Source organism: Sphingomonas sp. Leaf242, from assembly GCF_001422045.1.
Taxonomy (GTDB): domain Bacteria; phylum Pseudomonadota; class Alphaproteobacteria; order Sphingomonadales; family Sphingomonadaceae; genus Sphingomonas.
On record NZ_LMLW01000011.1, the window covers coordinates 1 to 111321 of the forward strand.

Genomic DNA, 111321 nt, shown 5'->3' on the forward strand with positions numbered 1-111321 from the left:
GGGATCGCCGCGGCCGGCAGCGGCTTGACCGGCGAAGCATAGCCTGCGCTCGGCTGGCTCAGTGCCTTGCCGAACGTCTGCTGGATCTTCGCGCGTGCGCCGCTGTTTCCACCGCCATTGCCGACGTTGAAGCGGCTAGCCTGATCGGCAAGGTTGCCGACTTCGCTCGCCAGGTTGCGTGCGGCGGCCGAGGTTTCCTCGACCATCGCCGCGTTCTGCTGCGTCGACTGGTCCATCGTGCCGATCGCCGCGGATATCTGCGTGATCGCCGCCGACTGCGCCTGATTGTCCGCCGCCATCGTCGCGAGCAGCTCGTGGACCTGGCCGACATCGCCCGAAATGTTGGCGAGCGCGCCATCGACCTTCTGCACCGCTTCGACCGCAGTGACGATATCGGTCTGCGTCACGGTCAGCTGGTCGCGCGCACGCTTCGCTTCTTCCTCGGCACGCATCGCCAGCGCGGAGACGAGATCGGCGACCACCGCGAAACCGCGCCCTGCGTCNTCGGTCTGCGTCACGGTCAGCTGGTCGCGCGCACGCTTCGCTTCTTCCTCGGCACGCATCGCCAGCGCGGAGACGAGATCGGCGACCACCGCGAAACCGCGCCCTGCGTCTCCCGCACGGCCCGCTTCGACCGCGGCGTTCATCGCCAGGACGCGCGTCTGGAACGCGATCTTGTCGAGCCCTTCGATCACGCTGTCGATGCCCTTCGCGCTCTCCGAAACACGCCCCATCGCCTGCACCGCCTCGTCGGCGACCGCACGACCACCACCGACGGTGGCGATCGCCTGGTCGGCGCGCTCGACGGTCTTCGTCGATGCCGAAGCACTCGCCTTCAGGCGGCCATCCATCTGCGTGACCGAGGCTGCGGTTTCCTCGAGCGAAGCGGCGTTGCTTTCCGTGCGGCGTGCGAGATCTTCCGACGCCTGCGCGATTTCGCCCGAGCCGGTGCGAATGGTCAGTGCGCTTTCGCTGACCGAGCTGATCAGCCCGCGCAGATTGTCGAGCGCCTCGTTGAAGTTGCTCTTCAGCGCGCCGTATTCGGGCGGGAAGTCGGCCTTGATCGCCGCGGTCAGATCGCCCGCCGACAGTTCGGACAGATGCGTCGACACGGTGTCGACGACCATTTTCTGCTCGCCATCGGCGCGTGCCTTGGCGGCGTCAGCGGCATCCTTGGCGATGCCGTTCTCGCGGAACACCTTCACGGCCTTGGCCATCGCGCCGATCTCGTCGCCGCGGTCGGTGCCCGTCACGTCCTGCGTATAGTCGCCGGCGGCGATCTCGCCCATCCGGCTTTGCAGCTTGGCAAGCGGACCGGTGATACCGCTGCGCGTGACGATCAGTGCAAGCCCAACGCCAGCGACCACGCCGATAATGCCCATCACGATCATCGTCGTCGACGTCGAGTTCGCGACGACCGTCAGTTCGTCGGCAGACTTGTTGGCGGCCGCGATCCGCGCGTCATTGAACGCCACGAGATCGGCGGAAAGTTTGGCGATCAGAGGACGAGCCTGACCGATAACGGCGGTGGCTTCCGCGTTACGGTTCTGCAATCCCAGCGCGGCAGCACGCGAGGTCAGCACGTGGCTCTGGTCGAGCTGCGCGATAAACGAGCCCAGCTGGCTTTTCAGCGCCGGCTCCTGCTTTTCGACCGCGCCGAACAGATCGCGCGCCGCGTTGTAGTTGGACAACTCGCTCTGCGCGGCGTCGCGTGCTTCCGGGCTGGCGCCGTCATAGACGACGGTCGCGAAGGCCGCGTTGCTCATCTGCACGGCCATCCGGGTCGCACGAACAAGCTGGACGGTATTCGCCATGTTTTCGGTCATTTCGGTATTGGCGTTGTCGGCGATCAAGATCCGACGGGAGCCATTCCAGGCAATGAACATCGTGATCGCGCCGAGCATCAGCAGCAACGCGACGATCTTCGTCGGTATCTTAATATTATCGAGAAATTTCATGTGGATCTCCAGAAGGGCCCCCGCCCCGTACGCATTATCTATAGGGGGCCGCCGGACCTCCCGGTCGCAGCGGCGCGGCATTGTCGCGGTGACGTGTCGGAACGGCGTCGCGGTGTGTCAGAAATGGCCGTTGATCGAGATCGGCGTGGCCTGCTCGCTCGACAGCAACGTGCCGCGGACGCCGTACACCGCGCTCTTCGCGCCGGTCAGACGCCGTGCTTCGGCGGCGATCGCCCCCATGATCTCGTCGCACATGGCGATCCGCCGCTCGAGCAGGTTCGCGTTCACGCCGAGCCGGCGGACCAGCGTCTCCAGCAACGACCGGATTTCGCCCTGCTCCTCCTCGGGCAGGTCGTCGAGCCAGCGTGGCCGCTCGCGCGCGAGGCGGATCGATTCCGCCTCGACGATGCCCGCCAGCCGTATCTTCGCGGCGACGAGTTCGGGGAGGTCGCTGGCATTGGCCGGGCGAGTCAGCCGGTCGTTTTCCTCATCCAGGATCATCGCCAGCGACGTCAGGCTCTTGACCAGTTCAATCACGCGTCGTTCCTCCCTGTAATTTGATGATCTGCGCCATCACGGCGGGTGCCAGACCGATGCCGCCCTTCGCCGCGATCGCGGTGCCGAGCTTTTCGGCGAGCACGCCGCGGAACATTTCCTCGCCGTGCCCCCCCCCGAACGGACCGTCGGTCTCGACCGTCTCCATCATCATCTGGGTCATCTGGCCGAGGAACACCGCCTCGAACGACTTGGCGGTCTTCGCCTCCGTACCCTTCGCCGCTGCAGAAGGCGGCGCTTTCGGCGTGACGGACGGCATGGCGACCGGCGTTACGGCCGGCATGGCGGCAATGGGCGTATCGATGGGCATTACTGGACCTCGATCTCGGCCTGAAGCGCGCCCGCGCTCTTGACCGCCTGGAGAATGGTAATGAGGTCGCGGGGCGACACGCCGAGCGTGTTGAGCCCGCTGACCAGCGATTGCAGCGACGCCGAACCGCCGACCATCGCCAGCGACGCGCCGCCGCCATCGTCGACCGCCACGCGGGTTCGCGGCAACACAACGGTCTGCCCGTTCGAGAATGGCGCGGGCTGCGATGCGACCGGGGTCTCACTGACGCTGATCGTCAGCCCGCCTTGCGCGATCGCGACCGGACTGATCCGCACGTCGGCGCTCATCACGACCGTGCCCGACGCCTCGTTGATGACGATCCGCGCGGGCTGATCGACCGCGATCGGCAGATTCTCGATCTCCCCCAACAGGTCGACCGAGTCGCCGGTAAACGACGCCGCCGGCGCGATCTCGACCGTGCCGGGATCGAGTACCTTCGCGGTCCCGGCGAACCGGCCGTTGATCGCCACTGCGATATGCCGCGCGGTCGTGAAATCGGGGTTCTTGAGCGCGAGCTTGAGGCTGGTCGCGGAGCGCAGCGCATAGGGCACCTCCTCCTCGACGATCGCGCCGCCGGCGATCCGCGCGGAGGTCGCGACGCCGCGGCTGACGCTGGCGCCGGCGCCTTGCGCCTTGAACCCCGACACCGCGACCGGCCCTTGCGCGACCGCATAGATCTTGCCGTCGAGCGCGCGCAGCGACGATACGAGCAGCACGCCGCCCTGCAAATTGGTGGCATCGCCGAGCGCGGCGACCTGGACGTCGATCGTCGAGCCCTTGCGCGCGAACGGCGGCATCGTCGCGATCACCGATACCGCCGCGACGTTGGCCGGCTTCATCGAGGAATCACGGACGTTGACGCCCATCCGCTCGAGCATCGCCTGCAGCGATTCCTCGGTGAACGGCGCGTTGCGGACCCGGTCGCCGGTGCCGGCAAGGCCGACCACCAGCCCGTAGCCGACGAGCTGGTTCGACCGCACGTTCTCGACATCGACGATGTCCTTCACGCGCGTGCCCGCCGACGCCGGCACCACGCCGAGCGCAGCAGCCAGGGCGGCGCAGATCAGAGAAACAAGACGGAGGCGCATGGCCGGGGCTTTCGCGAGACGTTGGACATCAAATTTCTTATAGGATAGGAATGGCGCCCGCCGACCGAAGGGACGAATAATGCGGATCGACGGCATCACGCCGCTGCTCCAATCGATGCTCGCCGACACGCGCACCCGCGACGGTTTCGCGCTGCCCGCCGCTGTCGCCTCGGCCACCGCGGCTGCAACTGCCGAGGCACCACCATCGACGCCCCCGCCAGTGGTCCCGACCTCGGCGACCTCGGTCCAGATGATGGTCGCGCTCGCCGCGGTCGATCCGGTCTCGGAACGTCGACGGAAAATCGCGGTGGAGGCCGATCGCGGCCTGACGTTGCTGGAGCGGTTGCGCGACGATCTCGCGCACGGTGCCGCGCCTCCCGAACGCGTACAAGAGCTGGCCACATGGGTCGAGGCGTTCGTCGTGCCCGACGATGCCGCCGTGACGCCGGAATTCGCAAAGGTCGCGCGCGACCTCGAAGTGCGCGTCCGGGTCGAACTCGCCAAGCTCGACCTCAACGCCTGACATAACGCGCGCAGCCTAGCGCAGGCGCTTGGCGATCCGCATCACGTAGCCGATCACCTCGGCGACCGCCGCGTAATGTTCGGTCGGGATCGGCCGGTCGATCTCGACGCTGGCGTACAGCGCGCGCGCCAGCACGCGGTTCTCGACGATCGGCACGCCCGCCTGCGTCGCGATCTCGCGGATCTTGAGCGCGATCGTATCGACGCCCTTCGCCACCACCACCGGCGCCCCCATCCGGCCGTGGTCGTATTTCAGCGCGATCGCATAGTGCGTCGGATTGGTGATGATCACGCTGGCGCCCGGCACTGCGGCCATCATCCGCCGCCGCGAGCGCTGGATCGCGATCGAGCGGATCTTTGCCTTGATCTTGGGGTCGCCCTCGCTCTGCTTGTGTTCGTCCTTGATCTCCTGAAGCGACATCTTCAGCTTCGAGAACCAGGTGCGGCGCTGCCAGATCAGATCGGCCAGCGCGATCGCGCCGACCGGTACCGCGACCGTCTTTACCAGCATCACGACCAGCCCCGCGGCGGTCGTCCCGATATCCGCCGCATCCGCACCGACCAGGCTGTCGAGCGCGTTCGCGCGCGGCCACAACGCCCACACCGCGACCCCGACGATCACCGACAGTTTCGCCAGCGTCTTGGCGAACTCGACCAGCGCCTGCTTGCCGAACAATTTTTTGGCGCCCGAGACCGGTGAGAGCTTGCTCCATTTGGGCGAGACCCGCGACCATGAGATCGTCGGCCGCCCGTGCATCACGCCGCCGAGAATCGCGAACGCGACCAGCGCGCCGAACAGCGGCGCGAAGACCACGCCGATCTGAAAGATGATCCCGCTGGCGATGTTCTGCGCACCGTCCGGCGCGAGCGAATAATCCTCCGCCTGTCCCCACAGCCGCACCAGCATCATCGCCAATCGCGAGAACGCGTGGACACCGAGGCCGCCCATGACCGCCAGCATCGCCGCGAAGATCGCCGCATGCCGCATCTCGGGAGCGCTCGGCAGATCGCCCTTCTTGCGCGCATCCTCGAGCCGCTTGCCGGTCGGGTCATGCGTCTTCTGGTCCTTGTCCGCCATACGATCAGCCCCAGCCCGCCTGGATCCAGCTGCCCATCGACGCCGCGAACACGGTCAGCATCACGCCGAGCAGCGTCGAGAACAGCGCTAGGCCGAACAGCAGGTTGAGCGGTTGCGCGACGAAGAAGATCTGGATCGCGGGGGCCAGCCGCGCCGACAGGCCGAGCGCGACGTTGAAGACGATCCCGTAGACGATCATCGGCGCGGCCAGGCTGACGCCGAGCGCCATCGACCGGCTGACGGTCTTGACCGCAAGCGCGGCGAAATCGCCCGCCGCCGGCACGCCGCCGACCGGGAAGACGTCATAGGACCGCACGATCGCGGCGATCCAGAGATGATGGACGAGCAGCGCCATGCAGATCACGCCGGCGGCGACGCCGACGAATTTCGACAGGATGCTGGCCTGTCCGCCCTGCGAACTGTCGGCGACGATCGCCGAGGTCAGGCCGACCTGAAGGCTGGCGATCGACCCGGCGATCGCCATCGCCATGAACATGATCCGCACCAGCATGCCGAGGCCGAGGCCGGTCAGCAACTCGCACAGGATCACGCCGGGCAGCGCATCGATGTTCTGCGTCACCGACTGGACGTGCGGCGACAGGATTCCCCACAGCCCCGCGGTCATTCCGAACGCGATCATCAGCCGGATTCGGGCGGGGATCGCATCCTCCGAAAAGACCGGCAGGACCATCAGCACCGCGCCGACCCGCGCGAACAGCACGAGAAACGCGACCGCCCAGATCGGAATGCCGTTGAGCGTGTCAGCCATGGATGATGCGGTCGGCGACGAGGTGCGTGAAATCCGCCATCGCATGCCCCATCATCGGCAGCGTCAGCATCAGCACGACGCCCATCGCGACCAGTTTCGGGACGAAGGTCAGCGTCTGCTCCTGCACCTGGGTCAGCGCCTGCATGAGGCTGACCGCGACGCCGACGATGAGCGCGGTCAGCAGCAACGGTCCGCAGACCGTCAGCACGACGACGAGCGCGGACCGCGTGATTTCGATGACGTCGGTCGGCGACATGTCAGATCTGCATCCGCATGATGTCGGAATAGGCGCTGACCACGCGGTCGCGCACCGCGACGACGGTGTCGAGCGCGGTTTCCGCCGCGCCCATCGCGGTGACGACGTCGATCAGGTCGCCCTTGCCCGCGACCTGCTTCGCGCTCGCGGACTCGGCGGCGCGCATCGAGCCTGCCGCGTCACCGACGAGGTGTTCGACCATGTCGCCGAACCCGCCCGCGCCCGAGCTCGCGCCGACGCCGCCGGTCTTGCCGAGCAGCCCGCCCGAGTCCTTGCCGATACCAAGCGCCCGGCCATAGGCGGAGGTCGCATCCAATGCTCCGATGGACATCGTTGTTCGTCCTTACTTCAAAAGGTCTATGGTGCGCATCGTCAGGCTCTTGGCCGCTTCGATGGCGTTGAGATTGGCTTCGTAGGCGCGTTGCGCGGCCTTCATGTCGGCCGCTTCGATCAGCGGATTGACGTTCGGCATCAACACGTAGCCCTTGGCGTCGGCGGCCGGACTGCCCGGCTGGTACGCGCGTTGGAAGGCGGTCTTGTCGGCGTCGACCGAGCGGATCTTGACGCCGTTGGTGCCGTTCGCGCGATCGACGTCGGCACTGAAGCTCGCGACCCGGCGCCGATAGGGATCGCCGCCGGGCGATGCCGATACGGAGTCCGCATTCGCGAGGTTTTCGGCAATGACGCGCATCCGCAACGACTGCGCGCGCAGTCCGGATGCCGACACCTGTACCGCGTCGGTCAGGTCCATGATTGTCTCCGTCGGGCACCGTGATGGCACCCACCTTCCTCTAATAGGCAAAAAGTTCCGGCCCCGGTCGGGACCCGGCAATTCTTTCCTATGATGGCCTCAAGGAAGGAACATTCATGTCCGTACTCGAGGATATCACCATCGACCTGTCGATCGTCCTGGGATCGACCAATCTGCCGATCCGCCAGATCCTGGCGATGGGGCGCGGCGCGATGATCGCGCTGGATTGCGGTCACGACGACCCGACCCTGGTCTATGTCAACGGCAAGCTGGTCGCGAAGGGCCGCGTGCTGGTCGACGAAGACCAGATGTCGCTCGAAGTAACCCAAGTCATTCCGCGGGAGCATCGTTGATGGATATCGCCGCGCTGTTGCGGACGATGGGCGGTCTCGGCGTCGTGCTGGGCATGCTCGCGGCCGCGCTGTGGCTGGTCCGCCGCTACGATATCGCGCTGCCCGGCCGGGTCGGCGTGAAGCTCGGCCGCCGCGTCGAGTTGGTCGAACGCATCCAGATCGACGGCAAGCGGTCGATCATCCTGGTCCGCCGCGACGACCGCGAACATCTGTTCGTCCTGCACCCCGACCGCGCCACGATCCTCGAAACGCGCATCGTTCGCGCGGACGAGGAGGCGCAGGCGATCGCCGATCTCGAACAGGCGGAAGGCTCGCACAGTCCCGTGCTGTGCTCGTCGCTCGAAGAGGCGTGGTTCAATGCGTAAGCGCAGCGCAGTGGCGCTCATCCTCGGCGCGGCGATGCTGTTCGCACCGACCGCGGCGATGGCGCAGAGCGCATCGGTGACGTTCGGCCAGGGCAGTCTGTCGGCGCGCGCGATCCAGCTCATCCTGATGCTCACAGTGCTGAGTCTCGCACCGGGCATCCTGATGACCGTCACGTCGTTCACGCGCATCGTCGTCGCGCTGTCGCTGCTCCGCACCGGTCTCGGCGCGCAGGGCGTGCCGCCCAACCCGGTCATCATCAGCCTGTCGCTGTTCCTGTCGTTCTTCGTGATGGCGCCGACCTTCGAACAGGCGTGGCACGACGGCGTTCAGCCGTACACCGCAGGCAAGATCCAGGAGACCCAAGCCTTCGACCGGACCATCGAGCCGTTCCGCCGTTTCATGCTGTCCCAGGTCCGCGATCAGGATCTCGCGTTGTTCACCGAACTCGCGCACAAGCCGCCGGTCGCGCGGGCCGACACCGGCCTGTCGACGCTGATGCCGGCGTTCATGATCTCGGAATTGCGCCGCGCGTTCGAGATCGGTTTTCTGCTGCTGATCCCGTTTCTGGTCATCGACCTCGCCGTTGCGGCAGTATTGATGGCGATGGGCATGATGATGCTACCACCGCCAACGATATCGCTACCAATGAAGATCATCTTTTTTGTCTTGGTCGACGGCTGGGCTCTAGTCGCTGGATCGCTGGTGAAAAGCTTCGGCACCGGCGCGTAAGGAATTTATTTACAACCTATGTTAATAACATAAATTAGATATCTTATAGTGATCTGATGACATAAACGCCGGATTTCCGTTACATGCGGGCACAAAGGGGAACCGGCGATGCGTAATACTGCTGCTACCGTCCGCCTGACCGATCGTTCGGACGACGGTACCACGGACTGTTCGGCCATTCCCGTAGCCGCGGCCACAATCGATTGTGTCTTGCCCGCACCGTGCAGCAAGGGGGGAGATCCCTTGGGACCCCCGATCTTGAGCCCGTTCGGCGCCGACGCTGCGCTGCCGATCTATGTCGCGGGCAATGCCGTCGCGTTGCCGCTCCAGGGCCTTTCGGCGATCGCCGCGGATCTCAAGACCTTTGCGATGCATCACGACCCGGCGCTGGCAGCGATCCTGTTGATCAACGTCAGCCGGCCTGCTGTCGACGAGTTCGCGATCCTGAAGGACATCGTCGAACGCCAGTCCGCGGTCGTCCCGATCGTTATCGTCGATACCTGCGAAACCAATCTTGCCGTCGAATTGATGAAAGCCGGCGCGACCGACGTTCTCGAGTCGCCGGTCGACGCCAGGCAACTGCTGCGGGCGCTCGCCGCAGCGGTCGAGCGCACGCAGCAGCGGGACGACGTTGGGGCCGCGACCCGCCTTGCGCGCGCGCGGATCGACAGCTTGTCGCCCCGCGAACGCTCGGTCTTCAATGGCCTGATCGGCGGTTGGCCGAACAAGATCATCGCCAGCCGGCTCGCGCTCAGCCCCCGCACCGTCGAGATCCACCGCGCCAAGATGATGACGAAGCTCAAGCTCCGGACCGTGGCGCAGGTGCTGCAACTCGCCTTCACGGCAGGGGTCACGTTCGAGGACACCGAATGACGGATCGCCTGCACGGGGATGGAAGAGGAAACGCGAAACGCTTCTGACCCGCGCGATACTGCTCGCTGAGCGGCAGCCGGTTACGGGGCTCGACGGATTCCTCGCCGACGATCGCGATCGTGCCTTCTAACGAGCACTGCACTCGCACGCGCGGCGGAGGGCCCGTCTGCACGAACGCGCGGAACCAGGTTCGGCGCAATACTGGAATATACGCCCGTTCAATCAGACCAGCGACGCGATTGTACGTAAATCGCGCAAGGCCGACGGTAACGGCATAACGCTTCCTTCATGCCTGTATCCCAGAAGTGCTTGAAAGGAGACAGGACGTGTTGCGACGCATTCGGCGCGACCAGGTAACGCTTGGCATGTTCGTACACCGGTTCGAAGGATCCTGGCTCGACCATCCCTTCTGGCTTCCGCGTTTTCACCTGACCGACGCGAAAGATCTCGCACGCATTCGCGAAAGCTCCGTCACCGGCGTCGTTATCGACGAAGGACGGGGCCTGGCGCTCGATAGCGCGGCTGCGGCCGAGGATGGCGACGCCTCGGCCGCCGGGCACGAACTGCTGTCTCCACCGCTCCTCGCCGTTCAACGACGGCACGGTTTCGCGGAGGAACGGGAACGCGCCGTAGCGCTCGTCAAACATTCCGCGCGTGAGATCAAGCGCCTGTTCGCCGAAGCGCATGCCGGCGAGAAGGTCCGGCTGACTGCGTTCGCGCCGCTGGTGGCGGAGGTGATGGCGTCCGTGGCGCGCAATCCCTACGCGCTCATCGCCGTCACGAGACTGAAGAAGCTGGACGAATACACGTATGTGCATTCGCTCGCGGTGAGCGCGTTGATGACGAGCTTTGCGCGTCATCTCGACATGCCGGAGAGCGAGGTCTTCGACTATGGTGTTGCCGGCATGGTGCACGACATCGGCAAGATTGTCGTCCCCAACAAGATCCTGCAGAAGCCGGGTCCGCTGACCGACGCGGAGTTCGCGCTCGTCCGCACTCATCCGGAGCAAGGCTATCGGCTGCTCAGCCGGCATGCCGGTGCGTCGGACGTCGTCCTGGACGTGTGCCGTCACCACCACGAACGGCTCGACGGTTCGGGGTATCCATTTGGCCTCAAGGACGGTCAGATCAGCCGGGCCGCCCGCATCGCTGCAATCTGCGATGTCTACGACGCCTTGACCTCCAACCGCAGCTACAAGGCCGCCTGGAAAGCCGAGGAGGCGATCGGCCGCATGTACGACTGGGACGGAAATTTCGATCGCGAACTGCTTCTGGGTTTCATGAAGACGATCGGCGTCTACCCGCCCGGTCTGCTCGTGTATCTCAGCTCCAACCGGCTGGCCGTCACCATGCCCAATGACCGCCGAACGTCACGGCCAAAGGTCCGGGTCTTCTTTTGTGCACGCGAACGCACCCAATTGCCGCTGCTGGACCTCGTCCTCGACGATGATCTCGGGCATGATCAGATCGTTCGGGAAGAGTCCCCGGTCGACTGGGGGATCACGGGCTGGCCGCTCGTCGCCGAGCAGCTGATGAGCGGGTGCGTCCCGAAGATCGTTTCAGTCCGTCCCGCAGACACGACCTCCGACCGGCCGGCACGCCACCTCGCCGACGCTCGCTGATCGCTGATCGCTGATCGCCTTAGCTGCGAAAATGGTCGACAAGCTCGCGCTGTCGTCGCGTGCCATGCGAACAGACGATCCAAACCCGATCGGAACGTTGCCCCGCCTGGGCCGCGGTGTCGTGCCCATTTGGGAACAAGGCCCGCCATAACCGGATCGGCGCCATTGCCGGGTGCAGCCGCTATCCCACACGTCGTAGTTCGTGCAGGCGACTCATCCCGCCGACACGCCGTTGGCGGGAAAGCGCGCGTTGGGGGAAAGCGAGCGTTGGATCGCCCTCCCCCCGGGGGACTTTAGAAATTGCCGCGCAGGATGAACGAGAAGCGACGGTCGTTGACGAAGTAGGACCGCGGTGCGAGCGCGCTCGGGTCGCCGCTATACGCCTGCAGCGTCTTGGTCACCGAGTTGGTCAGGTTCACGCCCTGCACGCCGACCTTGATGTACTTGTTGACGTTGAGGAAGGCGGAGGCGTCGAGCTGCCCGGCCGCGGCCTGGAAGATCGACGTATACGGGAAGATCACGTCGGCCGCCGTCAGCAGGTATTTCGACCGCCAGTTATACGCGGCACGAACCGAGACCGGCCCCTTCTCGTAGAACATCGTCGCGTTGACGTTGTGCTTGGACAGACCCTCGAGCGGCAGGCTGCCGGTCTTGGTCTGCGGCGCGACGTTGCCGACTGGCGTGCCCCCGTTGAGGAACGAGTTGGGTAGCCCGGAGCTCTGGATGAACGAATAGTTCCCGGTGAAGCCAAGACCGCTCAGAACACCCGGCAGGAAATCGAAGGTCTGCTGATACGCGACCTCGACACCCTTGATCTTGCCGTGCCCGTTGTAGTTGGCGGGACCGCGGGTGAGCAGCGGGAAGGTGATCCCGTTGTTCTGCAGCGGCAGGTTGACGACCGACTGATAGAAGAAGTTCTTCACGTCCTTGTAGAAGGCGTCGATCGTCAGCGAGCCGACCTTCGAAAAATACCATTCCGCGGTGAGATCGAACTGATACGCCGTCGCGGGCTTCAAATACGGGTTGCCCACCGTGCTCAGGAAGTTGCCGTTCCCGTCGATCGAGATCTGCTGGTAGTTGCGGATCAGCGCGGAATCCGGGCGGGTCAGTACTTTCGATCCCGACAGGCGAGCCAGCAGCTTAGGCGTGATGCCAAGCTTCAGGTTCACGCTCGGTAGGATGTAATTGTAGTTGTTCTTGGCCTGGTTGAAGAGATTGGCCGTATCCACACCGGCAAATTGCTGCAGCTGGGCATAGCCGGTTGCCCCTAGATTGCAGACACCCCCAGGACGCGTTGGGTTCGTACCGGGAGGTGCACCCGCCGGCACCGCGGAAACGGCGCAGCGTGTGTCATAGGGGTTGGTGATGTTCAACGTCGCCTGGTTCGGAATCGTGCTCGTGCCGAACGAGTCCAGCCCGGTCCGCACATAGCGCGCACCGACGTTGCCGCTGAAGTTCAGCCCGTTGCCATCGGACTCGGTCTTGAACGACACCATCGCATAGGCGGAGAAGTCGCGCTGATGGACACGCTGGATCTCGCTCGGCAGATAATTCGTCCCGGCCACGACACCTGGGCGCTCGGCGAGCGGCCGCCACTGCTGTTGGGTGTTGCCGTTCTGCGTCTGCGCGGTGGACTCGACTTGTTTGATGAAATCAACGGCGCCGTTATAGTCCTTGATCATGTCGCCATTGTAGTAATACGCGCCCGGCGGGGAATTCGTCGCGCCGCGGAAGAAGTTCGGGAACGTGTAATAGTCCGCCCGGTCGCCGCCGAACTGGTTCACCGTCACCGGATACCCCGCCCAGACTTCGCTGACCATGCCCCAGTTATACGTCGAATACTTGACCGTCTGATCGCGGTCGGCATAGCGCGCACCGAACCGCGCCTTGGTGAAGAAGCCGCCATCGGCGAAGTCGTACGTCGCATCGCCCTTGAACTGGAACTCCTTGCCGACGCTGTGCTCGGCATGATCCATCGCGGCGCGCCAGAACGTCGTGCTCGGATCGGCGAAATACTGACTGTCGGTCTGGCCGGCGAGGACGGCGTTCGCCGGCGTCGCCCATGCCGCCGACAACGTGCTCGGCTTGTGCGAGATGACGTTCGGCACGCTCCCCGACAGATCCAGTTCCTGATCCGCGAACGTCTCGCCGAAGATGTTCAGGCTGAACGTGTCGTGCTCGGAGCGGGTGTAGTCCGCGTCCAGCGCGATCGTCAGCCGTTCGGTCGGGTGAATTTCCGCATTCAGGCCGTAATCGTTGATGAGGTTCCGCTCATAGGTCTGGCCGCGCGACAGGGAGATCGGCGCGCCGCCGGTCGGGATCGACGTGGTCGATGGCGCGCCGCTGCGGTTGGTGCGAAAACCGGTGCCCGGCGTCGTGATATAGCCGCTCTTAAACAGCCCGTTCGCATCGTAGGTATAGTTCGTGAACCCGCCGACCGGGCATTCCGCCCGCGTCGTACCGTTGTTGTTGTAGAGCGGACCGTTGCTGTTCTGCTGACAGCCGTTGGGGAAGGTGCTGTATTCGGACAGATCCGGAGCCGCTTCGAACGTATGTTCGCTGGTCGAGTTCGTCGTGTGCGAGCGAAGATATTGACCGGTCAGCAGGAAGGAGCGATCGGTCGACTCGAACTGCGCGGCCAAGGCGACGCCGTCGCGCTTGCGATCGAAGGTCTGCGTCCGATACTGGCCACCGAGCGGCGAATATTGCCCCGTCGACAGATCCGCGAAGCCGTCCGCCCCGGCGGTCGAGGCGGCGTTGCACGCGGCGCCGGCGGCGGGCAGCGTGGTGGTGTCGGTGCTGCTGGGCAGCGGGTTGCGACAGACGAGCACGCCGTTGCCGTTCTGATACGGTACCTGGCTGTTGTCGCGGGCCTGGAAATTGGTGATCTGGACGCCATCCGCACGGCTGCGGATTCGCGAATAGGACACGTCGCCGAGGAGTCCGAATTTACCGATCGGCGTATCCCAGGTGTTGCTGACGAGCAGCGACCCGGTCGGCGTCCACTTCTTGGCGAAGTCGCCGTAATTCGCTTCGGCATCGGCGCCGATATGAAAGCCGTTATTGTCGAACGGCTTGCGCGTGTTCAGATTGACCGTTCCGGCGAGCCCGCCCTCGATCGACGCGGCGGTGACGTTCTTGTAGACTTCCACCGACCCCAGCAGTTCGGCCGGGACATCGCTGAAGTTGAGCGCCTGCCCGCCGATCCCCGCGGCGAAGGCGTCGCGGCCGTTGAACTCCGACCGAACGAAGTTGAGACCGCGGATCACGACTCCAGACCCTTCGACCGAGAAATGGTCGGGGTCGTTGGCGCCGGCGAAGCGGCTGATCGACACGCCGGGTACGCGCTGCAAGGCTTCGGTTACCGACCGATCGGGCAAGGCGCCGATATCGGTCGCGGTGATCGCGTCGACCACGGTATCGGAATTGCGCTTGATGTTCTGCGCGTTGGCAAGGCTCTGGCGGATCCCGGTGACGACGATCTCGCCTGGCGCATCACTGGTATCGGCGGCGGCGGTGCTCTGCGTATCGGTCGCGGACGGATCGGCCGTTGCAGTCGCGGGGCTGGCCGACCCGGCGGTGCCCTGCCCGGTTTTCGCGCCGGTCGGCGACGTCTGATTGGCGGCGGGTGCAGCAGCCTGTTGGGGGTCCGGACCGGCCTGCGCCTGCGCGACTCCGGCCAAGGCTACGCACAACGTCGTCGCCGACGCGCTATGTAAAAAACGAACAATATGACGAACGGCAGTGTTCGACGGCGCAATGCGGCGCATTATGACCCCTCCTAAACGCAGCGCTGTAATCGCGCCTGATTCCCTGTTGCCGCCGAGTGTCCCGGGCCTCGGCGTGCAGTGCGTGTTTGCGGTAACATAGTGCGGAAATCAAACGGTAAATACTTAGAATGTGACAATCCGGCAACGCCGTCACAACAATCCATCCGCGGTTGACGCAACGGGTCGAATGAGGGAGCATCTTGTGAGAGCGCCACCATAAGGCGCGTCGGGAGGGTATCGAGTGCCGGTCATGGCAAAACCAAAAACACGCGTGGTTGTGGTTGGTGGCGGCACGGCCGGGTGGATGACCGCGGCAGCGCTATCGCGCCTGCTGCCGGGCCAGTGTTCGGTGCACCTGATCGAGTCCGAGGCGATCGGCGTGGTCGGCGTCGGCGAGGCCACGTTGCCGCATATCCGCGCGTTCAACGAGCGGCTCGGCATCGACGAGGCCGACTTCATGGCGCGCACCCGGGCAACCTTCAAACTAGGTATCGAGTTTCGCGACTGGAACCGCCTCGGCGACAGCTACATCCATCCGTTCGGTACCTTCGGTCGCGGCACCGGCGGGGTGGATTTCCAGCATTACTGGGCGCGCTTGCTGCGCGAAGGCGCGCCTCTGCCTTCGCTTGATACTGTGTCCTATGCGTGTGCGCTGGCACGCGCCGGCAAGTTCGATCGTCCCGAGACCGATCCGAACCGACTCGCGGGTACGTTCGGCTATGCCTATCAGTTCGATGCGCTGCTCTTCGCACCCTATCTCCGCGAAATTGCCGAGGGCATGGGCGCCCGCCGGACTGAGGGGGTCGTCGTCCGGGTGGAGCGTGACGGAGACAATGGCGACATCGCCGCGATCGTGCTGGACACCGGTGAGCGGATCGAAGGCGACCTGTTCGTCGACTGCTCGGGGTTCCGCGCGCTGTTGCTCGGCGAGGCGATGGCGGAGCCGTTCGTCGACTGGTCGCACTGGCTGCCGACCGACCGTGCGGTGGCAATGCCGTGCCGCACGCGCACCGCGGTCACGCCGTATACGAGTGCGATCGCGATGCCCGCGGGCTGGCGCTGGCGGATCCCGCTGCAGCACCGCACGGGCAACGGCTATGTCTATGCCAGCGGCTTCGTCGCCGACGACGATGCGCGCCGCGCACTCGAAGACGCGGTCGAGGGGGAGGCGCTGGCCGCGCCACGCGTGCTGCGGTTCAAGGCCGGACGCCGTCGCCGCAGTTGGGTCGGCAATTGCGTCGCGATCGGGCTTGCGAGCGGGTTTCTCGAACCGCTCGAATCAACCAGCATCTATCTGGTTCAGCAGGCGATCACGACGTTGATCGAACTGTTCCCCGAACCCCGCATCGCCGCGACCGACCGCGACGAGTTCAACCGCGTGATCGACCTCGAATATGATCGGATCCGCGATTTCCTGATCCTCCACTACCACGCCACGACGCGCAGCGATTCGCCGTTCTGGGACTATGTCCGGACGATGCCGATCCCCGACACGCTGTCGGAAAAGCTCGACTTGTGGCGCACGCGCGCGCGGATCGTGAAGTACCGCGAGGGCGTCTTTCTCGATCCGAGCTGGGTGGCGGTGTATCTCGGCCAGGGGATCGTTCCGGACGGCTGGGACCCGCGCGCCGATCCGGTCGCGTCGGACGCGCTGGCGCGTAGCCTCGACGCACTGCGGAGCGAGATCGCCAGCGATGTCGCGCGCCGCCCGGACCACCGCAGCTTCATCGAACGCTATTGCGCGATGGCGCAGGCGGCCTGATGCCCGGGGAGCGGCTCCGGAGCGTCCTGGTCGCGGGCGGCGGTATCACTGCGTGGTGCGCGGCCGCCGCGCTAAAACGCCGCGCGCCGTTCCTCGACGTGACTATCCTGCGCTGCACGCCGTCACGCGAGGCGCTGGTGGACCGGATCGCGTGCACGCTGCCGTCTCTGCTCGGATTCCACGACGATCTCGGCATCGGTGCCGCCGACGGCATCGCCCGGACCGCGAGCGGTTATCGCCTGGGGACGCTGTTCAGCGGCTGGGCGACGGGGTTGCCCGACTATGTCCATGCCTATGGCCGTTATGGCCGATCGCTGGGTCCGACCGCGTTCCATCTCCACTGGGTCCGGTCGGTGCTCGAGGGCGCGCGCGCGGCACCATTCGACAGCCATTCGCCCGCCGCAGCGCTCGCGCGCGCCGGGCGGTTCGCGCCGCCGATGCCCGAGACGCCGTTTGCGGATCACGAATATGGGCTGACGCTCGACCTTCCGCGGTACCGGACGATGATGCGGGCCTTCGCGCTGCATGTCGGCGTGCGCGAGATCGTCGGCGAGATAGCCGACGTCGTTCGCGATACCGGCGACGGGATCGCCGCAGTGGCGCTTGCGGGCGGATCACGCATCGTCGCCGACCTGTTCGTCGACGCGACCGGCCCCGACGCCACATTGCGCGGCGCACTCGACGACGTCAGGGACGACTGGAGCGCCTGGCTGCCGTGCGACCGCGTCCTGCTCGCCGAGGGTAGCGCGGAACCGCTGGTGCTCACCACGGCGGTCGCGCATCCCGCGGGCTGGCGCTGGAGCAGCGGCGCGCAAAGCGGCTTTGCCTATGCGTCGGGGGAGATCAGCGACGCCAAGGCCGCGCGCGTGTTGCGCAATGCCGCAGGCACGGCGCCCGGCGAGCCGATCCGGGTTCGTCCGGGAACGAGGCCGCACCCGTGGCTGGGCAATTGCATCGCGATCGGTGACGCCGCGACCGAAGTCGAACCGCTCGAATGGTGCAACCTCCACCTCGCGCTCAGCGCGATCGACCGGTTGATCGCGATGCTCCCGGGCCGGGTCTCGACTCCTGGCGAAGCGGCGGAGTTCAACCGCCAGACGCTGGCCGAGGCCGAACGCGTCCGCGACTTCCTGGCGTTGCACTATCATGTTGCGCAGCGTGACGATCCGCTGTGGCAGGCGGTCGCCGCTGCCGTGCCACCCGCCAGCCTTTCGCACACGCTCGCGCAGTTCACCGAGCGTGGCCGGCTTCCTTTTTACGAGGAGGAAACGTTCGCGCGCGATAGCTGGGCTGCCGTCCTGATCGGTCAGGGCGTCCTGCCACGACGGATCGATCCGCTCGTCGCGGCGGTACCAGCCGCCGCTGCGCAGACCGCGATGGCACGACTGACCACCGAGATTGCCGCCGCCTTGCCGCATATTCCCACCCACGCCGCGTATCGTGCGGCCCAGACGAGACATCTCCTGTCATGAACGAGCATTCGATCCGACGCGTCGTCATCGTCGGCGGCGGCACCGCCGGCTGGATGGCCGCGGCGGCCTTCGCGCGGTTTCTCAACAACGGCTATACCGAGATCACGCTGGTCGAATCCGAGGAGATCGGCACGGTCGGGGTCGGCGAGGCGACGATCCCGCCGCTGATCAATTTCAACCAGATGCTCGGGCTCGACGAGAACGCGTTCCTGGCGGCGACGTCGGGCACGTTCAAGCTCGGGATCGAGTTCGTCGACTGGGGCGCGCTCGGCGAACGCTATTTCCACCCGTTCGGCAATTACGGCCACGACCTGCAAGGCGTCCATTTCCACCAGCTCTGGCTGCGCGAGAAGGCAAGGCGACCGATCGACGACATTTCGGTCTGGTCGATGAGCGCGATGGCCGCCGCGAACGGCAAATTCGGGCGCGCGACCGGCGACGCGCGATCACCCGTGCGCGAGCTGTTCTACGCGTTCCATTTCGATGCATCGCTCTACGCGCGATATCTGCGCGACTATGCCGAGCGCGCGGGCATCGTCCGGATCGAAGGCAAGATCGCCGAAGTGAACCAGCGCCCCGCGGACGGCTATGTCGCTGCGGTCACGCTCGAAGACGGGCGCCGGATCAAGGGCGACCTGTTCATCGACTGTTCGGGCTTCCGGGGCCTGTTGATCGAGGAAACGTTGCACACCGGCTATGAGAGCTATGCGCAGTGGCTGCCGTGCGACCGTGCGGTTGCAGTCCCCTGCGCGTTGCCCAACCCCGGCGAGCCCGATGCGTTCACGCGCTCGACCGCGCACAAGGCGGGCTGGCGATGGCGCATCCCGTTGCAGCACCGGATGGGCAATGGCCTGGTCTATTGCAGCAAATATCTCGGCGACGACGAGGCCGAAGCGCAGCTGCTCGCGAGCCTCGAAGGCGAACAGCTCGCCGAGCCGCGACGGTTGCAGTTCACCGCCGGCCGCCGCCGCGACTGCTGGAACCGCAACGTGGTGGCGCTCGGCCTGTCCAGCGGGTTCATCGAACCGCTCGAATCGACCAGCATCCATCTGGTCCAGGCCGGGATCCAGCGGTTGATCGCGCTGTTTCCCGACAAGCGCTTCGATCCGGTCGAACGCGACGAGTTCAACCGGCAGATGCACGATCTGTACGAAGACATCCGCGATTTCATCGTCCTGCACTACAAGGCGACGCGCCGCGACGATTCGCCGTTCTGGAACCAGGTGCGGACGATGGACGTGCCCGAGAGTCTGCAACGCAAGATCGACCTGTTCGCCGGCAAGGGGCGGCTGTTCCGCGAAGGCTATGACCTGTTCAGCAACCCGAGCTGGGTCGCGGTCTGTCTCGGCCAGGGGATCACGCCCGAAGGCTGGGAACCTGCCGCCGATGCGCTCGACGAGCAGAAGGTCGCGAGCGCGCTCGAGCAGATGCGGCGCGGATATCTCGACACCGCGCAGCGCCTGCCGACCCACGGCGAGTTCCTGCGGCGAACCGCGCTGTCCCCGCTCGCCGCGCAGGCTGCACCGTCCTCCTCGGCGCCTGCTTCCGCCCCTGCCCCGACCTCGTCCGACGACGTTCCGTTCTTTGCGTTTACCGCGGAGTCGCCCTTCGATGTCGGCGGCGGGGGCTCGCCGCTGTGATGCAGACTTATGAGCGAGCGGCACCTTGGCGCACCACGGAGCTTGCCCACGCGTGACGGGTCTCGCCACCCCTTCCCCGATCGCCGAGCTTCACGGGATCGACCGCGTGCGCTTCGACGCCGAGGTCCGCCCCGCCGCGCAGCCTGTTGTCCTGCGCGGTCTGGCCGCCGACTGGCCCGCGGTCCGCGCCGCGCGGACCTCCGACGAGGCGCTGGTCGATTATCTCAAGACCTTCAGCCATGCCGAGCCGGTCGGCGCGATCGTCGGGCCGCCCGAAATCGAAGGGCGTTTCTTCTACCAGCCTGACATGACCGCACTCAACTTCACGCGCGGACGCTCACCGCTCGATCCGTTCCTCGACCGGCTGTTGCGCGATCGCACGGTGCCGCAACCGTACGCGATGGCGGTGCAGTCGATCCCCGCCCCCGACCTGCTGCCGGGCTTTGCCGAGGCGCAGGGCATCGACCTGGTCGATACGCAGGTCGTGCCGCGGCTCTGGCTCGGCAACGCGATCCGGGTGGCGACGCATTACGATCTGATGGAGAACATCGCGGTCGTCATCGCCGGTCGCCGCCGCTTCACGCTCTTCCCGCCCGATCAGGTCGCGAACCTGTACATGGGTCCGTACGAACTGACGCCCGCCGGTACGCCGGTCAGCATGGTCGACCCGGACTCGCCCGACCTGGAGCGCTATCCGCGGTTCGCCCAAGCGATGGACAACGCCTGGGAAGCGACACTCGAACCGGGCGACGCGCTGTATATCCCATTCCACTGGTGGCACGCGGTCGCATCGCTCGCGCCGGTCAACATGCTGTGCAATTACTGGTGGGATCCTGCACCCCAGGGCATGGCGAACCCCTATGACGCGCTGCTGCTCGCGCTGTTCTCGCTGCGCACGCTGCCGGAGGACCAGCGGCGGGTGTGGCGGACCATGTTCGACCATCTCGTGTTCCGTACCGAGGGTGATCCCGCCGCGCATTTGCCGCACCACGTCAGGGGCGTGCTCGGTGAGGCGGATCGCGACGGGCTGGAACAGATGCGCGCAGCCTTGCGACAGAGCCTCAACCGGTCCTGACTTGCGGGCACTACGGCCGTTGCAGCATATTGATCAGGAACTGACGGATCCTGCCGGTGCGGTCCGTGCTGTCCGGTCCGAGAATGCCGCGCGCGGACGGCGGTAGATGGTCGGCAGCCTGCGCGGCCTCCGGTGCGAAGACGAGATGCTCGTACCAGCTGTGCCACGCCTGTTTTTCCGCGACCGGCAGATCGCGGATGGCACCGATCGCATGGACCAGCGCAAGGAACGCAGCGCCCGAGCGATGCTCCCACCAGTAATTGACCAGCACGTTGAGCCGGCCGAACGCACGGACGTGATGCCACCAGATCGGCGGAATGAAGATCGCGTCGCCGGGTTCGAGTTCGGCGACCTGCGCGTGCGTGAGCGCATCGGCGAACCGCGGGTAGCGCGTCAGATCGGGAGCGTCGGGGTCGACCATGCTCGACGGCGGGCCGGCCATGGTATGATCGAGCGGCCCGACATAGAGGTTGGGCAATTGGTCGGGCGGGAACAGCGTGAAGCGGCGCCGCCCCGCCACCACGCATGCGATATTGATCGACGTGTCGTAATGCGTCGCGATCCGCGTCGCGTTGCCGATCCACAGCCGCGCGGGCGCATCGATGCCGAGATCGAGCGGATTGGCGCCTTCCCAGCCGGGCAGATGCTCGGGCGCGGTCGCCGCGTTGGCGTACAGCGTGTGCGGTCGCGCCGCGTCGTTCTCGGCGTAGCGCAAAAGCTCCGCCACCAGCGCACCGATCGGGACCTGCTGGCGGTGGAAGTTGAAGCGCGTCAGCGTCTCGTCGGCGTAGAAGAAGCGACCCTCGACCTCGGGCGGCGCGATCATCACGTCGAGCGGCTTGCCGCCGGGGGCGCCGAACGCGGCGAGATACTCCGCCATCGCGCGGTCGCCGCCACGCCCGGCCGCGACCGCCTGCCAATGGCGCACCTGTCCGCGCAGGACGACGGGTTGGAACGCCGTCACCACCTCGCTGGCGAACGCGGCGGCATCGACGGCAGGCCGCTCCGCGACTCGGCGAGCGGTAGCGGCGTGACCCGTGACGAAGCGATCGGTTGCGGGGGGGTGGACGAACGACATCGTCCGGGACGATAGCGGCTGCAAACGCGCGACGACAGTGCGTTGACAGCCTCGGCGGGCTCCTGTGTGATACCGATCGCCAGACCGCCCCGCACCGACGTCGGCGCGCTGAGTCGCAGGCGGATCGGGAGAGCGCAATGATCAGGTGGAAACCGTTGGCTGCGATGGCGGCGGCGCTGTTGGCGAGCATGGCGGGCACGGCAGACGCATCGGGCGCGTCGCGCGCGCCCCCTCCTGGGGACGCGTTCGCAACCGCAGCCCGGCTGCACCGCGGAGTCAACGTGCTCGGCTATGATCCCCTGTGGAAGGACCCGTCGCGCGCACGCTTTCAGCCGCGTCATTTCACGGTCATCCGCAAAGGCGGCTTCGATTTCATCCGGCTGGTCCTGCAAGCCTTCAGTCATATGGACGCCGCCAACAGACTCGATCCGCGCTGGCTCACGACGCTCGACCGCGTGGTGAAGCAGGCCACCGATGCCGGGCTTTCGGTCATCATCGACGAGCACGACTTCAACCTGTGCTCGGACGCCCCCGATGCCTGCGCGCCGAAGCTCAAGGCGTTCTGGCAGCAGATCGGCGACCGCTATCGGACCGCGCCGCGGACCGTGCTGTTCGAGCTGTTGAACGAACCGCACGGCAAGCTCGATGCCGATCGCTGGAACGCGCTGCTCGCGCAGATCATCCCGGTCGTGCGCGCCAGCAACCCGGATCGTACGCTCGTCATCGGGCCGACCAACTGGAACAATCTGGGCAAGCTCGACACGCTGACGCTGCCGGCGAACGATCGCAATATCCTGGTCACGTTCCATTATTACGAGCCGTTCCGGTTCACCCACCAGGGTGCCGCGTGGTCCGATAATCGCGATCTGCATGGCATTCCGCTGACGCCCGCCGACGAGACCCGAATCCGCGCCGACATCGACACCGTCGCGGCGTGGAGCAAGGCACACGCGCGACCGGTGTTGCTCGGCGAGTTCGGCGCCTACGACAAGAGCGGCACGCCGATCGCCGATCGCGCGCGCTATGCCACAATCGTCCGCAAGGCCGCCGAAGCGCACGGTTTCCCCTGGGCCTATTGGCAGTTCGACAGCGATTTCATCGTCTACGATATCGATCACGACCGCTGGGCCGAGCCGATCCGACAGGCGCTGGTCGGCACACCGTGACCAGGCCGCGATGATCTAGCGCTCGTTCGAGACCACAGCGGCGAAGCGCGGCGCTGGCGCCGGGTAGCCATCGATAAAGGTCCCACGCGCGACGTTGTGCGGGTGGTGTGGTGCCTCGGCGAGATCGAGGACGGGGGTGACGCAGGCATCGGTGCCCGCGAAATGGTCCGCCCAGGCATCGCGCGGACGCGTGGCGAACGCGGCTTCGAACGCCGCCGTCATGTCGGGCCAGCGGGCGCGATCGTGCTGCACCGTGCGCCAGTCCGCGACGTCCAGCCCGGCGAGCAAGGCGGCGAAGAATTGTGGCTCGATCGCGCCGACCGCGACATGCTTGCCGTCCGCGCATGCGTAACAACGGTAGAAGGGCGCGCCGCCGTCGAGCAGGTTGGCCGCGCGCCGGTCATCCCACTGCCCCACTGCGCCGAGCGTGTAGAACAGGCTCGACAGCAACGCGGCGCCGTCGGTCATCGCCGCATCGACCACCCGGCCCGGCCCCCCGCCGCGTGCGGACAGCACGCCCGCGACGACGCCGAGCGCGAGCATCATCGCCCCGCCGCCATAATCGCCGACCAGATTGAGCGGCGGTATCGGACGCTCCGCCGGACCGATCGCGTGCAGCGCGCCGGTCAGCGCGAGATAATTGATGTCGTGCCCTGCCTCCTGCGCCAGCGGTCCGGTCTGCCCCCAGCCGGTCATCCGGCCGTAGACCAGCGCCGGATTGGCAGCATGGCAGTCCACGGGGCCAAGCCCGAGCCGTTCCATCACGCCCGGCCGCGTCCCCTCCAGCAGCGCATCGGCGGTCGCGACGAGCGCCAGCGCATCGGCGCGACCCGCGTGCGTCTTGAGGTCGAGTTCCACGGTCCGCCGTCCCCGCCCCAAGGCCGGCCCATCCGCGCTGGCGCTGTACGTACGACCCGGCCGGACGATGCGGACGATCTCCGCCCCCATGTCGCCGAGCATCATCGCGGCGAAGGGTACCGGCCCGATCGCATCGAATTCGATGACCACGACGCCGGCGAGCGGCCCTGCCCTGCCCGAACCTGTCTCTGCCTCGCTGTGGCCCATGCGTCGTCCCGATCCCAAAGCGTGCGGCCAGCGGGTGCTGGATTGCGAAGTTGTGCCCTAACGCCGCATCGAAGGCTACGCGTTCCTGCCCAGTTTGCCGGCAGCTTCGGTCCGTGCGGGGTTGTTCTACCCCGACCGCGCCCGGTACTGACGCGTGAGCCAACGCTGGGAGTGCCGTTTGGAAGCCGTATCGATCGTCCTGTTCCTGTTGCTTGCCGTGGTGATGAGCGGCGCGGTGTCGCGCATGGTGCCGGTGTCGGTGCCGACCCCGCTGGTGCAGATCCTGCTCGGCGCGGTCATCGGGCTGTCGACCTCGTATCGCGTAGAGCTCGATCCCGAGCTGTTCCTGTTGCTGTTCCTGCCGCCGCTGCTGTTTCTCGATGGCTGGCGAATCCCGAAGGACGAGCTGCTCAAGGATCTGTCGACGGTCGTCGAACTCGCGCTCGGGCTGGTCCTGCTGACGGTGGTCGGGATGGGGTTCTTCATCCACTGGATGATCCCGGCGATGCCGCTGGCGGTCGCGTTCGCGCTGGCGGCCGTGGTGTCCCCGACCGATCCGATCGCGGTCTCGGCAATCGCCGCGCGCGTGCCGATCCCCAAGCGGATGATGCATATCCTCGAAGGCGAATCGCTGCTGAACGACGCGTCGGGGCTGGTGTGCCTGCGCTTCGCGATCGCCGCGGCGCTGACGGGTACGTTCTCCGCGTCCGCGGCGGCGACGAATTTCGTCTGGGTCGCGGGGATCGGCCTGGCGGTCGGCGTCCTCGTCACGCTCGCCGCGACGCGCGCGAAGGCGTGGGTATCGCGACGGTTCGGCGAAGAACCCGGGTCGCAGATCCTGGTCAGCCTGCTGATCCCGTTCGGGTCCTATCTGATGGCCGAGCACCTGCACGCCTCGGGGATCCTCGCGGCGGTGTCGGCGGGCGTGACGATGACCTTCGCGGAGATCTCGCGGCAAGCGCTGGCCGCCACCCGGATGCGCCGGAACTCGGTGTGGGACACGATCCAGTTCGCGCTCAACGGCATCATCTTCGTGCTGCTGGGCGAACAGCTTCCCGCGATCCTCGCCGGCGCCAAGGCGACGGTGCTGCTGACCGGGCATCACGGCACGTGGTGGCTCGGCCTGTACGTGCTGGCGATCGTCGCGGGACTGGCGACGCTGCGGTTCGGCTGGGTGTGGGTTTCGCTGCGACTGACGCTGCTGCGGCGGCGTCATCGCGGCTCGGAGAAGCCCGAATACAGCCCCGACTGGCGGCTGGTGGCGGCGATGTCGCTGGCCGGCGTGCGCGGCGCGATCACGCTGGCCGGTGTCCTGACGATCCCGCTGACGATGACCGACGGCACCGCGTTTCCGGCGCGCGATCTCGCGATCTTTCTCGCCGCCGGGGTCATCATCGTGTCGCTCGCCGTCGCCAGCATCGCCTTGCCAATTTTGCTCAACGGCCTGACCATGCCGCCCGAGCCATCATTGCAGGCCGAGGAGGATGCCGCCCGGGTTGCGGCGGCCGAGGCGGCGATCGGCGCGATCGAGGTTGCGCAGCACGACCTGGCCGAGCGTGACGGCAACGCCGACTTCTATTCCGCGGCGGGGACCCGGGTGATGGACCTGTACCGCGAGCGGATCGAGAGCCGCACCGGTTCGGCCAAGGCCTCCGCCGAGGCGCGGCTCCAGGACCAGCTCGAGCGGACGTTCAGGCTGGCGGGGATCAAGGCCGAACGCGCCTCGGTCGTCGAGCGGGTCCGCGACCGGCGGATCGGCAGCGCCACCGCGCAGAAGATGATGCGCGAACTGGACCTGCTCGAAGCGCGCTACCGCGTGTGATCCTTCTGCTTGGCGGCAAGCGTCGCTAAGGCGCTCGGCGATAACCACGGACATTTCGTAAAGGCGAGACACATGGCAGCGACCATCATCACCCCCAGCGGCCCCGGCGCGATGGAAGCGGGCCTCGTGCTCGACGAAGACGGCCAGCGGTTCGTCATCCTGACGTTCAAGGAGCCCAAGGGCGAGCCGACGCTGGTGACGTTCACCGTCCCGATCTTCCAGAACTATGTCGAACATCTCGTCAAGACCGCGGCGGCGGCCAACGAGGAAGCCAATTGGGGCATCCCCGGCTGAACGGTCGGCGCTGCAAAAGGGGATGCCGCCGCGCCGGGTAACGCCTAAAGCCACGGCATGACCCGACCAGAGATACTGATACCCGCGCCCATGCTTCCAAGCGTCGCCGCGGCGTTGAGCGAGCGATTCGTCGTCCACCAGTTGCGCGACCATGCCGACCCCGATGCCTTCCTGGCGACCGTCGCGCCCCGCATACGCGGTCTCGCGGCGAGTTCGCTGGCGGGGCGGATCGGCAGCGACTGGTTCGACCGGTTGCCCGCGCTCGAGATCGTCGCGAATTTCGGCGTCGGCTATGACGGCATCGATGCGAACGCCGCTGCTGAGCGCGGGATCGTCGTCACCAACACGCCCGGCGTGCTCGACGAGGAGGTCGCCGACCTGACGCTCGGCCTGCTGCTCGCGACGTTGCGCCGCATCCCGCAGGCCGATCGCCACGTCCGCACCGGCGCATGGGCGCAAGGCCCCTTTCCGCTGTCGCCGACATTGCGCGGACGGCGGATCGGCATCCTCGGGCTCGGCGCGATCGGCAACGCAGTGGCGCGGCGGCTCGAGGCGTTCGGCGTCGCGGTCGCCTATCACGGCCGCTCGCGGCAGTCGGACATCGGCTATGACTATCATGCGACGCCGGTCGCGCTCGCCGCCGCCTGCGACGTGCTGATCGCGATCGTGCCCGGCGGTCAGGGGACGCAGCATCTGGTCGATGCCGCCGTTCTGACCGCGCTCGGCCCGGACGGTATCTTCATCAACGTCGCGCGTGGCAGCGTGGTCGATCAGGACGCGCTGATCGCGGCGTTGCAGGACGGGACGATTCTGACGGCCGGCCTCGACGTCTATGCCGACGAGCCCAACGTCCCCGACAGCCTGCGCGCACTGCCCAACACGGTGTTGCTGCCGCATATCGGTTCGGCCTCGCAGCACACGCGCGAGGCGATGGGGAAGCTGGTCGTCGACAATCTCCGCGCCTGGTTCGACACCGGCAAGGCGCTCACCCCGGTTTCGGAAACGCCGAACCCGGGCTGAGGTCAACGTCGAACGTCGGCGGGTGCTCCGGTGAACGCGGCGAGATCGGCGGGCGTCGTCCGGCTGTGATCGCCGGCGGTCGCGTGCTTCAACGCCGCCATCGCCAGGCCACAGCGGGCGGCCGCCTCGCAACCCTCGTCCAGGCGCGACAGCACGCCGGCGGCGAACGCGTCGCCGGTGCCGATCCGGTCGACGATCTGGGTGACGAGGATCGTCTCGGTCTCGAACGCAGCGTCGCGGCGATCGACGCGGGCGGAGAGCTCGTGCGTGTCGGCATCGATGACCCGGCGCGCGGTAGAGGCGATGCAGGTCAGGCTCGGGAACCGCGCGAACGCCGCCTCGCAGGCGCGCCGTCGGGCGTCCGGCGTGTCGCCGGCGAAGTCCTCGCCGAGTAGCAGCGATATGTCGCGGTGACTGCCGAACAGCAGGTCGGCGCCGGCGACGTGATCGACGAGGATCTGCTGCGGATCGACGCACCAGCGCGCCCACATGCTCGCGCGGAAATTGCCGTCGAACGAGACTTGCACGCCCGCCGCCTTTGCCGCGGCGATCGCGTCGAGCGACAGCCGTGCCGCCTCGGGGGCGATCGCGGGGATGATCCCCGACAGGTGCAGCCAGTCTATGCCCTGGAGTAGCGCGGGCCAGTCATAGGCGTCGGACGGCGCCACCGCGAAACTGCTGTCGAGGCGGTCGTAGACGATATGCGCGCCCCGCGGACCGCTCGGCGGCGACAGGAAATACAGGCCCAACCGACCGTCGGTGCGCTTGACGCGCGCAACGTCTACGCCGGCGGCGCGGACCGACTCCAGTGCTGCGTCGCCAAGCGATCCGTGTGGCAAAGTCGTGATCACCGCGGCGGGTTCACCGAGCCTGGCGAGCGCGACCGCGACGTTCGCCTCCGCGCCGCCGAAATGCGCGTCGAGCCGTGCTTCCTGGAACAGATGCCCGCGATCGGGTGCGGCGAGGCGCAACAGCATCTCGCCGAAACAGAGCACCGTGCCGGTCATGCGTCGAACTCCCCTACCGCTGCTTGCAGCGCGGCCCGTGGACCTTCCGCACGCCATGTTGCAATGGACCGGGCGAGCGACTCGACGATCGCGTCGTCGAACTGTGCGGGGAATATGCCGAGCTCGGTGACGAAGCGCGCGACGACCTGGAGCGAATCGCCTGCCGACTCCGCCCAGATCGCGGCGAAACGATCGCGCAGCGGATCGTCCGAGATGCGCGGGGCGTCGGCGGTGTAGGCGATCCACGCGGCCAGGCTCAGGCTGTGCCGCGGGCTGTCCAACCCTTGCGCCAGACGATCGGTCACGGTCGCGATCCAGCGTTGCGGCAGCTTCTGCGATCCATCCATCGCGATCTGATCGAGCCGGTGATGCAGGTCGGCGTTGGCGAAGCGATCGAGGATCGCGTCGATATAGACGTCGGGGTCGAGCCCCGCCGCGGCGGTCAGGCTCGGCACCGCCTCCTCCTGCATCTGCGCCATGACGAACGCGCGCAGCACCGGATCGGCGATCGCCTCGTGGACGAACGCGTGGCCGAGCTGGAGCCCGACATAAGCGAGCGTCGAATGGCTCGCGTTCAACAGCCGCAGCTTGGCGAGTTCGAACGGTGCGACGTCGTCGACGATCTGCGCGCCCGCGGTCTCCCAGGCCGGGCGCGGGCCAGCGAAGCGGTCCTCGATCACCCATTGGCGGAACGGCTCGGTGACGATCGCCGCGGCATCGTCGACGCCGATCGCTGCCGCCACGCTCGCGCGCTCGGCTTGCGTCGAGGCCGGCACGATCCGGTCGATCATCGTATCGGGCGCCGCGACATGCGCACGGACCCACGCGCCCAGATCGGGATCGCGGTGGTCGACGAATGCGGTCAGCAGGCTCATCAACAGCGCGCCGTTGCCCGACAGATTGTCGCACGAGACGAGCGTCAGCCCCCCTGCCCCGGTGCTGCGCCGCCGCTCGAGTGCCGCCGCAAGATAGCCGAAGATCGTCCGTGGCACGCCGCCGCCCAGATCGTTGGCGATCGCGGGATCGTCGGTCAGCAACGCGCCACTTGCCGGGTGCCGGTAATATCCCTTCTCGGTGACGGTCAGCGTGACGACGTGCGTGTCGGGGTCGGCGAGCGCGGCGATCACCGCTTGCGGGTCCTCGGCGGCGACCAGCACGGTGTCGATCGCGGTGATCAGCCTGGTCGAGGTCGCACCGTTCGATCGCTCGGTCACGGTGTACAGACCGTCCTGCGGCGCGAGCGTATCGCGGACCTGGGCCGAGCGCAGCGACACGCCGGTGATCCGCCAGCCATCGTCGGGCGTCATCGCATCCTGCGTATAGACCGCCTGGTGCGCACGGTGGAACGCGCCGATCCCTAGATGGACGATCCGTCGCAACGGCGCATCCGACGCAGCGGGCTGCGCGACGTCATCGGCGAGTGCGGTCAGGGTGGCGCGGGACAGCCTCACAGCCGGTACGCCTTGCGCACGAGGTCGCTGGTCAACTGGTGCGCAAGCTCCGCCGCCTCCCAATCCTCCAGCCGGTGCTCCGCCACCAGCCGCGCGAGGAAGCCGCAATCGACACGCCGCGCGACATCGTGCCGCGCCGGGATCGACAGGAACGCGCGCGTATCGTCGTTGAAGCCCACGGTGTTGTAGAAGCCGGCGGTCTCGGTGGTCATCTCGCGGAACCGCCGCATGCCCTCCGGACTGTCGTGGAACCACCAGCTCGGCCCCAGCTTCAGGCACGGATAATGGCCCGCGAGCGGCGCCAACTCGCGCGCGTAGACGCTCTCGTCGAGCGTGAAGAGGATGATCGACAGCGCGGTCGAGGTGCCGAACCGGTCGAGCAGTGGTTTCAGCGCATGGACGTAATCGGTGCGGCCGGGAATGTCCGCGCCCTTGTCGCGGCCGTGGCTCGCGAACAGCCCGGCATTGTGGTTGCGGACCGAGCCGGGATGGATCTGCATGACCATGCCGTCGTCGATGCTCATGCCGGCCATCTCGGTCAGCATCTGCGCGCGGAAGAGCTCGGCGTCGGCGGCGGTCCAGGCGTTGCCGATTACGCGCGCGAACAAGGCCTCGCACTCGGGCGTCGACAGGTTCGCGGTCGCGGCGGTCGGGTGGCCGTGATCGGTCGCCGTCGCGCCTGCCGCGCGGAAATCGGCGCGACGCTTGCGGTGCGCAGCGAGATAGCCCTGCCAGTCATACACGTCTTCGCCGGTGATTTCACCGAACCGCCGCAGCGCGCCGGCGAACTGCTCGTGCTCGACGTCGATCACGCCGTCGGGCCGATAGGTCGTCACGACGCGGCCGTTCCAGTCGCTGGCCTGGATGCGATGGTGCGCGTCGAGGCTGTCGTGCGCACCTTCGGTGGTGGCGAGGAAATCGATCCGGAAGCGGTCGAACAGCGCACGCGGGCGAAACGCCTCGGTCGCGAGCTTCTCGCCGATCGTGTCGAAATACAGGTCCGCGGTGGCCGGCTCGAACGCGACGTCGAACCCGAACACCTCGGCAAACACATGATCGAGCCACATCCGCGACGGCGTACCGCGGAACAGCGGGTAATGCGCGGCGAGCGTCCGCCACGCCGACCGCGGATCGGCGGTCGCCTTGCCATCCTTGCGCGGGATCATCAGCGCATCGAGATCGACACCCTGGCTGTAGAGCATCCGGAACAGATAATGATCGGGCGCGAGCAGCAGCGAGGTCGCGTCGGTCCAGTTTCGGTTGTCCGCGAACCACGTAGGATCGGTATGGCCATGCGGGCTGACGATCGGCAGGTCAGCGATCTCCACGTACAGCGCGCGGGCGATGTCGCGGGTGGTCGGATCGGCGGGGAACAGCCGGTCGGGATGAAGTTCGAGAGGACGGGTCATGCCATTACTCCTGCCGCATACGCTGTACCGTGTTCAAGTCCGCGCAGTCCGGCGGGCCCCGCGTATCCGGCCGATTAGCGGATATTTCGGATGAATGCAGGCACGCAAGCCAGCGCAGGCCAGGAGGTGCGTGCGGCATTCGGATGACACGACAATGATACCCACGCTGTCGCGCTTGCTGAAAACGGTGGCAAGACGATCACGGCCGGATCGGACACGCCACCGTGCAACGGGGTTGATCGCGCGGCGGTGCGACCTTACCCGGATCATATGCTGATGCGGTTTTTCCTGGTGCTTCTGTTTGCCGCATTCGCGCTTCCTGCCGCAGCGCCCGCGGCGTGTCATGGCAGGTCCACGACGACTCCGCATGCGATGCCGGCGATGGCAGGCGCGCCCACGGAAGGCATGGGACAAGAGGCCGATCACAAAGCGGTCGCGCCGCACGGTTGCATTGGCTGCATTCCGCCTTCGGCTTGGACCGCGGCGCAGATCGATCACGTCCCGCCGGCCGCGGCCGCCGTACCGGTCGAGCGAGCCGCCGTATTCGACATCGGCATGACCGCCGCCCCAGTGCTGCCACCACCCCGAACCGCATGATCGTCGGGTGCAACCGCACCCTGACCTTCATGCTTTATCGGGATTTCAGACGATGACACGATCGATGCTGCTCGCGGCGAGTGCCGCGGCGCTGTGCCTGCCCCATGCCGCGGCTGCGCAACATGGTTTAGGCATGACCATGCCAATGCCGGACGCGCGCGTGCGGGCCAATAAGACAAAGACAAGGAAGACGATGCGCGTCCCGGTGAGGACCGGGGCCAAGGCTGCCACGCCGGCTCCCACAACACACGGAGCGGTCGACCAACAGGCCAAATCGGCACCGGGCGCGACGCCGGCCATTTCCACGATGTCGATGAACCAGAGGCCGATGCCTGACGCTTCGATGGACCGTGCGGCCATGGACCATGCCCAGATGGATCATGGCGCGATGACCCATGCTGCGATGGGGCACCCTATGATCGCCGACCCGGCCTACCGGGCGGCGTCAGATGCGGCAGTGGCGAAGATGCCGGCGGGCTCGGCGATGGCGGGGATGGCGATGGGGACGTCCGCGGGCTTCTACAGCCAGGGTAGCGGGACGTCGCGGCTACCGGCGGCCGAGGGACCGATGCGCGGCTACATGACCCAGGCAGGCGGGTGGATGCTGATGGCGCATGGCTATGCGTGGGGCGTCGCGACCGACCAGGGGGGGCCGCGCGGCAAGAGCGAAGCGTTCGTGCAGTCGATGGCGATGCTGATGGCGGATCGCGACCTGGGCGACCGGTTCCATATCCAGCTGCGGACGATGAACAGCCTCGAGCCGCTGATGGGCGCGCGCGGCTACACCAATCTGTTCGCGACCGGCGAGCTGGCGAACGACCGTCCGCTGGTCGATCGGCAGCATCCGCACGACCTGTTCATGGAGCTTGCCGCGAAGGTCGATTACCGGCTCGGGAACGGCAACACCGTCTTCCTGTATGGCGGGCCGGTCGGCGAGCCGGCGCTGGGGCCGAGCGCGTTCATGCACCGGGGGTCGGCGCGGTATCAGCCGATGTCGCCGATCACGCATCACTGGTTCGACTCGACGCACATCACCTACGGCGTGGTGACAGCGGGGTATGCGACGTCCGCGTTCCAGCTGGAGGCGTCGGCGTTCAAGGGGCGCGAGCCGGACGAGCATCGCTGGAATATCGAGACGCCGCGGCTCGATTCGTGGAGCGTGCGGGGGACGTGGACGCCGTCGCCGTTCTGGGCGGTGCAGGTGAGCCATGGGCGGTTGAAGGAGCCCGAGGCGCAGCATCCGGGCGAGGACGAGAACCGCTCGACCGCCAGCGTGCAATATGCGCGGGGCGGGCTGGCGACGACGTTTGCGTATAGTCTCAAGGACCGGGTGCCTGGGGAGAAGCTGAGCGCGTTCCTGGCGGAGGCGACGTATGAGCTGACGCCGCGCCATGCCGTGTTCGGCAGGCTTGAGAACGTGGCGAACGACGAGCTTTTTCCGGACGAGGGCGATCCGCTGCACGATACCAAGTTCCGGGTGACGAAGGCGGAGGTCGGGTATGCGTACCGGGTGCCGATCGTCGGACCGCTTGGGTTGGCACTCGGCGGGACGGTGGCGGCGTATGCCAAGCCGGCGGCGCTGGAGACGGCGTATGGGAAGACGCCGGTGAGTTGGACGTTGTTCAGCAAGCTGGCGGTGGGGTTGTAGGCCGACGGCTGGTGCCGAGTGCGGGCGACCACCTCCTTTTACCTGCCCGGCACCTCCTTTACCTCCCCGGCGGAGGCCGGGGTCCAGTTGGGGAGGCGGGAATAACAAAGCGCAATGCCGATCAGCAACGTTCCCCAACTGGGCCCCGGCCTTCGCCGGGGTGGTGCTTCCCCTCGGACGGCCAGCTAGCCCATGCAAACGGTCGCTTTCGCTCGCCGTTCGTGCCGAGTAGGGATCGCGCGAAGTCGCCACCTGCTCGGGACGAACGGTTATGATGAAGAACGCGCTGGCTCTCCTCGGTTCTGCACTCGGGCTGACGCTCGCTGGGTGTGCGTATCCGTATTCGCCCCCTGCCCTTGCGCCGATTACTGCACCTGCTCCGACCACGACGGCGGCGGCTGCGATGCCGGGCGAGGCTCGGGCGCCGGTTACGATCCTCGTGTCGATCGATGGCTTCAGGCCGGATTATCTCGATCGGGGGGGGACGCCGAACCTCAACCGGCTGCGCGCGGGCGGCGTGTTCGCGAGCATGCGGCCGTCGTTTCCGAGCATCACCTTTCCCAATCACTGGACCTTGGTGACCGGTCTGCGCCCCGATCGCAGCGGGATCGTCGGCAACAAGATGGAGGATCCGGCACGGCCGGGGGAGACGTTCACGATGGCGACCGACGATCCGTTCTGGTGGAGCGAGAGTTCGCCGATCTGGGTCGATGCGGAGAAGGCAGGGATCCGGACGGCGACGATGTTCTGGCCGGGCGCGAACGTTGCGGTCGGCGGCAAGGTCAAGCCCGACAGCCACGGCGCGATCGACGGCGGGACGCGGCCGGAGGACTGGCAGCAGTTCAACCAGCAGGTGTCGGGAACGCAGCGGGTCAACGCGGTGCTCGACTGGATGCGGCGGCCGGCCGCGATCCGCCCCAAGCTGGTGACGTTGTACTTCGATACGGTCGACAGCGCGGGTCATGCGGGTGGGCCGGACAGCGCTGGCGTGACGCAGGCGGTGGCGGATGTCGATGCGAGCATTGGCGCGTTGGTCGATGGGCTGGCCGCGCTGGGGCAGCGGGCGAACCTGGTGATCGTCGCCGATCACGGCATGGCGGCGACGAGCAACACGCGCGTCGTGGCGCTCGACGCGATCGCGGACAAGGCGGACTATCGTACCGTCGAGACCGGGCCGTACGCGACTCTATTCGCGGTGCCAGGGCATGAGTCGGCGCTGGAGGCGCGGTTGCTGACCCACCACGATCATCTGCAATGCTGGCGCAAGGGCGAGATCCCGGCGCGGTTCCATTATGGGCGCAACCCGCGCGTGCCGAGCTATCTGTGCCTTGCCGATGTCGGCTGGCGGGTCGATCCGAGCGCGCCGACCAAGGCTTCGGTCGGCGGGATGCACGGCTATGACAACATGGCGCCGGAGATGCGCGCGCTGTTCATCGCCAACGGGCCGGCGTTTGCGCGCGACAAGACGATTGCGAGCTTCGACAACGTCGCGATCGAGCCTTTGCTGCGCGACCTGATCGGGTTGCCGGCCGAAGCGGGGCTGGACGGCACCGACGCACCCTTCCAGAAGGTGCTGCAACGATAAGAGGAGAGGTTGTGCAGTATTTCGAGGATATCGAGGTCGGTCGGACCGCGTCGTTCGGGCACTATGCGGTCACGCGCGAGGAGGTGATGGACTTCGCCGCGAAATACGATCCGCAGCCGTTTCACCTGTCCGACGAGGCGGCCGCGCAGACGCATTTCGGACGGTTGTCGGCGAGCGGCTGGCATACGTGCGCGATGACGATGGCGATGCTGGTCGCGCATCTGAAGGAGAACCAGCAGGCCGGGCTTGGGTCGCCGGGGATCGATGAGTTGAAGTGGGTGAAGCCGGTGTATCCGGGGGACACCTTGCGCTGCGAGACCGAGGTCCTCGAGAAGCGCGTGTCGGCGAGCCGGCCGGAGATGGGAATCTTCAAGAGCCGGATGCGGGTGTTCAACCAGGACGATGTGATGGTGATGACGTTCGTTTCGAACGGCCTCGTCGCGACGCGCCCCACGGATGCGCGGGCCGATTGATTGGCGAGCGTTCGGCCTACCGAGCGGCTGGCTGCCATCCAGTATCGATTCACGCGAAGGCGCTAAGGCGCGAAGAGAAGGTCTGTTCGCGCGGAGGCGCGGAGAGATTTTAGATGGCAGAGCCTTGGGCGAGCTTTGCTGCCACCGCAAAGGCTCGCCGCACTAGCACCAAGTAACTCTCTGGGCCTCTGCGCCTCTGCGAGAACAAACCTTCTCTTCGCGCCATTGCGCCTTCGCGTGAACCAAAACCTTCTCTAGTTACCGCGACGGACGACCGCCGCCGCGGTTACCGCCGCCCTGCCGTCCGCCGCCGAAGCGCGGGCCGCCGCCGCCGCGATTGCCTCGGAACGCACCGTCGCCGCGATTGCCGCGAAAGCCGCCTTGCGCTTGTGGCTGCTGGGGGTTGGCGACTTGTCCGGGCTGCGCAGGCTGGCCGGGTTGACCGAACTGGCCGCGATCGGGACCACGACCACGATCCCCGCCGCGGCCGGGACCGCGGTTGCCGAACTGGCCCTGACCGGGCGTGCCGGGATTGCCCTGATAGCCCGGACGGTTACCGCGCCAGCCGCCGTCTCGGCCACGATTGCCGCGGTCACCGCGGTTGGCGAACCCACCCCAGTTGCCGCGCCCGTCAAAGCCGTTGCCGCGATATTGCTGGCGACCCTGCCAATAGCGCTGCTGGTTGCCGTTCCAACGATGCGGGCGGCGGTAGCGATCGTAGACGTAGACGCCCGAGCCGGGATAATAATAATCGCCGCTCCAGCCGTAATAGGAGTTCAGCCCGCCAAGGCCGTAGCCGCCATACCCACCGCCGAGTCCGCCGCCGAGTCCGCCATAACCCGCGCCGTAATAGCCGTCGCCGTAACCGCCGCCGCCGTAATAGGGATCGCTGGCGTAACCGACGCCCGCGCCGCCATAGCCGTACCCGTCGGTACAGCCCGCGACGCCGAGTCCGAGGCCCAAGGCTAGGCCGATGATGCCGAAGCGTTTCATAAACATGGGGAGTCTCCCGTACGTGGAGAGCGGACACAACGCGCCGCTATTCGTCATACAACGGAGTCGGTGTATCGCGAGTTCCATGAATGGGGTCTGACGCGGTTTGGGGCTGCGCGAGCGCGACCTGCTTGACCCGACCATGTGTCGCAGCCGGCTGTGATTAACCCATTAAGCAAACCGCGACTATATCACCTCCCCGGCGAAGGCCGGGGTCCAATAGGGACGAAAGAGGTAACGGCGCACAGTCATTCGTTAGCAACGTTCCCCAATTGGGCCCCGGCCTCCGCCGGGGGGGCGGTGAATGTGGTGGCGTGCGGTCGGCGCGTGGTCAGTGGCCGGGGAAGTGGATCAGGGCGGTTGCTTCGATGCCATCGGTGCGAAGCGCGTCTGCGCCGCCCAGGTCGGGGAGGTCGACCAGGAACTGGGCTTGCGTGACCACCGCGCCGGCCTTGTGGAGCAGGCGGACCGCCGCGCGGGCGGTGCCGCCGGTGGCGATCAGGTCGTCGACCAGCAGGACGCGCGCGCCGGGCGCAAAGGCGTCGGCGTGGATCGCGATGCGGTCCGTGCCGTATTCCAGCGCATAGTCCTCGGCGATGGTCGCGCCGGGGAGCTTGCCGTCCTTGCGGATCAGGAGGACGCCGGCCTTGAGTGGTGCGGCGAGCGCGGCGGCGAACAGGAAGCCGCGGGCTTCGATACCGGCGACCAGATCTACGGGGCCGGAGACTGCCGCGACCATCCGCTCGATCGCGGTCGCCCAGCCCTGCGGGTCGAGCAGCAGGGTGGTGATGTCGCGGAACTGGATACCGGGCTTGGGGAAGTCCGGGATGGTGCGGATCAGGGCCTTCAGATCGGCGTTGCGCTCGTTGATATCGGACATAGACGTTCCCTTCTTCGCGCGGAGCGGCGGCCGTATCGCGACAGGGCGCGACGGCCAAAACGAAAGCGGCGGACCGGGCTTACCACCCGTCCGCCGCTCCCTTTATCCGTGCGCCCTTACCGCGGGAGCCGGGCCGTCATCAATGCTTAACGTCGCGCCAGACGTTCTGATACGCGCCCCAGGCGAGGCCGCAGAAGATCAGGATGAAGATGATCGACGCGAACCCGGCGGCATGACGCGCCTCGAGATTGGGCTCGGCGGTCCAGGTCAGGAACGCCGCGACGTCGGTCGACATCTGCTCCTTCGTCGCCTTGGTCCCGTCCGCGTAAGCGACCTGGCCATCCGACGTGAGCGGTGGCGGCATCGCGATGTTGAGGTTCGCGAAATACGGATTGTAGTGGAGCCCGGTCGGCGTCTTGATATCCGGGAATTCCTTCAGCAGCGCGGCGGGCTGCGTCGTGTAGCCGGTCAGCAGCGAATGGACATATGCGGTGCCGTCCTCGCGCGCCTTGGTGATCAGCGAGAGATCGGGCGGCAGCGCGTTGTTGTTCGCGGCGCGCGCGGCGATCTCGTTGGCGAACGGCGACGGGAAGTGATCCGACGGGATATTCTTGCGCGTTGCCGGCTCACCCGTCTCCGGGTTGATCGAGGGCTGCTCGATGACCCACTGGTTGGCGATCGCCTTTACCTCGGGGTCGGTATAGCCGATCTTGGTCAGGTCGCGGAACGACACCAGCCGCAGCGAGTGGCAGGCCGAGCAGACTTCCTTGTAGACCTGGAACCCGCGCTGAAGCTGGCGACGGTCGAACTTGCCGAACACGCCGTTGGAGGCGAGCTCGAGTTCCTTGGGATGCTTGTGCGCGACGCTCTCCGCGGTCGGCGCGACGGGATCGGTGATGACCCCGTAGACGCTGCCGAAGAGCGCGATGCCGAGCACCAGCACGAAGGCCGCGCCGACGAAGGATGCGATGAGACGAACCATGTGTGTGTCCTCTAGTTCGTATCAGTTCGCGAGCGCGGTTTTGGCCGGGCTCGTCCCGCCATGCTTGCTCAGCACGGCCTCGGTGATCGAGTTGGGCAGCGGCCGCGGACGCTCGGACCGCGAGATTAGCGGCAGGATGATCAGGAAGTGCGCGAAATAATACGCCGCGCAGATCTGGCTGAGGATCACGTAGAACGCGTTGGCCGGTGCGCCACCGCAATAGCCGAGCACGAAGATGTCGGCGACCAGCACCCAGAACGCGATCCGGGCCTTCGGGCGATAGTTCATCGAACGGACCGGCGAGCTGTCCAACCACGGCAGGAAGAACAGCAGCAGGATCGAGCCGAACATCGCCAGAACGCCCCAGAGCTTCGCCGGCAGGATGAAGTCGGCGGTGAAGGCGCGCAGGATCGCGTAGAACGGCCAGAAATACCATTCGGGGACGATGTGCGCGGGCGTCGAGAGCGGGTTCGCCGGGATGTAGTTGTCCGGGTGGCCGAGATAGTTCGGGAAGAAGAACAGCAGGCTGGCGAAGATCAGCATGAAGATGCCGAGCCCGAAGCCGTCCTTCGCGGTGTAGTAGGGGTGGAACGGGACGGTGTCCTGCTCGCCCTTCACGTCGACGCCGGTAGGGTTGTTCGAGCCGGGGATGTGCAGCGCCCAGATATGCAGGATGATGACGCCCGCGATCACGAACGGCAGCAAATAATGCAGCGAGAAGAAGCGGTTGAGGGCGGCATTGTCGGGCGCGAATCCGCCGAGCAGCCAGATGCGGATGGTGTCGCCGACCAGCGGGATCGCCGAGAAGAAGCCGGTGATGACCTGCGCGCCCCAGAAGCTCATCTGGCCCCAGGGAAGCACGTAGCCCATGAACGCGGTCGCCATCATCAGCAGGAAGATGACCACGCCGAGCAGCCACACCATCTCGCGCGGTGCCTTGTACGAGCCGTAATAGAGCCCGCGGAAGATGTGTGTGTAGACGACGATGAAGAACATCGAGGCACCGTTGGCGTGCGCATACCGCAGGAACCAGCCCGCATTGACGTCGCGCATGATGCTCTCGACCGAGTCGAACGCGACCAGGCCGTTGGCGGCATAGTGCATCGCCAGCACGATGCCGGTGACGATCTGGATCGCCAGCGCGGCGCCGGCGAGCACGCCGAAGTTCCAGAAATAATTGAGGTTGCGCGGGACGGGATAGCCGCCGCCGAGTGAATTGTAGACGAGCCGGGGAACGGGAAGCCGCTCATCCAGCCACCGCGTCAGCGGCAGCTTCGGTTCGTATTGCTTGGCCCAGGGAAAGCTCATGTCGTTTTCCTCAGCCTACCGTGACGACGGTGTCGGAGTTGAAGGCATAGTCCGGAACGTGGAGGTTCGACGGAGCGGGGCCTTTGCGGATGCGCGCGGCGGTGTCGTAGGCCGAGCCGTGGCACGGGCAGAAATAGCCGCCGAACGGCCCTTTGTTTTCGCCCTCGCCCGCGCCGAGCGGGACACAGCCGAGGTGCGTGCAGACGCCCAGCGTGATCAGCCAGTTCTTCTTGCCCGCCTTGGTGCGCTGCTCGAGCGTCTGCGGATCGCGCAGCGTCGAGATGTCGACCGCGTCGGCTTCCGAGATTTCCTTCGGCGTCAGGTTGCGCACGAACAGGGGCTGCTTGCGGAACGAGGTCTTGATCGCCTGGCCGGGAAGGATTTTCGACAGGTCGATCTCGGTGGTCGACTGCGCGAGCACGTCTGCGCTCGGGTTCATCTGGTTGATCAGCGGCAGGACGATCGCGACCGCGCCGACACCGGCGAAAGATACCGCGGCGATGTTGATGAAATCACGGCGGCGAGGATCATGGGCCTCTTCGTGAAACGGCTCTGGCGATTCGCCGGGGGGAACCATGTCGTCGACTGTCGCCATTCATCTCGCCCTTGCACGTTATTTTTATCGTGGCCTGGCAGGGCTTCCGGTTTCGACGAACCGTACGTCCACCCTGCCCGACCGTCCCCACGGAGGCTGTGCTTTGATAGACGGCGGGGCGCGGGTTTGCCAACTGCATTTTGCTTTGGGTTACCTCCGGGACCTGGGGGCGCTAGAGGATCGGGTATGCGTATTGCTCTCTATCAGCCCGATATTGCCGGAAATGTCGGCGCGATCCTGCGGACCGCCGCGTGCATGGGGATCGGCGTCGACCTGATCGAACCGATGGGATTCACCTGGAGCGAGAAGGCCGTCGCGCGCTCGGGGATGGATTATGTCGGCGCGGTCGACGTGGTGCGGCATGTCGATTGGGACGCGTTCCTGGCGCAGGTGACGGGGCGGATTGTGTTGCTGACGACGAAGGGCGCGGTGCGGCTGGATGTCGCCGAGTTTCGCGAGGACGACGTGTTGCTGATGGGGAGCGAGGGCGCGGGCGTGCCGGAGGACGTGCATGCGCGGGCCGACGTGCGGGTGCTGATCCCGATGCGGTCTGGGTTGCGGTCGATGAATATCTCGGTGGCGACGGGGATCGTTGCGGCGGAGGCGTTGCGGCAGACGGGTGGCTGGCCAAGCTGATCCTCCCCGCACGCGGGGAGGGGGACCGTGCGAAGCATGGTGGAGGGGGTTCACCGCGAACACACCCCTCCCGTACGGCTACCGTAACGCTCGCGGAACTCCCCCTCCACCCTTCGGCTAAGTAGCCGAACGGTCCCCCTCCCCGTTCCGGGGAGGATTTGGTAGAGACGCTCCCATGACCGATCTCGACCCCCAGCAAGCCGCCGCCCGAACCTGGTTCGAATCCCTGCGCGATCGCATCTGCGCTGAGTTCGAGGCGATCGAGCGGGAGGCCGGCTCCGACGCGAGCTTCGAATACACGCCGTGGGACCGGATCGATCCGTCGGGCGAACCCGGCGGCGGTGGGGTCCGAGGCGTGATGAAGGGCAAGGTCTTCGAGAAGGTCGGCGTCAACGTCTCGACCGTCGGCGGCACGTTCGAGGGCGACTTCGCCAAGTCGATCCACGGTGCGGGGGACGACCCGCGGTTCTTCGCGACCGGGATCAGCCTGGTCGCGCACATGACCAACCCGCACGTGCCCGCGGTGCACATGAACTGCCGCTTCCTCAACACGACCAAGCGCTGGTTCGGTGGTGGGGGCGATCTCAACCCGCCCTTGCCGATCGAGGAGGATACCGCCGACTTCCATGCGACGATGAAGGCGGCGTGCGACGCGCACGATCCGGCGCACTATGAGCGGTTCAGGGACTGGGCGGAGACGTATTTCTACATCCCGCACCGGAAAGTGAGCCGCGGTGCGGGCGGCATCTTCTTCGATCATCTCGATGGCGATTTCGACGCGAACTTCGCGTTCACGCGCGATGTCGGCGAGGCGTTTCTCGATGCCTATCCGCGGATCGTGCGGCGGCGGATGGATACGCCGTTCGATGCCGCCGACGAGGCGCGGATGCTCGAATGGCGCGGGCGGTATGCCGAGTTCAATCTCGTCTATGACCGGGGGACGCTGTTCGGGCTCAAGACCGGCGGCAATATCGACGCCATCCTGATGAGCCTGCCGCCGCGCGCAACGTGGTCCTAACCGGGTGGCGCTGATCCCGGTTGCCGACGACGTCCTCGCGACGATCGTCACGACGCTGGAAATGCGCAAGCGGCCACCGCTGCGGCCGAGCCCGGGATCGCGGTTGCGGCTGGTACGATGGGAGCGGCCGGCGCTGGAGAAATACCGCGCTCTGTTCCGGCGGGTCGGCAGCCCGTGGCTGTGGTTCTCGCGGCTGGTGATGGCGGACGATGCGCTGGCGGCGATCCTGCATGATCCGGGGATCGCGGTGTATGCGGTGCTCGATCCTGCGGGGATCGAGGTCGGGATGCTCGAACTCGATTTCCGCGAGGCGGGGGCGTGCGAGATTTCGTATTTCGGTTTGATCCCGGAACTGGCGGGGCAAGGTCATGGGCGGTGGCTGATGGCCGAGGCGTGCGCGCGGGCCTGGGCGAAGGGGGTGGAGCGGGTCTGGCTGCATACCTGCACGCTCGATCATCCGAGCGCGCTGGGGTTTTATCGGGCGCAGGGTTTCGTGGCGGTGAAGCGGACGATCGAGACGTTTCCCGATCCGCGGGCTTCCAGGTTGCTGCCGCCGGAGACGGCGCCGCAGATTCCGTATTTGGGGAAGAAACGATAGCTCTTCGTCACCCCGGACTTGTTCCGGGGTCCACCGTCCCGCAAACCAAACTCTCTCGATCACGCGGAACCGTGGATGCCGGAACGAGCCCGGCATGACGGAGTTGGTGGAGTTGGCCCTACCGCGCCAAGCGGCGGTAAGCGGAGATCGCGATCAGGGCCATCGCGATGCCGGCCGCCATCGCCGCCACCGCGGCGCCGGCGTCGACGATTGCGAGCGCTACCGGGTTGGCCTCGCCGGCGTCACGCAACGCCTTGTCAGCCATCATAAACGGCGCTCCGACGAGCCAGCCGCTGATATAGCTGAACGCCGCCAGCCCCATGAGCGGCAACCCCGCGCCGCGGCTGAGCGTGAAGCTGCGGCGGATCGCGCCGAGCGCGCCGAGCGGGGCTTCGGCGAACAGCGCCGGACCGGTCAGCATCGTCCGACCAAGGATGTAGAGGCCGGGGATCGCATACAGCAGCAGCCCCGCGCCGGCCGGCAGCGAGACGATCACCATCGCCAGCAGGAACCGCGGAAAAATCCGCAGGCAGCGGGTCAGGCTTGCACGCAGGTCGAGATGCTCGCGGTCGAGATACAGCGCGTAGAACAGCGACGTGCCGAAGAAGCTCATCACATAGGCGAGCAGATACCAGCCGCCATACGCCGCTGCCCAGGTCTGCACCGCGTCGGCCCAGACCATCGCCTGCGCTTCGTTGTTGCCCGCCGCCGCATCGGGCATCGGCGGATCGGGTACGACCAGCGCGAGCGCGAACGCAGGCAGGAACAGGAACGGTGCGGCGATCCGCAGCAGCAGGTCGCGGTCGCGCTTGAACAGCGTCCAGGCATCGGTGAGGACGGTCGCGAAATCGAGCTTCATGGAACGGCGTGTTTCTCTCTGGTCGCGACGTAGAGCTGCGCGGTGAAGACGGCGGCGAGCGCGGTGAAGGCGGTGGTGACGATCGTCGCGGCGACACCCGACAGGAAGGTCGCGGTGGCGATCCCGTCGGCGCCGAGCGCGAGGCGGAAGACGATCCCGGTCACCGACTGCGCGGCCCAGGTGGACACAAGCATGACCACCGCGAACAGGATCAGCACGCCGATGATCCGCCACGTCAGCCCCCTGGTCAGTTGGACAGAGCGGCGGATCGCGCCGATCCCAAGCCGTTCGTTGAAGATGACCGGGTTGAGCAGCACCAGCCGCGCGCCGATCCAGATCGCGACCAGGAGATACGCGAGGCTGTACAGCGCGATGAAACCCGCAACGCCAGCGCTCGGCGGAGTCATCTGCGCGCTGCGGCCATTCGCGGCGGCGGTGAAATCGAACCCCGACTGGATGAGGACGATCATCGGCGGCACGACGAGCAGCGCCGCGACAAGCGTGATCAGGACGGTGATGCCGAGCGCCGGGAGCACGCGCGCACCAGCGTCTCGGCGCGCGGACGCGGCATCGGTGGCGGGATCGGTCGCGATTGCGACGATCGCGAGTTGCGACCAGAGCATCGCGACCAACGTCCCGATCGCCAAAATGCTTCCGATCAGCGCGAAGCTCATCGTTCCCTGTGCAGCGAACGCGACATAGCCGTCACGGATCACGCTGGGCAGCAGCATGCCGAGCAGTGCGATCGGCGCAATCATGCCGGTGCGCCCGTTGAGCACCTCGATCGTGCGATCCCAGACCGTCCCCATCTTCACCATGCGCCAAACTCCCCCGGGTTCCTGTAGCGCGCGGGTTAGCCGAAGCCCTTGCGCTTGACCACAGGTTGCACGCCCGCTTGCAAGTCGGCGTGCGGGTGCGCAATTGGGGTCGGTGACGATCCCCCTGCCCGACGATATCGAATGGCGGACCAGCGCCGGCCTGACCCCCTATGCCGACGCGCTGGCCGAGATGGAGGCGCGCGCGGCGGCGGTCGGCGTGGGCGAGGCGCGCGAGCTGCTGTGGATGCTCGAACATCCGCCGGTCTACACCGCGGGCACCAGTGCCGAACCGGGCGACCTGATCGATGCGCGCTTTCCGGTGATCCCAACCGGCCGCGGTGGGAAATACACCTATCACGGGCCGGGCCAGCGGATCGGCTATGTCGTGCTAGACCTTACCAAGCGCGGGCGCGACGTACGCCGCTATGTCCACGCGCTCGAATCGTGGGTGATCGCGGCGCTGGGCGAGCTTGGTGTCGAGGCGTTCGCGGTCGATGGCCGGGTCGGCATCTGGACGCTCGATCCCAATGCTCCGGGGGGCCGCGAGGCGAAGATCGGCGCGATCGGCGTACGGGTCAGGCGCTGGGTGACGCTCCACGGCTTCTCGGTGAACGTCGCGCCCGATCTGGCCCATTTTGGTGGCATCGTCCCGTGCGGCCTGCCGGAGTACGGCGTTACGAGCCTGCAATCGCTCGGTATTCCGGCCGACCTTGCAACCTTCGACGCCGCCCTCGCGTTGACGGCCGATGCTTTCCTTGAAACAGTTTCTTGTCCTTGAGAAAACGAGGCTTGAGGGCAAAGCGTTATCGGATTAATGTCCACTACGATTTGGGTATTAAGGGCGAGCAGCCAGCCAAATCCTCTATCTAGGGAGCTTCCACATGCGTGCACTCATTTCCAAGGTCCTGACCGGTTCGCTGATCGCCAGCGCAGCACTCGCCGTTTCGGCGTGCGGTCCGAAGACCGAGACGACGACCGACAACACGATGGTCACCGACATGAATGCCAGCGAAGGCATGGACACGATGACCGACAACATGACCGCAGTCGACGGTGCGTCGAACGGTGGCATGATGGCCAACGACACCATGATGGCGAACGACACGATGATGTCGAACGACACCGCGGTGACCAACAACGCAATGTAATTTCCGCAAGGGAATTACTGCTGCGGTACGGCATGCCCGAAAGGGACGTCGTGCTGCGAAAGGGCCGTCCGGGCGACCGGGCGGCCCTTTGCGTTTGCGGGCTTCTCGCGTTTGCTCGCGCCGTCCGCGGGATAGACACGCGGCCACGCCGACCGATCGGGAAGGGCACATACCCGCCGTCGACCGCGGAATCATTTCGCCTGCGACGAAAAACCGTCCGTTCGGCGAACATCGACGCTGCCGCCCGCCTTCTATAGTTAAATTCACTTGGGAGCGGCGTCGAAACGCTTTAGAATCGATGACTTGAAGATCCCGGGGAGGTTGGAATGAAGGTGTTGCGTACCGCGCTTGCGCTATGCGTGGCGACGAGTGGACTGGCTGTAGCCCAGTCGGCGTCGGCGCAGTTTTTCTTGCAGTCGCGCGATTTTTCGGGTGCGGCGGTGGTCGGCGACGAAGCCGATCTCGGCCAGGTGTTGCCCGGCGCGACGCAGGACGAAATCCGCGCGGCGCTGGTGTGGCACATGCGCGCCGCGCTCAATGTCGCGGCGCTGCAGTGCCAGTTCGAGCCGACCCTGCTGACCGTGCCCAACTACAACGCGATGATCTCCGATCACAGCGAAGAGCTGAAGAACTCGTTCACGACGCTGACCAAATACTTCGCGCGCGTGAACAAGGCCTCCGGGGTCAAGGCCGGCCAGACCGCGCTCGACCAGTTCGGCACGCGCACCTATTCGAGCTTCGCCACGGTCGCCGCACAGTTCGGCTTCTGCAAGACCGCCTCGTCGATCGGTCGCGATGCGGTCTTCGCGCCGCGCGGGCACCTGTTCGAGGTCGCGCTGGCGCGCTCGCGCGAGCTGCGCAACAGCCTGATCCCGTGGGGCGAACAGCGCTTCCCGCGCTATATCGGCCGCGACCGCGCGACGATGCCGCGGCTCGACGCGATCTGCTGGAACAAGAAGGGCGAGTGGGTACAGAAGAAGTGCGGCGCGCAGAACTGGCCGCCAGCGGGCGTCGGGATGGCCGGGCAGTAAGACCCGGACCCTATCCCTGACAAACATTTTACCGTCATTCCCGCGCAGGCGGGACCCCATAGTGGCAAACGCCAGCGACATGATCGCGACCGTTCGAGCATCTGGGTCCCTGCTTCCGCGGGGATGACGGACACATATCGGCGAGGGATATCGGCCGAACCCTGGCTGCCGCCCCCACCTTCCTTGTCCCGACGTCAGAGGGCGATGCGCGCCAAACTGATCCCCGCTTTCGCCGGGATCACAGGATACCAACCGCCGACCCCGCTTCGCTCAGCGCAACCCCAGCAGCTTGTGCGTTTGCAACGACAACCGCCACTGCGGCCGCTGCATGACCAGATCGACGCACGCCACGCGATTGGCGTCCGCGCGTGGGTCGTCGAGCGGCTGGAGCAGCAGATTGGCGAAGTCCCAGGTTTCGATATCCTCGATATCGGTCCCCGGTTGCGGCCAGACCAGCTTCAGTTCGTCGCCGGTGCGCTGGACGATGATGCTGCCGGCCTTGGGGCTGATGCACACCCAGTCGATCCCGGGATGCGCCGGGATCGTGCCGTTGCTCTCCATCGCGATCCGAAACCCCTGCTCATGCAGCGCATCGACGATTGCGTCGTCGATCTGGAGCATCGGCTCGCCGCCGGTCAGCACGACGAAACGGTCGCACGCGCCCTCGCCCCAGAAGCCGGCGACCGCCGCCGCCAGCGCCTGCGCGTCGGCGAACTTGCCGCCGCCGAGACCGTCGGTGCCGACGAACTCGGTATCGCAGAACCGGCACACCGCGGTCGCGCGATCCTGTTCACGGCCGGACCAGAGGTTGCAGCCAGCGAACCGCACGAACACCGCGCGGCGACCGGCATTCACGCCCTCGCCCTGCAGCGTCAGGAACATCTCCTTGACCGCATAGCTCATGTCAGGTGGGCTTCACGGCATAGACGGTGGGATCCGCGATCCCGGCCTCGTCGAAGCCGCGCGCGCGCAGCCGGCAGCTGTCGCACTCGCCACAATGCCTGCCGTCCGGAGTCGGATCGTAGCACGACCAGCTCAGCCCGAGGTCGAGACCGAGCCGCGTGCCTTCGCGGACGATATCCGCCTTCGTCATATGCTGGAGCGGCGCCTGGATGCGGAACGGTTCGCCCTCGACGCCGGCTTTCGTGGCGAGTTCGGCAAGGCCTTCGAACGCGGCGATGAACTCGGGACGGCAATCGGGGTAGCCCGAATAATCGAGCGCGTTGACGCCGATATAGATGTCGCGCGCGCCCGCCGCCTCGGCCCAGCCGAGCGCGAGGCTGAGAAAGATCGTGTTGCGCGCCGGGACATAGGTCACGGGGATGCCGCCGCCGTCTTCGGTGCCTGCGCCGTCCTTCGGCACGTCGATATCGGCGGTCAGCGCGGAGCCGCCGAACGCGGACAGGTCCATCGGCAGGACGATATGGCGTTCGGCGCCGAGCGCAGCGGCGACGCGCCCCGCCGCATCGAGTTCGATCCGGTGACGCTGGTTATAATCGAACGACAGCGCGAGCAGCCGCTGGCCGGCTTCGCGCGCAATCGCGGCGGATATCATCGAGTCGAGCCCACCCGAAACGAGCGCGACCGCAAAGGGAGCAGGGGATGTCATGATGCGGAGTGCGCTAGGCCAGCGGCGCGCAAAAAGAAAGGGGCCGCCCGGTGAGGCAGCCCCTGAGGTTGGCGCGGATCGCGCCACAAGGGAGAAAAACGTGCTGAATAAAAAGCACACCCCGATCTATACCTAACATAAGTAAATGGGGCGTTAATTCCTTACGTTAGCGGCTCGATCGACCGGCAAAAGTGCATCACTCGTCGACGGGCACGGGAAATTTCGTCGCGCAGAACGCGCAGTCGACGATGATGAACCCGCTCTCGTCCGCCATCGATCGCCGTTCCTCGATCGGGAACTTCGAGATCACGCCCTTGATGTACTCCGGATCGCAGCGGCACCCGCGCGTGATAGGGATATCCGCGAGGATGCGGACGTCCTCCTCCTCGTTGAACAGGCGCCAGACGAGCGTCTCCAGCGGCAACGTCGCATCGGTGAGTTCATCGACGCCCATCGTGTTGCCGAGCGTGGCGACATGCTCCCATTCCGGATGATCGAGCTTGGTATGCAGGCGTTCGCGCCCGTCCTCGCCCTCTGGGAGATGCTGGAGGAACAGCCCGCCCGAGATGCAGCGACCATCGGCACCCTTCGCCATGCCGGTGCGGATCATCGTCGGGATCTGCTCGGACTGCGTGAAATAGCTCTGCGCGGCCTGCGACAGCGTATCGCCGTCGAGTGGGACGATGCCCTGATAGCGCTCGTTGCTAGTCGCCATGTCGAACGTGATCGCGAGATAGCCGGCGCCGAACAGCGCGAACAGCGATGGTTCGGCGGGGGCCTCGGCGAGCTTGTCCGCGTCGTACTCGATATAGCCGCGTACTTCGCCGCCGCGATAATCGCAGACGAGCAGCTGGACGACGCCGTTGTCGGTGCGCGTCTGCATCGTCAGCTGGCCGCTCGAATCCTTGAGCGTCGAACCGATCAACGCGGCGAGCGTGAGCGCCTCGGCGAGCAGCTTCTCGATCGCCGGCGGATAGGCGTGCGCGGCGAGCACTTCGTCGAGCGCGGTGCCGAGCCGCACGATCCGGCCGCGTGCACTGCGCGCGGGGATCGCGAAGGCCAGTGCACGGTCGAGATCGGTCATGTTGGGGTCGTTCACCATCGTTCCTTCGTCATCCTCGCGCAGGCGGGGATCCATAATGGCAAACGACCGTGAAAGCCGAGCCGGTAGCGGTTATGGGTTCCCGCCTCCGCGGGAATGACGAAAATGGGGTGCGAACCCCGTGGCTTCAACCGACCCGGCGCTTCAACCGATCTGCCCGAAGCACCAGCGCAGGACCGACTTCTGCGCGTGCAGGCGGTTCTCCGCTTCCTGCCAAATCAGCGACTGCGGGCCGTCGATGACGTCCGACGTCACCTCTTCCTCGCGGTGCGCGGGCAGGCAGTGGAGGAACTTTGCGTCGGGCTTGGCCATCGCCATCAGCGCGGCGTCGACCTGATACGGCGTCAGCGCCTTCAGCTTGGTCTCGGCATGTGCCTGGCCCATCGAGATCCAGGTGTCGGTGACGACGATGTCCGCGCCCTCGACAGCCTCACGCGGATCGGCCACGACACGGGCACGGCCCGAAGCGCGGACGATCGCCTCTTCTTCCGGTTGGAATCCCTGCGGACACGCCGCGACGACGTCGAACTGCATCAGCCCCGCCGCCTCGACGATCGAGGCGAGCACGTTGTTACCGTCGCCGAGCCACGCGACCTTGAGGCCGGGCAGCGTCTTGCCGCTCTCGATGATCGTCAGCAAATCGGCCATGATCTGGCACGGATGCGACGCGTCGGTCAGGCCGTTGATGACCGGGACGGAAGCGTAATGCACCATCTCCTCGATCTTGGCGTGATCGTCGGTGCGGATCATGATCGCGTCGACATAGCCCGACAGGATGCGCGCGGTGTCGGCGATGGATTCGCCACGACCGAGCTGCATCGAGCCGCCGTCGGATACGATCGAGGTGCCGCCAAGCTGGCGGATCGCCATGTCGAACGAGAAACGCGTGCGGGTGGAGCTCTTTTCGAAGACCATCGCGAGCGTGTGGCCGGCAAGCGGCGCATCGGTATCGGCGCGGCCCTTGGAGAAGCCGGCGCGCGCCGCCTTGCGATCGAGTGCGTCGGTCAGCATCGCGGCGATGCCGTCGGCTCCGGCGTCGGTCAGATTCAGGAAATGACGCATTATTCCTCCCCGGCACGGGGAGGGGGACCGCGCTCGCAGAGCGGGGTGGAGGGGGACCTCCACGGCGCTACGCTGCGGGGAAAGCCCCCTCCACCATGCTTCGCATGGTCCCCCTCCCCGTACCGGGGAGGATCAGTTTCAATCGTCGGCGGCGGGTACGTAGACGCGCGCGGCGGTCGACAGCTTGTCGATGCACTCGGCGATGTGGCTCTCGTCGATCACCAGCGGCGGCAGGATGCGGACGACGTTCTCGCCCGCCGACACCAGCAGCAGATTATGGTTGTCGCGCGCGAACGCGACGAACGCGCGGCTGTCGCTCTTCAGCTTCAACCCGAGCATCAGCCCGGTGCCGCGGACGCTGTCGAACAAATGATCGTGGTTCGGGATCATCTGCTCGAGCGCCTGCCGCAACCGGTCGCCCATCGCCGTGACGTTCTCGAGGAAGCCATCCTCGAGCATCACGTCGAGGATCGCCTCGCCCGCCGCCATCGCCAACGGGTTGCCGCCATAGGTCGAGCCGTGCGTGCCCGCGACCATGCCCTTGGCCGCTTCCTCGGTCGCGAGGCAGGCGCCGAGCGGAAAGCCGCCGCCGATACCCTTGGCGACCGACATGATGTCCGGCGTGATGCCGTACAGCTCATGCGCGAAGAACTTGCCGGTGCGCCCATAGCCGCACTGGACCTCGTCGAGCACCAGCAACAGGCCGTGCTCGTCGCACGCTTTCCGCAAGCCCGTCAGGAACTCATGCGAGGCCTGGCGGATGCCACCCTCGCCCTGGATCGGCTCGACCATGAAGCCCGCGGTGTTGTCGTCGATCAGCGCGAGCGCACCTTCGAGATCGTTGAACTTCGCATAGGCGAACCCAGGCAGCAACGGCTCGAACCCGTCGCGCATCTTCGCCTGATTGGTCGCCGAGATCGCGCCGAGCGTACGCCCGTGGAAGGCGGTGTCGAACGTGATCAGCGTGTGGCGCTGCGGGTTGCCGTTGGCGAAGTGATAGCGCCGTGCGGTCTTGATCGCGCACTCGACCGCTTCCGCGCCCGAGTTCGTAAAGAAAACGGTGTCGGCAAATGTGTTGTCGACGAGGCGTTGCGCGAGGTGCTCGCCCTGCGGCGACCCGTACAGGTTCGACACGTGCATCAGCGTCGCGGCCTGCTCGGCGATCGCCTTGGTCAGGTGCGGGTGCGCGTGGCCGAGCGCGTTGACCGCGATGCCGCTCGCAAAATCGAGATACTGCTGGCCGTCCTCGCCGAAGAGGTACGCGCCCTCGCCTCGGACCGGACGCACGCCACACCGCGGGTAGACGGGCATGAGCGGGGTGATGGTCACGACGGCAAGCTCCTTCAAACAGCGAGGGCGACCCTTAGCGGCCGCCCGAACCGCCTGATACGAGCGCACGACGTTGGGGGCAACACCGCTTGCATACGGAATACCCGACGGCGTCCCTCAAGACTTGGGCTGGGCTAACGTCGTCGGTTTGGCGTCGGGCTCGGTCAGATCGAGCGACTCGAGCCTCGACTCTGCGGCGCGAACGGGCATCCGGCTGTCCGACCCTGTCACCCAGAACGCCGTCCGCGAAAACCGCTCGACCCGGAGCAACCCCGGATCGGTCGCCGGCAAGGCCAGCGCGGCATAACGGCGCCCGCCCAGCATCTTCTGCACCGGGCCGACCCACCAACGCTGCAATCTCGGGCTTTCCCGGACGATATCGATGTCGCCCACGGTGCCGTCGGGTTTGATCCAGTAGCTGAAATCGACCCACTGACCGTCCACGTCGCGCGCGCTACTGCGAAGATTGGCGGACGTGCTCACCGGGGCATCGATCATGTCGAGCGTCGGTGCGTACACCAGCAACGGAGTCTTCAGGCCGAGCGACCTGTATTTAGCGACGACCCCATCAACGCCCGACATATCGCCCTTGCGCGCCGCCCGCAGCGCCGTAACCGACTGCAGTGCATCGCGAAACGGCTGCAACGCTGGCTCCGTGGTGCTCGCTAGATCGCCGATCGCGGTCTTGAGCGCCGTGCCGTACAGCCCGGTCTCGCGATCCTGCGCATCGAGCAGCAACACGATCCGGAAGCGGGCAAAGCCCTCGACGACCAGATTGCCGGTTTGATGCGCAGTCTTGACGACCGACCGATAGCGACTGAGCGCGGTATCGGTCTGCCCCAGCCGCGCGAACATGTCGGCGAGTTCGAGGCTGCCCGACAGCACGTGCGGATCGGTATCGGGCAGTCCCGCCTTTAACGCGCTGTAACCGTCGAGCGTCGACATCCGGTAACTGTCCCCCTCGCCGAGGTGCGCAGCGATCCGACCGTTCGCCCGAAACAACCCGGCCACCGCGATCGGATAAGTCTTGGCGAAGCGCCGGTTGCGACCGATCGATTTCATCAGCGTCTCGCGCGATCCCGCGATATCGCCTTTGACGAACTGGTTGTCGGCATGCGCTAGCGTCGCGCGCATATCGTCCATCGGCGGACACTTTCGCGCCAGGCACGCGTCCAGCGCGGATCGCGTCTCCTCCAGACGACGCCCGACCACGACAATCGCACGGTCCGTATCCGGCGCTACGGACCGGACCTGCGACACGATCGGCGGCGCGCTCTGGACGGGCATGGTGGGGGACGCGGCCTGCGTCAGCAACAGCAGCCAAACCATCATGCGTCGATCGCTTCCTCGTCCATGCGCCCAGCATTTTCCTGGATGAAGGCGAAGCGGTGCGCGGGGTTGTTGCCCATCAGGCGGTCGACGAGGTCCTTCACCTGTGCGCGCTCTTCATATTCCTGCGGGAGCGTGATGCGGAGCATGCCGCGGGTGGCGGGGTCCATGGTGGTTTCGCGGAGCTGGCTCGGGTTCATCTCGCCGAGGCCCTTGAAGCGGCCGACGTCGACCTTCTTGCCCTTGAACACCGTGCGTTCGAGTTCGGCGCGGTGCGCGTCGTCGCGTGCGTAGACGCTCTTGGTGCCGACGGTCAGGCGGTAGAGCGGCGGCTGCGCAAGGTAGAGGTGCCCGCGGCGGACGAGTTCGGGCATCTCCTGGAAGAAGAACGTCATTAGCAGCGTGGCGATGTGCGCGCCGTCGACGTCTGCGTCGGTCATGATGACGATGCGTTCGTAACGCAGCGTGTCGGGGGTGCAGTCTTTCCGCGTGCCGCAGCCTAGCGCCAACGTCAGGTCGGCGATCTCCTGGTTGGCGAAGATCTTGGCACTGGTCGCCGACGCGACGTTGAGGATCTTGCCGCGGATCGGAAGGATCGCCTGCGTCTTTCGGTCGCGCGCCTGTTTCGCCGAACCACCGGCCGAATCACCCTCGACGATAAAGAGTTCGGTGCCTTCGGGCGAGTTCGCCGAGCAGTCGGTGAGCTTGCCCGGCAGCCGCAGCTTCCGCGCGGAGGTCGCGGTCTTGCGCTTGACGTCGCGTTCCTGCTTGCGGCGCAGGCGTTCGTCCATCCGCTCGAGCACATAGTTCAGCAGCGCCTTGCCGCGCTCCATGTTGTGGCTGAGGAAATGGTCGAAATGATCGCGCACCGCCTTTTCGACGAGGCCGGCGGCTTCGGGGCTGGTGAGGCGATCCTTGGTCTGGCTCTGGAATTGCGGCTCGCGGATGAACACGGACAGCATCAGCTCGCTGCCGACCATGACATCGTCCGCGCTGATATCCTTGGTCTTCTTGTTGCCGACGAGATCGCCGAACGCGCGCAGGCCGCGGACCAGTGCCTGGCGGAGGCCCTGTTCGTGCGTGCCGCCGTCGGGGGTCGGGATGGTGTTGCAATACCAGCTGTACGAGCCGTCGCTCCACAGCGGCCATGCGACCGCCCATTCGACGCGGCCCTGCGTCTCGCCGTTCGCGCTCGGGAAATCCTGCGAGCCCGAGAAGAAGTCGGAGGTCGCGCACTCGCGGCCGGCGATCTGGTCGCGGAGGTGGTCGGCGAGGCCGCCGGGGAACTGGAACACGGCCTGTGCGGGGGTGTCGTCGGCGATCAGGTCGGGTGCGCAGTGCCAGCGGATCTCGACGCCGGCAAACAGGTACGCCTTCGAGCGGACGAGCTTGTAGAGGCGCTGCGGCTTGAAGTTCAGCTCGCTGCCGAAGATCTCGGTGTCGGGCGTGAAGGCGACGCTGGTGCCGCGACGGTTGGGCGTAGGACCCAGATGCTCGATCGGGCCGAGCGTCAGGCCCTTCGAAAAGCGCTGGCGATACAGTTGGCGGTCGCGCGCGACTTCCACGACAGTGTCGGACGATAGCGCGTTGACGACGCTGATGCCGACGCCGTGCAGGCCGCCGGACGTCGCATAGGCTTTGCCGGCGAACTTGCCGCCCGAATGGAGCGTCGAGAGGATCACTTCCAGCGCGGACTTGTCAGGGAACTTCGGGTGCGGATCGACAGGGATGCCCCGGCCGTTGTCGACGATCGTCAGGCGGTTGTTCGCTTCGAGCGTGACTTCGATGCGCGTGGCGTGGCCGGCGACCGCCTCGTCCATCGCGTTGTCGAGCACTTCGGCGGCGAGGTGATGCAGCGCGCGCTCGTCGGTGCCGCCGACGTACATGCCGGGGCGGCGACGGACGGGTTCGAGGCCTTCGAGAACCTCGATCGAGGAGGCGTCATAGGTATTGGCGGCGGGTTTGCCGACGCCGGGTGCGCCCGGAGACGCGAACAGATCTTCAGCCATGACGCAAGCGTAGCCCTAGCCGTCAGACAAAGCCACAGCCTCCGTTTGTTCCACCTGTTACAAAAAAGTCACGTTGCCAGTTATTGTTGGGAACGCAGGATAATTTTCTCTGCATCCACCGTTTCTAACAAACCTGTCATGAAACTTTCCGGGAGTGGACTATGAACGAAACGATGAAGGCGGCGCTTGCTGGCGCAGCGGCGCTTAGTGCGGCCCTCGGGCTGGCAGCACCTGCTGCGGCACAGGAAACGACCGCGGATGCGCCGTTCAGCGGCGTCTATATCGGCGGGTCGTTCGGTTATGACGTGCAGCCCAACGATGTCGGCGAGACGATCGAGTTCGATCGCAATCTGGACGGCGTTTTCACCGACACCATCTCGACTGCGACCGTCGCCAACGCCTTCTCGCCAGGCTTCTGCAATGGTCGCGCGACCAACAACGTCGCCCCCAGCAGAGGTGGCCCAGGGTGCCGCAACGACAAGGACGGCATCGCCTATTACGGTCGCGTCGGCGCGGACATCCAGCGCGGCAACATCGTCTTCGGCGTGGTCGGTGAGTTCGGCAAGAGCGAGATCAGCGACAGCGTCTCCGCGTTCAGCACGACGCCGGCGTTCTACACGATGACCCGCGACCTGAAATGGGAAGCCTCGGCGCGCGTTCGCGCAGGCTATGCCGCGAACACCACGCTGTTCTACGGCACGGCGGGCGGCGGCTATGCCAACATCGACAACAGCTTCACGACCGGCAACACCGCCAACACCTTCACCACCAACGGCGACAGCAAGCAGTGGGGCCTCGTCGGCGGCGGCGGGATCGAGCAGAAGCTCGGCAAGAACTTCTCGATCGGTCTCGAATATCTGTTCCACCGCTACAAGGACGACGATTACCGCGTCCGCGCCTCGGGCGGCCCCGTCGGCGGTCCCTTCACGCGCGGCAATGCGTCGGGCACCGACTTCCGTCGCAACTTCGACTATTTCCGCTGGCACAGCCTGCGCGCAACCGCCGCGTTCCGGTTTTAAGGCGAAGGGCGGCCGCTGCCAAGCTGGCAGCGGACTCGCCCAAGCCCGGCCGGCGCGGCTAGCCGCGTCCGACGACATGGGCTTTGCCCATGGCTAGCGTGATATGAAAAAGGCCGCTTCCCTACACAAGGAAGCGGCCTTTTCTATGCAACGATCAATGTACCACCCACCTCGTCATCCTGACGAAAGTCAGGACCAGAGCCAAACGGGGTAGCCTCTCGGTATCCTGGGTCCTGACTTTCGTCAGGATGACGGACGGGGTTTACGGCCCGCCCGCATCAACAGGCTTATCGAGGCCGCGGACCGCCGAACGGCAGCGGTGGCGTCGGACGACGATCGCGACGCGGCAGCTGCGCCTGGTACGCGTGGCCGCAGTGGTCGACGCAATACGGGAAGCCGGGGTTCACCGCCTTGCCGCAGAAATGGAAGTCGGGCTCGCCGGGATGGCCGAGCGGCCATTTGCAGATGCGGTCGTTCAGTTCGAGCAGGCTCGTCTTGTTCGCCATCTCCGCCGACGGCTTGGCGGGCACGAGGCGACGCGGCGGGGCGGGCGTGCTCGGCGGCTGCTGCTCGCCGGGCGCCTGCCGGAGGAAACCGCCGGGACCGACAGACCGCAGGATCGGCTGCGGCGCACGGACGGGCGCGGCGACCGCCAGAGCAGCCTCGTCCTCATCCTCGTCCTCGTCGTCCTCAGGCTCTTCGGCGACCGGCTCGGGCTCGACCGGTGCCGCGGGCTTGGCCGCTGCGACGACGGGCGGTGCTACCGGAGCGGGCTTGGCGGCCTCGACCTCGACCGGCTCCGGTGCCGCGACCGGCTCGGAAGCCGCTGCCGCAGCCGACGCCGTTGCCTCGGCGGCAGCCGCCGCCTTCGCCTCGGGATCGTTCGGCTTCACCGGCGACGGGCGCGCCTGCAGCTCGAGGCGGTGCGCCTTGCCGATGACGGCGTTGCGGCTCACGCCACCCAGTGCTTCGGCGATCTGGCTGGCGGTCTGGCCGGCCTCCCACATCGTCTTGAGCGTCGCGATGCGCTCGTCGGTCCAGGACATGTTCGTTCCTTAGTCTTGCTCAGCCGGGTTGCGGGCGGCAGCGGCAGCGATTACCCGCAACGCCTATGAGCAGCCAGCCCCCAATCGGTGAAATCCATTCGGCGGTGCACTCCGCCCCCGGCGTTCCCGTCATCAAGAGCGTGAACTGGGAGGGATTGCGAACCCTCTATATCAAGGAGGTGCGCCGGTTCTTCAAGGTGCAGCTTCAGACGGTGTGGGCGCCGGCGATCACGACGCTGCTGTTTCTGATCGTATTCACCATCGCGACCGGCGCGAAAAGCCCGGTACCGGTCGATGGCCAGATCGTCGATTTCGCCGATTTCATCGCGCCGGGGTTGATCATCGCGCAGGGCATGATGGGGCCGGCGTTCGCCAATGCCAGCTTCTCGCTGCTGGCCGGCAAGATGCAGGGGACGATCGTCGATTATCTCCAGCCGCCCTTGTCGACGGGTGAGTTGCTGGCCGCGCTGGTCGGTGGCGCGATCACGCGTGCGGTGATCGTCGGGATCGTCGTTTGGGCGGCGATGGCGCTGTATCCGGGCGTGCACGTGACGCCGCATGCGCCACTGGCGATCGTCTGGTTCGGTTTGCTCGGTGCGGTGTTCCTTGCGCTACTCGGCGTGCTGACGTCGATCTGGGCGGACAAGTTCGATCATGCCGCGGCGGTCACCAACTTCGTGATCGCGCCGTTGTCGCTGCTGTCGGGGACGTTCTACTCGGTGGACAAGCTCGCGCCGGCGTTTCGTGCGTTCAGCCATGCCAACCCGTTCTTCTACATCATCTCGGGCTTCCGCTATGGGTTCCTCGGGATCGCCGACTCGCCGGTGATGATCGGCGGGATCGTGATCCTGGTGATCGATCTGGTGCTGGCGACGCTCTGCTACCGGTTGCTGAAGAGCGGTTGGAAGCTGAAGAACTGATGAAAAAGCTGGCGCTCCGGCTGTTCGCGCTCCTGCTGGCGGTACTGCCCGTCGGAGTCGCGGCGCAGGGCATAGCGCCAGACCCGGCGTTGCGCGCCAAGGCGGACGCGCTGGTCGCGATACTGGACGGCCGCGGGTCGTATGAAACATATTTCGCGGCGAGCTTCCGCGACAAGGTCCCGGCGGCGCAACTGTCGGTCATCGCCGCGCAATTGAAGACCGCGCTCGGCGCCCCGCAGAAGATCGAGACGTTGACCGCGACCTCGGCATGGTCGGCGGACCTGACCGTTGGCTACGCGCGCGGCACGGCGAGCGTCCGCCTGGTGATCGACCCCGCCCCGCCGCATGCCGCGACCGGATTGCTGATTACCGGCACAGCGCCGCGTGACGACAGCCTCGCCAAGCTCGAAGCGGAGTTTCGCGCGCTGCCGGGGGCTAGCGGGTTCGGGCTGTATGCACTGGGCAGCGGCAGGCCCAAGCCGATCCTGGAATATCGAGCGGATGTGGCGGCGCCACTTGGGTCGGCGTTCAAGCTCTGGGTGCTCGCGGAACTTGCGCGGCAGGTTGCGGCGGGCGAGCGGCATTGGGCGGACGTCGTGAAGGTCGGAGCGCCATCCCTGCCCTCCGGCGTGTTGCAGACCTGGCCCGCGGAGTCGCCGGTGACGGTGCAGACGCTGGCGACGATGATGATCTCGATCAGCGACAACACCGCGACGGATACGCTGCTGACGACGCTCGGACGCGCGAAGGTCGATGCGATGGCCGAAGCGGCTGGCGGCAGCGTTCCGGTGATGACGACGCGCGAGATGTTCGCGTTGAAGGGGGATCCGGCACTGGCAAAGGCCTGGGCGGCGGGGTCGGTGGATGCGCGGCGCGCGCTGCTGTTGGACAATGCGGTAAGGATTTCCACTGCCAAATTGGATCCGACGGTGTTCGCGGGGAAGCCGGTGGCGATCGAAAGCGTCGAATGGTTTTCGAGCCCGGCGTCGATGGCTGTGGTGCTGAACGCGCTGCGGGGGGCGGACGCTACGACGCGGGCGGTGCTGGCGGTCAATGCGGGGGTCGATCCGGCGATCGCCAAGCGGTTTGGGTATGTCGGGTTCAAGGGCGGTGGCGAGCCTGGGGTGATTGCGCTGAACTATCTGGTGCAGGCGAAGGACGGGCGCTGGTATGCGGCGACTGGGAATTGGCACCGGGAGGATGACGGCGTGAACGAGGTGCGGTTTGCGGGGCTGATGGGGCGAGCGCTGGCGTTGTTGGCGGCGCGGTAGGGTTCGCGGCCCCGCCCCATATCAAGGGCCACCACCCCGGCGAAGGCCGGGGTCCAATTGGGAAACGTTGCTAACGGCGGGTAGCGCCTCGTTATTTCCACCTTTCCAATTGGGCCCCGGCCTTCGCCGGGGGTGGTGTTATCAGTGGGGATGGCGGCGGTGACTCAGGCCCGCCCGGCCGCCTGCCAGCTGTCGGCGCAGAGCCCGTAGATCAGGCTGTCGCGCAACCCCAGATGTGTTTCCCATTCGTCGCGCAGCAAGCGCTCACGTCGGAAACCGAGACGTTCCAGCAACGTGATCGACGCAGTATTCTCGGTATCCGCGTCGGCGAACACGCGGCTCCGGCCTTCGGCGAACAGGCGATCGATCACTGCCGACACAGCCTCACGCGCGATCCCTCGCCCCCACGCCTCGCGCGCGAGGATGAAGCCGATCTCCGTAACCCCTGCCCCATCGGCTTCGCTGCCCGAGACCCAGCCGATCGCGCGGTCGTCGCCGGTGCGGGTGATTGCCCAAGTGCGCTGGTTGCCCGGCGCTGCCTCCTCGGCGAGGTAGGTACGGACGTCGTCGACCGAACCCAGGGGGCCATCGGCGGAATACGCCATCAACTCCGCGTCGGCGAGCATCGGGTGCAACGCGGTCGCGTCGCCTTCGACCAGCGGACGCAGTCGTAGCCGTCTCGTCTTCAACACCGGCGATACGCCGGCGCGCCGCGGTCTGCGTCCGGGTTGCCTCACGCGGTCAGGGCATCCACGAGCGCGCGGACTTTCTTCTGGCGCCACTGCGGGAGCGGGGCGACGAGCCAGTATCCCCCCTTCGAAGGCTGCGACTCGCCGATTAGCCGGACGCGGGCCTGTGCCAGATCGCGACGGGCGAGCAATTCGGGAACGGTTGCGCGACCAAGACCCGCCGCCGCCGCATCGATCGCGAGCCCGGCATCGGTGACGCGGACCAGCGCAACGCCATCTTCTCCCGACCATGCGATCGCGGCTTCGCTATCGGTGCCGGGCTTGGCGATCGTCACCATGCCTTCGGATTCGAGCGCCTCGCCCTCATGCTCGCCAGGACCATCGCCCCAGCGGATCGCGAGGTCGAGATTGGCTTCGGTGAAGTCGACATTCTCGTCGGCGGTGATCAGCACGAAGCGCAGTTCGGGATCCGCCTCGGCGATTTGTGCGAGCCGAGGCATCAGCCACTTCTCGGTCAGGTCGCGCGGCGCTGCGATCGTCAGCGATTTCGACGACTGCCCGGCCTGCATCGCGCGGACAGCTTCCTCGAACTGGAGGAACCCGCCGCGGAGCGCGCCTAGACCCGCTTCCGCCTCAGGCGTCAGTTCGAGCCCGCGCGTGGTGCGGCGGAACAGGACGACGCCGAGCGTATCCTCCAGCGCGCGGATCTGCTGGCCGACCGCGGCCGGCGTCACCGCCAACTCGTCCGCAGCCCGCGTGAACGACAGATGCCGCGCCGCCGCATCGAGCACGCGCAGGCCATTGAGCGGGAGATGCGTGCGCTTCAATTCAGCACCGCGGGGGCGAACAGCGAGAAGCGGGGGATCTCGACCGCGAACACGGCGCCGTCTTCGCGGACCATCTGGTAGCTTCCCTGCATCGCACCCGACGGTGTCGCGAGCGGGCAGCCCGAGACGTAATCGAAGCTCGCGCCGGGTTCGATCACCGGCTGTTCGCCGACCACGCCTTCACCCTCGACCGAGTGACGCGCGCCGCGGCCGTCGGTGATCACCCAGTGTCGGGTGAGCAACTGGACGGTCTCGGTGCCCTCGTTTTCGAGGCGGATATGGTACGCCCAGAACCAGCGGCCCCGCTCCGGCTCGGACTGTTCGGGCAGATAGCTGACCGACACGCGCACCGTCACCCCATCGGTCGTCGCCGCGTTGGGGAACAGCGCCTTCACAGGCCCGCCTGGCGCAGCGCCTGGTCGAGGTCGTCGATCACGTCCTGCGCATCCTCGAGCCCGACGTTGATCCGCAACAGTCCCTCGGTCACGCCCATCTCGATCTGCTTGTCGGGCGAGACGCTCGCGTGCGTGGTCGAGGCGGGGTGCGTCATCAGCGAGCGCGAGTCGCCGATGTTGTTCGAGATATCGACCAGTTCCAGCGCGTCGAGCAATGCGTGTGCCTGTTCGCGACCCTCGACCTCGAACGCGAAGATCGGCCCGCATGCGTCCATCTGGCGCTTGGCCAGTTCGTGCTGCGGATGGCTCGGCAGGAAGGGATGCAGCACGCGGGGGACGCGGCCTTCGAGGAATTCGCCGACCTTCATCGCGTTCTCGGACTGGCGGTGGATGCGCAGGTCGAGCGTCTCGAGGCCCTTGAGCACCACCCACGCGTTGAACGGCGATAGCGTCGGGCCGGTGTTGCGCGTGAACGGCAACAGCGTGTTGGTGATGAAATCTTCGGTTCCGCAGACGGCACCGGCGAGCACGCGGCCCTGCCCGTCCATCATCTTGGTCGCGCTATAGGCGGTGACGTCCGCGCCGAACTCCATCGGCCGCTGGAGCGCCGGTGTCGCGAACGCATTGTCGACCACGGTCGTGATGCCGCGCTCGCGCGCGATGTCGCAGATCGCCTTCAGGTCGGCGATGTCCATCGTCGGGTTGGCGGGCGTCTCGAAGAAGAATACCTTCGTTTCGGGCCGGACCGCGTCGAGGAACGCCTGCGGATCGCGCGCATCGACGATCGTCGTGGCGATCCCGAACTTCGGCAACAGCGTGTCGGTGAGCCAGCGGCACGAGCCGAACGCCGCGCGGCCGCCGACGAGGTGATCGCCGGTCTGGAGCTGGCACAGCAGCGACGCGGTCATCGCCGCCATGCCGGTCGCCATCGTCCGGCATGCCTCGGCGCCCTCCAGCAGCGCGATCCGCTCCTCGAGCATCTGCACGGTCGGGTTCTGGAGGCGGGAATAGGTCATCCCCTCCTGCTCGCCGGCAAAGCGCGCCGCGGCATCGCCTGCCTTGTCGTAGCAATAGCCCGAGGTAAGGAACAACGCCTCCGACGTCTCGCCATATTCGCTGCGGGCGGTGCCGCCGCGGATGGCGCGCGTCGCGGGACGCCAATTTTGAGTGATCGAACGATCCTGGCCGGTCTTGCGCTTCATGCGCGCCGCTTTGCCGGGGGGGAGCCGCGATGACAAGCCCGGGACAAGCCTTGCGGGTGTGTGCCCCTGTTACGGGGGGCGTCATTCTCCCCTCCCTGGAAGGGAGGGGTTGGGGGTGGGTCGGGTTCCGGATCGTGGAACGGTCGCGACCAAAGCTGGCCTACCCACCCCCAGCCCCTCCCTTCCAGGGAGGGGGGTGAGAAGGTTCAGTACCGCCCCCAGGTGAATTTCGAGGACAGCGCGTAGTTCCACACCGCACCGACCAGCACGCCGATCAGCGCGGAGGCGGCCCACGCCCCGTCGCGCATCTCGTACAGGAACGCGGCGATGCCGACGTTGGCGACCGCACCGACCGAGCAGATCACCGCGAACGACACCCAGCCGTCGACGAGTTGCCGCCAGCCTTTCAGACGTCGGTCGCGATAGGTCAGCGCGTTGTTGAGGAAGAAGTTGAAGGTCAGCGCGGCCAAGGTCGCGACGATCTCGCCGACCAGGAAATTCGCACCGAACCCGACGAACAACGCGGTCAGCACCGCCATGTGGATGCCGACGCCGAACACGCCGATCGCCGAGAACATCGCGAACCGCACTGGCACGACGCGCCCGAACATCCGATCGTAGATCGCGATCAGATATTCCATCGCGACGACGTGATCGAGCTTGCTCTCGCCCTCGGTACGACAGCGGAAGGTATAGGGCACCTCGACGAAGCGCAGCGGCGTCGGCGACGCGGTGAGCAGGTCGAGCAGGATCTTGAAGCCGATCGCCGACAGCGAGGGCGCGAGGCGGCGGACAATGTCGGTGCGGATCATGAAGAAGCCGCTCATCGGATCGTTGAGGTCGCACTTCAGCACGCGGCGCGACAGCTTGGTGGCGAGCGCCGACTTGGCGACACGGTCGCTGTCCCACTCCCCGGTGCAGCCACCGCTGACGAAGCGCGAGCCGATCGCCACGTCGGTCTCGCCGTCCTTGAGCAGATCGAGCATCTTCGGCAGCAACGTCTCGTCGTGCTGGAGATCGCCGTCGATCACCGCGACGATCGGGGCGGCTGTGGCGCACATCCCCTCGATGCACGCCGACGACAGCCCACGCCGGCCGATCCGCTGGATCACGCGGACCCGCTTGTCGAGCCGGGCGATCTCGCGCGCGGCATCGGCGGTACCGTCGGGACTGTCGTCGTCGACGAAGATCGCCTCCCAGTTGCGCCCGGCCAGCGCCTGGTCGAGCTTGGCGATCAACGTCGGAACGTTGGCCTTCTCGTTGAACGTCGGGATGACGATCGCAAGTTCGAGAAGGTCGGCGATCACCGGGTCAGCCGAGTTCGGCGAGAACGGCGTCGCCCATCGCAGAGGTCGACAGCGTGCCACCGAGATCTGGCGTGCGGGCGCCGCCGAGGATCGCCGCCGCGACGGCAGCCTCGATCCGGTCGGCGGCTTCGGGCAGGTCGAGCGAGTGGCGCAGCATCATCGCGGCGGACAGGATCGCCGCGCACGGATTGGCCTTGCCCTGCCCTGCGATGTCGGGCGCACTGCCGTGGATCGGCTCGTACATGCCCTTGTTGGAGTCGTTGAGCGCGGCGGACGGCAGCATGCCGATCGAGCCCGCGCACATCGATGCCTCGTCCGAGAGGATGTCGCCGAACAGATTGCCGGTGACGATCACGTCGAACTGCCCGGGGTTGCGCACCAGCTGCATCGCCGCGTTGTCGACGTACATGTGGCTGAGCGCGACGTCGGGATAATCGGCCGAGACCTCGATGACGACATCGCGCCAGAGCTGCGAGGTCTCCAGCACGTTGGCCTTGTCGACCGAAAGCAGCTTGCCCTTACGGGTGCGCGCGGTCTCGAAGCCGACGCGGGCGATGCGCACGATCTCGGTCTCGTCGTAGCGCATCTCGTCATGGCCTTCGCGCAGGCCCTCGGCCGTCGTGCGGATGCCCTTGGCGCCAAAATACACGTCGCCGGTCAGCTCGCGGACGATCACCATGTCGATCGACCGGGCGATCTCGGGGCGGAGCGCGGAGGCGTCCTCAAGGCCCGCGAACAGTTTCGCAGGGCGCAAATTGGCAAACAGGCCCAGTTCCTTGCGCAGGCCGAGAATGGCCTGCTCGGGGCGAAACTGGCGTTCGAGCGCATCGCAGTCGGGATCGCCGACCGCACCGAACAGGATGGCATCGGCGCGACGGGCGAGGTCGAGCGTCTCGGGCGGCAGCGGATGACCCGCGGCCTTGTACGCGGCGCCGCCGACGAGGCCTTCTTCGTAGGTGAGGTCGAGACCGAGCGTATCGAGCACCCGCCGCGCTTCCGCGGTGACTTCGGGTCCGATGCCGTCGCCGGCCAGTATCGCGATCAAGGGCATGTGCGTTCCTCCTGCGCGGGCCTTGCCGGGCGAGGCGCGCTCACGCAACCGCCCTTTTGAGCCGATCGACCAGCCGGTCGCGCGCCGCCAACGGGTCGGCGCGACGGTCGACGAGGATGTCGCGCGCGAGGAAATGACCCGTCAGCCGCAGCCCGTCGAAGATGTCGGGCCAGTCGGCTTCGCCGCCGGCCTTGACGAAGGGCGGCAATCTCAGCAGCTTGGCCTCATAGCCGAACGCTGCCGCGCGCGAGACCGCCGCGCCGCTTTTGGGGCTGACGAAGCCGAGATCGTCCTCGGTGCCGCTGGCAACGCAGCGATCCAGATCAAGGCCGAAACCGAGTTCGGCGAGCAGCAGCAATTCGTACCGCACCAGCGCCGCCGCCCAACCGCGTGCCGATGGCGCCGCCTCGATCGCGCCGAGCACACCCTCCAGCGCATCGTGGATGTGCGGATAGGGCTGCGCTTCGGGCAGCGCGGCGGCGGTAAGCGCGGTGGCCCATTCGAGCGCGCCTGCCGCAAGCGGCTCGCCGTGCATCTGCGCGCGACTGTGGATCAGTTCGGCGGTCAGCGAGGCGAGTTGCTCGCCGGTGCGTGCGCGCCACTCGCCCTGGATGACGTTCGCCTGGAGCAGCACCGGCCGCATCGCTCGCGACCGCCCGCCGCGGACGTAGCCGGGCTGGACACCGTCGTTACGGGTCAGAGCACGCACGATCGCGCCATGCTCGCCGTGTTGGCGGACGGCGACGACGATGGCGGCTGCGCGGAGGTGCATGGGGCGGGCTATACGCCTCTCCGCTCGGGAGAGGGAGAGGAAGCGAAAGACCTTCTTCCCCCCTCCCTGGAAGGGAGGGGTCGGGGGTGGGTCGGCCGGCTTCAGCCACCCAGCGTCAGACTGTGCGGAAGCCTACCCACCCCCAGCCCCTCCCTTCCAGGGAGGGGGGAGATCAGCGGCGGATCTTTTTTGCGAGCTTGGCCAATGCAGGAAAAGTCGCGGCGTGCTTGGCGGCGGCTATCGTTGCTTCGAACCCGCGCAACGCCGCCAACGTCGCGCGATTTCCTAGCGTCCGCCGCAGCAGCAGCACATCTACGCACGCCGTCCCCGCGGTCGAGAATTGGCGCTTGTGCTGTCCTTCGCCCTCGGTGAAGTCGAACCGCGCAAACTGCCCGTCCGCAAACAGCTCGCACATCGCCTCGACCTGCAGAACCGCCCCCGGCGACAGGTCGTTATGCGCCGGGTCATGCCCGACATGGGTATAGCAAAGCGACTCGCCGTGGGCCGTGCAGCAAAGATACGCAACCGGAACCCCGGCGATGAACAGCAGCCAGGCACGCAATCCGTCCTGTGCTGCAAGCGACTCGAGATGGCGCACCGAAGCCACATCGTCGGGCAGCCCCGATCCTAGCAGCTTTTCCTGATACGTCGTCGCCGAAACGGCGCGAGCGATCGGATGGAAGTCCGCGAACGCCCCCGTATCGTGATACCGCCGGATATCGAGTGCGCCGCCGTTCGCCACCGCCAGCTTCTTCGCCTTGCGCTTGATTCCCGACCGCGCGCTCCCCGAAAGACCCGCCAGCCACGCCGCCTCGCCCGCTGCCAGATCGACATGATACCGCACGTATCGCTGCCGGACGAACGCGAGCAGGCCGCGGCGATCGAGACCGGCAAGCATCGGTTCGGGCAACGATGTCACCATATATCCGTCGGCATCGTCGGGCAGCGGCGGCAGGACCAGCCTTGTCGCTGTCGCCGCCGGCGCCAGCACGGCATCGAGCGAAAACGCCACGCGCACAAGCCGTCGCGGGATCGTCGCCAGAGTCCGCGCACCAACCTGAAACTTCAGCGCGATACGCGGCGTCGTCATCCGCGACGCATCGATCTCGGCCGCTCCTCGACCCAGTTCGACCAGAGCTGTTCCGCCTGTCGCCAGCGCGTGCGGAGCGCATCGGGACCGAGCGGGACGTCGGCCCGCCCCAGCGCCAGAGTCGGGCGATCGGCGAAGTGCATGGTCGGCAGCACTTCGCGCATCTCCGACAAGGTGCCGCACAGCGCCTGGAAACGCCGGACATGGACCGCGTTGGGCCGCGTACCGCTCCGGTTGGCGAGTTCGAAACCGTGGCTGACGATGGTCACCGCCGAATGGCCCGCCACCGCCGCATGCTCCAGCGCGTCGTAACTCTCGCCTGCCGACAGCGCACAGAGCTGGAATGTCCGCACCCGCCCGCGGACGTCCTCGATCACGGTTACCGGAACCTCGACGATACAGCGTTCGCCATCGCCCGCGGTGTCGTCGATGCACCATGCGACCGGCGCGATCTGTTCGGGCGCCAACGAGATGCGGCTCGTCCCCGGCGCTTCCGACCCGTTATGGCTGCTGTCGTAGCTGAAACCGAGCATCGCCAACGCGGTCAGCGTATCGTCGTTCGCGGCATAGCTGCCCGCGCGAAAGGCGATCGGCTTGGGCGCACCGGCCTCGATCAGCAGCTCTCTCGCCTGACCGAGCAGGTCGAGCTGTTCGGTCAGGCTGTAGTCGAACAGTTCGAAGCGCGCATGCGCGGCCCCGCGATCGCCCGCCTTGGCGCCGGTCCAGTTGGGGTGAATATGAAGCTGAACCTCCTGCCCGGCCTCGAGAATCGTCTCGATCATCCGGCGTACCGGCGCCATCCCGAAGGTGATCGCGGGCATCGGGTCGACGAAGAAACAGGCTTTCAGGTCGTGCCGGGCCAGCTCGGCGAGCTGATAGCCGAGCCCGACCCCCGCGGGTTCGAGCGACTTCGCGTAGATCGCCTCGCAATCCAGACCCGCCGCGTGATGCCGCCAGGCGAACTCGGTATCGACGGTGAGGAAAACGGATGTCGTCACTGCCGCAGCCTGTAACACTTCGTGATGAAGATTAGGTTTAGCCCGGTCGAGCAAATCCCGATCCTCACCTAAGGTCAGCGCGAATGGTAGAAGTCGTAGACCTGTTGCGCGACGCCGGCCGAGACGCCAGGCGCCTGCTGGAGGTCCTGGAGGCTGGCGTTGCGGACCGCACGGCCGGTGCCGAAGTGCATCAGCAGCGCCTTCTTTCGCGCGGGGCCGATACCGGGGACTTCGTCGAGCGGGCTGGCGCCGATCGCCTTGCTGCGCTTGTCGCGGTGGACGCCGATCGCGAACCGATGGACCTCGTCGCGCAGCCGCTGGAGGTAGAACAGCACCGGCGCGTTGACGGGGAGCTGGAACTCGCGACCGTCGAGCATGTGGAAGACCTCGCGGCCATCGCGGCCGTGTTCCGGTCCCTTCGCGATGCCGACGAGGCACACGTCTTCGACGCCGATCTCCTCGAGCGCGGCCTTCACGGTGTTGAGCTGTCCTTTGCCACCGTCGATCAGCACCAGATCCGGCCAGTCGCCCGAATCGCGATCGGGATCCTCGGCTTGGGCGCGCGAGAACCGCCGGGTGAAGACCTCGCGCATCATCGCGAAATCGTCGCCCGGCGCGGTATCCTTGTTCTTGATGTTGAACTTTCGATACTGGCCCTTCCGGAAGCCCTCGGGCCCCGCGACGACCATCGCGCCGGTCGCAGCGGTGCCCTGAATGTGGCTGTTGTCGTAGATCTCGATGCGCTCGGGTGGCTCGGCAAGGTCGAACAGATCGGCGACCTCGCGCAGCAGCTTGGCCTGCGTGGTTGATTCGGCCTGGCGGCGTTCGATCGCCTCGATCGCGTTGCGCTTGGCCTGGTCCATCAGGCGGCGGCGATCGCCGCGCTGCGGGACTTGCAGCGTGATCTTGTAGCCGGCGCGTTCGCCTAGTGCTTCGGCCAGCAGCGCGCCTTCCGTCAGTTCGCGGTCGAGCAGGATCTGCTTGGGCGGCGGGACCTCCTCGTAGAACTGGCCGAGGAAGCTGGTCAGCACCTCGTCCTCGGGGACGTCGTTGGTATGCTGCGGGAAGAAGCTGCGATGCCCCCAGTTCTGGCCGCCGCGGATGAAGAACGCCTGGATGCCGATCAGGCCGTCCTTGCACGCCATCGCGAAGATATCGGCGTCGCCCACGCCCTCCGCGTTGATCGCCTGCGTGCCCTGGATGAAGGTGAGCGCGCGGAGACGGTCGCGGAGCAGCGCCGCGAGTTCGAAGTCCATGTTCTGCGCGGCGGCCTGCATCTGCGCGCCGAGCTTCGCCTGCACGCCGGTCGATTTGCCGCCGAGGAAGGCCTTCGCATCCTCGGTCAGCTCCCGGTACGCGGCCTCGTCGATCCGGCCCACGCACGGCGCGGAGCAGCGCTTGATTTGATAGAGCAGGCACGGCCGGTCGCGGGTCTTGAAGAAGCTGTCGGTGCAACTGCGCAGGAGGAACAACTTCTGGAGCGCGTTGAGCGTGTTGTTGACCGACCCGGCGCTGGCGAACGGGCCGTAGTAATTGCCCTTCGCCCGGCGCGCGCCGCGGTGTTTCTGGACGCGCGGGAAGGCGTGGTCGTCGCGGAGGAGGATGAACGGGAAGCTTTTATCGTCGCGCAGCAGCACGTTGTAGGCGGGGCGGTACCGCTTGATGAGCTGCGATTCTAGCAGCAGCGCCTCGGCTTCGTTGTTGGTCGTGACGATCGTCATCGACCGGGTCTGCGACACCATCCGCTGGAGGCGCTTCGTCAGCCGCTCGACCTGGACGTAGTTCGCGACGCGGTTCCGAAGCGCGCGCGCCTTGCCGACGTAGAGCACGTCGCCCCGCGCGTCCTGCATGCGGTAGACGCCGGGGCGGATCGGGAGCGTGTCGAGCACGTTCCGGATCGCCGCTACGCCGGCCGCAAGGTCCGGAGCTTCACCACCACCGCGGACCGCGAACGTGGATTTGTCTTCGTTGAACCGGTCGGGGGAATTGGGGGAGGACATCGCTTAGGAATCTAGGGAGTGCGAGGGGGTTATGCCAGCGGAAGGCAGTGATGTTCACGCGATGGCGCAATGGCGCGAAGAGAAGGCAGATCGATTTTCGCGCAGAGGCGCAGAGGACGCTGAGAGAAGAATCGATTGGGTTAGCATTTGCGCTCAAACCGCCGGAGGCTCGTGCTCCTTGCTGTAGCCCGAACATCAACCCGGAACGCGGCACCTCCGCGCTCTCTGCGCCTCTGCGCGAACCAATCTGCCTTCTCTTCGCGCCTTTGCGCCTTCGCGTGAACGCCCCTCCTCAATGCCCTACGGGCGAAGGCAGACGATCAGGTTTGGGCGAAGACCTTGGTGCCGACGATACCGACGACGGTCAGGGCCATGAAGCAGGCCTGGATACCGCTGACCTTGTCGCCGAACAGGATCACGCCGCCGATGATGACGCCGATCGCGCCCGCACCGGTCCAGATCGCGTAGGCGGTGCCGGCGGGGAGGCCGCGCATGGCGAGCGCGAGCAGGCCCATGTTGACGAAGCTGAGGATGATCGGGACGCTGGAGGCCTGCCACGTGGCGACGGTGGCCGCCCATTTCAGGCTGAGCGCCCAGCAGATTTCGGTGACGACGGCGACGGCGAGGATGAGCCAGGACATAGGTGTTCTCCAACGGGCTCAGATTGGAGACTCGGCCGCCGGAAACCCGGGAAGAGACGGCCGTCAATAATGATTATTCGCGGGAGGGACGTGCCCTCACCTTCCCACTGCTTTGCAGCGGGGCCCATCCTCTCCCCTGAGGGGAGAGGAGCAGGATTAGTTCAGACGGCTGAGACCTGAGATCGAGCGGTCGACCATCATGCGGTCGGCGGCGGCGTCGTGGTGCTCGGCGATGAGGATGCCGGCGGCCTTGGCCGCGGCATCGGCAGCCCGTGCGCGGACTTCGGCGATCGCGGCGCGTTCGGCGGCGGCGATCTTGTCCTCGGCCATCTTCGCGCGGCGGGTCATGAGGTCTTCGGCACCAGCCTTGGCCTTGGCGATGATCGCCGCGGCTTCGTGGTGTGCGTGGGCCTTCATCGCTTCTGCCTCGACGTGCGCGGTCTTGGCCTTCGCCTCGTACTCGGTGCGGATCGCTTCGGCTTCGGCACGGAGCGCCTTGGCTTCGTCGAGCTGCGTGCGGATGCCGGCGATGCGCGTGTCGAGCATCTTGCCGATCATGCCTGGAACCTTCTTCCAGATCATCAGCAGGATGACGACGATCATCGCCACCGCAACCCAGCCCGTCGACGTCAGGCCGAGCGCGGTCGGATCCGCGACGTGCTCGACGCCGCCGGGCGCGGCCGTGTGACCCTGGAGGTCTTGGTTGTCGATCGCACCCTCGGGCGCCATGCCCTCGCCGTGGATGACCTTTGCGGCCGAATCTGGATTAGCCATGCGCCGTCGTCCTGCGTACCGCGTCGGTCGCCGCGTCCAGGCTGACCTGGAGGCCGGCGACCTTGGCGGCCAATTGCTGTGCTGCTTCGGCGGCGACGCCCTGCAAGTTCGAGAGCGCCTCGGCCTTCGCGTTCGCTACCGCCAGATCGTGATGACCCAGACGCTCGGCGAGTTCGGCATCGGCCGCATGGACCTGCTGCTCGAAAACATTGGCAGCACGCTTTGCGGCTGCCGCCGTCTCGGCCTGCGCTGCGGTGCGCGCAGCGTCCATTTCGGCTTCCCAGTTCGCCTGGACCGTATCGGCCTGCGTACGGGCAGCGACTGCCGCCGCCAGATCGCCTGCGATCTTGCCTTCGCGCGAGTCCACGTTGGACACGATCTTTGGCACCATTCCCTTGCCGATCCCGAAATACAGGATGCCGAAGGTGAGGAGCAGCCAGAAGATCTGCGAGGCGTAGGTAGCGGCTATCTGGGAAATCTGGGGCATGTCGGTCCTTCGTGAAACGGCCGGGCGCGGTCGCCCGGCCAATTCAGCGAGTTGTTAGGCGACGAACACGAGGATGATCATCGTGACGAAGGCGAGCAGACCGAGAAGCTCTGCTGCTGCGAAACCGATGAACAGACGGCCCTGCTGGCTGTCGGCTGCGCCCGGATTGCGCAGAGCGCCGGCGAGGAACTGGGCGAACACGTTGCCCACGCCGAGTGCGGCGAGGCCCATGCCGATCGCTGCGAGGCCGGCACCGATCATCTTTGCTGCTTGTGCGTCCATGGTAAATTCCCTTTGAAAATCAGTTAGATAATGGAAAACTTAGTGCAGGTTTACGGCGTCGTTCAGATAGACCGACGTCAGCAATGCGAACACGTATGCCTGGATCGCGGCGACCAGCAGCTCGAGCAGCGTGATGCCGATCATCAGCAGCATGCTCGGCGCGGTCACCAGACCGATGTACATCCCGCCGAGGTTCAGGCCGTTGATCACGAACGCGGCCAGCACCTTGAGCAGGATATGCCCTGCGGTCATCGCCACGAACAGTCGCAGACCGAGCGAGAACGGACGCACCAGGAACGACATCAGCTCGACCACGAAGATCAGCGGGATCATCAGCGCGGGCGTGCCGCTCGGCACGAACAGCGAGAAGAAGTGGAAGCCGTGCTTGCCGAAGCCGACGAGCAACACGATCGCGAAGCTGATCAGCGCCAGCACGCCGGTGACGGTCATGTGGCTGGTCACGGTGAACGGGTGCACGCCGGGGACGATGCCGAACGGCAGGAGCCCGATGATGTTCGCGAACAGGATGAACATGAACAGCGAGAAGACATAGGGCACGAAGCGCTTGCCGCCGGGGCCGACATTCTGCTCGAGCATGCCGGAGATGAAGCCGGTGAAGCCTTCGACCGCCATCTGCCAGCGACCGGGGACGAGCTCGCGCTTCATGCCACCGATCATGAACGCCCAAAGCGCGACCAGCGTCACCACCATCCACAATGCGGAGTTGGTGAACGACAGGTCATAGCCACCTACGATCCAGTGCGAGCCGAACGCCGGCTCGATCAGGAACTGGTGCATCGGATCGATCTTGCCGCCCTGTTCTGCCGCCACGTGGAATCCCTGCCGTCTTGATACGACAAACGCCCGGTTACTCCGGGCGTTCGCCTGAAATTCGAATGATCTGCCTGAACGCGACCGCTATCCCAAGGAACAGCAACACGATCAGCCCCCAAGGGTCAGTGCCGAACCAATGGTCTATCAACCACCCGATCAGCGCACTGCCAACGAGACTCCCGATAAGGGCGGAAATGACGCGATTGCCTTGCGAGTACCCCCGCTCGGCATCCGCCCCCTTCTGCCCCTTTGCGAGCGTTTCCCGATGCTGCGCCTCTCGCAATCGCTCGTCGAGCGCGGAAAGTCGCGGATCTTCAACACCCTGGGGGTCCTGTCCGGGTTCGATCTCCGCCACGCACGTTCCTCCACCTGATTTCGCATCGGGGAGGAAGCAAGCAGCGACGAGCGATCCCGCCAAGGCGCGGTCCGTTTAGAAAAGGGGGGGGTGCAAGTCAACCGGTGTGACACGGGCGTCGTCAATGCCGGGTTGGGTTACTGGCGTCAGGTAGCAGGATGGCGACTGATGCCCGGCCGTCATCCTGACGAAAGTCAGGATCCAGAGCAACAAGCGAACCGTGCTTGGCTCTGGATCCTGGGTCGAGCCCAGGATGACGAACTAGGAAAGCATCGCGCCTTTACCCAGGTCGCTCAAACGCAGCGCGAATCGCGTTCGGGCGCGCCGGCGGTACGGGTCTTCCAGACACCGTTCGGCGTCTTGTACTTCTCGCCGGGGTTGGTCTGCATGATCAGGTTGCAGCCGCTCGTGAACGCAAGCTGCTCGACCGTCGCGCCGCTCGCCTGCGCCTTTGCGGTATACGCCGACTTGCGCTGGATATTGATGTTGTTGACCAGCGCACGCAGATCGCCGCTCGCCGCACCGACGAGGCCGAGATAGCCGTCGGGCTGCTCGCCAACCTCGCCCCCGGCACGCGCCGCGGCATAAGCCGGATCGCGCTGCGCCGACGCCGCCACCGAAAGGCCGCCGAGAACCGCGGCTGCGGCAATCATGGCAATGACCTTCTTCATATCAAAATATCCCCGGATTCTGCTGGATCAACGATTTCGCCTCGCCGTCGAGACGATAGACCACTTCTTGCGTGACGTTGATGTTGAGGTTGATCTCGATCGGCTTGTCGGGCGCCGACACGTTGATGCAGCCCGGCAGAGCCGCCGTCAGCCCGATAATCGCGATCGTCCTCGTCATCCTACGCAAGATCGGCCTTTGCTCCAGCTTCTTCAATCCTGTTTCGGTCATGGCACGATCCTGCTTGCGGGAGGCTGAATGGTTGGAAGTTTGAGCGTTGGGTTGGGCGGCGGCGGCGCGGCCTGCTGTTGCAGCAACGCCGGCAGGTTGCGCTGGATCAGCCGCTTCGGATCGTAGAAGCTCTGCGCCGAATCGAGGAGCCCGCGGAACGGCGCCTTGATCCGGATATTGAACACGAACGGCAGCTTTTGCAGGCGGCGGACGATGAAGTTCGACTTCGCCCCCTCACCCTGGCTGATCCCGGCAAAGCGCACGTCGGTGACCATCTCGCCCGCGAGCGGCCCGTTCATGCCGACCCGCAACGACTGGTAGCGCAACGACTTCAGCGCCTGGAACGCGATGTTCGCCCACATGCCGAGATCCTTCTGGCTGAGATCGCCGACATAGGCGAGCGTGCCGCCGCCTTTGCGCACCTGCAGATCGCCACCTTCGATCCGGCCGCCCGTTTCGTCGAAGATCATCGGCAACACGCCGTCGAAGATCCCCGTCGCATCGAGATTCTTGAAATCGAACTGCTGCAGGAACTGGTCGGCGGCCATGTTGACGACGTGGAACGTCATCCGCCGCTCCTTCGGCGCGGAGAAGTCGAGCAAGGTCGGGTCGAGCGTCAGCGATCCGCCCGCGAACGGCCACGACCCACCCTCGACCTGCACGCGCGCGCCGGGCAGCGTCTGGTAGCGGATCGTGCCATCGGTGACCGGGATGCCGGGGTTGAGCGTGCGGATCGTCGCGACCTGCCCCGGCGCGCTCTGGAGGTTGAGCAGGTCGGTGAAGCGGATCTCGGTGGCGATTCCCGTGACCGGGCCGAACGCGGCGGCGAGATCGGTGCCGGCGGTGCGCAACACGCCATTGCTCGTCACGCCGTCAGGGTTCCAGGCGATATGCCCCTCGCCGCTGACCGATCCGTTGACGTCGGCGATAACACCGAAGGTCAGTGGGGTCAGTGCGTCGGGTTGCAGCTTGTCCTTGGCGAACGCGATCGCGGGGACGGCGAGGTCCGCCTTGCCTGCCCCCGCGCCGAGTGCGTGGGTCAGCGTGACGTCGGCGACCTTGGTGTTGGTGGTCGGCTCGAACAGCGTGCCGGCCGCGGTGATCGTGCCGTTGACCAACGCGAGCGTCACGGTGCGCGCGGCGAGCGGCTTGAACCGCGGCGTCGGCGCGGCATCGGATACCCCCATCGCGCCGGTGAGGTTGAGCGCGCCTTTGACGAGCGTCCAGTCGCCGGCGGCTTCGCCGAGCAGCAGTGGCACGTTGGCAATCTGTCCCGAGCCACCCGTGAACGCGCCCGTCACGCCCTGCCCGGTAATGCGGCCCGTGACGGTAGCGAAATCGAGTCGCGTGACACGTTCCGGCGCGCCGATCCGGGTCTGCACGCCGTCGATCGCAAAGCCGCGATCCGCCAGCCGCACGGTCGCTCCCGCGGTCGCGAGCGTGATCGGGGTAGTGCCGAGTCGCCCACCCAGCTTGGCCGCGGCGATCTTTGCGCCGCCGCTGACCCGCGCGCCGTTGATCTGCACCAGCGCGCCATCAATCGGGCACAAGGTCAGCCGCGACGGATCGAGCACAAGCCCGGAGATCGCAAAGCGCTGGACTGCCAAAGGCACGCAACCGGTGTTGACGACCAGCCGCCCGCGACCGTCCCAAAGCGCCGCAACCGGCATCGACAGACCATCGACCCGGTTGGCGGGACCGCCCGCACCGATCGGTCCCCCGAGCGTGACGCGCGTCGCGATCGAGGTTGCCCCGCCCGGCGTCGCGCTGAAGGTGACGGGAGTCAGCGCCAGTCGCGCGCCACCCGCCGCATAAGGAGCGATAGTGGCAACACCGCGGATCGCCGCGCCGGGTTTCGCCTGCGCGAGCGAGACGCGCGCTTCGGGCAAGCCGCCGCCGTGCATCGCGAGAACCGTGTCGACCCGCACGCCGCCATTCGGCCAGCCGAGCGCGACCCCGCTCCCGCCACCGAGCGCCACGCGCGCACCGCTGGCGGAGGCGAGCGCCAGACGCGACAGCACGGCCTTGCCGCGCCCGCCGTCGATCCGCACGCGAAGGTCGGCGTCCGCGGCAAATCCATGGCCAGCCTTCTGGACGGCCTGTGTCACCGCGCTCGCCAACGGCGCGACGGGCGTCCCGGCGCCCGCATCACCCATGCCCGCCAGCCCCGCGAGTCGCTTCTGCGCCACTGCGGCGCCGCTCGCCTGGACGCGCCCGTCGAACGCGATCTGCTGGCCGATCCGGTAGGTGCCGGCGAGCGCAACCCGGCGCGCGCCGCCCTCGGTGGTGCGAACCGTGTCGGCAGCGATGTTCGCCCTGCCGCCAGTCGCCGCCGCGGTTCCGGTGAAGTCGATCGTGCCCCCGACACTCGCCAAAGTCGCGCCCGGCGTCATTGCCGCGCCCGTCTTGAGCGTCGCCTTACCCTGCCAGCGATCGAGCGCCGCGGAGAAGCCCACGTCCAGATCCGCCACAATGCGCGCCGCCTGCGCCGTGCCGCAGGTTAGCCTCGATACGCGCACCGGTCCCGTGACGGTCGGTTTCGCCACGTCGATCCGTAGCTTCACCGTCGCCGCGAGCCGGTCGATCACGCACCCGCCGACATCGAGCCGCTCGCTGATCGCTGCCAACGTACCGCGGAACCCGTCGTCGAGCTTGCCGGAGCCTGCCAGCTTCAACCCGACGATCCCCTGCGGCGTCTCCAGCCGCATCCGCCCATCCGCGACCGAGACGTCTAGCGCGGGCAACGCAAACGGCTTTCCCGACGGCGCCGGCAGCAGTTTGTCGATTGCGCCAAGCGAGACCTTGCCGTCCACCAGCCGCCCGCGCAGCCGAACCTTCCCCGCGCGCACGCCCTCCAGATGCGGGCCCGACAACCCGACACCGGTCCGCGTCTCGACCCAATCCGCCACGAGATCGGGATGCGCCGGATCGCCGATCACGACGTTGGTCAGTCGCTGGCCACCCAGTGCGAGGTCGGCGATGTCGTAGCGCGCAGGCACACCGGCCCTAGCGAGTTCGCGGTCGATGAACCCCTCGGCGATCGGCTTCCGCACCAGCCACAGCACGGCCAGCGCGGCGATCAGGAGCAGCGCGATCCCCAGCGCAACGCGGCGGGCGGTCGCAGGACGGCGAGGATGGGCCCCGGGGTCGGCCCCCGTCTCGCTCGTCTCGGTCACCCACTCACTCCGCCACGCTTTCAAGGCCTGCATAGGCGGGAGCGAGGGCGTCATGCAATTGCCCAGGGATGTGCTAGCATCGCAAAATGGCCGAACCGGACGAAGACGCTGACGTCCGGGGGGACGATCTGAAGGGCCATCGCGGCCGCCTCCGCAAACGCCTGTTCGAAGGCGGCAGCGATGCGCTGCTCGACCACGAACTGATCGAATACCTGCTCGCGATCGCCATCCCCCGCGGCGACACCAAGGCGCTCGCCAAGGCGCTGATGCGCGAGTTCGGCGGGATCGGCGGTGTGCTGACCGCGGATGCCGAGGCGCTCGGCCGGGTGAAGGGCATGGGCGAAATCTCGACCGCGGCGATCAAGATCGCGCACGCCGCCGCGATCCGCCTGCTGCAGTCGCACGTCAGCGACCGCCCGGTGCTCGCCAACTGGCAGGCGCTGCTCGATTATCTCCGCGCGGACATGGCGCACCACGCGATCGAGCGCTTCCGTGTCCTTCACCTCAACACCAAGAACATGCTGATCCGCGACGAGGTGATGAGCAAGGGGTCGATCGACCAAGCCGCGGTGTACGTCCGCGAAGTCATCCGCCGCGCGATCGACCTCGGCTCCGCATCGATCATCCTCGTCCACAACCATCCGAGCGGCGACCCCTCCCCCAGCCGCGCCGATATCGACATCACGCGGACGATCGCCGAGGCAGGCAAACGGCTCGGCATCACCGTCCACGACCATATCGTGATGGGCACCGGCGGCCATGTCAGCCTGCGCGCGCAGGGGTTGATCTGACGCAACTAGATAAGCGTGTAAGTTCCTTCAAAGTCCGGGCCGTTTCGCGCGCGCCTTCGTTGTCTCATCGAAGGAATTGCATGTGGACAACAAGTTACACGACGAAGCCTCGACGGTAACCGCGGAACACGGTCAGGTTCTGGTCGATGGGCCGGACGGCGTTGCCGTATCGCTGACGCCCGATGCCGCCGTCGAGACATCAGACCGGCTGCTGGACGCCGCGGTCGAAGCGCAAGGCCAGATCCTGATCGAGGCGCAGGCCGAAAAGGAACGCGCAGCCCGCAAATCGAGTTGATCGACAGGCCTGTCTTGGGACTTTGGCGGATCAGGGATTGTTGAAAGTCGCCCCCTGATCCGCTGTATCGATCAGCCTTGCGTCAGGAAGCTGGTCACTTCGGTTTTAGTCAGCGACTTGTTCTTGTCGGTATCGGCCTGCGCAAAGGCGGCAGAGACCCATTTCTTGGTCTCGGGCGCATCGGGCTTGGTCGAGGGATCGGTCTTGGTCTTCAGCGCGACCATCCAGCCAGCGAATTCCGCCGCGCTGAGCTTGCCGTCGCCGTTCTTGTCATAGGTCGGGAACTCGGTGTCGACGACCTGCGCGACCTGGCTCCCCGTCGCCGGCTGCTCGCGTGCGGCGGACTGCATCGGTACCGGGTCGGTCGGCGTACCGGACTGCGGAGTCGCCATCGCGTCAGACGGCGCCGTCTGCGCAGCAACACCGCCACCGGACGCGGGCGCTTGCGGGGATGTTGCAGCGGTCTGCGCCAATACGGGTGCAGCAATCATCACCGCGCCAGCCAGCATAGCATATTTCAACATTGCGTCTCTCCGGTACTGTTCTACGCATCTACTAAGTGGTTCGACAGCCAAGCCTGATATATACTCGGCACCGCGAACCACTTACCAACTCTATACGCGCACGATCGCCGGCTTGCTACGCAGCGAGGGGTATTTGAACCTTTTCCTGCGTCCTGCTACCGCGTTTTCAGCCTGCATCGGCGAGGCCTCGTAACGGGGACCGCCACCGCAGCATCGCTTTCACGCCCGATATCAGCCCCGAGGAAACCCGATGGTCCCCCGCTATTCCCGCCCCGACATGGTCGCGATCTGGACGCCCGAAGCGCGCTTCAAGATCTGGTTCGAGATCGAGGCACACGCCACCGACGCGCTCGCCGAACTTGGCGTGGTCCCCAAGGAAGCCGCCGCCGCGATCTGGGAAAAGGGCGCTTTCGAGGTCGACCGGATCGACGAGATCGAGCGCGAGACCAAGCACGACGTCATCGCCTTCCTGACCAACGTCGCCGAGCATGTCGGCCCCGAGGCGCGCTTCATGCACCAGGGCATGACCTCGTCAGACGTGCTCGACACGTGCCTGGCGGTGCAGCTGGCGAAGGCGAGCGACATCCTGATCGCCGATCTCGATGCACTGCTGGTGGTGCTCGAACGCCGTGCGCGCGAGCACAAGATGACGCCGACGATCGGTCGCAGCCACGGCATCCACGCCGAGCCGGTGACGTTCGGGCTGAAGCTCGCGCAGGCCCATGCCGAGTTCGCCCGCAACCGCGCACGGCTGGTCGCGGCGCGCGAGGACGTCGCGACCTGTGCGATCTCGGGCGCGGTTGGCACGTTCGCGAACATCGATCCGTTCGTCGAGGAGTATGTTGCGGGCAAGCTAGGGCTGTCGGTCGAGCCCGTCTCGACGCAGGTCATCCCGCGCGATCGCCATGCGATGTTCTTTGCGACACTCGGCGTGATCGCCAGCTCGATCGAGCGGCTCGCGACTGAGGTTCGGCATTTGCAGCGGACCGAAGTGCTTGAGGCGGAAGAGTTCTTCTCGCCCGGCCAGAAGGGGTCGTCGGCGATGCCGCACAAGCGCAATCCGGTGCTGACCGAGAACCTGACCGGCCTTGCGCGGATGGTGCGCGGCTACGTCACGCCGGCGATGGAGAATGTCGCGTTGTGGCACGAGCGCGATATTTCGCATTCGTCGGTCGAGCGCTACATCGGCCCGGATGCGACGATCACGCTCGACTTCGCGCTCGCGCGGCTGACCGGGGTGATGGACAAGCTGGTCGTCTACCCCGAGCGGATGTTGAAGAACCTCAACAAGATGGGCGGCCTCGTCCATTCGCAGCGCGTGCTGCTGGCGCTGACGCAGGCGGGGGTAAGCCGCGAGGACGCGTATCGCCTAGTGCAGCGCAATGCGATGAAGGTGTGGGATTCGGACGGCGCGCTGTCACTGCTCGAACTACTCAAGGCGGATCCGGAAGTGACGCTGTCGGATGCCGAACTCGAGGATAAGTTCGACCTCGGCTATCATCTGAAGCACGTCGACACGATCTTCACCCGAGTATTCGGCGCGGCCTGAAGACTGGGCGAAGGTTGCTCCCCTTCCTGAAAGGGAGGGGTTGGGGTGGGTAGGCTGGCTCGAGCCACCCCGCCTGGAATTCGCGGAGGCCGACCCACCCCCTGCCCCTCCCTTTCAGGGAGGGGGGACCGTCGCGGTTCGAGCCAATGCGACGCCCGATCGCGCCAAAGTGCACGCAACGCAATTGCGATTACGCGTTACAAAATTGCGACAACGCGCAACTAAGTCCATATGCCGCTTGCCGGATATTGTTCCGGCATCGGAGACCTACCCATGCGCATGTTCGAAACCGTGACCAGCACCATGCTGGCGATCGCGGCTCAAGCGCTGGTGGTCGGGGTGGTCATCACCGCCTTCTGATCCATCGGCCCGCCCGCCCCCTCCCGAGGGGGCGCGGCTAGGCCGGGAGTTTCAAGACCCGCTAACGACTACCGTTTGCGCGGATAGCGCGCGGCGAATTCCTCGTCGGACATCACCAGATAGCGGATCATGTCGATCAACGCCCAGGGCGCGCTGATGACCAGGCCGACGACCGTGAGCGTGAGCACCAGCATGACGATCCCGGAGCCGGTCCGGCCGAGGTAGAAGCGGTGGATGCCGAGTGTGCCGATCACGAACGCCATCACCGCCGCGACATATTTGTTGCGGTCGTTGGTGGGGAGTGCCTCGGGCGGTACGGCGCGACGCGGACCTCGCGCGGTGGGCATCGGAAAGACGCTGAGCGCGCGGTCGTTGGCCGCCTCGAAATCGACCTCGATACCGATCGCGGGTTCGCCGCGATGCGCCCAATCCTCGCGAGCGAACCGGTAACGCTGCCCGTCCTGCCCCGCGACGAGCCCTTCGCCCGTGCGGGGATCGACGCCTAAAACCTGTCCGCGCATATCATTCCTCAGTGTTCGTTTCGCATTCTGGCGGATGATGCGGATCAGGCAAGCTTGAACTCATGCTTTGCCAGATCAGGCGGCGAGCGCGGTTTGACGCCAATGTCTGTCGTCGTCGTTGTCGGCATCCGTCGATCGCATTTTCCGCGAGCGGATCGCACGCTTGTGCGCCTTCGCACCCGGGCGGCGAGTGCAGACGCTGATCCAGCCCGTCATGAAGGTCCGAACGCGCAGGCTGGATGCCGCAGCGGCCAGCGCCATGAGAATGTCGACATAGGCCGAAACCTCGAACGTCGTGATCCAGATCGCGACATCGGGGGCGGCCAGAGTGAGCAGCCTGATGCCGTCGCCTTCGCCGACGAGCGTGACCATCGCGGCCGTCAGCATCAGCAGGAACATGACGGCGGCATCGCCCCGCGTGAGCCGTGCCAACCGCGCCGCAGGCTTGTCGATCAGCACTCGGCGCAGTGCCTTGCCGATCGGCGTCTGGGGGGCGGTGGCCATGACCAGCCAACAGGTGATCGCGGTGAAAAGACATGCCAGCATTGCGCCCCCCTTTAGTTCAGTATCCTAGTCTAACTTATTCCCCCGCGAACACGCCCTTCAGCTTGGCGAAGAAGCCTTGGCTGGCCGGGCATTCGTCGCCTGTTTCCGTCTCGCGGAACATCTCGAGTAGTTCCTTCTGGCGGTTGCTGAGACGCGTGGGGGTTTCGACGTCGATCTGGACGACGAGGTCGCCGTGGCCGCGGCCTTGCAGGACGGGCATGCCGGCGCCGCGTTGGCGGAGTTGCTTGCCCGACTGGATGCCGGCGGGGATCTTCACCTCGTGCGTGCGACCGTCGAGGCCGGGGATCGAGAGCGATCCACCCAACGACGCGACCGTGAAGCTGATCGGTGCGCGCGCGAACAATGTCGTGCCTTCGCGCTCGAACAGATTGTGCTTGGTCACGTGAAGGAAGATGTAGAGGTCGCCGGACGGTGCGCCGCGGGCGCCCGCCTCGCCTTCGCCCGACATGCGGATGCGCGTGCCTTCGTCGACGCCGGGAGGGACGTTGATCGACAGCGTCTTGGTCTTCTCGACGCGACCTTCGCCGCGGCAATCGGGGCACGGGTCGGCGATGACTTCGCCAGCACCGTTACAGACCGGGCAGGCCCGCTCGACCACGAAGAAGCCCTGCTGCGCACGGACTTTGCCGTGACCGCCGCAATGCTGGCAGGTCTTCGCGCGCGTGCCGACCTTCGCGCCCGAGCCGTCGCAGGTATCGCAAAGCGCGGAGACGTCGATCGTGATCTCGGTCGTCTTGCCGTGGAACGCTTCTTCCAGGCTGACTTCCATGTCGTAGCGCAGGTCCGCGCCGCGCCGTGCCGCCGAGCGACCGCCGCCACGCTGCGCGCCGCCCATGAATTCGCCGAAGACGCTTTCGAAGATGTCGCTGAAGCCGCCGAAATCCTGCGCGCCGCCGCCGTGACCGCCGCCGCCGCCGTTCTGGAACGCGGCATGGCCGAAGCGATCATAGGCCGCGCGCTTCTGCGGGTCCTTGAGGCACTCGTACGCCTCGCTGACCGCCTTGAACTGCGCCTCGGAATCCTTGCAGCCGGCATTCTTGTCCGGGTGATATTTCATCGCGAGCTTGCGGTAGGACGACTTGATCGTCCCCGCATCCGCGGTCCGCTCGCATTCGAGCAGTTCGTAATAATCTGTCTGGGTACTCATAGCGGCCCTCTTAGCCCTCTCCCCTCCGGGGAGAGGGTTGGGTGAGGGGCAGTTCCACACGGCAGCGCGCGGAACTGCCCCTCCCCCCGGCCCTCTCCCATGAAGGGAGAGGGAGTTTCGGTTACGCCTTCGGGTTGTCGTCGACTTCCGAGAACTCGGCGTCGACGACGTCGTCGTCCTTCTTCGCCGCATCACCATCAGCCGACGGCGAAGCGTCCGCCTGGGCCTGCTTCTCGTAGATCGCCTGGCCGAGCTTCATCGCGACCTGAGCGAGCGCGGTGCTCTTCTCGGTCATCGCATCCGCATCGCCGCTCTCGACCGCAGCCTTGGTCGCGTCGATCGCAGCCTGGATCTCGGTCTTCAGCGACTCGTCGACCTTGTCGCCGTTGTCCGCCAGCTGACGCTCGGTGGTGTGGACCAGCGACTCGGCGTTGTTCTTCGCCTCGGCGCCCGCACGACGCTTCTTGTCCTCCTCGGCGAAGGTCTCGGCATCGCGGACCATCTGGTCGATGTCGTTGTCCGAAAGACCGCCCGATGCCTGGATGCGGATCTGCTGCTCCTTGCCGGTGCCCTTGTCCTTGGCAGAGACGCTGACGAGGCCGTTGGCATCGATGTCGAACGTGACCTCGATCTGCGGCACGCCGCGCGGTGCGGGCGGGATGCCGACGAGATCGAAATTGCCGAGCATCTTGTTGTCGGCGGCCATCTCGCGCTCGCCCTGGAACACGCGGATCGTCACCGCGCCCTGGTTGTCGTCGGCGGTCGAATAGGTCTGCGACTTCTTGGTCGGGATCGTCGTGTTACGATCGATCATCCGGGTGAACACGCCACCCAGCGTCTCGATACCGAGCGACAGCGGCGTCACGTCGAGCAGCAGCACGTCCTTCACGTCGCCCTGCAGCACGCCGGCCTGGATCGCGGCGCCCATCGCGACGACCTCGTCCGGGTTGACGCCGGTGTGCGGCTCCTTGCCGAAGAACTGCTTCACGACTTCACGCACGCGCGGCATGCGGGTCATGCCGCCGACCAGCACGACTTCGGAGATGTCCTCGGGCTTCAGGCCACCGTCTGCCAGCGCCTTGCGGCAAGGCTCGAGCGTGCGCTTGACCAGGTCCTCGACCATCCGCTCCAGGTCGGCGCGGGTGATCGACTTCACCAGATGCTTCGGCCCGTTCTGGTCCGCGGTGATGAAGGGCAGGTTGACCTCGGTCGACTGTGCCGAGCTGAGCTCGATCTTCGCCTTCTCGGCGGCTTCCTTCAGACGCTGCAGCGCCAGCTTGTCCTTGGCGAGGTCGATGCCCTCGGCCTTCTTGAACTCGTCGGCGAGATACTGGACGATCTTGTTGTCGAAATCCTCACCGCCGAGGAACGTGTCGCCATTGGTGGCCTTCACCTCGAACACGCCGTCGCCAATCTCGAGCACCGAGATGTCGAACGTGCCGCCGCCGAGATCGTAGACCGCGATCGTCTTGCCGTCCTGCTTGTCGAGGCCATAAGCCAGCGCCGCCGCGGTCGGCTCGTTGATGATGCGCAGCACTTCGAGACCGGCGATCTGGCCGGCGTCCTTGGTCGCCTGGCGCTGGGCGTCGTTGAAGTACGCGGGCACTGTGATGACCGCCTGCGTGACCGTCTCGCCGAGATACGACTCGGCGGTTTCCTTCATCTTCTGCAGCGTGAACGCCGAGATCTGCGACGGCGAGTAATCCTTGCCACCGGCCGAGACCCAGGCGTCGCCGTTCGGGCCGCGCGAGATCTTGTACGGGACCAGCTCGGTGTCCTTCTTGGTGATCGGATCGTCGAAACGACGGCCGATCAGGCGCTTCACCGCGAAGATGGTGTTGTCGCCGTTCGTCACTGCCTGGCGCTTGGCCGGCTGGCCGACCAGTCGCTCGCCATCCTTGGCGAACGCGACGATCGACGGCGTGGTGCGCGCGCCCTCGGAATTCTCGATGACCTTGGGCTTGCCGCCTTCCATCACGGAAACGCAGCTGTTGGTCGTGCCGAGATCGATACCGATTACTTTAGCCATGAGTTCTAATTAGCCCCTCACTTGAAACGAAAATACGAAATCCGCTCCACCCCGTTTCGGAGGCGGAACCTTTCTGATGATTGGCGCGATATAGGTGGCCTCGCGCTTGCCGCAAGATTGTACCGGTCATAGGATGCACAAGAGGCAACCCCCGGGGAAAGTTAACCTATGCGTATCGTTTTCGGACTGGGTGTTGCCGCTATGGCACTGGCGTCGTGTTCGCAGCCCAAGGAACTCGCCGTGGACGGGGCGTGGGTGCGGCTCGGCGCGGTCACCGGGCGGCCTGCGGCGGCGTACTTCACGGTGCATGGCGGGCCAACGCCGGCGACGCTGATCTCGGTCACGACAGATGTCGCGATCAAGTCCGAGATGCACGAGACGATGGACAAGGGCGGCCTGTCGACAATGGCGCCGCTGACCCGCGTGGAAATTCCCGCGAACACCGACGTAGCGTTCGCGCCGGGTGGTCGGCATGTGATGTTGTTCAACATGAACTCGGGAATCAAGCCCGCCGATCGCGTGATGCTGACGTTCGCGTTTGCCGATGGGACGCGAATCATAAACAACGCGACCGTGGTCGCGGCGGGGACTCCGGTCGGGAAGTGAAGCGCACGCTGACCGAGGGGGAGACGGCGCTCGCGGCGTCGGTGTTCGGGGGTGCGATCGATTACTCTTCGGTAAGTTTAGCCCGCAGCAAATGGGCGTTCTTCCAGCCTCGCGATACGGTGATGGCGCCGCGCGGGTGCATCCACTTTCACCCCAAGGGCGATCTCTGGTGCGACGACTTCGCGCACGCGAACCTGAGTTTGCAAGGGCTGTTCGTCCACGAGATGACGCACATCTGGCAGCATCAGCGCGGCGTGTTCCTGCCCTTGGCGCGGCATCCCTGGTGTCGGTACGACTATGCGTTCCGGCCCGGCGTGGCGCTGCACCGCTACGGTATCGAGCAACAGGGCGAAATCGTGCGGCATGCCTTCCTGCTGCGCGCGGGAGCGAAGGTTGCGGGCGCGCCGCCGCTTGCGCAGTATGAGACGGTGCTGCCGTTTACGCCGTTAGTGTCGGCCTAGCCGGATCACGGTTGTCGTTGGGACCAATCCACCCCGTCACCCCGGACTTGTTCCGGGGTCCACCGTTCCGCGAACTCAAAAACCGATGAGCATGCGGAACTGTGGATGCCGGAACAAGCCCGGCATGACGAAGAGGGTCAAACCAATCCGGTCTTAGAGCCAGCTACGCCCATCCGGCCCGGCACAGCCATAAGGCGGCAATTGCCCCGGGAACCGCGCCTGCATCTTGTGGCAGCCCCACGCGCGCATCGGCCCCGGTGCATAGCCGTTCAGCGCGATGCCGACCTCGTCATACGGGCTCGAGCCGCGCGCAACGTACATGTACCAGCGACCGCCGAACATCACCGCCGCCGCGATGAGCACGACGCAAACGACCTGGACGATTTTCTGCATTGGGAACCCCTTTTGTAAATAAGGGCGCCCCGTTGCAGTCAACATGGATCAATTTCAACCACCGATCTGGTAGATCGCGATCCACCCGAACAGCAAAAATCTGCCGTTTACAGCGCGTCGAAATCGATAGGTCGTGTCCTATCAAGCGCTTGCGGCGCTTCGGGCATCGGATATTTCAATCCAGTCGCGCAGTTGAAAAGAACGACCTTGTCGTCCTCGTCGACCAGCCCGGTGTTCAGCGCCTGATGATACGCCGCCAACGTCGCGCCACCCTCGGGGCATAGCAGCAACCCGTCCTGCTTCGCCGCCGCATCGACCGCCTTCAGAATCGCCGGATCGCCGACCGCCAATGCCTGCCCGCCGCTCTCGCGAACCGCGCGGAGGATCAGGAAGTCGCCGACCGCCTTCGGCACGCGGATGCCGGCCGCGACGGTGCTGGCATCCTCCCAACGCTCGGCATGCTCCTCGCCCGCCTCGAACGCGCGGACGATCGGCGCGCAGCCGCTCGCCTGCACCGCGAACATCTTGGGGCGCTCCGAGCCGATCCAGCCGAGCGTCTCGAGTTCGTCGAACGCCTTCCACATCCCGATCAGCCCGGTGCCGCCACCGGTCGGATAGAAGATCGCATCCGGCAGTTTCCAGCCGAACTGCGCGGCGAGTTCGAGCCCCATCGTCTTCTTGCCCTCGATCCGATAGGGCTCCTTCAGCGTCGAAAAATCGAACCAGCGGCCCTCCGCGGCCCCCTTGCCGACGATCGCGCCGCAATCGTCGATCAGGCCGTTGACCCGCCAGACGCGCGCGCCCTGCATCGCGATCTCGCGAACGTTGATCTCGGGGGTGTCGTCGGGGCAGAATACGATCGTCTCGATTCCGCAGCGTGTTGCGTAAGCCGCAAGTGCCGCGCCAGCGTTGCCGTTGGTCGGCATCGCGATCTTCGTGACGCCAAGCTCCTTCGCCATCGCGACGGCCATGACGAGGCCTCGGGCCTTGAACGACCCGGTCGGAAGGCGACCTTCGTCCTTCACGAGCACGTTGGGGCCGCCGGACTTGGTCAGCGGCACAAGAGGCGTCTCGATCTCGCCAAGGCTGACGATGTTGGACGTGTGACGAACCGGAAGTAACTCGCGCCAGCGCCACAGATCGGTCGGTCGCGCCTCGATCGTGTCGCGCGAAACCGCGGACCGCACCGCGTCGAGGTCGTAGCGGACGAGCAACGGTCGCCCGGCGCGCGAGAGCCCATGAAGTTGGTCCGCCTCGTACCGCTCGCCGATGATCGAGCATTCGAGATGCGTGACGAAGGTCTGGCGATCGGTCGTGAGGTTCTGGTTCATCGCTGCTCTCCCCCCTCCCTGGAAGGGAGGGGTCGGGGGTGGGTCGGTCTGGGGCGGGCGCACTGATAGCCAACTGGCCGACCCACCCCCAGCCCCTCCCTGTCAGGGAGGGGAGCAAGACGGTGTCAGCCCGCCTTGGCGACGCCGACCATCGCCGGACGCAGCAGGCGGTCCTTGATCATGTAGCCCGCCTGCATTTCCTGGACGATCGTCCCGGCAGGCTGGTCGCTCGGGATTTCGAGCATCGCCTGGTGCTTGTTAGGATCGAGCATCTGGCCCTCCGCGGCAATCTTGGTGATGCCGTGGCGCTGGAACACGCTCTCCAGCTCGCGACCCGTCGCTTCGAGCCCGGTTACGAGGCCCTTCATCTTGTCATCAGCGCGGAGGTCGGCCGGGATTGCCGACAGGCCCCGCGAGAGGTTGTCGGCGACCGACAACACGTCGCGCGCGAATGCGGTGGCGGCATAGGCGCGCGCGTCCTGCGCTTCCTTCTCGGCGCGGCGGCGGACGTTCTGGATCTCGGCCTGCGCGTAGAGGACGTTCTGCTTGGCCTCGGCGAGCTGGTTCTCGAGCTCGGCGACGCGGTCGTTCGACGCCACTTCGGGCGCGGCCTCGGCGGTCTCTTCGCGCAGGTCTGCAGGCGTGTTCTGGTCGATGTCGGACATGGTTTTCCCTATAATTTGGGCCGGCTCAACCCATCAACCGGGCGAGCGTTGCAGCCGTGAAATCCACCATGGGCACGACGCGCGCATAGTTCAACCGCGTCGGCCCGATCACTCCGACCACGCCGACCACCCGGCCGTCCAATCCACGGAACGGTCGAGCTATCACCGAAGACCCTGACAACGCGAACAATTTGGTCTCCGCGCCGATGAAAATCCGGGTCGAATCGCCGGCTCGCGCGCTGTCCAGAAGCGATGCGACTTCCTGCTTTCCCTCGAGATCGTCGAGCAGGTCGCGGACGCGGTCGAGATCGGCGGCGGCGGCGGCATCGATCAGCCGCCCCTGCCCGCGCACGATCAGCACCGGGCGGCGATCCGCATCCTCGCTCCACACCGCGATGCCGCGCTCGACCAGCGTCCGCGCCGCGCCATCGAGCGCCGCCTGACCGTCCGCCAGTTCGCGTTCGATACGGGTCCGCGCGTCCGCTAGCGTCAGGCCGCCGAGCGTCGCCGACATGTAGTTGCCCGCCTCGACCAGCGCGGACGGCGACATGCCCTTAGGCAGTGCGATCACGCGATTCTCGACCGAGCCGTCCTCGCTGACCAGCACCGCCAGCGCCTGTTCGGGCGACAACGCGACGAACGCGATCTGGCGCAGTTTCAGTTCGCGCTTGGGCACCATCACCAGCCCGGCGCAGGCCGACAGCCCAGAGAGCGCGAGCGTGGTCGCGGCAAGCGCCTCCTCGACCGGGCCACCGACGCCGGCACGCGCCTCGATCGTCTGGCGCTCCTCGAACGACGGTTCCATCGCCTGCATCATGCCGTCGACGAACAGCCGCAAGCCCCGGTCGGTCGGCATGCGGCCGGCGCTGGTATGCGGGCTGGCGAGCAGGCCGAGACCTTCGAGTTCGCCCATCACGCCGCGAATCGACGCGGGTGAGAGGCTGAGACCGGTCAGCTGCGCGATCGTCTTCGACCCGACCGGCGTGCCGCTTGCGAGGTAGCTGTCGACGACGGCGCGAAAAATGTCGCGCGCGCGATCGGTCAGTTCGGTGACGGGGGGCGTGGCCATCGCTTTGATCTAGGGCGGATCGACGGGCGTACAAAGAGGAATGCACCTCCTCACCCGTCATCCTGACGAAAGTCAGGATCCAGAGTAACCGAGTGCTGTCCTTCGTGACTCTGGATCCTGACTTTCGCCAGGATGACGGTGGGCTCGTCAGGATGACGGGCTCTTTCGTCAGGATGAGGGCGGTGGTTGGGCTGGCGAGCGACCAAACGAAAGGCTAGGCAGCGGGCAACCACTCACTCCCGTTAGGATAAGACTATGCGCCCATCCGGCCGCGCCCCAGACCAGATGCGTGCGATCACGATCGAGCCGCGCTTCACCAAGCATGCCGAGGGCTCCGTCCTGATCGGCTTCGGCGACACCAAGGTGCTCGTCACCGCCAGCGTCGAGGAGAAAGTGCCGCCGTTCATGCGCGGCAAGGGCGAAGGCTGGGTGACCGCCGAATACGGCATGCTCCCGCGCGCAACCAACACGCGCAACAACCGCGAAGCCGCCAAGGGCAAGCAGTCGGGCCGCACGCAGGAAATCCAGCGGCTGATCGGCCGTTCGCTCCGCGCAGTCGTCGACCTCAAGCTGCTCGGTGAGCGCCAGATCGTGATCGACTGCGACGTGATCCAGGCGGATGGCGGCACGCGCACCGCGTCGATCTCGGGCGGCTGGGTCGCACTGCGGCTCGCCATCGATGGCCTGCTGGCGAGCGGCAAGCTGACCGCCGACCCGCTGACGCAGAAGGTCGCGGCGATCAGCTGCGGCATCTACCAGGGCAATCCGGTGCTCGACCTCGACTATATCGAGGATTCGGGCGCGGATGCGGACGCGAACTTCGTGCTGCTGGAGAACGGCAACATCGCCGAGGCACAGGCGACCGCCGAGGGCGCTACGTATGATGAGGAGGCGCTGCTTCGCCTGCTCCGTCTCGCGCGGATCGGCTGCACCGACATCTTCGCCGCCCAAGCGAAAGCCGTCGCCAAGTGAGCGGCGAGGGCAAGGAACCGCAGGCGATCCGCAAGCTCCAGCCGGGCAAGCTGGTCATCGCCAGCCACAACAAGGGCAAGGTCCGCGAGATCGCCGCGTTGCTCGAAGGGCGCGGGCTGGAAGTCGTCTCCGCCGCCGAGCTCGATCTGCCGGAGCCCGTCGAGACGGGCACGACCTTCTTCGCGAACGCCGAGCTGAAGGCGCGCTCGGCCGCCGACCTATCGGGCTATCCCGCGCTGGCGGACGATAGCGGGCTGTGCGTCGATGCGCTGGGTGGTGACCCGGGCGTCTATACGGCGGATTGGGCGGAAACCCCCAACGGTCGCGACTGGAATATGGCGATGCAGAAGGTCGAGGACGCGATCGTCGCCAAGGGTCCGAATGCGACGCGCGGTGCGCATTTCGTCAGCGTGCTCGCGTTGGCATGGCCGGACGGTCATGTCGAATGGTTCGAAGGCCGCGCCGAGGGTACGCTGATATGGCCACCGCGCGGCAATGTCGGGTTCGGCTACGACCCAGTGTTCGTGCCGCTCGGCTACGACCAGACCTATGCCGAATTGCCACACGAGACGAAGAACGCGATCAGCCACCGAAACGAGGCGTTCAAGCTGCTGGAAGCTGCGGTGTTCTAGGCGACCCGGCGGGGGAAGGCCTCCGCCGCGCTTCTCGTCATCCTGACGAAAGTCAGGACCCAGAGCCATTAAGGGCACCGCCCGTTACTCTGGATCCTGACTTTCGTCAGGATGACGGTGGAGATGTGGTTCAGACTGCTAACGCATGCTTCTCGGGCCACATCACCGTAGGCAGCGCCTCGAACGCGGGTTTCGCCAGCAGATACCCCTGGATGTACCGCACACCGAGACCTCGCAGGGCCTCGAACTCGCCAAGCGTCTCGACTCCCTCGGCGATCACCGTAATCCCCAGCGACGTGCACATCCGCAGCATCCCCTCGACGATCATCCGCCGCGGCAGGCTCGTGTCGATGTCGCGGATCAGCTCCATGTCGAGCTTGATGATGCCCGGCTGGAACCGCGCGAGCAGGTTAAGCCCGGCATGCCCCGCACCGAAATCGTCGAGCGCCGTCCCGAAGCCCATCTTCTGATACGTCGCGATGATGTTCGCGACATGCACGGGATCGAGCATCTCCTCGTTCTCGGTGAACTCGAAGATCAGGCGATCGGTCGGCAACCCAACCGCGCTCGCAGTCTTCAGCGTCAACTGGATGCACGCCGCCGGCGAATAGACCGCGTTCGGGAGGAAGTTGATCGATAGCCGCGCGGGCGTATCGAGCAGCCCGGCCTTCACCGACGCCACGATCGCACGCACCCGGCATTGCTGGTCGAACGCGTAGAGGTTCTCCGCATCCACCTGGCAGAGCACGCTCGCCGCCGACTGCCCCTCGGGCCCGCGCACCAGCGCCTCATAGGCGAAGACGGTCTCGGTCTCGATATCGACGATCGGCTGGAACGCCATCGAGAAGCCGAAGGTCAGGCCAGCGCCGTCGCGGCAACCGGCACAACCACCGGGACGCGGCACATCAAAATGAGATGGTGAGGTCATTAAGGCAGGTTAACCTCGGTCCACTTAAGAAAGTGCGACCGCCGCCGCGGTCATCGCTTGCTCCAGATCAATACGCACGCTCGCCGACGACATTTCCCGGCGGTGAATAGCGGCAGACGAGATAGTCGTCGGTCGTGTTGCTCGCCATCGCGCAGCCGACCTGCGTGGAGCCGCGCCAGACGATCTGCGTATAGTGCGCGACGTCCTCGAAATTGCCGGTGCGGCTGAAACCGGGGGTCGGCATGTTGATGAAATCGCGTTTCTCGGCGACCCAGTGGCCCATCATCTCGGAATACGCATACGCATAGCGTGTGCCGGTCCACAAATTCTCGCCTTCGCGAGTCATGCCCTGCGGCTGCGGTGCGTGCGCGAACTTGCGGGTCCGCGCCATCTGCTCGGCATAGGCGCGCGCGGTGGTCGCCAGCGTATCGCTCCACGTCAGCGGCGCCACGCCGACCGCGGCACGCGCGGCGTTGTGACCATCGATCATCGCAGTCTTGAGCAGCGCCGCCCCGCGGGGGGCCGGCGTCATCGTATCACGGCGCTCGACGACGCGTTCCGGCCCTTGTGCGCACCCCGCGATCGCGAGCATCGCGGCAAGCGCCCAACCCAACCGTGCCGTCATTGCGCTTCCTTCGGCCGCCCCTTGCGACCATATGCGCCAGATAATGCCCGTCTTCGAAACACCAAGCCCCGACGCTCCTCCAGCGGGCGATCTCGCGCTCTACGTCCATTGGCCGTTCTGCGTATCGAAATGCCCGTATTGCGACTTCAACAGCCATGTTCGCGACGACGTCGATCAGGCTGCGTGGCGCGCCGCACTCCTGACCGACTTGGCGCACGAGGCGAGCGTGTTGCCGGGGCGGAAATTGCAGTCGATCTTCTTCGGCGGCGGCACCCCTTCGCTGATGCCCCCCGCGACCGTCGCCGCGGTACTCGATGCGGCGGAAAAGGCTTGGGGGTTCGCGGAAGGAATCGAGATCACGCTGGAGGCGAACCCGTCCTCGGTCGAAGCCGCGCGGTTTGCCGACCTGGCGCGCGCCGGGGTGAACCGGGTGTCGCTGGGGCTGCAATCGCTCGACGATCAGGCGTTGAAGTTCCTCGGTCGCGCGCATGACGTGAACGAGGGACAGGCTGCGCTCGCGACCGCGCAGAGCGTGTTTCCCCGCGTCAGTTTCGACCTGATCTATGCGCTGCCGGGCCAGCGGCTCGACGACTGGCGCGCCGAACTCGCGCGCGCGCTCAGTCTCGGGACCGAGCATCTGTCGCTGTACCAGTTGACGATCGAAGCGGGGACACGGTTTGCGACCGAAGCGCTCGCGGGCCGGATCGTGATCCCGGACGGCGACTCGGCGGCCGACCTGTTCGAGGCGACGCGCGCGGATACCGCCGCTGCGGGGCTGCCCGCGTACGAGACGTCGAACCATGCGCGGCCGGGATCGGAGAGCCGCCACAATCTCGCTTACTGGCGCTATCAGGATTACGCGGGCATCGGTCCCGGCGCGCATGGCCGCCGCGGTGGGCTGGCGACGGTACGCCGGAAAAAGCCGGAGAACTGGCTGGCAGCGATCGACCGCAACGGCCACGGCATGGAAGTCGAGGACCCGCTGACGCCGTCGACCCGCGCGACCGAGGCTTTGCTGATGGGGTTGCGGTTGGCCGAAGGGGTCGACTTAGACCGGATTACCGCGCTGAACGCCGGCGTCGTGCCGGTGGATCTGGCTGCGGTGGCTCGGCTTGAGGAGTTGGGGCTGATCGCACACACGCCGGGCCGATTGCGCGTTACCGAAGCCGGCGCCCTACTCCTCGATGCGATCCTGCCTGAGATCGTTACCGCCTGATTTGTTCACCCGCGAAGGCGGGTGAACAAGCTTACTTCCCGAACCCGGCCGGCGCAGGCGAGACCACGGTAGTCGTGCCCCCACGGATTTCCTTCACCTCCAGCGCGCGCTCGGCGACGTTGTCCTTGCCGAAGCGGAAGGCGCCATCGATGCCGGCGAAGCCGTCGCCGTCGCGCAGGCGTTTCACCGGGAACGGCGTGCCGGGCTTCCAATCGCGCGCGATGCGGACCGTCAGCAGGACCGAATCATAGCCGAGGCTCGACAGGCGGTACGGCCCTGCGCCGAACCGCGCGCGGTATTTGGCGGCGTATTGGCGGTACAGCGTGTCCGAGACGCTGGCGTACCATGCGCCCGACAGCGCTGGCTTGGCGGCGATCCCAGCGTCGGAGTTCCAGAGTTCGGTGCCGAGGATGCGCGTCGTCGCGCCGCTGCCGCGCTTGACCATCGCCGCCGCCGAGGCTGCGGTGGCGCCACCGTCGGCGATCAGGACCGCGTCATAGGGCGCTTTCGCCGCGAGCCGCGTGACGGCGCCGGAAATGCCACCGGGGCCCCGGGCGTAGGTCTGGAGCGAAACGACCTGACCGCCCGCACCTTCGACCGCGCGGAGGAACGCGGTGGATGCACGCTCGCCGTACAGGCCGTTGGGGACGAGCCCGGCGAAGTTGCTCACGCCGCGCTCCTTCGCGAAATCGACGACGCGCGCGATCGACTGAGTCGGGACATAGCCCATCAGATACGCGCCGTCGCCCGCCACGCCGAGATCGTTGGAGAAGCTCAGCACCGGAATGTTCGCAGCGCGCGCGATCGGCGCGACCGCGCGGACGTCGTCGGCGAGCAGCGGCCCGAGGATCAGCTGCGCGCCCTCGGCGATCGCACGCTGCGCGGCAGCCGCGGCACCGGTCGCGGTGTCGTAGTTGGTGATGCGAACGCGCTGGTTCTGCGTATCCAGCAGGGCCAGCATCGTCGCGTTGGCGATCGAGGTGCCGACACCCGCGTTGCTGCCCGACAGCGGCACGAGCAGCGCGACGCGATTACGCTCGGCATCGCGCGGAATACCGGTCTCGACGCCGATGTTGGGGCGATCGGCGGGACGCGTGGTCGGGCGCTGCTGCGACGGCTCGACCGGACCACGCGGCACGATCGTCTGGCACGCACCGAGCAGGCACGCTGCGGCAAGAGTCGCCCATCGCCCGATGGTACGTGTCGATTGCCCTATCGTCGTCGCGTCTGCCATGACCGTCCCCATGAACCCTGAAACTCTTCTCGATCCCGGCCTCTACATCGTCGCGACCCCGATCGGCAATCTTGGCGATCTGTCGCCGCGTGCCGCCGACATCCTGCGCAGGGCCGACGTGATCGCGGTCGAGGACAGCCGCGTCACCGCCGGGCTGCTCCGTCACATCGGCACGAAGACGCCGATGGTGCCGTATCACGATCACAGCGCGGAGGGGGTACGCCCGGCGCTGATCGCGCGGATGGCGACGCAGGCAGTGGCTTTGGTGTCGGACGCGGGGACGCCGCTGATTTCCGATCCCGGGTTCAAGCTGGTCCGCGATGCGCGTGCCGCGGGGCATCTGGTAGTGACGATTCCGGGGCCGTGTGCGGCGGTGGCGGCGCTGACGCTGGCGGGGCTGCCGACCGACCGGTTCCTGTTCGTGGGGTTCCTGCCGTCGAAGCTGCACGCGCGGGCTGAGGCGATCGCGGAGGTCTCGACGATCCGCGCGACTCTGGTGATGTACGAGTCGGGGCCGCGGTTGGGGGCGTGCCTCGCGGCGCTGGCGGAAGGGCTCGGCGACCGCGAAGCCGCAGTGACGCGCGAGATCAGCAAGAAGTTCGAGGAGGCGGTGACCGGCACGCTCTCGACGCTCGCTGCGCGCTATGCGGATGCGCCGCCGCGGGGGGAGATCGTGATCGTCGTCGCACCACCGGGCGAGGCGCCGCCGGCGAGTGCCGAGGACGGAGACGCGGCGCTAGCGGAGGCGCTCACCCGCCTGTCGACCGGGCAGGCTGCGAGCGAGGTGGCGAAGAAGCTCGGGCTCGATCGCAAGGCGCTCTACGCTCGGGCGCTGGAATTGAAGGCGGAAAAGGGATGATCGCCCTTCTTCCCCCCTCCCTGGAAGGGAGGGGTCGGGGGTGGGTCGGCTGCTTGGCTGGCGGTCCCGAGTCCCAGCGGCCTACCCACCCCCGACCCCTCCCTTTCAGGGATGGGAGCAGGGATGCGTGATCGTCGTTCCGCCGAGATTGCTGGCCGCAGAGGAGAGCGGCTGGCGGGGTGGTGGCTGCGCCTCAAAGGCTGGACCATCCTCGATCGCCGGGTCCGCACGCCCGCCGGTGAGGTCGATCTCGTCGCGCGAAAGGGAAACCTTGTTGCATTCGTCGAGGTAAAAACCCGCGCGACCGCCGCCGAACTCGACTTCGCGATCGACGAGCGCCGCCTCGCCCGCGTCGCCGCAGCCGCAGAGTATCTGATGCCGCGCTATGCCGGCCCCGGCGACGATATCCGCGTTGACGTAATCCTGCTCGCCCCCGGCACGCGTCCGCGCCATATCGAGAATGCGTGGATCGGCTGACGCCTCGACCATTCGTGGCGAAACCTCACAAACCTTTCGTCATCTTGACGAAAGTCAGGATCTAGAGCCACTAAGGCATGCCCTCAATTACCCTGGATCCTGACTTTCGTCAGGATGACGGGGCTGATTGAAGCGACGCCGCCCGGTGACTTCACGTCCGCCCGCGCCTACATGCGCTCGACCGAACAGAAGGAAGACGCATGAGCCTCACCGTCGCCGTCCAGATGGACCCGCTCGACAGCATCAACATCGCCGGCGATTCGACCTTCGCGCTGATGTTGTCCGCACAGGCTCGCGGCCACAAACTCTTCCACTACTCCGCCGAGGACCTGAACTACCGCGACGGCCGCGTCTGGGCGAAGGCGCATCCGGTCACCGTGCAGCGTGTCGTCGGCGATCACTTCTCAGCAGGAGAGCCGGTGAACCTCGACCTCGGCGACGAGGCCGACATCGTGCTGATGCGCCAGGATCCCCCGTTCGATCTCGGCTATATCACCGCGACGCATCTGCTCGAGCGGATCGCCGACAAGACGCTGGTCGTGAACGATCCCGCGCAGGTGCGGAACGCGCCCGAGAAGGTGTTCGTGCTCGACTATCCGCAGTTCATGCCGCCGACGCTCGTCACCCGCTCGCTCGACGAGGCGCGGAGATTTCTCGCGGAACACGGCGCGATCGTCATCAAGCCGCTGCACGGCAACGGCGGCAAGGCGATCTTCAAGGTCGAGTCGGACGGCGCGAATCTGTCGGCGCTGATGGAGGTCTTCAACATAACGTGGCGCGAGCCGCACATGGTGCAGGCGTTCCTCCCCGACGTCGCGAAGGGCGACAAGCGCATCGTGCTGATCGACGGCCAGGTCGCGGGCGCGATCAACCGGCTGCCGGGCGAAGGCGAGATCCGCTCGAACCTCGCGGTTGGCGGGTCGGCGGAGAAGTCGGTGCTGACCGACAAGGAGCGCGAGATCTGCGCGGTACTCGGGCCGGAACTGAAGAAGCGCGGGCTGTTGTTCGTCGGGATCGACGTGATCGGTGGCACGTGGCTGACCGAGATCAACGTGACGTCGCCGACCGGGATCGTCGCGATCGAGAAGTTCGATGGGACCGATGTCGCGGGGATGATCTGGGACGCGATCGAGGCGAAGGTCGCGGCGCGGTAACTGGAACGAAGATACACCCTGGCGAAGGCCGGGGCCCAATTTGGAAGGTCGCGGTCACGGGAGCGCTGTCTTCCGTCATTACCGTCCCCCAATTGGGCCCCGGCCTTCGCCGGGGTGGTGTGATATCGGCGGAACACATCCGGCCTCTTGGCAGTATGTGATACCCATGACCGAATTCATCCTCGATCTCATCGCCTGGGGCGGATATTTCGGTATCTTCCTGTTGATGGCGCTCGAGAATATCGTGCCCCCGGTGCCGTCCGAAGTGATCATGGGGCTCGGCGGCATGGCCGTCGCGCGCGGCGACATGAGCGTCGTGCCGCTGATCGCCTGGGGTACCGCGGGCTCGGTCGTCGGCAATTACTTCTGGTATTATATCGGCCGCAACATCGGCTACGAACGCTTCCGCCCGTTCATCGAGCGCAACGGCCGCTGGCTCACGATGGAATGGTCCGACGTCGAGAAGATCCACCGCTTCTGCACGAAGCGCGGCGGCTGGGTGATCTTCGTGTTCCGGTTCATGCCGACTTTCCGCACCGTCATCTCGCTGCCCGCGGGGATGACGCGCATGCCGATCTGGCAGTTCGTCGTATGGACCGCGGCGGGCAGCGCGATCTGGAACATCGTGCTGACCTATGCGGGCATCCTGCTCGGCTCGCATTTCTCCGAACTCGATCGCTATGTCGGGCCGGTCGCGGTGGCGACGTTCGTGGTCATCATCATCGGCTATGGCTGGCGCGTGCTGACCTGGAAACCGAAGGGCTAGACGCCGCCATGCGGGTGGGCGTTACGATAGACGTCCATAAGGTGTGCTGCATCGACCTGCGTGTAGATCTGCGTCGAACTCAGGCTCGCATGGCCCAACAGCTCCTGAAGCGCGCGCAGATCCGCTCCTCGCCCCAGCAAATGCGTCGCGAAACTGTGGCGCAGCGCATGCGGCGTCGTCCGGTCGCCGAGCCCGAGCCGGGCACGCGCGCCGCGCACCGAGCGCCGTACCACCACCGCCGACAGCGGCCCGCCCTTCGCGCCCCGGAACAGCGGTGCGTCGGGCGCGATCGGCCACGGCGTCTGCGCGACATACGCCTCGATCGCCGCGCGCACCTTGGGCAGCAACGGGACCATCCGCGCCTTCGACCGCTTGCCGGTAACGACCAGCGTCTCGCCAAGCGGCAGGATCGCCCCCGGCAACGCGAGCGCCTCGCCGATCCGCAGCCCCGCACCGTATAGCAGCAACAGCACCGCCCAATCCCGCGCGCCGATCCACGGCTCGGCCGCATCCTCGGCGACGTCTTCGGCCAGCGCGATCGCCTCGCCCGGAGAGATCGGTCGCGGCAGGCCCTTCTTCACGCGCGGGCCCCGGATCCGCGGCTGCTCGGCATCGTCGTTGGCCCAGGCCAGGAAGCCCCGCACCGCGGACAGCTCGCGCGCCGCCGATGCGTTGCCGAGCCCCGAATCTCGACGATACGCCAGATACGCGCGCAGATCGGCGGCGGTCACGCGCACCAGCGTCGCGCGTTCGACCCGCTCGCCCCAATGATCGATCAGGAATGCCGTCAGGCGTTCCGCCGACGCCTGATAGGCGCGCACCGTATGCACCGACCGTCGCCGATCTCGCGTCAGATGGTCCGCCCAGAGCATCGACGGCGGCAGGTCTGTCGTGGTCCCCATAACGGACACTAACCTGCTCCAGCAGCAAAGGAAAATTAACATCCCTTCGGTATCCAACAGCCATGTCGCCGAAAGACCTCGTCACAAACGCATTCGCAGACGAAAAACGGCGCGTTGCCGCGCTTCACGCGCTGGCGTTGCTCGATAGCGCACCCGAACGCGAGTTCGATGCGCTCGTCGAACTCGCCGCCGAAATGCTCGGATGCCCGACCGCGTTGATGACTCTCGTCGATAGCGACCGTCTGTGGATCAAGGCTGCGGCCGGCGGCGAACGCGGCGAGATCAGCCGCGACATTGGCATGTGCGCGTACACGATCCAGAACGAAGCCCCCCTCGTGATCGAAAACCTCGACACCGATTCGCGGTTCGTGGAAAACCCGCTGGTGCTGGCGGATCGCGGCGCGCGTTTCTACGCAGGAGCGGCGATCCATGCGGTCGACGACCGCGGCGAGCGTCATGCGATCGGCTCGATCTGCGTCATCGATTCGGTGCCGCGCAGCTTGAACGACGCAGGCCGTCGCGCGCTCACGCATCTCGCAACCCTGGCCGAGGTGACCGTCGCGGCGCGGTCCGCCGCGCATCAGGCGATCGCCATCGCCACCACCGCGGACCGACAGGCCGCAACGCTCGCGCGGCAGGATCGTATCTTTCGCCAGGCCGAGCGGATGGCGGCGATCGGCTCGTGGCGGACCTCGCTCGACCACCAGCATCTGGACTGGTCGGACGGCGTCTTTCACATCTACGGCCTGCCGGTCGGCCCGGTGCCGGAGATGGAGGTCGCGATGGCGTTCTATCCGCCCCATGCCCGGGACATACTGAGCGCGTGTCTCACGACGACGTTGGAAACGGGCATACCCTTCGACATCGAGGTCGACTTTACCACCGCGCAGGGCGAGCCGCGACGCGTCCGCGTGCTGGGCGAACTCGAGGACGACGCCGGCACGACCATCGGGTTCGTCGGCGTTTTCCAAGACGTGACCGAACGCTATGCGCTCGAATTGAACCTGCGCCGATCCGCCGACACCGATTCGCTCACCGGAATATCCAACCGCGCGGCATTCGATCGGGCGCTCGACGCCGCGATGACTAGGTCGCATACCGACGGCACGCCGCTGCTGCTCGCGCTCATCGACCTCGATGGGTTCAAGGCAATCAACGACACGCTCGGCCATACCTCGGGTGACGACGTGCTGCGTGCGGTCGGCGAGATATTGCAGGCACCCTGGCTCAAGCAGAGCTTTGCCGCGCGGCTGGGCGGTGACGAATTCGGACTGCTGATCGAGGATCCGGGTCTGACCGCGACGCCCGGCTACATCAGTGCGCGACTGGAGGAAGCGCTGCGCTTTCCGATCGCACTCAACGGTCTGGCGATGATCAGTGCCGGGACGGTCGGGATCACCGCGCTGGAGCCGGATTGCCATGCTATCCGCGACTTCATCCACCAGGCCGATACGATCCTCTACAAGGCGAAGCGCGCGCGGGTCGGCGAACGCCGCCGGGGTGGCGATCGCCGCGCCGCCGCCTGACGCCGGACGCCTGACGCCTTCAAGTCGGTGCCTGCTTAGACGGTTCACGTGGAGTCGATCTGTCCCCATATACGGGTACGATGTCGTCCCGCGCCCGTGTCCTGATCCTCAACGCCGCCCTCGGGCCGCTCGACTACCGCGTGCCCGCCGGCATGGAGGTCGGGCCGGGTTCGGTCGTGGTCGCGCCGCTGGGGCCAAGGCAATTGCTCGGCGTGGTGTGGGAGGCGGAGCGGATGCCGTCCGACGCCGAGGTCGGCGACAACCGGTTGCGCAACCTGCTCGCGGTCGCCGACGTCCCGCCGCTGGGCGCGCCGCTACGACGCTTGGTCGAGTGGACGGCGGACTATTATCTCGCACCGGCGGCGTCGGTGTTGCGGATGACGCTGGCGTCGACCTCGGCGCTGGAGGGCGCGCGGACGGCGGTCGAGTACCGGTCGACCGGGGTCGTGCCGCCCCGCCTCACGCCGCAGCGGGAGCAGGCGTTGGAGCGGATCGGTGATCGCCAAGGGCTGATCCGCGAACTCGCCACGACCACCGACGTCAGCGACGCGGTGATCCGCGGGCTGGTGAAGGTGGGCGCGATCGAGGCGGTCGAGGTCAGTTTGGACAGCCCCTACCCCGTCCCGAACCCCGCGCATCACGAACCGGTCCTCTCGGAGGATCAGCGCGCGGCTGCAGACGCGCTGGTCGCGGGGGTGGCGGAGCATGCGTTCCACCCGACATTACTCGACGGCGTGACAGGCTCGGGCAAGACCGAGGTGTATTTCGAAGCGGTCGCTCAGGCGATCCGCGACGGTCGCCAGACGTTGGTACTGCTCCCCGAGATTGCGCTGACCGAGCCGTTCCTGAAACGCTTCCACGATCGGTTCGGCTGCGAGCCGATCGCGTGGCATTCCGGACTGCGCTCGACCCAGCGGCGGCGTGCTTGGCGGGCGATCGCAAGCGGCGAGGCATTGGTGACGGTGGGTGCACGCTCCGCGCTGTTCCTGCCGTACCGCGACCTCGGGTTGATCGTCGTCGACGAGGCGCACGAGACCAGCTTCAAGCAGGAAGAGGGCGTGCATTATCATGCGCGCGACGTCGCGGTCATGCGCGGCAAGTTCGAGGGGTGTCCGGTCATCCTCGCGTCGGCAACGCCCGCGATCGAGACTCGCCAGCAGGTCGCTACCGGGCGTTACGCCGAACTGAAGCTGCCCGGTCGGTTCGGCGCGGCGGAGATGCCGACGATCGAGCCGATCGACCTGATCAAGGAACCGCCCGAGCGCGGCCGCTGGCTCGCCCCGCGGCTCGTCAAGGCGATGCAGGAAACGCTGGAGCGGCGCGAGCAGTCGTTACTCTTCCTCAACCGGCGGGGGTATGCGCCGCTTACGTTGTGCCGGACCTGCGGGCACCGGTTCCAGTGCCCGAACTGCACCGCGTGGATGGTAGAGCATCGCCTCACGCGGCGGCTGGCCTGCCATCATTGCGGGCATATCGAGCCAACGCCGCGCGTATGTCCGGAGTGCAAGGGCGAGGATACGCTCGTCGCCTGCGGACCCGGCGTCGAGCGGATCGCGGACGAGGTGACCGCGCTGTTCCCCGAGGCGAAGACGGCCGTGGTGACCTCGGACACGATCTGGTCGCCCGCCAAGGCGGCCGAGTTCGTTGGGCGGATGGAGGCGGGCGATATCGATATCGTCGTCGGCACGCAGCTGGTGACCAAGGGCTATCACTTCCCCAACCTGACGTTGGTCGGGGTAGTCGACGCGGACCTCGGTCTGGACGGCGGCGACCTCCGCGCGGCGGAGCGCACGTTCCAGCAGATCCGGCAGGTGTCGGGGCGTGCCGGGCGCGGCGAGAAACCGGGCCATGTGTTCATCCAGACGCACAGCCCGGGCGCGCAGGTCATGCAGGCGCTCATCACCGGCGATGCGGATGCGTTCTACGCGGCGGAGACGGACGCGCGGAAGGATGCGGGCGCGCCGCCGTTCGGGCGCTATGCAGCGATCGTGGTGTCGTCGGAGGATCAGTCTTGCGCGCACGATACCGCCAAGCTCGTAGGTCGTAGTGCGCCCGAGGTCGAGGGGATGCAGGTGTACGGGCCCGCGCCGGCGCCTCTGGCGATGTTGCGGGGACGACACAGGTATCGCCTGCTGGTCCATGCGCGACGGGCGCTGGATGTGCAGGATGTGATCCGGGAATGGCTGGGGAAGCTTGACTGGCCGTCGAAGGTGCGGGTGACGGTGGACGTCGACCCGTATAATTTCTTGTAAGCTCGACGTTACGCCATTCCCCTCCCGTCATCCTGACGAAACTCAGGATCCAGGGTAACCCGGGGTTGCGCTCCGTGGCTCTGGATCCTGACTTTCGTCAGGATGACGGAGCAAGAAGACGGCGGATGCCCAATCTGGATTCCCGCCGTCACGGGGAAAAACATCTCAGTTAATTAAAGAGCTTACTCGCCGGCATGTTCGGCGAGGACGGTCAGGCCCTTGGCGTTGACCTCGGCGAAACCGCCCTTGATCGCGATGACCTCGGGGGTGCCGTTCTGCGTGCGGTACACCTGCACGCCGCCGTCGCGGACCGTCGACATGAAGGGCGCGTGGCCTTCGAGGACGCCGAAATCGCCTTCGGTGCCGGGGACGACGACCATGTAGACCTCCTCCGAGCGGACGAGCTTTTCTGGCGTGACGAGTTCGAAATGCAGCATCTTGTTCGCCTTCTCCCTCTCCCCTGCGGGGAGAGGGTCGGGGTGAGGGGCAGTACCGGGCGAGGCGCTCGTGGCGGCCCCTCACCCCAACCCTCCCCTGAAGGGGAGGGAGCTAAGCTTAAGCCTCGGAAGCCATCTTCTCGGCCTTGGCTACGGCTTCGTCGATGCCGCCGACCATGTAGAACGCGGCCTCGGGCAGGTGATCATACTCGCCCTCGACCACCGCCTTGAACGAGCGGACCGTATCCTCGAGCTGGACGAACTTGCCGCTGATGCCGGTGAAGACCTCGGCGACATGGAACGGCTGGCTCAGGAACTTCTGGATTTTACGCGCACGCTGGACGGTGAGCTTATCCTCTTCGCTCAGCTCGTCCATGCCGAGAATCGCGATGATGTCCTGCAGCGACTTGTACTTCTGCAGCGTCGACTGGACGGCACGCGCGGTGTCGTAATGCTCCTGGCCCACCACACGCGGCTCGAGCAGACGCGAGGTCGAGTCGAGCGGATCGACCGCCGGGTAGATGCCCAGCTCCGAGATCGCACGGTTGAGGTTGGTCGTCGCATCGAGATGCGCAAACGACGTCGCCGGTGCCGGATCGGTGAGATCGTCTGCGGGAACGTAAACGGCCTGCACCGAGGTGATCGACCCCTTGTTGGTCGACGTGATGCGCTCCTGCAGCGCGCCCATGTCGGTCGACAGCGTCGGCTGATAGCCCACCGCCGACGGGATACGACCGAGCAGTGCCGAAACCTCTGCGCCCGCCTGCGTGAAGCGGAAGATGTTGTCGACGAAGAACAGCACGTCCTGGCCTTCGACGTCGCGGAAATACTCGGCGATCGTCAGGCCCGACAGCGCGACGCGGGCACGTGCGCCTGGCGGCTCGTTCATCTGGCCGAACACGAGCGCGACCTTCGAGCCCTCCGACTGCGGATTGCCATCGGCGTCCTTGGCGATGACGCCCGCGTCGAGGAACTCGTGGTACAGATCGTTACCCTCGCGGGTACGCTCGCCGACGCCTGCGAACACCGACGTGCCGCCGTGGCCCTTGGCGATGTTGTTGATCAGCTCTTGGATCAGCACGGTCTTGCCGACGCCGGCGCCCCCGAACAGACCGATCTTGCCGCCCTTCGCATACGGTGCGAGCAGATCGATGACCTTGATGCCGGTGACCAGGATCGCGCTCTCGGTCGACTGGTCGACGAACAGCGGCGCCGAGGCGTGGATCGGGGCGGTCGTCTCTGCGCCGACCGGGCCACGCTCGTCGATCGGCTCGCCGATGACGTTGAGAATGCGGCCGAGCGTCTTCGGGCCGACCGGGACGCGGATCTGCGAGCCGGTGTCGGTGACGGTCTGGCCGCGGGTCAGACCCTCGGTGGCGTCCATCGCGATCGTGCGAACGGTGTTCTCGCCGAGGTGCTGTGCGACTTCGAGGACGAGCCGGTTGCCGTTATTGTCGGTTTCGAGCGCCGACAGAATGGCGGGCAAATTGTCGGGGAAATGCACGTCGACGACCGCACCGATGACCTGCGAGATGCGGCCGGTGTTGTTGGTGGCCTTGGGGGCGAGCGTGGTTCCGAGGGTCTCTGGGGCGGTTGCCATTGTCTGCTTCCTTGGACTTACTTGAGCGCTTCGGCGCCCGAGATGATTTCGACCAGCTCGGTCGTGATCGCGGCTTGGCGGGTACGGTTATACTGGATCGAGAGACGCGTGATCATGTCGCCGGCATTGCGCGTGGCGTTGTCCATCGCGTTCATGCGCGAGCCCTGCTCCGACGCCGCGTTTTCGAGCAGCGCGCGGAAAATCTGGATCGCGACGTTGCGCGGCAGGAGATCGGCGAGGATCGCTTCCTCGTCGGGCTCGTACTCGACGACAGCCTCCGCCGGAGCGTTGGGCTTGGCTTCTGCACCGGGGATCGTCGACAGCGGGATCGGAATGATCTGGATGCCGGTCGGGACCTGCACCAGCGCCGAGACGAACTTCGCGTAGAACAGATGCGCGACGTCGAACTGACCTTCGCCGAAGCGCTTGATCAGGTCTTCGGAGATTTCCTGCGCATCGCTGAACGCGAGCCGCTTGATCTGGCCCATCTCGTGATCGGCGAGGATGTCGTTCGGGAAGAAGCGCTTGATCACGCGCCCCTTCTTGCCGGCGACGTAGAACTTCACGGTCTTGCCCGCCGCGATCAGCTCCTCGGCCTTGCGACGTGCCGCACGGACGATGTTGGTGTTGAACGCACCGGCCAAGCCACGCTCCGACGTCGCGATGACGATCAGGTGGACCTGGTCCTTGCCGGTTCCAGCGAGCAGCGGCGAGGCGCCCGGCGCGATGCCGACGCGCCCCGCGAGGCTCGCCATCACCGCTTCGAGACGCTCGGCATACGGACGCCCGGCGACCGCCGCATCCTGCGCGCGGCGCAGCTTCGCAGCGGCGACCATCTTCATCGCCTTGGTGATCTTCTGCGTCGACTTCACCGAGCCGATGCGGATCTTGAGGGCCTTAAGTGATGCCATCTTCTCTTCCTGCTCCCTCGCTCCTCACAGAGGAGGGTCGGATTACACGCTCTGCTCCCTCTCCCCGTCGGGGAGAGGGTCGGGGTGAGGGGCAGTTGCAAAGCGCAACGCCCGGTACAACCCCTCACCCCAACCCTCTCCCCGCAGGGGAGAGGGAGTTAATCAGGCAAACGTCTTCGCGAACGCTTCGAGCGATGCCTTCAGCTTGTCCTTCGCCTCGTTACCCAGGTCGCGGGTATCGCGGATCAGCTTCAGCACGTCGGCATGGTTCGCACGCATGTCGGCCAGCAGCGCCTGCTCGTAGCGGGTCACGTCGGCGACCGGCACCTTGTCGAGATAGCCGCTGGTGCCAGCGAAGATCGACACGGTCTGCTCCTCGAACGGCAGCGGCGAGAACTGCGCCTGCTTGAGCAGCTCGGTCAGACGCGCGCCGCGGTTGAGCAGCTTCTGCGTCGACGCATCGAGATCCGACCCGAACTGCGCGAACGCCGCCATCTCGCGGTACTGCGCAAGCTCGAGCTTGATCGAGCCCGACACCTTCTTCATCGCCTTGGTCTGAGCGGCCGAACCGACGCGGCTCACCGACAGGCCGACGTTGATCGCCGGGCGAACACCCGAGAAGAACAGGTCGGTTTCGAGGAAGATCTGGCCGTCGGTGATCGAGATCACGTTGGTCGGGATGTACGCCGAAACGTCGCCCGCCTGCGTCTCGATGATCGGCAGCGCGGTCAGCGAGCCGCCGCCGTTGGCATCCGACATCTTCGCCGCACGCTCGAGCAGGCGGCTGTGGAGATAGAACACGTCGCCCGGATACGCTTCACGGCCCGGCGGACGACGCAGCAGCAGCGACATCTGGCGATAGGCGACGGCCTGCTTGGACAGATCGTCGTAGCAGATCAGCGCGTGCATGCCGCGATCGCGGAAATACTCGCCCATCGCGACACCGGTGTAGGGCGCGAGATACTGGAGCGGCGCGGGGTCCGACGCGGTCGCGGCGATGACGATGGTGTATTCCATCGCGCCGTTCTCTTCGAGCGTCTTGACCAACTGTGCGACGGTCGAGCGCTTCTGGCCGATCGCGACATAGACGCAATACAGCTTCTTCGACTCGTCGTCGCCGGCGTTGGCGATCTTCTGGTTGATGAACGCGTCGATCGCGACGGCCGACTTACCGGTCTGGCGATCGCCGATGATCAGCTCGCGCTGGCCACGGCCGACGGGAACGAGTGCGTCGATCGCCTTCAGGCCCGTCTGGACCGGCTCGCTGACCGACTGGCGCGGGATGATGCCCGGTGCCTTGACTTCGACGCGGCTGCGCTCGGTGGTGTGGATCGGGCCCTTGCCGTCGATCGGGTTGCCGAGACCATCGACCACGCGGCCGAGCAGCTCCTTGCCGATCGGCACGTCGACGATCGTGCCGGTGCGCTTGACGATGTCGCCTTCCTTGATCTCGGAATCGCTCCCGAAGATCACGACGCCGACGTTGTCGGCCTCGAGGTTGAGCGCCATGCCCTGCACGCCGTTCGAGAATTCGACCATCTCGCCGGCCTGGACGTTGTCGAGGCCGAAGATGCGCGCGATGCCGTCGCCGACACTCAGCACCTGGCCGGTCTCGCTGACCTGGGCCTCGGTGCCGAAATTGGCGATCTGATCCTTGATGATCTTCGAGATTTCTGCGGCGCGGATATCCATTAGCTTAGCCCTTCATCGCGTGCGCGAGAGTGTTGAGACGCGTCTTGATCGACGAATCGATCATCTGGCTGCCGACGCGGACGACGAGTCCACCCAGCAACGATGGGTCGACGCTGAGGTCGACGGAAACTTCACGGCCGACGCGCTGGCGGAGCTGATGTTTCAGCTCGATCACCTGCTCGTCGGTCAGCGGATGCGCGGACGTCACCTCGGCGGCGATCTCACCGCGATGCTGCGCGGCAAGTGTCCGGAATGCCTTGATGATCTTCGGCAGCGCGCCCAACCGGTGGTTCTCGGCAAGAACGCCGAGGAAGCTCTTGGTAGTCGCATCGACGCCGAGTTCGTCGGCGACTGCGGAGACTGCCTTTACGGCAGCGCCACGCGACACCATCGGGCTGACCGTCAGGTTGCGGAAGTCCTCGGACTGCGCGAGTGCGTCGCGCACGTTCGCCAGGCTCGACTCGACCGCGTCGATCGTCTTCGCGTCACGCGCGAGTTCGAACAGGGCCAGCGCGTAACGCCCGCCTAAGCTCGCTTGAATACCGCCGGATGTCTCCACGGACCTGTCAATCCTCGCCTGAAACCGAAATAGTGCCGTCCCACAGGGGAAGAGGGCGCGAAAGCACCTCTCATGGGACGCGGCGCGGGTAGCATCGGGTTCGCGGATTGGCAACCCGGCGGGAGGGTCAGAGGCACGGGTTTGTGACTGTTTTGTCATTGATCGAAGGTTGGAAGGTTATGATTCCGCCCCTCCCCGTCATCCCCGCGCAGGCGGGGATCCCTATCCTCCGGACCCGGCGCTTTCACCGCACGGCCTGCCACTATGGGTTCCCGCCTCCGCGGGAATGACGGTATTGGACAGGCGTAACGACCAATCGACGAGGACGAGAGAATGACCGGCACGATGGAAACGATGACGATGTCCGACGGCGCGACCGTCGCGGTCTATCATGCGCAGCCGACCGGCGAGCGTCGCGGCGGCCTCGTGCTGGTGCAGGAAATCTTCGGCGTGACCGACCACATCCGCGACCTCTGCGACGAATACGCCGCCGACGGCTACGAAGTCCTGGCACCGGCCCTGTTCGATCGCGAGCATCCCGGTTTCGAGGCGGACTATTCGGGCGAGGGCCTCGCCCGCGGCGTCGAACTCGCGCGGCAGCTCCACCCGTTCGACCTGTCGTTGAAGGACGTCCAGACCTGCGTCGACACGCTCGCCCCCGCCGGGCCGGTGTTCGTGGTCGGCTATTGCTATGGCGGCTCGGTCGCGTGGTTCGCCTCGACCAAGCTCACCGGCGTCGCGGCGGCGAGCGGTTATTACGGCAGCATGATTCCGGCCGCGGCAGACGAGGAACCGAAGGTGCCGGTGATCCTGCACTTCGGCCGCCACGACCACGGTATCCCGATGGAGGGGGTCGAGCAGGTGATCGCGAAGGATTGGCCGAATGCGACGGTGTACGTCTACGAGGCCGGCCACGGGTTCAATTCCGACCGGCGGAAGGATTACCACGAGCCTAGTGCGGACCTTGCCAAGCAGCGCACGCTGGAGTTGTTCCGCGCCAACGGGGGCTGAGTGGCCTCTTCCCCCTTCCCGAACACTAACACCACCCCGGCGGAGGCCGGGGCCCAATTGGAAAGGTGGCAATAATTGGGGGACACGCTCCGTTAGCAACGTCCCCCAATTGGACCCCGGCCTTCGCCGGGGTGGTGGCTTTGGTATAGGACCCACGAGGCAAGGAATCCGACGCAGGCCAGCGCTGTAGACGTGAAGCCAACCCTGCTGCCTTGTTCTCCCGCGAAGGCGGGAGCCCAGTCTGGGTCCCCGCCTTCGCGGGGAAACAACTCTCTGCCAATCCTCCGAAATTACTCCCCCGGGAAATCCGCCCCAAGGCTGTCCGCCTTATGCGCCTCGATCTCCTTCAACCGCTCCGCCAGCTTCTTGGTCACCGCATCATACCCCCAGGCCCCCAGCACCAAGTGCCGCGGCGGGTTCGCATCCTCGGTCAGCGCGATCATTGCCTCGCCAGCCCGCACCGGGTCACCCGCCTGCGTCCCGCTAACCTCCCGCGTCCCATCGAGCCGCTTGCCCGCCGTATCAGCATAGTCGGCGATCTTCACCGGCGTCTGCTTCAACGACCGTCCGGCCCAATCCGTGCGGAACGGCCCCGGCTCGACGCACGTCACGTCGATCCCAAGCGGCTTGACCTCGGCCAGCAACGCATCCGACCACCCCTCGACCGCATGCTTCGACGCAGCATAATAACCCGAGCCGGGAAACCCGACCTGACCAGCGACCGACGTAATGTTGATGATATGGCCGCTCTTCTGCCCCCGCATGATCGGCAAGACGGCCCGCGTAAGCGCAAACAACCCGAACACGTTCGCATCGAACTGCGCACGGATCTCGGACTCGACGCCCTCCTCGACCGACGCCTGATAGCCATAGCCCGCATTGTTCACGAGCACGTCGATCCGCCCGAACTTCGCCTTGGCCTGCGCCACGGCATCGTCGATCTGCGCCTGCTCCGTCACGTCGAGCGACAACGCGAGCGCACGATCCTCCGCACCCTCCGCCAGATCGGCGACGCGATCCGCATCCCGCGCGGTCACCACCGCACGCCAACCGCGCGCGAGCACGAGCTTGGCGAGTTCGCGACCGAAACCGGTCGAGCAGCCGGAAATGAACCAGACGGGCGTGTCGGAGGCCATGAGACATCTTTCGTTAGGAGGTATGCCCAGGAGAACGGCCGGGCATCCGATTGGCTCCGCTTTGACCGCAAGCCACGGGATGCGCGCGCGTCACGACCGGCTATACCGATTCAATGAGCATCGCCCCCGACACCGAAACTGCTTGGACCGCGTTCGAAGCCCGCGATCGCGCGTGGGACGGCCGGTTCGTCGTCGGCGTGAAAACCACCGGCATCTACTGCAAGCCAAGCTGCCCCGCGCGCCACCCGAAGCGCGAGAACGTCACCTTCCACCCCGACGCAGCCAGCGCCCGCGCCGCCGGCTTCCGCGCATGCCTACGCTGCACCCCCGATGAAGTCGGCCGCGACCGCATCGCCGTCGCCGCCGCGGTCGCCCTTCTCGAAGCCGCCGAAGACCGCCTCTCACTGGACGAGGTCGCCGCCAGAGTCGGCTACGCCCCCCATCATTTCCACCGCCTGTTCAAGCGCGCCACCGGCGTCACCCCCGCCGCCTACGCGCGCGCCTTGCGCACCGGCCGCGCGGCCAACGCTCTATCGGAGGACTCGACCGTGACAGAAGCGATCTACGACGCCGGCTATTCCGCCCCCAGCCGCTTTTACGAAGCCGACGCGAAACGGCTCGGCATGCCCCCCAGCGCCTGGGCGCGCGGCGGCGAAGGCGTCACGATCCGCTGGACCACAGCCGACACGAGCCTGGGCACGCTGTTCGTCGCCGCGACCGACAAGGGCCTGTGTCGCGTATCGTTCGACGAAGATGCCGACGAACTCCGCCGCCGCTTCCCCAACGCCACGATCGAACTCGGCGACCAAGCCCTCGCGGACCTGGCTGCGCAAGTTGTCGCTGCCGTGGAGTCCCCGGACCGCGACCACGACCTCCCGCTAGACGTCCGCGGCACCGCCTTCCAGGAAGCGATCTGGCAAGCCCTGCGCACCATCCCGATCGGCGAAACCCGCACCTACAGCGAACTCGCCGCCGTGGCTGGCCGCCCCGCCGCAGTCCGCGCCGCCGGCACCGCGTGCGGCCAGAACCCGGTATCGATCGTCATCCCCTGCCACCGCGCGCAACGCATCGGTGGCGCGCTCGGCGGCTATGCCTACGGGCTGGATCGCAAGCGCGCGCTGCTCGCGGCGGAAGCTCCGAAAGCCGATCAGCGCGCCGACTTGCAGGAATAGACGAGCTTCTCGTTCGGCAGCGGCG

At 66.3% G+C, this 111321-nt stretch carries 114 protein-coding genes and 1 pseudogene (1 of these 115 only partly in view); 44 read left to right on the forward strand and 71 right to left on the reverse strand.

All coding sequences use genetic code 11. The features are described from left to right. From ASF09_RS20995 to ASF09_RS15925, 5 genes and pseudogenes are all read right to left on the reverse strand, one after another. Positions 1-503 (reverse strand): methyl-accepting chemotaxis protein (locus ASF09_RS20995; RefSeq protein WP_235529854.1); only part of this gene is annotated, 503 nt, incomplete at both ends. A gap of 1 nt (position 504) precedes the next feature. After that, positions 505-1397 (reverse strand): annotated as a pseudogene (locus tag ASF09_RS21230) (methyl-accepting chemotaxis protein); the annotation flags it as partial. A gap of 678 nt (positions 1398-2075) precedes the next feature. Beyond that, a complete protein-coding gene (locus ASF09_RS15915) occupies positions 2076-2495 on the reverse strand; it encodes a hypothetical protein (protein ID WP_060527117.1) in 420 nt (139 codons plus the stop codon). Beyond that, a complete protein-coding gene (locus ASF09_RS15920) occupies positions 2488-2823 on the reverse strand; it encodes a rod-binding protein (protein ID WP_060527118.1) in 336 nt (111 codons plus the stop codon). Before ASF09_RS15920 ends, ASF09_RS15915 begins: the two co-directional genes overlap by 8 nt. After that, a complete protein-coding gene (locus ASF09_RS15925) occupies positions 2823-3932 on the reverse strand; it encodes a flagellar basal body P-ring protein FlgI (RefSeq protein ID WP_056055584.1) in 1110 nt (369 codons plus the stop codon). Before ASF09_RS15925 ends, ASF09_RS15920 begins: the two co-directional genes overlap by 1 nt. Before the next feature lie 79 nt (positions 3933-4011). Here ASF09_RS15925 and ASF09_RS15930 point away from each other — a divergent pair, with 79 nt between their 5' ends. Continuing rightward, entirely contained in the window at positions 4012-4455 is a 444-nt protein-coding gene (locus tag ASF09_RS15930) for a flagellar assembly protein FliX (protein ID WP_060527119.1), read from the forward strand. A 15-nt stretch (positions 4456-4470) separates the two neighbouring features. Here ASF09_RS15930 and flhB read toward each other — a convergent pair whose 3' ends face one another. Genes flhB through flgC form a run of 5 tightly spaced genes read right to left on the reverse strand, consistent with a single transcriptional unit; the run spans position 4471 to position 7308 of the window. After that, positions 4471-5532, reverse strand: a complete 1062-nt coding sequence (gene flhB / locus ASF09_RS15935; protein ID WP_060527120.1) for a flagellar biosynthesis protein FlhB — start codon at positions 5530-5532, stop codon at positions 4471-4473. 4 nt (positions 5533-5536) lie between these two features. Then, positions 5537-6301, reverse strand: coding sequence for a flagellar biosynthetic protein FliR (fliR, locus tag ASF09_RS15940; RefSeq protein WP_056055571.1), 765 nt, complete (start codon positions 6299-6301; stop codon positions 5537-5539). After that, on the reverse strand, positions 6294-6557 hold the full coding sequence (gene fliQ, locus ASF09_RS15945; RefSeq protein WP_056055568.1) for a flagellar biosynthesis protein FliQ: 264 nt from the start codon (positions 6555-6557) through the stop codon (positions 6294-6296). The genes fliR and fliQ overlap by 8 nt, the downstream gene beginning before the upstream one ends. 1 nt (position 6558) lies before the next feature. Next, a complete protein-coding gene (locus ASF09_RS15950) occupies positions 6559-6888 on the reverse strand; it encodes a flagellar hook-basal body complex protein FliE (RefSeq protein ID WP_060527121.1) in 330 nt (109 codons plus the stop codon). A gap of 12 nt (positions 6889-6900) precedes the next feature. Continuing rightward, positions 6901-7308 (reverse strand): flagellar basal body rod protein FlgC, encoded by a 408-nt coding sequence (flgC, locus tag ASF09_RS15955; RefSeq protein ID WP_060527122.1) that lies wholly within the window; start codon positions 7306-7308, stop codon positions 6901-6903. A 116-nt stretch (positions 7309-7424) separates the two neighbouring features. Here flgC and ASF09_RS15960 point away from each other — a divergent pair, with 116 nt between their 5' ends. The 5 genes from ASF09_RS15960 to ASF09_RS15980 all read left to right on the forward strand — a co-directional run bounded on the left by ASF09_RS15960 (position 7425) and on the right by ASF09_RS15980 (position 11251). Further along, on the forward strand, positions 7425-7661 hold the full coding sequence (locus ASF09_RS15960) for a FliM/FliN family flagellar motor switch protein (RefSeq protein WP_056055559.1): 237 nt from the start codon (positions 7425-7427) through the stop codon (positions 7659-7661). Next, positions 7661-8026, forward strand: coding sequence for a flagellar biosynthetic protein FliO (locus tag ASF09_RS15965; RefSeq protein WP_121905325.1), 366 nt, complete (start codon positions 7661-7663; stop codon positions 8024-8026). The genes ASF09_RS15960 and ASF09_RS15965 overlap by 1 nt, the downstream gene beginning before the upstream one ends. Beyond that, complete coding sequence (gene fliP, locus ASF09_RS15970; RefSeq protein WP_060527123.1) at positions 8019-8756, forward strand: flagellar type III secretion system pore protein FliP; 738 nt, start codon at positions 8019-8021, stop codon at positions 8754-8756. Before ASF09_RS15965 ends, fliP begins: the two co-directional genes overlap by 8 nt. A 258-nt stretch (positions 8757-9014) precedes the next feature. Beyond that, a complete protein-coding gene (locus ASF09_RS15975; protein ID WP_060527124.1) occupies positions 9015-9629 on the forward strand; it encodes a response regulator transcription factor in 615 nt (204 codons plus the stop codon). Between the two features lie 326 nt (positions 9630-9955). Continuing rightward, the gene (locus ASF09_RS15980) at positions 9956-11251 is read left to right on the forward strand and encodes an HD-GYP domain-containing protein (RefSeq protein WP_156359404.1); all 1296 of its coding nucleotides are present in this window, start codon (positions 9956-9958) and stop codon (positions 11249-11251) included. Between the two features lie 293 nt (positions 11252-11544). On the opposite strand, the gene ASF09_RS15985 is transcribed toward ASF09_RS15980, so the two are convergent. Continuing rightward, positions 11545-15021, reverse strand: a complete 3477-nt coding sequence (locus tag ASF09_RS15985; protein WP_060527126.1) for a TonB-dependent receptor — start codon at positions 15019-15021, stop codon at positions 11545-11547. A 250-nt stretch (positions 15022-15271) separates the two neighbouring features. Here ASF09_RS15985 and ASF09_RS15990 point away from each other — a divergent pair, with 250 nt between their 5' ends. From ASF09_RS15990 to ASF09_RS16005, 4 genes are read left to right on the forward strand one after another with little or no spacing between them, the layout of a single operon-like run. Further along, positions 15272-16783, forward strand: a complete 1512-nt coding sequence (locus tag ASF09_RS15990) for a tryptophan halogenase family protein (protein WP_060527127.1) — start codon at positions 15272-15274, stop codon at positions 16781-16783. Beyond that, positions 16783-18255 (forward strand): tryptophan 7-halogenase, encoded by a 1473-nt coding sequence (locus tag ASF09_RS15995; protein WP_235529855.1) that lies wholly within the window; start codon positions 16783-16785, stop codon positions 18253-18255. Before ASF09_RS15990 ends, ASF09_RS15995 begins: the two co-directional genes overlap by 1 nt. Further along, positions 18252-19895 carry a tryptophan halogenase family protein gene (locus ASF09_RS16000; protein ID WP_060527129.1) on the forward strand — a complete coding sequence of 548 codons (1644 nt, stop codon included), beginning with the start codon at positions 18252-18254 and terminating at the stop codon, positions 19893-19895. The genes ASF09_RS15995 and ASF09_RS16000 overlap by 4 nt, the downstream gene beginning before the upstream one ends. A 52-nt stretch (positions 19896-19947) precedes the next feature. After that, on the forward strand, positions 19948-20970 hold the full coding sequence (locus tag ASF09_RS16005; protein WP_060527130.1) for a cupin-like domain-containing protein: 1023 nt from the start codon (positions 19948-19950) through the stop codon (positions 20968-20970). A gap of 10 nt (positions 20971-20980) precedes the next feature. Here the strand turns inward: ASF09_RS16005 and ASF09_RS16010 are convergent, their stop codons facing one another. After that, a complete protein-coding gene (locus tag ASF09_RS16010; RefSeq protein WP_060527131.1) occupies positions 20981-22048 on the reverse strand; it encodes a cupin-like domain-containing protein in 1068 nt (355 codons plus the stop codon). 137 nt (positions 22049-22185) lie between these two features. Between ASF09_RS16010 and ASF09_RS16015 the strand changes: the two genes are divergently transcribed. After that, positions 22186-23214: a glycoside hydrolase family 5 protein gene (locus ASF09_RS16015; RefSeq protein WP_235529856.1), complete on the forward strand. Its 1029-nt coding sequence runs from the start codon at positions 22186-22188 to the stop codon at positions 23212-23214. Positions 23215-23229: 15 nt separating this feature from the next. Here the strand turns inward: ASF09_RS16015 and ASF09_RS16020 are convergent, their stop codons facing one another. Then, the gene (locus ASF09_RS16020) at positions 23230-24279 is read right to left on the reverse strand and encodes a CaiB/BaiF CoA transferase family protein (RefSeq protein ID WP_060527132.1); all 1050 of its coding nucleotides are present in this window, start codon (positions 24277-24279) and stop codon (positions 23230-23232) included. Between the two features lie 178 nt (positions 24280-24457). Here ASF09_RS16020 and ASF09_RS16025 point away from each other — a divergent pair, with 178 nt between their 5' ends. From ASF09_RS16025 to ASF09_RS16035, 3 genes are all read left to right on the forward strand, one after another. Further along, complete coding sequence (locus ASF09_RS16025) at positions 24458-26101, forward strand: Na+/H+ antiporter (RefSeq protein ID WP_183129065.1); 1644 nt, start codon at positions 24458-24460, stop codon at positions 26099-26101. A gap of 72 nt (positions 26102-26173) precedes the next feature. Then, positions 26174-26395, forward strand: coding sequence for a hypothetical protein (locus ASF09_RS16030; RefSeq protein WP_060527133.1), 222 nt, complete (start codon positions 26174-26176; stop codon positions 26393-26395). Between the two features lie 90 nt (positions 26396-26485). Further along, positions 26486-27415 carry a 2-hydroxyacid dehydrogenase gene (locus ASF09_RS16035; protein ID WP_235529857.1) on the forward strand — a complete coding sequence of 310 codons (930 nt, stop codon included), beginning with the start codon at positions 26486-26488 and terminating at the stop codon, positions 27413-27415. 2 nt (positions 27416-27417) lie between these two features. Here ASF09_RS16035 and ASF09_RS16040 read toward each other — a convergent pair whose 3' ends face one another. The 3 genes from ASF09_RS16040 to uxaC are packed head-to-tail and all read right to left on the reverse strand — an operon-like array spanning position 27418 to position 31282. Continuing rightward, positions 27418-28422, reverse strand: coding sequence for a sugar kinase (locus ASF09_RS16040; RefSeq protein ID WP_060527135.1), 1005 nt, complete (start codon positions 28420-28422; stop codon positions 27418-27420). After that, positions 28419-29873 carry a mannitol dehydrogenase family protein gene (locus ASF09_RS16045; RefSeq protein WP_200912580.1) on the reverse strand — a complete coding sequence of 485 codons (1455 nt, stop codon included), beginning with the start codon at positions 29871-29873 and terminating at the stop codon, positions 28419-28421. The genes ASF09_RS16040 and ASF09_RS16045 overlap by 4 nt, the downstream gene beginning before the upstream one ends. After that, a complete protein-coding gene (gene uxaC, locus ASF09_RS16050; protein WP_060527136.1) occupies positions 29870-31282 on the reverse strand; it encodes a glucuronate isomerase in 1413 nt (470 codons plus the stop codon). The genes ASF09_RS16045 and uxaC overlap by 4 nt, the downstream gene beginning before the upstream one ends. A gap of 276 nt (positions 31283-31558) precedes the next feature. On the opposite strand from uxaC, the gene ASF09_RS16055 reads away from it, so the two are divergent. Continuing rightward, a complete protein-coding gene (locus tag ASF09_RS16055; protein WP_156359405.1) occupies positions 31559-31879 on the forward strand; it encodes a hypothetical protein in 321 nt (106 codons plus the stop codon). A gap of 45 nt (positions 31880-31924) precedes the next feature. On the opposite strand, the gene ASF09_RS21000 is transcribed toward ASF09_RS16055, so the two are convergent. After that, on the reverse strand, positions 31925-32239 hold the full coding sequence (locus ASF09_RS21000; protein WP_235529858.1) for a hypothetical protein: 315 nt from the start codon (positions 32237-32239) through the stop codon (positions 31925-31927). Between the two features lie 55 nt (positions 32240-32294). Between ASF09_RS21000 and ASF09_RS16060 the strand changes: the two genes are divergently transcribed. The 3 genes from ASF09_RS16060 (at position 32295) to ASF09_RS16070 (ending at position 35585) form a co-directional block, all read left to right on the forward strand. Next, positions 32295-33527 carry a hypothetical protein gene (locus ASF09_RS16060; RefSeq protein WP_235529859.1) on the forward strand — a complete coding sequence of 411 codons (1233 nt, stop codon included), beginning with the start codon at positions 32295-32297 and terminating at the stop codon, positions 33525-33527. A 274-nt stretch (positions 33528-33801) separates the two neighbouring features. Next, positions 33802-35112: an alkaline phosphatase family protein gene (locus ASF09_RS16065; protein ID WP_443025033.1), complete on the forward strand. Its 1311-nt coding sequence runs from the start codon at positions 33802-33804 to the stop codon at positions 35110-35112. 11 nt (positions 35113-35123) lie between these two features. Next, positions 35124-35585, forward strand: coding sequence for a MaoC family dehydratase (locus ASF09_RS16070; RefSeq protein ID WP_060527140.1), 462 nt, complete (start codon positions 35124-35126; stop codon positions 35583-35585). A 258-nt stretch (positions 35586-35843) separates the two neighbouring features. Here the strand turns inward: ASF09_RS16070 and ASF09_RS16075 are convergent, their stop codons facing one another. From ASF09_RS16075 to petA, 5 genes are all read right to left on the reverse strand, one after another. Next, the gene (locus tag ASF09_RS16075) at positions 35844-36584 is read right to left on the reverse strand and encodes a hypothetical protein (RefSeq protein WP_082444351.1); all 741 of its coding nucleotides are present in this window, start codon (positions 36582-36584) and stop codon (positions 35844-35846) included. A gap of 325 nt (positions 36585-36909) precedes the next feature. Beyond that, positions 36910-37458, reverse strand: coding sequence for an adenine phosphoribosyltransferase (locus tag ASF09_RS16080; protein WP_060527142.1), 549 nt, complete (start codon positions 37456-37458; stop codon positions 36910-36912). 139 nt (positions 37459-37597) lie between these two features. Beyond that, entirely contained in the window at positions 37598-38440 is an 843-nt protein-coding gene (locus ASF09_RS16085) for a cytochrome c1 (RefSeq protein ID WP_060527143.1), read from the reverse strand. Positions 38441-38461: 21 nt separating this feature from the next. Then, on the reverse strand, positions 38462-39748 hold the full coding sequence (locus ASF09_RS16090) for a cytochrome b (protein WP_060527144.1): 1287 nt from the start codon (positions 39746-39748) through the stop codon (positions 38462-38464). A 10-nt stretch (positions 39749-39758) separates the two neighbouring features. Next, entirely contained in the window at positions 39759-40325 is a 567-nt protein-coding gene (gene petA / locus ASF09_RS16095) for a ubiquinol-cytochrome c reductase iron-sulfur subunit (RefSeq protein WP_056489394.1), read from the reverse strand. 204 nt (positions 40326-40529) lie between these two features. Here petA and ASF09_RS16100 point away from each other — a divergent pair, with 204 nt between their 5' ends. From ASF09_RS16100 to ASF09_RS16110, 3 genes are all read left to right on the forward strand, one after another. Further along, on the forward strand, positions 40530-40979 hold the full coding sequence (locus ASF09_RS16100; RefSeq protein WP_060527145.1) for a tRNA (cytidine(34)-2'-O)-methyltransferase: 450 nt from the start codon (positions 40530-40532) through the stop codon (positions 40977-40979). Positions 40980-41154: 175 nt separating this feature from the next. After that, positions 41155-41997: an oxygen-dependent coproporphyrinogen oxidase gene (hemF, locus tag ASF09_RS16105; protein ID WP_060527146.1), complete on the forward strand. Its 843-nt coding sequence runs from the start codon at positions 41155-41157 to the stop codon at positions 41995-41997. 4 nt (positions 41998-42001) lie between these two features. Beyond that, complete coding sequence (locus tag ASF09_RS16110) at positions 42002-42595, forward strand: GNAT family N-acetyltransferase (protein ID WP_060527147.1); 594 nt, start codon at positions 42002-42004, stop codon at positions 42593-42595. A 118-nt stretch (positions 42596-42713) separates the two neighbouring features. Here ASF09_RS16110 and ASF09_RS16115 read toward each other — a convergent pair whose 3' ends face one another. Together ASF09_RS16115 and ASF09_RS16120 are read right to left on the reverse strand one after the other, a co-directional pair. Further along, entirely contained in the window at positions 42714-43454 is a 741-nt protein-coding gene (locus tag ASF09_RS16115; protein WP_060527148.1) for a hypothetical protein, read from the reverse strand. After that, positions 43451-44272, reverse strand: coding sequence for a hypothetical protein (locus tag ASF09_RS16120; RefSeq protein ID WP_060527149.1), 822 nt, complete (start codon positions 44270-44272; stop codon positions 43451-43453). Before ASF09_RS16120 ends, ASF09_RS16115 begins: the two co-directional genes overlap by 4 nt. A 112-nt stretch (positions 44273-44384) precedes the next feature. On the opposite strand from ASF09_RS16120, the gene lipB reads away from it, so the two are divergent. The 3 genes from lipB to ASF09_RS16135 all read left to right on the forward strand — a co-directional run bounded on the left by lipB (position 44385) and on the right by ASF09_RS16135 (position 46451). Beyond that, positions 44385-45050 carry a lipoyl(octanoyl) transferase LipB gene (gene lipB / locus ASF09_RS16125; RefSeq protein WP_443025030.1) on the forward strand — a complete coding sequence of 222 codons (666 nt, stop codon included), beginning with the start codon at positions 44385-44387 and terminating at the stop codon, positions 45048-45050. A gap of 103 nt (positions 45051-45153) precedes the next feature. Then, positions 45154-45420, forward strand: a complete 267-nt coding sequence (locus ASF09_RS16130) for a hypothetical protein (protein WP_056055480.1) — start codon at positions 45154-45156, stop codon at positions 45418-45420. A 326-nt stretch (positions 45421-45746) separates the two neighbouring features. Next, positions 45747-46451, forward strand: coding sequence for a hypothetical protein (locus tag ASF09_RS16135; protein WP_056055478.1), 705 nt, complete (start codon positions 45747-45749; stop codon positions 46449-46451). 270 nt (positions 46452-46721) lie between these two features. Here ASF09_RS16135 and queE read toward each other — a convergent pair whose 3' ends face one another. From queE to parE, 7 genes are all read right to left on the reverse strand, one after another. Beyond that, positions 46722-47354 carry a 7-carboxy-7-deazaguanine synthase gene (queE, locus tag ASF09_RS16140; protein WP_060527150.1) on the reverse strand — a complete coding sequence of 211 codons (633 nt, stop codon included), beginning with the start codon at positions 47352-47354 and terminating at the stop codon, positions 46722-46724. Position 47355: 1 nt separating this feature from the next. Beyond that, positions 47356-48060, reverse strand: a complete 705-nt coding sequence (gene queC / locus ASF09_RS16145) for a 7-cyano-7-deazaguanine synthase QueC (protein ID WP_060527151.1) — start codon at positions 48058-48060, stop codon at positions 47356-47358. A gap of 196 nt (positions 48061-48256) precedes the next feature. Next, positions 48257-49162, reverse strand: a complete 906-nt coding sequence (gene hslO, locus ASF09_RS16150) for an Hsp33 family molecular chaperone HslO (protein WP_060527329.1) — start codon at positions 49160-49162, stop codon at positions 48257-48259. Between the two features lie 144 nt (positions 49163-49306). After that, the gene (argF, locus tag ASF09_RS16155; protein ID WP_060527152.1) at positions 49307-50224 is read right to left on the reverse strand and encodes an ornithine carbamoyltransferase; all 918 of its coding nucleotides are present in this window, start codon (positions 50222-50224) and stop codon (positions 49307-49309) included. Between the two features lie 138 nt (positions 50225-50362). Continuing rightward, positions 50363-51553, reverse strand: a complete 1191-nt coding sequence (locus ASF09_RS16160; RefSeq protein ID WP_060527330.1) for an aspartate aminotransferase family protein — start codon at positions 51551-51553, stop codon at positions 50363-50365. 117 nt (positions 51554-51670) lie between these two features. Continuing rightward, entirely contained in the window at positions 51671-52885 is a 1215-nt protein-coding gene (locus ASF09_RS16165) for a hypothetical protein (RefSeq protein ID WP_060527153.1), read from the reverse strand. Beyond that, positions 52882-54891: a DNA topoisomerase IV subunit B gene (parE, locus tag ASF09_RS16170; protein WP_060527154.1), complete on the reverse strand. Its 2010-nt coding sequence runs from the start codon at positions 54889-54891 to the stop codon at positions 52882-52884. Before parE ends, ASF09_RS16165 begins: the two co-directional genes overlap by 4 nt. Positions 54892-55052: 161 nt before the next feature. Here parE and ASF09_RS16175 point away from each other — a divergent pair, with 161 nt between their 5' ends. After that, positions 55053-55910, forward strand: coding sequence for an outer membrane protein (locus ASF09_RS16175; RefSeq protein ID WP_235529860.1), 858 nt, complete (start codon positions 55053-55055; stop codon positions 55908-55910). Between the two features lie 287 nt (positions 55911-56197). Here ASF09_RS16175 and ASF09_RS16180 read toward each other — a convergent pair whose 3' ends face one another. After that, positions 56198-56956, reverse strand: coding sequence for a GcrA family cell cycle regulator (locus ASF09_RS16180; RefSeq protein WP_060527155.1), 759 nt, complete (start codon positions 56954-56956; stop codon positions 56198-56200). Positions 56957-57021: 65 nt separating this feature from the next. On the opposite strand from ASF09_RS16180, the gene ASF09_RS16185 reads away from it, so the two are divergent. Then, positions 57022-57876 carry an ABC transporter permease gene (locus ASF09_RS16185; protein ID WP_060527156.1) on the forward strand — a complete coding sequence of 285 codons (855 nt, stop codon included), beginning with the start codon at positions 57022-57024 and terminating at the stop codon, positions 57874-57876. Then, positions 57876-59147, forward strand: a complete 1272-nt coding sequence (locus ASF09_RS16190) for a serine hydrolase (RefSeq protein WP_060527157.1) — start codon at positions 57876-57878, stop codon at positions 59145-59147. The genes ASF09_RS16185 and ASF09_RS16190 overlap by 1 nt, the downstream gene beginning before the upstream one ends. A gap of 164 nt (positions 59148-59311) precedes the next feature. Here ASF09_RS16190 and ASF09_RS16195 read toward each other — a convergent pair whose 3' ends face one another. The 19 genes from ASF09_RS16195 to ASF09_RS16285 form a co-directional block, all read right to left on the reverse strand. Then, a complete protein-coding gene (locus ASF09_RS16195; RefSeq protein WP_235529861.1) occupies positions 59312-59839 on the reverse strand; it encodes a GNAT family N-acetyltransferase in 528 nt (175 codons plus the stop codon). Positions 59840-59880: 41 nt separating this feature from the next. Continuing rightward, entirely contained in the window at positions 59881-60663 is a 783-nt protein-coding gene (locus ASF09_RS16200) for a LysR family transcriptional regulator (RefSeq protein WP_056055436.1), read from the reverse strand. Next, entirely contained in the window at positions 60660-61058 is a 399-nt protein-coding gene (gene apaG / locus ASF09_RS16205; protein WP_056488567.1) for a Co2+/Mg2+ efflux protein ApaG, read from the reverse strand. Before apaG ends, ASF09_RS16200 begins: the two co-directional genes overlap by 4 nt. Continuing rightward, the gene (locus ASF09_RS16210; RefSeq protein ID WP_060527159.1) at positions 61055-62260 is read right to left on the reverse strand and encodes a trans-sulfuration enzyme family protein; all 1206 of its coding nucleotides are present in this window, start codon (positions 62258-62260) and stop codon (positions 61055-61057) included. The genes apaG and ASF09_RS16210 overlap by 4 nt, the downstream gene beginning before the upstream one ends. Positions 62261-62466: 206 nt before the next feature. Beyond that, on the reverse strand, positions 62467-63564 hold the full coding sequence (locus tag ASF09_RS16215; protein ID WP_060527332.1) for a glycosyltransferase family 2 protein: 1098 nt from the start codon (positions 63562-63564) through the stop codon (positions 62467-62469). A gap of 7 nt (positions 63565-63571) precedes the next feature. After that, complete coding sequence (gene leuB / locus ASF09_RS16220; protein ID WP_060527160.1) at positions 63572-64618, reverse strand: 3-isopropylmalate dehydrogenase; 1047 nt, start codon at positions 64616-64618, stop codon at positions 63572-63574. Positions 64619-64658: 40 nt separating this feature from the next. Then, positions 64659-65390 (reverse strand): DNA repair protein RecO, encoded by a 732-nt coding sequence (gene recO / locus ASF09_RS16225; protein WP_060527161.1) that lies wholly within the window; start codon positions 65388-65390, stop codon positions 64659-64661. A gap of 172 nt (positions 65391-65562) precedes the next feature. Beyond that, complete coding sequence (locus tag ASF09_RS16230; RefSeq protein ID WP_082444352.1) at positions 65563-66480, reverse strand: GNAT family N-acetyltransferase; 918 nt, start codon at positions 66478-66480, stop codon at positions 65563-65565. Further along, positions 66477-67478, reverse strand: a complete 1002-nt coding sequence (locus ASF09_RS16235; protein ID WP_060527162.1) for a hypothetical protein — start codon at positions 67476-67478, stop codon at positions 66477-66479. Before ASF09_RS16235 ends, ASF09_RS16230 begins: the two co-directional genes overlap by 4 nt. A gap of 74 nt (positions 67479-67552) precedes the next feature. Then, positions 67553-69478 (reverse strand): excinuclease ABC subunit UvrC, encoded by a 1926-nt coding sequence (uvrC, locus tag ASF09_RS16240; protein ID WP_060527163.1) that lies wholly within the window; start codon positions 69476-69478, stop codon positions 67553-67555. A 320-nt stretch (positions 69479-69798) separates the two neighbouring features. Further along, positions 69799-70119: a DMT family transporter gene (locus ASF09_RS16245; protein WP_056488555.1), complete on the reverse strand. Its 321-nt coding sequence runs from the start codon at positions 70117-70119 to the stop codon at positions 69799-69801. A 156-nt stretch (positions 70120-70275) separates the two neighbouring features. Continuing rightward, positions 70276-70848, reverse strand: a complete 573-nt coding sequence (locus tag ASF09_RS16250; RefSeq protein WP_060527164.1) for a F0F1 ATP synthase subunit B family protein — start codon at positions 70846-70848, stop codon at positions 70276-70278. Between the two features lie 37 nt (positions 70849-70885). Continuing rightward, positions 70886-71380: a F0F1 ATP synthase subunit B family protein gene (locus tag ASF09_RS16255; protein ID WP_060527165.1), complete on the reverse strand. Its 495-nt coding sequence runs from the start codon at positions 71378-71380 to the stop codon at positions 70886-70888. A gap of 54 nt (positions 71381-71434) precedes the next feature. Then, the gene (locus ASF09_RS16260) at positions 71435-71662 is read right to left on the reverse strand and encodes a F0F1 ATP synthase subunit C (protein ID WP_055873230.1); all 228 of its coding nucleotides are present in this window, start codon (positions 71660-71662) and stop codon (positions 71435-71437) included. 39 nt (positions 71663-71701) lie between these two features. Then, positions 71702-72460 carry a F0F1 ATP synthase subunit A gene (locus tag ASF09_RS16265; protein WP_060527334.1) on the reverse strand — a complete coding sequence of 253 codons (759 nt, stop codon included), beginning with the start codon at positions 72458-72460 and terminating at the stop codon, positions 71702-71704. A gap of 70 nt (positions 72461-72530) precedes the next feature. After that, positions 72531-72851, reverse strand: coding sequence for an AtpZ/AtpI family protein (locus ASF09_RS16270; protein WP_060527166.1), 321 nt, complete (start codon positions 72849-72851; stop codon positions 72531-72533). A 293-nt stretch (positions 72852-73144) separates the two neighbouring features. After that, positions 73145-73522 (reverse strand): YdbL family protein, encoded by a 378-nt coding sequence (locus ASF09_RS16275; protein ID WP_060527167.1) that lies wholly within the window; start codon positions 73520-73522, stop codon positions 73145-73147. Position 73523: 1 nt separating this feature from the next. Beyond that, positions 73524-73700, reverse strand: a complete 177-nt coding sequence (locus ASF09_RS16280) for a YnbE family lipoprotein (RefSeq protein WP_082444354.1) — start codon at positions 73698-73700, stop codon at positions 73524-73526. A gap of 47 nt (positions 73701-73747) precedes the next feature. After that, on the reverse strand, positions 73748-76927 hold the full coding sequence (locus tag ASF09_RS16285) for a YdbH domain-containing protein (RefSeq protein ID WP_235529862.1): 3180 nt from the start codon (positions 76925-76927) through the stop codon (positions 73748-73750). An 86-nt stretch (positions 76928-77013) separates the two neighbouring features. On the opposite strand from ASF09_RS16285, the gene radC reads away from it, so the two are divergent. Then, positions 77014-77718, forward strand: coding sequence for a RadC family protein (gene radC / locus ASF09_RS16290; protein WP_056065124.1), 705 nt, complete (start codon positions 77014-77016; stop codon positions 77716-77718). A gap of 82 nt (positions 77719-77800) precedes the next feature. Next, positions 77801-78013 carry a hypothetical protein gene (locus ASF09_RS16295; protein ID WP_056055396.1) on the forward strand — a complete coding sequence of 71 codons (213 nt, stop codon included), beginning with the start codon at positions 77801-77803 and terminating at the stop codon, positions 78011-78013. A gap of 71 nt (positions 78014-78084) precedes the next feature. Here the strand turns inward: ASF09_RS16295 and ASF09_RS16300 are convergent, their stop codons facing one another. After that, positions 78085-78537 carry a calcium-binding protein gene (locus ASF09_RS16300; protein ID WP_060527169.1) on the reverse strand — a complete coding sequence of 151 codons (453 nt, stop codon included), beginning with the start codon at positions 78535-78537 and terminating at the stop codon, positions 78085-78087. Between the two features lie 250 nt (positions 78538-78787). Here ASF09_RS16300 and purB point away from each other — a divergent pair, with 250 nt between their 5' ends. Continuing rightward, on the forward strand, positions 78788-80086 hold the full coding sequence (purB, locus tag ASF09_RS16305; RefSeq protein WP_082444356.1) for an adenylosuccinate lyase: 1299 nt from the start codon (positions 78788-78790) through the stop codon (positions 80084-80086). 231 nt (positions 80087-80317) lie between these two features. Next, a complete protein-coding gene (locus ASF09_RS21090) occupies positions 80318-80446 on the forward strand; it encodes a hypothetical protein (RefSeq protein WP_268795639.1) in 129 nt (42 codons plus the stop codon). 68 nt (positions 80447-80514) lie between these two features. Here the strand turns inward: ASF09_RS21090 and ASF09_RS16310 are convergent, their stop codons facing one another. The 4 genes from ASF09_RS16310 to dnaK all read right to left on the reverse strand — a co-directional run bounded on the left by ASF09_RS16310 (position 80515) and on the right by dnaK (position 84710). Next, the gene (locus ASF09_RS16310) at positions 80515-80967 is read right to left on the reverse strand and encodes a TM2 domain-containing protein (protein WP_060527171.1); all 453 of its coding nucleotides are present in this window, start codon (positions 80965-80967) and stop codon (positions 80515-80517) included. 75 nt (positions 80968-81042) lie between these two features. Beyond that, positions 81043-81513 carry a hypothetical protein gene (locus ASF09_RS16315; protein ID WP_156359406.1) on the reverse strand — a complete coding sequence of 157 codons (471 nt, stop codon included), beginning with the start codon at positions 81511-81513 and terminating at the stop codon, positions 81043-81045. Positions 81514-81547: 34 nt separating this feature from the next. Continuing rightward, on the reverse strand, positions 81548-82681 hold the full coding sequence (dnaJ, locus tag ASF09_RS16320) for a molecular chaperone DnaJ (RefSeq protein ID WP_060527173.1): 1134 nt from the start codon (positions 82679-82681) through the stop codon (positions 81548-81550). A 121-nt stretch (positions 82682-82802) separates the two neighbouring features. Beyond that, positions 82803-84710, reverse strand: coding sequence for a molecular chaperone DnaK (gene dnaK, locus ASF09_RS16325; RefSeq protein WP_056055380.1), 1908 nt, complete (start codon positions 84708-84710; stop codon positions 82803-82805). 168 nt (positions 84711-84878) lie between these two features. On the opposite strand from dnaK, the gene ASF09_RS16330 reads away from it, so the two are divergent. Both ASF09_RS16330 and ASF09_RS16335 read left to right on the forward strand, forming a co-directional pair. Then, a complete protein-coding gene (locus ASF09_RS16330; protein WP_060527174.1) occupies positions 84879-85316 on the forward strand; it encodes a copper chaperone PCu(A)C in 438 nt (145 codons plus the stop codon). Further along, positions 85313-85777 carry a hypothetical protein gene (locus tag ASF09_RS16335; RefSeq protein ID WP_060527175.1) on the forward strand — a complete coding sequence of 155 codons (465 nt, stop codon included), beginning with the start codon at positions 85313-85315 and terminating at the stop codon, positions 85775-85777. The genes ASF09_RS16330 and ASF09_RS16335 overlap by 4 nt, the downstream gene beginning before the upstream one ends. A 153-nt stretch (positions 85778-85930) precedes the next feature. Here the strand turns inward: ASF09_RS16335 and ASF09_RS16340 are convergent, their stop codons facing one another. The 4 genes from ASF09_RS16340 to hrcA all read right to left on the reverse strand — a co-directional run bounded on the left by ASF09_RS16340 (position 85931) and on the right by hrcA (position 89235). Then, on the reverse strand, positions 85931-86170 hold the full coding sequence (locus ASF09_RS16340) for a hypothetical protein (RefSeq protein ID WP_056065145.1): 240 nt from the start codon (positions 86168-86170) through the stop codon (positions 85931-85933). Positions 86171-86277: 107 nt separating this feature from the next. Beyond that, a complete protein-coding gene (locus tag ASF09_RS16345; RefSeq protein ID WP_060527176.1) occupies positions 86278-87501 on the reverse strand; it encodes a threonine synthase in 1224 nt (407 codons plus the stop codon). A gap of 125 nt (positions 87502-87626) precedes the next feature. Beyond that, entirely contained in the window at positions 87627-88166 is a 540-nt protein-coding gene (gene grpE / locus ASF09_RS16350; protein ID WP_060527177.1) for a nucleotide exchange factor GrpE, read from the reverse strand. Positions 88167-88191: 25 nt separating this feature from the next. Beyond that, entirely contained in the window at positions 88192-89235 is a 1044-nt protein-coding gene (gene hrcA, locus ASF09_RS16355; protein WP_056055363.1) for a heat-inducible transcriptional repressor HrcA, read from the reverse strand. 255 nt (positions 89236-89490) lie between these two features. Between hrcA and rph the strand changes: the two genes are divergently transcribed. Both rph and rdgB read left to right on the forward strand, forming a co-directional pair. Further along, complete coding sequence (rph, locus tag ASF09_RS16360; protein WP_056055360.1) at positions 89491-90207, forward strand: ribonuclease PH; 717 nt, start codon at positions 89491-89493, stop codon at positions 90205-90207. Beyond that, on the forward strand, positions 90204-90839 hold the full coding sequence (gene rdgB / locus ASF09_RS16365; protein ID WP_060527178.1) for an RdgB/HAM1 family non-canonical purine NTP pyrophosphatase: 636 nt from the start codon (positions 90204-90206) through the stop codon (positions 90837-90839). The genes rph and rdgB overlap by 4 nt, the downstream gene beginning before the upstream one ends. 130 nt (positions 90840-90969) lie before the next feature. Here rdgB and ASF09_RS16370 read toward each other — a convergent pair whose 3' ends face one another. Then, positions 90970-91767, reverse strand: a complete 798-nt coding sequence (locus tag ASF09_RS16370) for an EAL domain-containing protein (protein WP_443025031.1) — start codon at positions 91765-91767, stop codon at positions 90970-90972. 67 nt (positions 91768-91834) lie between these two features. Then, the gene (locus tag ASF09_RS16375; protein WP_060527179.1) at positions 91835-92392 is read right to left on the reverse strand and encodes a CAP domain-containing protein; all 558 of its coding nucleotides are present in this window, start codon (positions 92390-92392) and stop codon (positions 91835-91837) included. Positions 92393-92435: 43 nt separating this feature from the next. Between ASF09_RS16375 and hemW the strand changes: the two genes are divergently transcribed. Then, positions 92436-93608, forward strand: coding sequence for a radical SAM family heme chaperone HemW (gene hemW, locus ASF09_RS16380; RefSeq protein ID WP_060527180.1), 1173 nt, complete (start codon positions 92436-92438; stop codon positions 93606-93608). Between the two features lie 31 nt (positions 93609-93639). On the opposite strand, the gene ASF09_RS16385 is transcribed toward hemW, so the two are convergent. Next, a complete protein-coding gene (locus tag ASF09_RS16385; protein WP_060527181.1) occupies positions 93640-94842 on the reverse strand; it encodes a penicillin-binding protein activator in 1203 nt (400 codons plus the stop codon). 10 nt (positions 94843-94852) lie between these two features. Here ASF09_RS16385 and rsmI point away from each other — a divergent pair, with 10 nt between their 5' ends. From rsmI to ASF09_RS16405, 4 genes are all read left to right on the forward strand, one after another. Further along, the gene (gene rsmI, locus ASF09_RS16390; RefSeq protein ID WP_156359413.1) at positions 94853-95701 is read left to right on the forward strand and encodes a 16S rRNA (cytidine(1402)-2'-O)-methyltransferase; all 849 of its coding nucleotides are present in this window, start codon (positions 94853-94855) and stop codon (positions 95699-95701) included. Positions 95702-95824: 123 nt separating this feature from the next. After that, positions 95825-96178, forward strand: a complete 354-nt coding sequence (locus ASF09_RS19860) for a YraN family protein (protein WP_082444357.1) — start codon at positions 95825-95827, stop codon at positions 96176-96178. A 200-nt stretch (positions 96179-96378) separates the two neighbouring features. Continuing rightward, positions 96379-97332 (forward strand): glutathione synthase, encoded by a 954-nt coding sequence (gene gshB / locus ASF09_RS16400; protein ID WP_060527184.1) that lies wholly within the window; start codon positions 96379-96381, stop codon positions 97330-97332. Between the two features lie 166 nt (positions 97333-97498). Continuing rightward, positions 97499-98098 (forward strand): DedA family protein, encoded by a 600-nt coding sequence (locus ASF09_RS16405; protein WP_060527185.1) that lies wholly within the window; start codon positions 97499-97501, stop codon positions 98096-98098. Here the strand turns inward: ASF09_RS16405 and ASF09_RS16410 are convergent. Next, positions 98095-99000, reverse strand: coding sequence for a tyrosine recombinase XerC (locus ASF09_RS16410; RefSeq protein ID WP_235529863.1), 906 nt, complete (start codon positions 98998-99000; stop codon positions 98095-98097). The genes ASF09_RS16405 and ASF09_RS16410 overlap by 4 nt on opposite strands. A gap of 62 nt (positions 99001-99062) precedes the next feature. Between ASF09_RS16410 and ASF09_RS16415 the strand changes: the two genes are divergently transcribed. After that, positions 99063-100526, forward strand: a complete 1464-nt coding sequence (locus ASF09_RS16415) for a diguanylate cyclase domain-containing protein (RefSeq protein WP_060527186.1) — start codon at positions 99063-99065, stop codon at positions 100524-100526. Positions 100527-100606: 80 nt separating this feature from the next. Beyond that, positions 100607-102778, forward strand: coding sequence for a primosomal protein N' (locus ASF09_RS16420; protein ID WP_060527187.1), 2172 nt, complete (start codon positions 100607-100609; stop codon positions 102776-102778). Between the two features lie 182 nt (positions 102779-102960). Here the strand turns inward: ASF09_RS16420 and ASF09_RS16425 are convergent, their stop codons facing one another. The 5 genes from ASF09_RS16425 to ASF09_RS16445 all read right to left on the reverse strand — a co-directional run bounded on the left by ASF09_RS16425 (position 102961) and on the right by ASF09_RS16445 (position 107977). Then, complete coding sequence (locus ASF09_RS16425) at positions 102961-103215, reverse strand: ATP synthase F1 subunit epsilon (protein ID WP_056055328.1); 255 nt, start codon at positions 103213-103215, stop codon at positions 102961-102963. A 118-nt stretch (positions 103216-103333) separates the two neighbouring features. After that, the gene (gene atpD / locus ASF09_RS16430; protein WP_056488474.1) at positions 103334-104815 is read right to left on the reverse strand and encodes a F0F1 ATP synthase subunit beta; all 1482 of its coding nucleotides are present in this window, start codon (positions 104813-104815) and stop codon (positions 103334-103336) included. Positions 104816-104832: 17 nt separating this feature from the next. Beyond that, positions 104833-105726, reverse strand: coding sequence for a F0F1 ATP synthase subunit gamma (locus tag ASF09_RS16435; RefSeq protein WP_060527188.1), 894 nt, complete (start codon positions 105724-105726; stop codon positions 104833-104835). A gap of 162 nt (positions 105727-105888) precedes the next feature. Then, positions 105889-107418: a F0F1 ATP synthase subunit alpha gene (gene atpA / locus ASF09_RS16440; RefSeq protein WP_060527189.1), complete on the reverse strand. Its 1530-nt coding sequence runs from the start codon at positions 107416-107418 to the stop codon at positions 105889-105891. Positions 107419-107422: 4 nt separating this feature from the next. Then, positions 107423-107977: a F0F1 ATP synthase subunit delta gene (locus ASF09_RS16445; protein WP_060527190.1), complete on the reverse strand. Its 555-nt coding sequence runs from the start codon at positions 107975-107977 to the stop codon at positions 107423-107425. 333 nt (positions 107978-108310) lie between these two features. On the opposite strand from ASF09_RS16445, the gene ASF09_RS16450 reads away from it, so the two are divergent. Beyond that, complete coding sequence (locus ASF09_RS16450) at positions 108311-108988, forward strand: dienelactone hydrolase family protein (RefSeq protein WP_060527191.1); 678 nt, start codon at positions 108311-108313, stop codon at positions 108986-108988. A gap of 290 nt (positions 108989-109278) precedes the next feature. Here ASF09_RS16450 and ASF09_RS16455 read toward each other — a convergent pair whose 3' ends face one another. Further along, complete coding sequence (locus tag ASF09_RS16455; RefSeq protein ID WP_060527192.1) at positions 109279-110124, reverse strand: oxidoreductase; 846 nt, start codon at positions 110122-110124, stop codon at positions 109279-109281. 113 nt (positions 110125-110237) lie between these two features. Here ASF09_RS16455 and ada point away from each other — a divergent pair, with 113 nt between their 5' ends. Continuing rightward, complete coding sequence (gene ada / locus ASF09_RS16460; protein ID WP_060527193.1) at positions 110238-111296, forward strand: bifunctional DNA-binding transcriptional regulator/O6-methylguanine-DNA methyltransferase Ada; 1059 nt, start codon at positions 110238-110240, stop codon at positions 111294-111296. Here the strand turns inward: ada and ASF09_RS16465 are convergent. Further along, positions 111272-111321 carry the 3' portion of a S1C family serine protease gene (locus ASF09_RS16465; RefSeq protein WP_060527194.1) on the reverse strand. Its footprint extends 1453 nt past the window's final position, so 50 of the gene's 1503 nt are visible here — the last part of the coding sequence; its start codon lies beyond the right edge, outside the window; the stop codon is at positions 111272-111274. The two genes, ada and ASF09_RS16465, sit on opposite strands and share 25 nt — an antisense overlap.

Excerpts from the sequence above, each read along its gene's own strand:
- ASF09_RS16315 (WP_156359406.1), bottom strand. The coding sequence starts at position 81,513 with ATGCTGGCATGTCTTTTCACCGCGATCACCTGTTGGCTGGTCATGGCC.
- argF (WP_060527152.1), bottom strand. The coding sequence starts at position 50,224 with ATGCGTCATTTCCTGAATCTGACCGACGCCGGAGCCGACGGCATCGCC.
- ASF09_RS16175 (WP_235529860.1), top strand. The coding sequence starts at position 55,053 with ATGAACGAAACGATGAAGGCGGCGCTTGCTGGCGCAGCGGCGCTTAGT.
- ASF09_RS16010 (WP_060527131.1), bottom strand. The coding sequence starts at position 22,048 with ATGTCGTTCGTCCACCCCCCCGCAACCGATCGCTTCGTCACGGGTCAC.
- ASF09_RS16030 (WP_060527133.1), top strand. The coding sequence starts at position 26,174 with ATGGCAGCGACCATCATCACCCCCAGCGGCCCCGGCGCGATGGAAGCG.
- ASF09_RS16410 (WP_235529863.1), bottom strand. The coding sequence starts at position 99,000 with ATGGGGACCACGACAGACCTGCCGCCGTCGATGCTCTGGGCGGACCAT.
- ASF09_RS16090 (WP_060527144.1), bottom strand. The coding sequence starts at position 39,748 with ATGAGCTTTCCCTGGGCCAAGCAATACGAACCGAAGCTGCCGCTGACG.
- ASF09_RS15960 (WP_056055559.1), top strand. The coding sequence starts at position 7,425 with ATGTCCGTACTCGAGGATATCACCATCGACCTGTCGATCGTCCTGGGA.
- dnaJ (WP_060527173.1), bottom strand. The coding sequence starts at position 82,681 with ATGAGTACCCAGACAGATTATTACGAACTGCTCGAATGCGAGCGGACC.
- ASF09_RS15925 (WP_056055584.1), bottom strand. The coding sequence starts at position 3,932 with ATGCGCCTCCGTCTTGTTTCTCTGATCTGCGCCGCCCTGGCTGCTGCG.
- ASF09_RS16250 (WP_060527164.1), bottom strand. The coding sequence starts at position 70,848 with ATGGCGCCCGAGGGTGCGATCGACAACCAAGACCTCCAGGGTCACACG.
- radC (WP_056065124.1), top strand. The coding sequence starts at position 77,014 with ATGGCCGAACCGGACGAAGACGCTGACGTCCGGGGGGACGATCTGAAG.
- ASF09_RS16120 (WP_060527149.1), bottom strand. The coding sequence starts at position 44,272 with ATGGTGAAGATGGGGACGGTCTGGGATCGCACGATCGAGGTGCTCAAC.
- ASF09_RS16450 (WP_060527191.1), top strand. The coding sequence starts at position 108,311 with ATGACCGGCACGATGGAAACGATGACGATGTCCGACGGCGCGACCGTC.
- ASF09_RS16415 (WP_060527186.1), top strand. The coding sequence starts at position 99,063 with ATGTCGCCGAAAGACCTCGTCACAAACGCATTCGCAGACGAAAAACGG.
- ASF09_RS15995 (WP_235529855.1), top strand. The coding sequence starts at position 16,783 with ATGCCCGGGGAGCGGCTCCGGAGCGTCCTGGTCGCGGGCGGCGGTATC.
- dnaK (WP_056055380.1), bottom strand. The coding sequence starts at position 84,710 with ATGGCTAAAGTAATCGGTATCGATCTCGGCACGACCAACAGCTGCGTT.
- ASF09_RS15990 (WP_060527127.1), top strand. The coding sequence starts at position 15,272 with ATGGCAAAACCAAAAACACGCGTGGTTGTGGTTGGTGGCGGCACGGCC.
- atpD (WP_056488474.1), bottom strand. The coding sequence starts at position 104,815 with ATGGCAACCGCCCCAGAGACCCTCGGAACCACGCTCGCCCCCAAGGCC.
- petA (WP_056489394.1), bottom strand. The coding sequence starts at position 40,325 with ATGGTTCCCCCCGGCGAATCGCCAGAGCCGTTTCACGAAGAGGCCCAT.
- ASF09_RS16300 (WP_060527169.1), bottom strand. The coding sequence starts at position 78,537 with ATGTTGAAATATGCTATGCTGGCTGGCGCGGTGATGATTGCTGCACCC.
- parE (WP_060527154.1), bottom strand. The coding sequence starts at position 54,891 with ATGGCTGAAGATCTGTTCGCGTCTCCGGGCGCACCCGGCGTCGGCAAA.
- ASF09_RS16230 (WP_082444352.1), bottom strand. The coding sequence starts at position 66,480 with ATGACGACGCCGCGTATCGCGCTGAAGTTTCAGGTTGGTGCGCGGACT.
- hrcA (WP_056055363.1), bottom strand. The coding sequence starts at position 89,235 with ATGGCCACGCCCCCCGTCACCGAACTGACCGATCGCGCGCGCGACATT.
- ada (WP_060527193.1), top strand. The coding sequence starts at position 110,238 with ATGAGCATCGCCCCCGACACCGAAACTGCTTGGACCGCGTTCGAAGCC.
- ASF09_RS16405 (WP_060527185.1), top strand. The coding sequence starts at position 97,499 with ATGACCGAATTCATCCTCGATCTCATCGCCTGGGGCGGATATTTCGGT.
- ASF09_RS21000 (WP_235529858.1), bottom strand. The coding sequence starts at position 32,239 with ATGGCCGCACGGTCCATCGAAGCGTCAGGCATCGGCCTCTGGTTCATC.
- fliQ (WP_056055568.1), bottom strand. The coding sequence starts at position 6,557 with ATGTCGCCGACCGACGTCATCGAAATCACGCGGTCCGCGCTCGTCGTC.
- ASF09_RS16165 (WP_060527153.1), bottom strand. The coding sequence starts at position 52,885 with ATGATGGTTTGGCTGCTGTTGCTGACGCAGGCCGCGTCCCCCACCATG.
- ASF09_RS16135 (WP_056055478.1), top strand. The coding sequence starts at position 45,747 with ATGAAGGTGTTGCGTACCGCGCTTGCGCTATGCGTGGCGACGAGTGGA.
- ASF09_RS15950 (WP_060527121.1), bottom strand. The coding sequence starts at position 6,888 with ATGTCCATCGGAGCATTGGATGCGACCTCCGCCTATGGCCGGGCGCTT.
- fliR (WP_056055571.1), bottom strand. The coding sequence starts at position 6,301 with ATGGCTGACACGCTCAACGGCATTCCGATCTGGGCGGTCGCGTTTCTC.
- ASF09_RS16100 (WP_060527145.1), top strand. The coding sequence starts at position 40,530 with ATGCGTATTGCTCTCTATCAGCCCGATATTGCCGGAAATGTCGGCGCG.
- ASF09_RS16190 (WP_060527157.1), top strand. The coding sequence starts at position 57,876 with ATGAAAAAGCTGGCGCTCCGGCTGTTCGCGCTCCTGCTGGCGGTACTG.
- ASF09_RS16055 (WP_156359405.1), top strand. The coding sequence starts at position 31,559 with ATGCGGTTTTTCCTGGTGCTTCTGTTTGCCGCATTCGCGCTTCCTGCC.
- ASF09_RS16210 (WP_060527159.1), bottom strand. The coding sequence starts at position 62,260 with ATGAAGCGCAAGACCGGCCAGGATCGTTCGATCACTCAAAATTGGCGT.
- queE (WP_060527150.1), bottom strand. The coding sequence starts at position 47,354 with ATGAGCTATGCGGTCAAGGAGATGTTCCTGACGCTGCAGGGCGAGGGC.
- ASF09_RS21090 (WP_268795639.1), top strand. The coding sequence starts at position 80,318 with ATGCCGCTTGCCGGATATTGTTCCGGCATCGGAGACCTACCCATGCGC.
- ASF09_RS16455 (WP_060527192.1), bottom strand. The coding sequence starts at position 110,124 with ATGGCCTCCGACACGCCCGTCTGGTTCATTTCCGGCTGCTCGACCGGT.
- ASF09_RS16245 (WP_056488555.1), bottom strand. The coding sequence starts at position 70,119 with ATGTCCTGGCTCATCCTCGCCGTCGCCGTCGTCACCGAAATCTGCTGG.
- ASF09_RS16425 (WP_056055328.1), bottom strand. The coding sequence starts at position 103,215 with ATGCTGCATTTCGAACTCGTCACGCCAGAAAAGCTCGTCCGCTCGGAG.
- ASF09_RS16065 (WP_443025033.1), top strand. The coding sequence starts at position 33,802 with ATGAAGAACGCGCTGGCTCTCCTCGGTTCTGCACTCGGGCTGACGCTC.
- ASF09_RS15920 (WP_060527118.1), bottom strand. The coding sequence starts at position 2,823 with ATGCCCATCGATACGCCCATTGCCGCCATGCCGGCCGTAACGCCGGTC.
- atpA (WP_060527189.1), bottom strand. The coding sequence starts at position 107,418 with ATGGATATCCGCGCCGCAGAAATCTCGAAGATCATCAAGGATCAGATC.
- leuB (WP_060527160.1), bottom strand. The coding sequence starts at position 64,618 with ATGCCCTTGATCGCGATACTGGCCGGCGACGGCATCGGACCCGAAGTC.
- ASF09_RS16075 (WP_082444351.1), bottom strand. The coding sequence starts at position 36,584 with ATGTTTATGAAACGCTTCGGCATCATCGGCCTAGCCTTGGGCCTCGGA.
- ASF09_RS16345 (WP_060527176.1), bottom strand. The coding sequence starts at position 87,501 with ATGAACCAGAACCTCACGACCGATCGCCAGACCTTCGTCACGCATCTC.
- gshB (WP_060527184.1), top strand. The coding sequence starts at position 96,379 with ATGAGCCTCACCGTCGCCGTCCAGATGGACCCGCTCGACAGCATCAAC.
- ASF09_RS16385 (WP_060527181.1), bottom strand. The coding sequence starts at position 94,842 with ATGGCAGACGCGACGACGATAGGGCAATCGACACGTACCATCGGGCGA.
- ASF09_RS16260 (WP_055873230.1), bottom strand. The coding sequence starts at position 71,662 with ATGGACGCACAAGCAGCAAAGATGATCGGTGCCGGCCTCGCAGCGATC.
- ASF09_RS16265 (WP_060527334.1), bottom strand. The coding sequence starts at position 72,460 with ATGCACCAGTTCCTGATCGAGCCGGCGTTCGGCTCGCACTGGATCGTA.
- rph (WP_056055360.1), top strand. The coding sequence starts at position 89,491 with ATGCGCCCATCCGGCCGCGCCCCAGACCAGATGCGTGCGATCACGATC.
- hslO (WP_060527329.1), bottom strand. The coding sequence starts at position 49,162 with ATGGTGAACGACCCCAACATGACCGATCTCGACCGTGCACTGGCCTTC.
- ASF09_RS16015 (WP_235529856.1), top strand. The coding sequence starts at position 22,186 with ATGATCAGGTGGAAACCGTTGGCTGCGATGGCGGCGGCGCTGTTGGCG.
- ASF09_RS16280 (WP_082444354.1), bottom strand. The coding sequence starts at position 73,700 with ATGACGAGGACGATCGCGATTATCGGGCTGACGGCGGCTCTGCCGGGC.
- ASF09_RS16020 (WP_060527132.1), bottom strand. The coding sequence starts at position 24,279 with ATGGGCCACAGCGAGGCAGAGACAGGTTCGGGCAGGGCAGGGCCGCTC.
- ASF09_RS16040 (WP_060527135.1), bottom strand. The coding sequence starts at position 28,422 with ATGACCGGCACGGTGCTCTGTTTCGGCGAGATGCTGTTGCGCCTCGCC.
- ASF09_RS16435 (WP_060527188.1), bottom strand. The coding sequence starts at position 105,726 with ATGGCATCACTTAAGGCCCTCAAGATCCGCATCGGCTCGGTGAAGTCG.
- flgC (WP_060527122.1), bottom strand. The coding sequence starts at position 7,308 with ATGGACCTGACCGACGCGGTACAGGTGTCGGCATCCGGACTGCGCGCG.
- ASF09_RS16060 (WP_235529859.1), top strand. The coding sequence starts at position 32,295 with ATGATCGCCGACCCGGCCTACCGGGCGGCGTCAGATGCGGCAGTGGCG.
- hemF (WP_060527146.1), top strand. The coding sequence starts at position 41,155 with ATGACCGATCTCGACCCCCAGCAAGCCGCCGCCCGAACCTGGTTCGAA.
- ASF09_RS16035 (WP_235529857.1), top strand. The coding sequence starts at position 26,486 with ATGCTTCCAAGCGTCGCCGCGGCGTTGAGCGAGCGATTCGTCGTCCAC.
- ASF09_RS15985 (WP_060527126.1), bottom strand. The coding sequence starts at position 15,021 with ATGCGCCGCATTGCGCCGTCGAACACTGCCGTTCGTCATATTGTTCGT.
- purB (WP_082444356.1), top strand. The coding sequence starts at position 78,788 with ATGGTCCCCCGCTATTCCCGCCCCGACATGGTCGCGATCTGGACGCCC.
- ASF09_RS16420 (WP_060527187.1), top strand. The coding sequence starts at position 100,607 with ATGTCGTCCCGCGCCCGTGTCCTGATCCTCAACGCCGCCCTCGGGCCG.
- uvrC (WP_060527163.1), bottom strand. The coding sequence starts at position 69,478 with ATGTCCTCCCCCAATTCCCCCGACCGGTTCAACGAAGACAAATCCACG.
- queC (WP_060527151.1), bottom strand. The coding sequence starts at position 48,060 with ATGACATCCCCTGCTCCCTTTGCGGTCGCGCTCGTTTCGGGTGGGCTC.
- ASF09_RS16080 (WP_060527142.1), bottom strand. The coding sequence starts at position 37,458 with ATGTCCGATATCAACGAGCGCAACGCCGATCTGAAGGCCCTGATCCGC.
- flhB (WP_060527120.1), bottom strand. The coding sequence starts at position 5,532 with ATGGCGGACAAGGACCAGAAGACGCATGACCCGACCGGCAAGCGGCTC.
- fliP (WP_060527123.1), top strand. The coding sequence starts at position 8,019 with ATGCGTAAGCGCAGCGCAGTGGCGCTCATCCTCGGCGCGGCGATGCTG.
- ASF09_RS15930 (WP_060527119.1), top strand. The coding sequence starts at position 4,012 with ATGCGGATCGACGGCATCACGCCGCTGCTCCAATCGATGCTCGCCGAC.
- recO (WP_060527161.1), bottom strand. The coding sequence starts at position 65,390 with ATGCACCTCCGCGCAGCCGCCATCGTCGTCGCCGTCCGCCAACACGGC.
- ASF09_RS16375 (WP_060527179.1), bottom strand. The coding sequence starts at position 92,392 with ATGACGGCACGGTTGGGTTGGGCGCTTGCCGCGATGCTCGCGATCGCG.
- ASF09_RS16275 (WP_060527167.1), bottom strand. The coding sequence starts at position 73,522 with ATGAAGAAGGTCATTGCCATGATTGCCGCAGCCGCGGTTCTCGGCGGC.
- ASF09_RS16085 (WP_060527143.1), bottom strand. The coding sequence starts at position 38,440 with ATGGTTCGTCTCATCGCATCCTTCGTCGGCGCGGCCTTCGTGCTGGTG.
- ASF09_RS16130 (WP_056055480.1), top strand. The coding sequence starts at position 45,154 with ATGCGTGCACTCATTTCCAAGGTCCTGACCGGTTCGCTGATCGCCAGC.
- ASF09_RS16340 (WP_056065145.1), bottom strand. The coding sequence starts at position 86,170 with ATGCAGAAAATCGTCCAGGTCGTTTGCGTCGTGCTCATCGCGGCGGCG.
- grpE (WP_060527177.1), bottom strand. The coding sequence starts at position 88,166 with ATGTCCGACATCGACCAGAACACGCCTGCAGACCTGCGCGAAGAGACC.
- ASF09_RS16115 (WP_060527148.1), bottom strand. The coding sequence starts at position 43,454 with ATGAAGCTCGATTTCGCGACCGTCCTCACCGATGCCTGGACGCTGTTC.
- ASF09_RS16180 (WP_060527155.1), bottom strand. The coding sequence starts at position 56,956 with ATGTCCTGGACCGACGAGCGCATCGCGACGCTCAAGACGATGTGGGAG.
- ASF09_RS16000 (WP_060527129.1), top strand. The coding sequence starts at position 18,252 with ATGAACGAGCATTCGATCCGACGCGTCGTCATCGTCGGCGGCGGCACC.
- ASF09_RS16255 (WP_060527165.1), bottom strand. The coding sequence starts at position 71,380 with ATGCCCCAGATTTCCCAGATAGCCGCTACCTACGCCTCGCAGATCTTC.
- ASF09_RS16310 (WP_060527171.1), bottom strand. The coding sequence starts at position 80,967 with ATGCGCGGACAGGTTTTAGGCGTCGATCCCCGCACGGGCGAAGGGCTC.
- ASF09_RS16330 (WP_060527174.1), top strand. The coding sequence starts at position 84,879 with ATGCGTATCGTTTTCGGACTGGGTGTTGCCGCTATGGCACTGGCGTCG.
- rsmI (WP_156359413.1), top strand. The coding sequence starts at position 94,853 with ATGAACCCTGAAACTCTTCTCGATCCCGGCCTCTACATCGTCGCGACC.
- uxaC (WP_060527136.1), bottom strand. The coding sequence starts at position 31,282 with ATGACCCGTCCTCTCGAACTTCATCCCGACCGGCTGTTCCCCGCCGAT.
- ASF09_RS16185 (WP_060527156.1), top strand. The coding sequence starts at position 57,022 with ATGAGCAGCCAGCCCCCAATCGGTGAAATCCATTCGGCGGTGCACTCC.
- hemW (WP_060527180.1), top strand. The coding sequence starts at position 92,436 with ATGCCCGTCTTCGAAACACCAAGCCCCGACGCTCCTCCAGCGGGCGAT.
- ASF09_RS19860 (WP_082444357.1), top strand. The coding sequence starts at position 95,825 with ATGCGTGATCGTCGTTCCGCCGAGATTGCTGGCCGCAGAGGAGAGCGG.
- ASF09_RS16370 (WP_443025031.1), bottom strand. The coding sequence starts at position 91,767 with ATGACCTCACCATCTCATTTTGATGTGCCGCGTCCCGGTGGTTGTGCC.
- ASF09_RS15965 (WP_121905325.1), top strand. The coding sequence starts at position 7,661 with ATGGATATCGCCGCGCTGTTGCGGACGATGGGCGGTCTCGGCGTCGTG.